This window comes from Polaromonas sp. P4_H1 (assembly GCF_056400945.1).
In genome coordinates this window covers 1-115,343 of the sequence record NZ_JBFUKG010000017.1, presented here as the reverse complement: position 1 = coordinate 115,343, position 115,343 = coordinate 1, and the positions used below count along the sequence as shown (strand labels likewise).

97 protein-coding genes and 1 pseudogene (1 of these 98 running past the window's edge) are annotated in these 115,343 nt (G+C 57.5%); 72 read left to right on the top strand and 26 right to left on the bottom strand.

Annotated elements, in window-relative coordinates; genetic code table 11:
* From AC1DS5_RS20200 to AC1DS5_RS20155, 10 genes are all read left to right on the top strand, one after another.
* Positions 1 to 202, top strand: the 3' end of a protein-coding gene (locus AC1DS5_RS20200) for an ABC transporter permease (RefSeq protein WP_477720054.1). 878 nt of this gene lie to the left of the window's left edge; the window shows 202 of its 1,080 coding nt (coding positions 879-1,080); the start codon falls outside the window, past its left edge; the stop codon is at positions 200 to 202.
* Positions 199 to 1,890, top strand: a complete 1,692-nt coding sequence (locus AC1DS5_RS20195) for an ABC transporter ATP-binding protein (protein WP_477720042.1) — start codon at positions 199 to 201, stop codon at positions 1,888 to 1,890. Before AC1DS5_RS20200 ends, AC1DS5_RS20195 begins: the two co-directional genes overlap by 4 nt.
* Before the next feature lie 398 nt (positions 1,891 to 2,288).
* Entirely contained in the window at positions 2,289 to 2,891 is a 603-nt protein-coding gene (gene rimP / locus AC1DS5_RS20190) for a ribosome maturation factor RimP (RefSeq protein ID WP_477720041.1), read from the top strand.
* A 22-nt stretch (positions 2,892 to 2,913) separates the two neighbouring features.
* Positions 2,914 to 4,434 (top strand): transcription termination factor NusA, encoded by a 1,521-nt coding sequence (gene nusA / locus AC1DS5_RS20185; protein WP_477720040.1) that lies wholly within the window; start codon positions 2,914 to 2,916, stop codon positions 4,432 to 4,434.
* Positions 4,435 to 4,462: 28 nt separating this feature from the next.
* On the top strand, positions 4,463 to 7,360 hold the full coding sequence (gene infB / locus AC1DS5_RS20180; RefSeq protein ID WP_477720039.1) for a translation initiation factor IF-2: 2,898 nt from the start codon (positions 4,463 to 4,465) through the stop codon (positions 7,358 to 7,360).
* A gap of 77 nt (positions 7,361 to 7,437) precedes the next feature.
* Entirely contained in the window at positions 7,438 to 7,806 is a 369-nt protein-coding gene (rbfA, locus tag AC1DS5_RS20175; RefSeq protein WP_477720038.1) for a 30S ribosome-binding factor RbfA, read from the top strand.
* Between the two features lie 92 nt (positions 7,807 to 7,898).
* A complete protein-coding gene (truB, locus tag AC1DS5_RS20170) occupies positions 7,899 to 8,912 on the top strand; it encodes a tRNA pseudouridine(55) synthase TruB (RefSeq protein ID WP_477720037.1) in 1,014 nt (337 codons plus the stop codon).
* A gap of 33 nt (positions 8,913 to 8,945) precedes the next feature.
* Positions 8,946 to 10,769: a translational GTPase TypA gene (typA, locus tag AC1DS5_RS20165; protein WP_477720036.1), complete on the top strand. Its 1,824-nt coding sequence runs from the start codon at positions 8,946 to 8,948 to the stop codon at positions 10,767 to 10,769.
* Between the two features lie 123 nt (positions 10,770 to 10,892).
* Entirely contained in the window at positions 10,893 to 11,768 is an 876-nt protein-coding gene (locus AC1DS5_RS20160) for a DMT family transporter (protein ID WP_477720035.1), read from the top strand.
* A gap of 41 nt (positions 11,769 to 11,809) precedes the next feature.
* Positions 11,810 to 12,958 carry an enoyl-CoA hydratase/isomerase family protein gene (locus tag AC1DS5_RS20155; protein WP_477720053.1) on the top strand — a complete coding sequence of 383 codons (1,149 nt, stop codon included), beginning with the start codon at positions 11,810 to 11,812 and terminating at the stop codon, positions 12,956 to 12,958.
* A gap of 183 nt (positions 12,959 to 13,141) precedes the next feature.
* Here AC1DS5_RS20155 and AC1DS5_RS20150 read toward each other — a convergent pair whose 3' ends face one another.
* The 3 genes from AC1DS5_RS20150 to AC1DS5_RS20140 form a co-directional block, all read right to left on the bottom strand.
* Positions 13,142 to 13,804 carry a response regulator transcription factor gene (locus AC1DS5_RS20150; protein WP_477720034.1) on the bottom strand — a complete coding sequence of 221 codons (663 nt, stop codon included), beginning with the start codon at positions 13,802 to 13,804 and terminating at the stop codon, positions 13,142 to 13,144.
* Positions 13,805 to 14,038: 234 nt separating this feature from the next.
* Positions 14,039 to 14,569 carry a hypothetical protein gene (locus tag AC1DS5_RS20145; protein ID WP_477720033.1) on the bottom strand — a complete coding sequence of 177 codons (531 nt, stop codon included), beginning with the start codon at positions 14,567 to 14,569 and terminating at the stop codon, positions 14,039 to 14,041.
* A 109-nt stretch (positions 14,570 to 14,678) separates the two neighbouring features.
* The gene (locus AC1DS5_RS20140) at positions 14,679 to 16,373 is read right to left on the bottom strand and encodes a hypothetical protein (protein WP_477720032.1); all 1,695 of its coding nucleotides are present in this window, start codon (positions 16,371 to 16,373) and stop codon (positions 14,679 to 14,681) included.
* Between the two features lie 762 nt (positions 16,374 to 17,135).
* Here AC1DS5_RS20140 and AC1DS5_RS20135 point away from each other — a divergent pair.
* Positions 17,136 to 17,621 carry a hypothetical protein gene (locus tag AC1DS5_RS20135; RefSeq protein WP_477720031.1) on the top strand — a complete coding sequence of 162 codons (486 nt, stop codon included), beginning with the start codon at positions 17,136 to 17,138 and terminating at the stop codon, positions 17,619 to 17,621.
* A gap of 241 nt (positions 17,622 to 17,862) precedes the next feature.
* On the opposite strand, the gene smpB is transcribed toward AC1DS5_RS20135, so the two are convergent.
* Positions 17,863 to 18,411 (bottom strand): SsrA-binding protein SmpB, encoded by a 549-nt coding sequence (smpB, locus tag AC1DS5_RS20130; RefSeq protein ID WP_477720030.1) that lies wholly within the window; start codon positions 18,409 to 18,411, stop codon positions 17,863 to 17,865.
* 56 nt (positions 18,412 to 18,467) lie between these two features.
* On the opposite strand from smpB, the gene AC1DS5_RS20125 reads away from it, so the two are divergent.
* Positions 18,468 to 18,914, top strand: coding sequence for a type II toxin-antitoxin system RatA family toxin (locus AC1DS5_RS20125; protein ID WP_477720029.1), 447 nt, complete (start codon positions 18,468 to 18,470; stop codon positions 18,912 to 18,914).
* Between the two features lie 53 nt (positions 18,915 to 18,967).
* Positions 18,968 to 19,297, top strand: coding sequence for an RnfH family protein (locus tag AC1DS5_RS20120; protein WP_477720028.1), 330 nt, complete (start codon positions 18,968 to 18,970; stop codon positions 19,295 to 19,297).
* 87 nt (positions 19,298 to 19,384) lie between these two features.
* Here the strand turns inward: AC1DS5_RS20120 and AC1DS5_RS20115 are convergent, their stop codons facing one another.
* Positions 19,385 to 19,924, bottom strand: coding sequence for a DUF4124 domain-containing protein (locus AC1DS5_RS20115; RefSeq protein WP_477720027.1), 540 nt, complete (start codon positions 19,922 to 19,924; stop codon positions 19,385 to 19,387).
* A gap of 145 nt (positions 19,925 to 20,069) precedes the next feature.
* Between AC1DS5_RS20115 and guaB the strand changes: the two genes are divergently transcribed.
* The 7 genes from guaB (at position 20,070) to AC1DS5_RS20080 (ending at position 27,353) form a co-directional block, all read left to right on the top strand.
* Positions 20,070 to 21,539 carry an IMP dehydrogenase gene (guaB, locus tag AC1DS5_RS20110; RefSeq protein ID WP_477720026.1) on the top strand — a complete coding sequence of 490 codons (1,470 nt, stop codon included), beginning with the start codon at positions 20,070 to 20,072 and terminating at the stop codon, positions 21,537 to 21,539.
* A 144-nt stretch (positions 21,540 to 21,683) separates the two neighbouring features.
* Positions 21,684 to 23,303 carry a glutamine-hydrolyzing GMP synthase gene (gene guaA, locus AC1DS5_RS20105; protein WP_477720025.1) on the top strand — a complete coding sequence of 540 codons (1,620 nt, stop codon included), beginning with the start codon at positions 21,684 to 21,686 and terminating at the stop codon, positions 23,301 to 23,303.
* A 12-nt stretch (positions 23,304 to 23,315) separates the two neighbouring features.
* A complete protein-coding gene (locus tag AC1DS5_RS20100; RefSeq protein WP_477720024.1) occupies positions 23,316 to 23,906 on the top strand; it encodes a 2'-5' RNA ligase family protein in 591 nt (196 codons plus the stop codon).
* Between the two features lie 100 nt (positions 23,907 to 24,006).
* A complete protein-coding gene (locus tag AC1DS5_RS20095) occupies positions 24,007 to 24,645 on the top strand; it encodes an FMN-binding negative transcriptional regulator (protein ID WP_477720023.1) in 639 nt (212 codons plus the stop codon).
* Between the two features lies 1 nt (position 24,646).
* Entirely contained in the window at positions 24,647 to 24,904 is a 258-nt protein-coding gene (locus tag AC1DS5_RS20090; RefSeq protein WP_477720022.1) for a hypothetical protein, read from the top strand.
* A gap of 65 nt (positions 24,905 to 24,969) precedes the next feature.
* Entirely contained in the window at positions 24,970 to 26,355 is a 1,386-nt protein-coding gene (tadA, locus tag AC1DS5_RS20085; RefSeq protein ID WP_477720021.1) for a tRNA adenosine(34) deaminase TadA, read from the top strand.
* A gap of 17 nt (positions 26,356 to 26,372) precedes the next feature.
* Positions 26,373 to 27,353 carry an LD-carboxypeptidase gene (locus tag AC1DS5_RS20080; RefSeq protein ID WP_477720020.1) on the top strand — a complete coding sequence of 327 codons (981 nt, stop codon included), beginning with the start codon at positions 26,373 to 26,375 and terminating at the stop codon, positions 27,351 to 27,353.
* 106 nt (positions 27,354 to 27,459) lie between these two features.
* Here the strand turns inward: AC1DS5_RS20080 and AC1DS5_RS20075 are convergent, their stop codons facing one another.
* Positions 27,460 to 27,849 carry a hypothetical protein gene (locus AC1DS5_RS20075; RefSeq protein ID WP_477720019.1) on the bottom strand — a complete coding sequence of 130 codons (390 nt, stop codon included), beginning with the start codon at positions 27,847 to 27,849 and terminating at the stop codon, positions 27,460 to 27,462.
* Between the two features lie 260 nt (positions 27,850 to 28,109).
* On the opposite strand from AC1DS5_RS20075, the gene AC1DS5_RS20070 reads away from it, so the two are divergent.
* The 3 genes from AC1DS5_RS20070 (at position 28,110) to AC1DS5_RS20060 (ending at position 33,282) form a co-directional block, all read left to right on the top strand.
* Positions 28,110 to 29,549 carry an aldehyde dehydrogenase family protein gene (locus tag AC1DS5_RS20070; protein ID WP_477720018.1) on the top strand — a complete coding sequence of 480 codons (1,440 nt, stop codon included), beginning with the start codon at positions 28,110 to 28,112 and terminating at the stop codon, positions 29,547 to 29,549.
* Between the two features lie 103 nt (positions 29,550 to 29,652).
* A complete protein-coding gene (locus AC1DS5_RS20065) occupies positions 29,653 to 30,579 on the top strand; it encodes an adenylate/guanylate cyclase domain-containing protein (RefSeq protein ID WP_477720017.1) in 927 nt (308 codons plus the stop codon).
* A gap of 135 nt (positions 30,580 to 30,714) precedes the next feature.
* Positions 30,715 to 33,282: a penicillin acylase family protein gene (locus AC1DS5_RS20060; protein WP_477720016.1), complete on the top strand. Its 2,568-nt coding sequence runs from the start codon at positions 30,715 to 30,717 to the stop codon at positions 33,280 to 33,282.
* A 67-nt stretch (positions 33,283 to 33,349) separates the two neighbouring features.
* Here AC1DS5_RS20060 and AC1DS5_RS20055 read toward each other — a convergent pair whose 3' ends face one another.
* Together AC1DS5_RS20055 and AC1DS5_RS20050 are read right to left on the bottom strand one after the other, a co-directional pair.
* Positions 33,350 to 35,524, bottom strand: a complete 2,175-nt coding sequence (locus tag AC1DS5_RS20055; protein ID WP_477720015.1) for a catalase — start codon at positions 35,522 to 35,524, stop codon at positions 33,350 to 33,352.
* Between the two features lie 116 nt (positions 35,525 to 35,640).
* The gene (locus tag AC1DS5_RS20050) at positions 35,641 to 35,910 is read right to left on the bottom strand and encodes a hypothetical protein (protein WP_477720014.1); all 270 of its coding nucleotides are present in this window, start codon (positions 35,908 to 35,910) and stop codon (positions 35,641 to 35,643) included.
* 401 nt (positions 35,911 to 36,311) lie between these two features.
* Here AC1DS5_RS20050 and AC1DS5_RS20045 point away from each other — a divergent pair, with 401 nt between their 5' ends.
* Positions 36,312 to 36,749 carry a response regulator gene (locus tag AC1DS5_RS20045; protein ID WP_477720013.1) on the top strand — a complete coding sequence of 146 codons (438 nt, stop codon included), beginning with the start codon at positions 36,312 to 36,314 and terminating at the stop codon, positions 36,747 to 36,749.
* A 550-nt stretch (positions 36,750 to 37,299) separates the two neighbouring features.
* On the opposite strand, the gene AC1DS5_RS20040 is transcribed toward AC1DS5_RS20045, so the two are convergent.
* From AC1DS5_RS20040 to galE, 3 genes are all read right to left on the bottom strand, one after another.
* Positions 37,300 to 38,250 (bottom strand): hypothetical protein, encoded by a 951-nt coding sequence (locus tag AC1DS5_RS20040; protein WP_477720012.1) that lies wholly within the window; start codon positions 38,248 to 38,250, stop codon positions 37,300 to 37,302.
* Positions 38,251 to 38,460: 210 nt separating this feature from the next.
* A complete protein-coding gene (locus tag AC1DS5_RS20035) occupies positions 38,461 to 39,369 on the bottom strand; it encodes a transglycosylase SLT domain-containing protein (RefSeq protein ID WP_477720011.1) in 909 nt (302 codons plus the stop codon).
* Between the two features lie 176 nt (positions 39,370 to 39,545).
* Positions 39,546 to 40,565: a UDP-glucose 4-epimerase GalE gene (galE, locus tag AC1DS5_RS20030; RefSeq protein WP_477720010.1), complete on the bottom strand. Its 1,020-nt coding sequence runs from the start codon at positions 40,563 to 40,565 to the stop codon at positions 39,546 to 39,548.
* Between the two features lie 431 nt (positions 40,566 to 40,996).
* On the opposite strand from galE, the gene AC1DS5_RS20025 reads away from it, so the two are divergent.
* Complete coding sequence (locus AC1DS5_RS20025) at positions 40,997 to 42,004, top strand: NAD-dependent epimerase (protein WP_477720052.1); 1,008 nt, start codon at positions 40,997 to 40,999, stop codon at positions 42,002 to 42,004.
* Here AC1DS5_RS20025 and AC1DS5_RS20020 read toward each other — a convergent pair.
* Positions 41,992 to 42,462, bottom strand: coding sequence for a low molecular weight protein-tyrosine-phosphatase (locus AC1DS5_RS20020; protein WP_477720009.1), 471 nt, complete (start codon positions 42,460 to 42,462; stop codon positions 41,992 to 41,994). The two genes, AC1DS5_RS20025 and AC1DS5_RS20020, sit on opposite strands and share 13 nt — an antisense overlap.
* Before the next feature lie 371 nt (positions 42,463 to 42,833).
* Between AC1DS5_RS20020 and AC1DS5_RS20015 the strand changes: the two genes are divergently transcribed.
* Genes AC1DS5_RS20015 through AC1DS5_RS20000 form a run of 4 tightly spaced genes read left to right on the top strand, consistent with a single transcriptional unit; the run spans position 42,834 to position 46,957 of the window.
* Positions 42,834 to 43,493, top strand: coding sequence for an ABC transporter ATP-binding protein (locus tag AC1DS5_RS20015; protein WP_477720051.1), 660 nt, complete (start codon positions 42,834 to 42,836; stop codon positions 43,491 to 43,493).
* Entirely contained in the window at positions 43,490 to 44,887 is a 1,398-nt protein-coding gene (locus AC1DS5_RS20010) for an ABC transporter permease (RefSeq protein ID WP_477720008.1), read from the top strand. Before AC1DS5_RS20015 ends, AC1DS5_RS20010 begins: the two co-directional genes overlap by 4 nt.
* 32 nt (positions 44,888 to 44,919) lie before the next feature.
* Entirely contained in the window at positions 44,920 to 45,684 is a 765-nt protein-coding gene (locus AC1DS5_RS20005) for an outer membrane lipoprotein-sorting protein (RefSeq protein ID WP_477720007.1), read from the top strand.
* A gap of 4 nt (positions 45,685 to 45,688) precedes the next feature.
* Positions 45,689 to 46,957, top strand: coding sequence for a hypothetical protein (locus AC1DS5_RS20000; protein ID WP_477720006.1), 1,269 nt, complete (start codon positions 45,689 to 45,691; stop codon positions 46,955 to 46,957).
* Between the two features lie 89 nt (positions 46,958 to 47,046).
* On the opposite strand, the gene pepA is transcribed toward AC1DS5_RS20000, so the two are convergent.
* The 3 genes from pepA to AC1DS5_RS19985 all read right to left on the bottom strand — a co-directional run bounded on the left by pepA (position 47,047) and on the right by AC1DS5_RS19985 (position 50,915).
* Positions 47,047 to 47,820: a flocculation-associated PEP-CTERM protein PepA gene (pepA, locus tag AC1DS5_RS19995; RefSeq protein WP_477720005.1), complete on the bottom strand. Its 774-nt coding sequence runs from the start codon at positions 47,818 to 47,820 to the stop codon at positions 47,047 to 47,049.
* Between the two features lie 715 nt (positions 47,821 to 48,535).
* On the bottom strand, positions 48,536 to 49,618 hold the full coding sequence (locus tag AC1DS5_RS19990; RefSeq protein WP_477720004.1) for a PEP-CTERM sorting domain-containing protein: 1,083 nt from the start codon (positions 49,616 to 49,618) through the stop codon (positions 48,536 to 48,538).
* 226 nt (positions 49,619 to 49,844) lie between these two features.
* Entirely contained in the window at positions 49,845 to 50,915 is a 1,071-nt protein-coding gene (locus tag AC1DS5_RS19985; protein ID WP_477720003.1) for a nitroreductase family protein, read from the bottom strand.
* Positions 50,916 to 51,062: 147 nt separating this feature from the next.
* On the opposite strand from AC1DS5_RS19985, the gene AC1DS5_RS19980 reads away from it, so the two are divergent.
* The 18 genes from AC1DS5_RS19980 to AC1DS5_RS19895 all read left to right on the top strand — a co-directional run bounded on the left by AC1DS5_RS19980 (position 51,063) and on the right by AC1DS5_RS19895 (position 71,894).
* Positions 51,063 to 51,941: a ThiF family adenylyltransferase gene (locus AC1DS5_RS19980; protein WP_477720002.1), complete on the top strand. Its 879-nt coding sequence runs from the start codon at positions 51,063 to 51,065 to the stop codon at positions 51,939 to 51,941.
* A 145-nt stretch (positions 51,942 to 52,086) separates the two neighbouring features.
* Positions 52,087 to 52,722: an XrtA/PEP-CTERM system exopolysaccharide export protein gene (locus tag AC1DS5_RS19975; RefSeq protein ID WP_477720001.1), complete on the top strand. Its 636-nt coding sequence runs from the start codon at positions 52,087 to 52,089 to the stop codon at positions 52,720 to 52,722.
* 79 nt (positions 52,723 to 52,801) lie between these two features.
* A complete protein-coding gene (locus AC1DS5_RS19970; RefSeq protein ID WP_477720000.1) occupies positions 52,802 to 54,376 on the top strand; it encodes an XrtA system polysaccharide chain length determinant in 1,575 nt (524 codons plus the stop codon).
* A gap of 7 nt (positions 54,377 to 54,383) precedes the next feature.
* Positions 54,384 to 55,316 carry an XrtA-associated tyrosine autokinase gene (locus AC1DS5_RS19965; protein ID WP_477719999.1) on the top strand — a complete coding sequence of 311 codons (933 nt, stop codon included), beginning with the start codon at positions 54,384 to 54,386 and terminating at the stop codon, positions 55,314 to 55,316.
* Between the two features lie 47 nt (positions 55,317 to 55,363).
* Positions 55,364 to 56,896 (top strand): TIGR03016 family PEP-CTERM system-associated outer membrane protein, encoded by a 1,533-nt coding sequence (locus tag AC1DS5_RS19960; RefSeq protein WP_477719998.1) that lies wholly within the window; start codon positions 55,364 to 55,366, stop codon positions 56,894 to 56,896.
* 25 nt (positions 56,897 to 56,921) lie between these two features.
* Positions 56,922 to 57,953, top strand: coding sequence for an XrtA/PEP-CTERM system-associated ATPase (locus AC1DS5_RS19955; RefSeq protein ID WP_477719997.1), 1,032 nt, complete (start codon positions 56,922 to 56,924; stop codon positions 57,951 to 57,953).
* Positions 57,950 to 59,116 carry a non-hydrolyzing UDP-N-acetylglucosamine 2-epimerase gene (gene wecB / locus AC1DS5_RS19950; protein ID WP_477719996.1) on the top strand — a complete coding sequence of 389 codons (1,167 nt, stop codon included), beginning with the start codon at positions 57,950 to 57,952 and terminating at the stop codon, positions 59,114 to 59,116. Before AC1DS5_RS19955 ends, wecB begins: the two co-directional genes overlap by 4 nt.
* A 23-nt stretch (positions 59,117 to 59,139) precedes the next feature.
* Positions 59,140 to 60,003, top strand: coding sequence for an XrtA system polysaccharide deacetylase (locus tag AC1DS5_RS19945; RefSeq protein WP_477719995.1), 864 nt, complete (start codon positions 59,140 to 59,142; stop codon positions 60,001 to 60,003).
* Between the two features lie 7 nt (positions 60,004 to 60,010).
* Positions 60,011 to 61,048 carry a FemAB family XrtA/PEP-CTERM system-associated protein gene (locus AC1DS5_RS19940; RefSeq protein WP_477719994.1) on the top strand — a complete coding sequence of 346 codons (1,038 nt, stop codon included), beginning with the start codon at positions 60,011 to 60,013 and terminating at the stop codon, positions 61,046 to 61,048.
* Positions 61,045 to 62,298: a TIGR03087 family PEP-CTERM/XrtA system glycosyltransferase gene (locus tag AC1DS5_RS19935; protein WP_477719993.1), complete on the top strand. Its 1,254-nt coding sequence runs from the start codon at positions 61,045 to 61,047 to the stop codon at positions 62,296 to 62,298. The genes AC1DS5_RS19940 and AC1DS5_RS19935 overlap by 4 nt, the downstream gene beginning before the upstream one ends.
* Complete coding sequence (xrtA, locus tag AC1DS5_RS19930) at positions 62,295 to 63,875, top strand: exosortase A (protein ID WP_477719992.1); 1,581 nt, start codon at positions 62,295 to 62,297, stop codon at positions 63,873 to 63,875. The genes AC1DS5_RS19935 and xrtA overlap by 4 nt, the downstream gene beginning before the upstream one ends.
* 31 nt (positions 63,876 to 63,906) lie before the next feature.
* On the top strand, positions 63,907 to 65,187 hold the full coding sequence (locus tag AC1DS5_RS19925) for a nucleotide sugar dehydrogenase (protein ID WP_477719991.1): 1,281 nt from the start codon (positions 63,907 to 63,909) through the stop codon (positions 65,185 to 65,187).
* Between the two features lie 98 nt (positions 65,188 to 65,285).
* Entirely contained in the window at positions 65,286 to 65,591 is a 306-nt protein-coding gene (locus AC1DS5_RS19920) for a glycosyltransferase (RefSeq protein WP_477719990.1), read from the top strand.
* Between the two features lie 13 nt (positions 65,592 to 65,604).
* The gene (locus AC1DS5_RS19915; RefSeq protein ID WP_477719989.1) at positions 65,605 to 66,252 is read left to right on the top strand and encodes a glycosyltransferase; all 648 of its coding nucleotides are present in this window, start codon (positions 65,605 to 65,607) and stop codon (positions 66,250 to 66,252) included.
* Between the two features lie 149 nt (positions 66,253 to 66,401).
* On the top strand, positions 66,402 to 68,300 hold the full coding sequence (locus AC1DS5_RS19910; RefSeq protein ID WP_477719988.1) for an XrtA/PEP-CTERM system amidotransferase: 1,899 nt from the start codon (positions 66,402 to 66,404) through the stop codon (positions 68,298 to 68,300).
* 25 nt (positions 68,301 to 68,325) lie between these two features.
* Positions 68,326 to 69,519: a glycosyltransferase family 4 protein gene (locus AC1DS5_RS19905; RefSeq protein ID WP_477719987.1), complete on the top strand. Its 1,194-nt coding sequence runs from the start codon at positions 68,326 to 68,328 to the stop codon at positions 69,517 to 69,519.
* A gap of 126 nt (positions 69,520 to 69,645) precedes the next feature.
* On the top strand, positions 69,646 to 70,950 hold the full coding sequence (locus AC1DS5_RS19900; RefSeq protein WP_477719986.1) for a putative O-glycosylation ligase, exosortase A system-associated: 1,305 nt from the start codon (positions 69,646 to 69,648) through the stop codon (positions 70,948 to 70,950).
* Positions 70,947 to 71,894 carry a polysaccharide deacetylase family protein gene (locus AC1DS5_RS19895; protein ID WP_477719985.1) on the top strand — a complete coding sequence of 316 codons (948 nt, stop codon included), beginning with the start codon at positions 70,947 to 70,949 and terminating at the stop codon, positions 71,892 to 71,894. Before AC1DS5_RS19900 ends, AC1DS5_RS19895 begins: the two co-directional genes overlap by 4 nt.
* Positions 71,895 to 71,958: 64 nt before the next feature.
* On the opposite strand, the gene AC1DS5_RS19890 is transcribed toward AC1DS5_RS19895, so the two are convergent.
* Both AC1DS5_RS19890 and AC1DS5_RS19885 read right to left on the bottom strand, forming a co-directional pair.
* Positions 71,959 to 73,629 (bottom strand): asparagine synthetase B family protein, encoded by a 1,671-nt coding sequence (locus AC1DS5_RS19890; protein ID WP_477719984.1) that lies wholly within the window; start codon positions 73,627 to 73,629, stop codon positions 71,959 to 71,961.
* Between the two features lie 34 nt (positions 73,630 to 73,663).
* Positions 73,664 to 74,893 carry a right-handed parallel beta-helix repeat-containing protein gene (locus tag AC1DS5_RS19885; RefSeq protein ID WP_477719983.1) on the bottom strand — a complete coding sequence of 410 codons (1,230 nt, stop codon included), beginning with the start codon at positions 74,891 to 74,893 and terminating at the stop codon, positions 73,664 to 73,666.
* Positions 74,894 to 75,143: 250 nt separating this feature from the next.
* Between AC1DS5_RS19885 and AC1DS5_RS19880 the strand changes: the two genes are divergently transcribed.
* Genes AC1DS5_RS19880 through AC1DS5_RS19865 form a run of 4 tightly spaced genes read left to right on the top strand, consistent with a single transcriptional unit; the run spans position 75,144 to position 80,288 of the window.
* Positions 75,144 to 76,289: a glycosyltransferase family 4 protein gene (locus AC1DS5_RS19880; protein ID WP_477719982.1), complete on the top strand. Its 1,146-nt coding sequence runs from the start codon at positions 75,144 to 75,146 to the stop codon at positions 76,287 to 76,289.
* 12 nt (positions 76,290 to 76,301) lie between these two features.
* Positions 76,302 to 77,561: a glycosyltransferase gene (locus tag AC1DS5_RS19875; protein WP_477719981.1), complete on the top strand. Its 1,260-nt coding sequence runs from the start codon at positions 76,302 to 76,304 to the stop codon at positions 77,559 to 77,561.
* An 11-nt stretch (positions 77,562 to 77,572) separates the two neighbouring features.
* Entirely contained in the window at positions 77,573 to 78,844 is a 1,272-nt protein-coding gene (locus AC1DS5_RS19870) for a glycosyltransferase (RefSeq protein ID WP_477719980.1), read from the top strand.
* A gap of 1 nt (position 78,845) precedes the next feature.
* Positions 78,846 to 80,288: a lipopolysaccharide biosynthesis protein gene (locus AC1DS5_RS19865; RefSeq protein WP_477719979.1), complete on the top strand. Its 1,443-nt coding sequence runs from the start codon at positions 78,846 to 78,848 to the stop codon at positions 80,286 to 80,288.
* 25 nt (positions 80,289 to 80,313) lie between these two features.
* Here AC1DS5_RS19865 and AC1DS5_RS19860 read toward each other — a convergent pair whose 3' ends face one another.
* From AC1DS5_RS19860 to AC1DS5_RS19850, 3 genes are all read right to left on the bottom strand, one after another.
* A complete protein-coding gene (locus tag AC1DS5_RS19860) occupies positions 80,314 to 81,204 on the bottom strand; it encodes a glycosyltransferase family A protein (RefSeq protein WP_477719978.1) in 891 nt (296 codons plus the stop codon).
* 30 nt (positions 81,205 to 81,234) lie between these two features.
* Positions 81,235 to 81,966, bottom strand: a complete 732-nt coding sequence (locus AC1DS5_RS19855; protein WP_477719977.1) for a class I SAM-dependent methyltransferase — start codon at positions 81,964 to 81,966, stop codon at positions 81,235 to 81,237.
* Positions 81,967 to 82,469: 503 nt separating this feature from the next.
* A complete protein-coding gene (locus AC1DS5_RS19850; RefSeq protein ID WP_477719976.1) occupies positions 82,470 to 83,708 on the bottom strand; it encodes a hypothetical protein in 1,239 nt (412 codons plus the stop codon).
* Between the two features lie 91 nt (positions 83,709 to 83,799).
* Between AC1DS5_RS19850 and AC1DS5_RS19845 the strand changes: the two are divergent.
* Together AC1DS5_RS19845 and AC1DS5_RS19840 are read left to right on the top strand one after the other, a co-directional pair.
* Positions 83,800 to 84,148, top strand: a pseudogene (locus AC1DS5_RS19845) (leucine zipper domain-containing protein); the annotation flags it as partial.
* 245 nt (positions 84,149 to 84,393) lie between these two features.
* Positions 84,394 to 85,092, top strand: coding sequence for a hypothetical protein (locus AC1DS5_RS19840; protein WP_477719975.1), 699 nt, complete (start codon positions 84,394 to 84,396; stop codon positions 85,090 to 85,092).
* A gap of 62 nt (positions 85,093 to 85,154) precedes the next feature.
* On the opposite strand, the gene AC1DS5_RS19835 is transcribed toward AC1DS5_RS19840, so the two are convergent.
* From AC1DS5_RS19835 to AC1DS5_RS19820, 4 genes are read right to left on the bottom strand one after another with little or no spacing between them, the layout of a single operon-like run.
* Positions 85,155 to 85,883, bottom strand: a complete 729-nt coding sequence (locus tag AC1DS5_RS19835; protein ID WP_477719974.1) for an ABC transporter permease — start codon at positions 85,881 to 85,883, stop codon at positions 85,155 to 85,157.
* A 37-nt stretch (positions 85,884 to 85,920) separates the two neighbouring features.
* A complete protein-coding gene (locus AC1DS5_RS19830) occupies positions 85,921 to 86,790 on the bottom strand; it encodes a hydrolase 1, exosortase A system-associated (protein WP_477719973.1) in 870 nt (289 codons plus the stop codon).
* Positions 86,787 to 87,653 carry a hydrolase 2, exosortase A system-associated gene (locus tag AC1DS5_RS19825; RefSeq protein ID WP_477719972.1) on the bottom strand — a complete coding sequence of 289 codons (867 nt, stop codon included), beginning with the start codon at positions 87,651 to 87,653 and terminating at the stop codon, positions 86,787 to 86,789. The genes AC1DS5_RS19830 and AC1DS5_RS19825 overlap by 4 nt, the downstream gene beginning before the upstream one ends.
* A 12-nt stretch (positions 87,654 to 87,665) precedes the next feature.
* Positions 87,666 to 87,917, bottom strand: coding sequence for an acyl carrier protein (locus AC1DS5_RS19820; RefSeq protein ID WP_477719971.1), 252 nt, complete (start codon positions 87,915 to 87,917; stop codon positions 87,666 to 87,668).
* A gap of 124 nt (positions 87,918 to 88,041) precedes the next feature.
* On the opposite strand from AC1DS5_RS19820, the gene AC1DS5_RS19815 reads away from it, so the two are divergent.
* The 12 genes from AC1DS5_RS19815 to AC1DS5_RS19760 all read left to right on the top strand — a co-directional run bounded on the left by AC1DS5_RS19815 (position 88,042) and on the right by AC1DS5_RS19760 (position 105,038).
* A complete protein-coding gene (locus AC1DS5_RS19815) occupies positions 88,042 to 89,688 on the top strand; it encodes an acyl-CoA ligase (AMP-forming), exosortase A system-associated (protein WP_477719970.1) in 1,647 nt (548 codons plus the stop codon).
* Positions 89,689 to 89,765: 77 nt separating this feature from the next.
* Positions 89,766 to 90,971 carry a pyridoxal-dependent decarboxylase, exosortase A system-associated gene (locus AC1DS5_RS19810; protein ID WP_477719969.1) on the top strand — a complete coding sequence of 402 codons (1,206 nt, stop codon included), beginning with the start codon at positions 89,766 to 89,768 and terminating at the stop codon, positions 90,969 to 90,971.
* Positions 90,972 to 91,044: 73 nt separating this feature from the next.
* Positions 91,045 to 92,901: an O-antigen ligase family protein gene (locus AC1DS5_RS19805; protein ID WP_477719968.1), complete on the top strand. Its 1,857-nt coding sequence runs from the start codon at positions 91,045 to 91,047 to the stop codon at positions 92,899 to 92,901.
* 284 nt (positions 92,902 to 93,185) lie between these two features.
* Entirely contained in the window at positions 93,186 to 94,559 is a 1,374-nt protein-coding gene (locus AC1DS5_RS19800; RefSeq protein WP_477719967.1) for a TIGR03013 family XrtA/PEP-CTERM system glycosyltransferase, read from the top strand.
* Positions 94,560 to 94,611: 52 nt separating this feature from the next.
* Positions 94,612 to 96,726: an XrtA/PEP-CTERM system histidine kinase PrsK gene (prsK, locus tag AC1DS5_RS19795; protein ID WP_477719966.1), complete on the top strand. Its 2,115-nt coding sequence runs from the start codon at positions 94,612 to 94,614 to the stop codon at positions 96,724 to 96,726.
* Positions 96,723 to 98,084 (top strand): PEP-CTERM-box response regulator transcription factor, encoded by a 1,362-nt coding sequence (gene prsR, locus AC1DS5_RS19790; protein WP_477719965.1) that lies wholly within the window; start codon positions 96,723 to 96,725, stop codon positions 98,082 to 98,084. The genes prsK and prsR overlap by 4 nt, the downstream gene beginning before the upstream one ends.
* A 35-nt stretch (positions 98,085 to 98,119) precedes the next feature.
* Positions 98,120 to 100,894, top strand: coding sequence for an XrtA/PEP-CTERM system TPR-repeat protein PrsT (gene prsT / locus AC1DS5_RS19785; RefSeq protein WP_477719964.1), 2,775 nt, complete (start codon positions 98,120 to 98,122; stop codon positions 100,892 to 100,894).
* Between the two features lie 295 nt (positions 100,895 to 101,189).
* Positions 101,190 to 101,804: a hypothetical protein gene (locus AC1DS5_RS19780; protein WP_477719963.1), complete on the top strand. Its 615-nt coding sequence runs from the start codon at positions 101,190 to 101,192 to the stop codon at positions 101,802 to 101,804.
* Positions 101,758 to 102,144 carry an HPr-rel-A system PqqD family peptide chaperone gene (locus tag AC1DS5_RS19775; RefSeq protein WP_477719962.1) on the top strand — a complete coding sequence of 129 codons (387 nt, stop codon included), beginning with the start codon at positions 101,758 to 101,760 and terminating at the stop codon, positions 102,142 to 102,144. Before AC1DS5_RS19780 ends, AC1DS5_RS19775 begins: the two co-directional genes overlap by 47 nt.
* A complete protein-coding gene (locus AC1DS5_RS19770) occupies positions 102,141 to 103,058 on the top strand; it encodes an HprK-related kinase A (protein ID WP_477719961.1) in 918 nt (305 codons plus the stop codon). Before AC1DS5_RS19775 ends, AC1DS5_RS19770 begins: the two co-directional genes overlap by 4 nt.
* Entirely contained in the window at positions 103,055 to 104,167 is a 1,113-nt protein-coding gene (locus AC1DS5_RS19765) for a nucleotidyltransferase domain-containing protein (RefSeq protein WP_477719960.1), read from the top strand. The genes AC1DS5_RS19770 and AC1DS5_RS19765 overlap by 4 nt, the downstream gene beginning before the upstream one ends.
* An 85-nt stretch (positions 104,168 to 104,252) precedes the next feature.
* On the top strand, positions 104,253 to 105,038 hold the full coding sequence (locus tag AC1DS5_RS19760) for a S1 family peptidase (RefSeq protein WP_477719959.1): 786 nt from the start codon (positions 104,253 to 104,255) through the stop codon (positions 105,036 to 105,038).
* A gap of 24 nt (positions 105,039 to 105,062) precedes the next feature.
* Here the strand turns inward: AC1DS5_RS19760 and AC1DS5_RS19755 are convergent, their stop codons facing one another.
* Positions 105,063 to 106,376 carry an N-acyl amino acid synthase FeeM domain-containing protein gene (locus tag AC1DS5_RS19755; protein WP_477719958.1) on the bottom strand — a complete coding sequence of 438 codons (1,314 nt, stop codon included), beginning with the start codon at positions 106,374 to 106,376 and terminating at the stop codon, positions 105,063 to 105,065.
* Positions 106,377 to 106,455: 79 nt separating this feature from the next.
* The gene (locus AC1DS5_RS19750) at positions 106,456 to 106,830 is read right to left on the bottom strand and encodes a hypothetical protein (RefSeq protein WP_477719957.1); all 375 of its coding nucleotides are present in this window, start codon (positions 106,828 to 106,830) and stop codon (positions 106,456 to 106,458) included.
* Positions 106,831 to 107,157: 327 nt separating this feature from the next.
* Between AC1DS5_RS19750 and AC1DS5_RS19745 the strand changes: the two genes are divergently transcribed.
* The 7 genes from AC1DS5_RS19745 to AC1DS5_RS19715 form a co-directional block, all read left to right on the top strand.
* Entirely contained in the window at positions 107,158 to 107,607 is a 450-nt protein-coding gene (locus AC1DS5_RS19745; RefSeq protein ID WP_477719956.1) for a chemotaxis protein CheW, read from the top strand.
* A complete protein-coding gene (locus AC1DS5_RS19740; RefSeq protein WP_477719955.1) occupies positions 107,604 to 109,115 on the top strand; it encodes a CheR family methyltransferase in 1,512 nt (503 codons plus the stop codon). The genes AC1DS5_RS19745 and AC1DS5_RS19740 overlap by 4 nt, the downstream gene beginning before the upstream one ends.
* Entirely contained in the window at positions 109,112 to 109,657 is a 546-nt protein-coding gene (locus AC1DS5_RS19735) for a chemotaxis protein CheW (protein ID WP_477719954.1), read from the top strand. Before AC1DS5_RS19740 ends, AC1DS5_RS19735 begins: the two co-directional genes overlap by 4 nt.
* A gap of 130 nt (positions 109,658 to 109,787) precedes the next feature.
* Positions 109,788 to 111,779 (top strand): TOL_0244 family TonB-dependent receptor, encoded by a 1,992-nt coding sequence (locus AC1DS5_RS19730; protein WP_477719953.1) that lies wholly within the window; start codon positions 109,788 to 109,790, stop codon positions 111,777 to 111,779.
* Positions 111,767 to 112,366, top strand: coding sequence for a TOL_0243 family YfiR-like periplasmic protein (locus AC1DS5_RS19725; protein ID WP_477719952.1), 600 nt, complete (start codon positions 111,767 to 111,769; stop codon positions 112,364 to 112,366). Before AC1DS5_RS19730 ends, AC1DS5_RS19725 begins: the two co-directional genes overlap by 13 nt.
* Positions 112,367 to 113,905 (top strand): sensor histidine kinase, YfiR-like protein-associated, encoded by a 1,539-nt coding sequence (locus AC1DS5_RS19720; RefSeq protein ID WP_477719951.1) that lies wholly within the window; start codon positions 112,367 to 112,369, stop codon positions 113,903 to 113,905. It abuts the gene before it with no gap.
* A 203-nt stretch (positions 113,906 to 114,108) separates the two neighbouring features.
* The coding region (locus AC1DS5_RS19715; protein WP_477719950.1) for a CHASE3 domain-containing protein at positions 114,109 to 115,343 on the top strand (1,235 nt) is incomplete at its 3' end.

The following is a 115,343-nucleotide window of genomic DNA, read 5'->3' as shown; positions in this document are numbered from 1 at the left end:
GACCTCGCTGGATTTTCTGGGCCTGGGCGTGCCCCCGGGAACGCCCTCGCTGGGCGAGTTGCTCAACCAGGGCAAGGCGAACATTGACGCCTGGTGGATTTCGATATCGACATTTGCCGTACTGGTCGTCACGCTGTTGCTGCTGACCTTCATGGGCGACGCCCTGCGCGATGCCCTGGACCCCCGAAAGGCCGAGCTATGACTCCCACACCCGTCGCTGCGCATCCGGCGCTGCCGCCCGATGGGGGCTTCGCGACGGGTGGCGGATCTTCCGCGCCTGCCCATCCGCTGCTGAAAGTCGACGGCCTCAGCGTTTCCTTTGCCGGCAAAAGAGTCGTGCATGGGATTGATTTTTCCATCGCACCCGGAGAAAAACTGGCGCTGGTAGGAGAGTCCGGTTCGGGCAAGACGGTGACGGCCCTGAGCCTGCTGCGGCTGGTGCAAAACGCCAGCATCAGCGGGCAGGCCCGGTTTGCGGCAACAGAGGGTCTGCAAGGGCCGGTGAATCTGCTGTCCCTTCCCGAAGCCGAGTTGCGCGGCATTCGCGGCCGGGACATCGCCATGATCTTCCAGGAGCCGATGACGGCCCTAAATCCCCTGTTCAACGTTGGGGACCAGATTGCCGAGGTTGTACAGCTAAAACGCGGCCTGACCCCTGCAGAGTCTGTGACGATGGCCATCAAATTGCTGGCAGACACCGGCATTCCGGAGCCTGACAGGCGGGCGCGCTCATTTCCCCACCAGCTCTCCGGTGGGCAACGCCAGCGGGCCATGATTGCGATGGCGCTGGCCTGCCAGCCCAAGCTGCTACTGGCTGACGAGCCAACCACAGCGCTGGACGTCACCTTGCGCAGCCAGATTCTGGATCTGCTCAGCGAGTTGCAGCAGCGAAACGGCATGGCGGTGCTCCTCATCACACACGACCTCAATCTTGTGCGCCGCTTTGCGGACCGGGTGGCGGTCATGGAAAACGGATATCTGGTGGAGGAGGGCACGGTCACCAAGGTGTTTGCCGACCCGCAGCACGCCTACACCCGCAAATTGATCGACAGCAGACCGGCGCGCGACGTGGTTGAGGGCATGGGGTCCAGTCCGGGCGGGGCTTTCATGATGCGGGCCAGCCGTGTATCGGTTACCTACCCGGTGGCCATTCCAGGCTTCAGGGGCTGGTTCAAAAGCGGTGGGTTTGTGGCCGTGAAAGATGCCACTTTCGATATTCCGCCGGGCCAGACGCTGGGCGTCATAGGCGAATCAGGTTCCGGCAAATCAACCTTGGCCCTGGCCAGCCTGGGTTTGCTGCCCTTTTCCGGGACGTTGCAGGCAGCAGGCCAGTCCTGGAGCCGCAATGCCGCCAGCAACAAGGCGATTCGCCGCGCAGTGCAGGTGGTTTTTCAGGACCCGTTTTCCTCCCTGTCCCCGCGCATGACGGTAGGCGCGATCGTGGAGGAGGGCCTGCGGGTCCATGAACCCTCGTTGAGTGAGGTTGAAGTGCAGGCGCGCGCGTCGCAATCCCTGGCGGACGTGGGCATGAGCGAGACGCAGTTTCCGGGATTGCTGCAGCGCTACCCACATGAGTTTTCGGGCGGGCAGCGACAGCGGCTGGCGATTGCACGGGCGCTGATCATCAATCCGGGCCTGCTGGTGCTGGACGAGCCGACCAGCGCGCTGGACGTGACCATCCAGAAACAGGTTTTGTCGCTGCTACAGCGGCTGCAGCGCGAACGGGGGCTGAGCTATCTCTTGATTACCCATGACGTTGATGTGATCCGCGCGATGGCCCATGAGGTGATGGTGATGAAAGACGGCGAGGTGGTGGAGTCCGGCACGGTCCGTGAGGTTCTGGATGCCCCCCGTCACCCCTACACTCGCGTGCTGGTGGCGCAAGCCTGAAATATATCTTGATAAATTACTTTAAATATACGAAATAACTAATTGATATTTATAGAAATTCATGAACAAAATGACTTGATGGAATCTTTTCCATAGGACCTCTTTATGCGCCAGCGGCGCGAGGGCTGACCGGGCAAACAGGGATTGGTAAATGGCAAGCCGGACGCGGGGACGATGTCCAAGGCAAGTGGAACTACTGCGAATAGCCCGAACAGCCCATTGCCTTGTTTTGACCGTCACCCAGCATAAGGGGTTGTCCCGATCAATCCAGGCACGAAATTTGTTTGCATGGAAGGACGGTAAGAGTTACAATATGTCCTTCACGACCAAATGGGCGGGTTTTCACCGCCCATTTTTTTTGGGCGTTTGTTTTTACAGACTGGTTTTAAGACAACTGAATGGCCTTGCAAGAAACGATTGAGCAAACTGTTACGGGACTGGGTTACGAGCTGGTGGAAGTCGAGCGTACCGGCGGTGGTTTGCTGCGTGTCACGATTGACATGCCCTACGTTTCCGGTGCCGAGCAGTTCATCAATGCGGAAGACTGTGAGAAGGTCACGCGCCAGTTGCAGTTCGTGCTGGAAGTCGAGGGCGCCGATTATTCGCGGCTGGAAGTCAGCTCGCCGGGTATTGACAGGCCTCTGCGCAACGAAAAAGATTTTGAGCGTTTTGCCGGTGAGTTGGTTGACATCACCCTCAAGGCGCCGATTGGTGTGGCAGCCAGCGCCGGTTCGGTCGTGTCGGCCAACCGCAAGAAATTCCGCGGCACGCTGGAGCGGGCCGAACCCAAGGATGGCATGACCGGGTGGCAGATTGTGTGGAGCGATGAGCCCGCCGTCAAACCCGGCCAGAAAGTCAGCAAAAAGAAGGTCCCCGCACCCCTGCAGGCGCTGGGTTTCACGCTCGACGAGATTCAGCAGGCGCGTCTGGCGCCGGTGGTTGATTTCAAGGGCCGGAAACCCAAAATTGTCCCCAGTGCGGATAAATCTACAGAGAAATAATTTAGAAAGGCAGGCTTGTGAAATGAATCGCGAACTGTTGATGTTGGTTGATGCCATCTCGCGTGAGAAAAATGTTGAACGTGACGTCGTTTTTGGGGCCGTCGAGCTTGCGCTCGCGTCGGCTACCAAAAAGGTGTACGAAGACGGCGTGGACATCCGTGTGGTGGTCGACCGTGACAGCGGCAATTACGAGACTTTCCGCCGCTGGCTGGTGGTGCCTGACGAAGCCGGCCTGCAAAATCCGGAAGCTGAAGAGCTGGTGAGCGACGCTCGCGAAGAAATTCCCGACATTGAAGAAGGCGACTACATCGAAAAACCGGTGGAAAGCCTGCCTATTGGGCGCATCGGCGCACAAGCCGCCAAGCAGGTCATCCTGCAAAAAATCCGCGATGCTGAACGCGAAATGCTGCTCAACGACTTCATGTCGCGCGGCGACAAGATTTTTGTCGGCACCGTCAAGCGCATGGACAAGGGCGACATCATTGTTGAATCTGGCCGTGTCGAGGGGCGGTTGCGCCGCAGCGACATGATCCCCAAGGAAAACCTGCGCGCCGGCGACCGGGTCCGCGCCATGATCATGGAAGTCGACACCACCCTGCGCGGTGCCCCCATCATCCTGTCGCGTACCGCCCCGGAGTACATGATCGAGCTGTTCCGCCAGGAAGTGCCTGAGATTGAGCAGGGCCTGCTCGAGATCAAGTCCTGCGCCCGTGACCCCGGTTCGCGCGCCAAGATCGCCGTGCTGTCGCACGACAAGCGGGTGGATCCCATTGGCACCTGTGTCGGGGTTCGTGGCACCCGTGTCAATGGCGTGACCAATGAGCTCGCCGGCGAACGCGTTGATATCGTGCTGTGGAGCGAAGACCCGGCCCAGTTCGTGATTGGCGCACTGGCGCCGGCCAATGTATCGTCCATCGTGGTGGACGAAGAGCGTCACGCCATGGACGTCGTGGTCGATGAAGAAAACCTGGCCATTTCGATCGGCCGCGGTGGCCAGAACGTGCGCCTGGCCGCAGAGCTGACAGGCTGGAAGATCAACATCATGACGGCCGACGAGTCGGCCCAGAAGCAGGCTACCGAAACCGACACCAGCCGCAAGCTCTTCATGGAAAAGCTCGATGTGGACGAGGAAATCGCCGACATCCTGATCTCCGAAGGCTTCACCAGCCTGGAAGAAGTCGCGTATGTGCCGCTGCAGGAAATGCTCGAGATCGAGTCGTTTGATGAAGACACGGTCAATGAGTTGCGCACCCGCGCCAAAGATGCATTGCTGACGATGGAAATCGCCAAGGAAGAAAATGCCGAAGGTGTTTCGCAAAACCTGCGTGACGTTGAAGGCATTACGCCCGAGCTGATCGCCAAACTTACTGAAGCGGGTATCCATACCCGCGACGACCTGGCCGATCTGGCTGTGGACGAACTCACCGATATCACCGGCCAGTCTGCGGACGAAGCCAAGGCCCTGATCATGACTGCACGTGCCCATTGGTTTACCAATGACGCAGGTGACACCGCTGCACCTGCAACGGCCCAAGAGCAATGATCATGGAGGCCAGCCAGGAAAACCAAATATGTCCAGTACCACTACCGTCGCTGAATTCGCAGCTGAATTGAATAAATCCACCGCCACCCTGATCGAGCAATTGACCAGCGCGGGCGTCGCCAAGGCGCAGGCCGGCGACCACCTGTCTGAAGCTGACAAGCAAAAACTGCTCGGCTACCTGCAGGCCAGCCATGGCACCGTGACGGCCGAACGCAAAAAAATCACGCTGGTGAAGAAATCCACCACGGAGATCAAGCAGGCTGACGCCACCGGCAAGGCCCGTACCATCCAGGTGGAAGTGCGCAAAAAACGCACGTTCGTCAAGCGCGAGGACGGCTCCGACCTGCCTGCCGAGGAAGTTCAGCCTGAAGTGGTTGCTGCTCCGCAGGCACCCGTGATCGATGACGCCGAACTGGTTCGCCGCGAAGAAGAAGCCAGCCGCCATGCCGAGCTGCTGCGCCGCCAGGAAGAAGAACTGGCGGAAAAGCGCCGGCTGCGTGAAGAGCAGGATGCCAAAGAGGCCGCCCGCGAACTGGAACGCCAGGTAGAGGCGCAAAACGCAAAGGCTGCCGCCGAAGCGGCAGAGGCCGCCCGAAAAGCCAAGCCCGCGACCGGAAAAGCCAAAGAAGTGGTCCAGCCGGCCAGTGCCGAAGCTTCCCGGGCCGCCGAGACGGCCGCGGCAGAAGAGGCGACCAAAGCTGCCGATACGGCAGCTGTGCAAGCTGTAGCCAAAGCCAAGGCCACGGCAGAATTTCAGGCGGATGCCGCCAAGGTCCAGGACCTGCAGGAGCGCCGCCGCAAGGCCGAGGCAGAAGCCGCGGGTATCCGGGCGATGATGTCTGCGCCCAAGCGCGTGCTGGTTCCCCATGTGGATCCCAAGGTCGCCATGAAGGGCACCTTGCACAAGCCGGCTGTTGTGCCAGGTGCCGCCAAGCCCGCTGCAACTGCAGGGGCACCCGCCGCGCCCGGTGCGGCCGGTAAAAAGGAAGTCAAGTCGGAGAATCTCTCTTCGACCTGGAAAGACGACGCAGCCAAGAAAAAGGGCATTCCGAGTCGTGGGGCACCGGTGGTTCCCGGACGCGGCAATTTCCGCAGCGGTCCGCGTGGCCGCCGCAGCAACGATCGTGATGCCCGTCCCGAGTCCACCTTCGTCGCGCCGACAGAGTTCAAGGTGATCGAGGTTCACGTGCCCGAAACCATCACCGTGGCAGAACTGGCGCACAAGATGAGCGTCAAGTCGTCCGAGGTGATCAAGCACCTGATGAAGCTCGGCCAGATGGTCACCATCAACCAGCCGCTGGACCAGGATACCGCCATGATTGTGGTGGAGGAAATGGGCCACAAGGCGATTACCGCCGCGCTGGATGATCCGGAAGCGTTCACCGATGACGACATGCAGGGCCAGCAGGCAGAAGCGCTGCCGCGCGCGCCTGTGGTGACTGTCATGGGTCACGTGGACCACGGAAAAACCTCGCTGCTCGACTACATCCGCCGTGCCAAAGTGGCTGCGGGTGAAGCCGGCGGCATTACCCAGCACATTGGTGCGTACCACGTGGAAACGCCACGCGGCATGATTTCCTTCCTGGACACGCCGGGTCACGAGGCGTTCACCGCCATGCGTGCCCGTGGCGCGCAGGCGACCGATATCGTGATTCTGGTGGTGGCCGCTGATGATGGTGTGATGCCGCAAACCAAGGAGGCTATCAAGCACGCCAAGGCAGCCGGCGTTCCCATCGTGGTGGCGATCAACAAGATCGACAAGGCTGATGCCAACATGGACCGGGTCAAGGGCGAACTGGTCACCGAAGAAGTCATTCCGGAAGAGTTTGGCGGCGAATCTCCATTCGTGGGCGTATCAGCCCGTACCGGCGAAGGTGTCGACACGCTGCTGGAGCAGGTGCTGCTGCAGGCTGAGGTGCTAGAACTCCGCGCACCGGTGGAGGCACTGGCCAAGGGCCTGGTCATTGAAGCCCAGCTCGACAAGGGCCGGGGTCCGGTCGCTACCGTGCTGATTCAGTCCGGCACATTGAAAACCGGTGACGTGGTGCTGGCCGGCTCGACCTATGGCCGCGTGCGTGCCATGCTCGACGAGAATGGCAAATCGATCAAGACCGCGGGTCCTTCCATTCCGGTGGAGATTCAGGGTCTGACCGAAGTGCCGCAGGCCGGTGATGAATTCATGGTGATGACGGACGAGCGCCGCGCCCGCGAAATTGCCACCTACCGCGCCGGCAAGTTCCGCAATACCAAGCTGGCCAAGCAGCAGGCTTCCAAACTGGAAAACATGTTCTCCGACATCTCGGCCGGCGAGGTCAAGATGCTGCCCATCATCATCAAGGCCGATGTGCAGGGTTCGCAGGAGGCGCTCGCGCAGTCGCTGCTCAAGCTCTCGACCGATGAGGTCAAGGTTCAGCTGGTTTACTCCGGCGTCGGCGGTATTTCCGAATCCGACGTGAACCTGGCCATTGCGTCGAAAGCCGTGCTGATCGGGTTCAACACCCGTGCCGATGCGCTGGCGCGTAAACAAGCCGAGAACAACGGCATTGATATTCGCTACTACAACATCATTTATGACGCTGTGGACGAACTCAAGGCCGCCATGTCCGGCATGCTGACGCCCGACAAGAAGGAAGAAGTCATCGGTACCGCCGAGATCCGTCAGGTGTTCAAGGTCAGCAAGATCGGCTCGATTGCCGGCTGTATGGTCACCGCGGGCATTGTTCGTCGCACGGCCAGATTGCGCCTGCTGCGCGATAACGTGGTCATCTTCACCGGTGAACTCGACTCGCTCAAGCGTTTCAAGGACGATGTCAAGGAAGTCAAGGAAAGCTTCGAGTGCGGCTTGAACATCAAGAACTACAACGACATCCAGGAAGGCGATATTCTGGAGTTCTTCGAGATCAAGGAAGTGGCACGTACCTTGTAAGAAAAACAGGCAGTCGGCCGGCCCTTTGGGGCTGGCGGGCGCCCTGATTGATCATTGCAAGTCCAGACCTTTGTTCCATGCGTAAAAAGTCATCCACCCCCAACCGCGGCTTCCGCGTTGCCGATCAGATCCAGCGGGATCTGACGGAGCTGATCGCGCGCGAGCTGAAAGACCCGCGGGTCGGGATGGTGACCATTCAGGCGGTTGAAGTCACGCCCGACTATGCGCACGCCAAGGTGTTTTTCAGTGTGCTGGTCGGCGATCCCAAAGCGTGCGAAGAAGCGCTCAATCAGGCCGCCGGCTTTCTGCGCAACGGCCTGTTCAAGCGCCTGATGACGCACACGGTGCCCACCCTGCATTTCCACTTTGACCGCACCACTGAACGTGCGGCAGACATGAACGCCTTGATTGCCAAGGCGGTTTCTTCCCGCGCACAAGACGACTGAGTTCGCGCCGTTCCCCTTGATGACAGGTTCAGGGACAACGGTGCCAACGGAGCGCTCGGGTGAGTCCCGTTCGCTGAGCCTGTCGAAACTTTATGACGCAAACCTCTACTCATCGCCAGAAAATTCAGCGACGTCCCGTGCACGGCGTGTTGCTGCTCGACAAGCCGCTGGGCCTGTCGAGCAACCAGGCGCTGCAAAAAGCCAAATGGCTGTTGCGCGCCGACAAGGCCGGGCATACCGGTACGCTGGATCCGCTGGCCACTGGCGTGCTGCCGCTGTGCTTTGGGGCAGCGACCAAATTCAGCCAGATCCAGCTGGACGCCGACAAGACGTATGAAGCCGTGCTCCTGTTGGGCCGGAAAACCACGACGGCCGATGCCGAGGGCGACGTCATCGAGACGCGCCCCGTTCCCGAGATCACGCCCGAACTGCTCGCAACCCTGACCCGGCGTTTTACCGGCCCGCTGGCGCAGATTCCGCCCATGTATTCCGCGCTCAAGAAAGACGGCAAGGCACTGTACGAATACGCGCGCAAAGGCGAAGACGTGGAGCGGGAAGCGCGCCACATCACGATTTACAAGCTGGATATGGCTCTGACCCATGACGAGCGGGCGCCGGCAGCTATCAAAATCACAGTGACGTGCAGCAAGGGCACCTACATTCGCACGCTTGGTGAAGACATCGGCGAGGCGATCGGCTGCGGCGCTCACCTCGGGTCCCTGAGGCGGCTGGAGACCGGCGGCTACGTCGCTTCGCAGTGCGTGGGCCTGCCGGCGCTGGAAGCCATGAGCGAGCAGCAGCGCGAAGCCTGCCTGCTGCCAGTTCAGTCGCTCGTCGCCAACTATCCGGTTGTCACACTCGATGCCGATAATGCAGGGCGCTTTTTGAGCGGCCTGCGCCGTCGCGGCAGCCCCGGCCAATGGGGTCCGGACGCGGCGTTGGTGCAGGTGTACGGTAGCGACCCGGCGGCTTTTCTCGGCTCGGCCCACGTCACGGCCGACGAGTTGATTCCGGGGCGCTTGCTCAGCCCGATTGAAATCCAGGACATGCTGGCCCCGAGTCCGCCTGTTATTTCCAACCCTGCGGCAAGCGCCGCAACGGTTTAGTGCCACCGATTAGAAGTTTTTAGAAAGCGAACCATGAGTCATAAGCAAATCCGCAACATCGCCATCATCGCCCACGTTGACCACGGCAAAACCACCATGGTTGACCAATTGCTGCGTCAGTCCGGCACCTTTGCCGAGCATGAAAAAGTGGTCGACACCGTGATGGACAACAACGCCATCGAAAAAGAGCGTGGCATCACCATTCTGGCCAAGAACTGCGCCGTGACCTGGGAAGGTACGCACATCAACATCGTGGACACCCCCGGCCACGCGGACTTCGGTGGCGAAGTGGAGCGCGCCTTGTCCATGGTTGACGGTGTGGTGCTGCTGATCGATGCGCAGGAAGGCCCCATGCCCCAGACTCGTTTTGTGACCAAGAAAGCGCTGGCCCTGGGCCTGAAGCCCATCCTGGTGGTGAACAAGGTGGACAAGCCCGGTGCGCGCCCCGATTACGTGGTCAATGCCGCATTCGACCTGTTCGACAAGCTAGGCGCCACCGATGAGCAGCTGGATTTTCCCGTGGTCTACGCTTCGGGCATCAATGGCTGGTCTTCGCTGGAAGAGGGTCCGCCAAACGAACAGTGGGGGCCCGACATGTCGGCCCTGTTCAATACCATCCTCAAGCATGTGCCTCACCAGGAAGGCGATCCAGCAGCGCCGCTGCAGTTGCAAATTTCTGCGCTCGACTTTTCGACCTTCGTGGGGCGAATTGGCGTAGGCCGCATTAGCCAGGGCACGATCAAGCCCATGATGGACGTCGTGGTGATGGAAGGCCCGGATGGCAAGGCCGTCAAGGGCCGGATCAACCAGGTGTTGACCTTCCAGGGACTGGAGCGCGTGCAGGCCACGGACGCCGGTCCAGGCGAAATTGTGTTGATCAACGGCCTCACTGACATCGGCATTGGCGTGACCATCACCGACCCGGCCAATCCGGCGCCTCTGCCCATGCTCAAGGTCGATGAACCGACCCTGACCATGAACTTCTGCGTCAACACCAGCCCGCTGGCCGGCCGTGAGGGCAAGTACGTCACCAGCCGCCAGATTTGGGACCGCCTGCAAAAAGAACTGCAGCACAACGTGGCCCTGCGCGTCAAGGAAACCGACGAAGAAGGTATCTTTGAAGTCATGGGTCGCGGCGAACTGCACCTGACCATTTTGCTGGAAAATATGCGCCGCGAAGGCTTCGAACTGGCTGTGTCCAAGCCGCGCGTGGTGTTCAAGGATGTGGATGGCGTGCGCCACGAGCCCATCGAAATGGTGACCGCCGACATCGAAGACCAGCACCAGGGTGGCGTGATGCAAGCCTTGGGTGAGCGCAAGGGTGAACTGGTCAACATGGAGCCGGACGGCCGTGGCCGTGTGCGTCTGGAATACCGCATCCCGGCGCGTGGCCTGATCGGTTTCACCAATGAATTCCTGAACCTGACGCGCGGCACTGGCCTGATCTCCAACATCTTCGACAGCTACGAGCCGCACAAGGGCGACATCGGCGGCCGTAAAAACGGCGTGCTGATCTCCATGGACGACGGCGAAATCTTCACCTACGCCCTTGGCAAGCTGGATGACCGCGGCCGCATGTTCGTCAGGGCCAACGACCCGGTGTATGAGGGCATGATCGTTGGCATTCACAGCCGCGACAACGACCTGGTGGTGAACGCCACACGCACCAAGCAGTTGACCAACTTCCGCGTGTCCGGCAAGGAAGATGCCATCAAGATCACGCCACCGATTGAGCTGACGCTGGAATACGGTGTCGAGTTCATCGAGGATGACGAACTGGTTGAAATCACGCCCAAGTCCGTCCGCCTGCGCAAGCGCCACCTGAAGGAAAGCGATCGCAAGCGCGCAGGCCGCTAAGGCCAGGCTGCCGCTGCGGCGGCCTTGACAGGGCATTGAATCGGCAACGTAAAAGAGCCGCTGCATGACAGCGGCTCTTCTATCTTTGCATCCATATCACGGGCTCACTGGCTAATGGCATTCATGAAACTCACGCATTCCCGCGCTGTTGTGCTGATGGTTGGTGTGACCCTGATGTGGTCCATCGCCGGGGTTGTTACCCGCCACCTGGAATCCGCCCGCAGCTTTGAAATCACCTTCTGGCGCAGCTTTTTCACCGTGATCTCGCTGCTGGTGATCCTGCCTGTCTTTCAGGGCAGGGCCGTGTTTTCAAAGATCCGCCAGGGCGGCTTCACGTTCTGGCTCTCGGGTATTTGCTGGAGCGTGATGTTCACGGCCTTCATGGTGGCGCTCACGCTGACCACCGTGGCCAATGTGCTGGTGACCATGGCGATTGGCCCATTCCTGACGGCGCTGCTGGCCCGCATCTTTATCGGCCATCGCATCCCCCCGCGGACATGGTTCGCCATAGCCATGGCCGGCGCCGGCATTGCCTGGATGTACGGGGGGCAAATGGACCTGGCCAGTCATCTCGGCGGAACCCTGGTGGCGCTGCTGGTGCCACTGGCCGGTGCCAGCAACTGGACCGTTGTGCAACACAGCTATGCGCATGGCCAGAAAATTGACCTGGTCCCCGCTGTGCTCTTGGGGGCGGTGATTTCCTCGGTCGTGACCCTGCCGTTGTCATTTCCTTTATCCGCCACCCCGCATGACATGGGCTTGCTGGCACTGCTGGGGCTGGTTCAGTTGGCTATTCCCTGCGTGCTGTCAGTACTGTGCGCCGGTGTACTCAAAGCCCCGGAAGTGGCCTTGCTGGCCTTGCTGGAAGTGATTTTTGGCATTCTTCTGGCCTGGATCGGCGCCAATGAAGTGCCCGGCGCCAGCGTACTGACGGGTGGGGCGCTGGTGATCGCTGCGCTGGTCATCAATGAACTGGTTGGATGGAGGCAAAGAGCATGAGTGAAAAGAACAGCGGTGAGGGGCACGTGAGTGAGGGACACATGGGCGAGAAGGGCGTGATAACAGGGCCGGCAGGCGCAGAAGTGAAAAGTGACATTCTTGTGGAGCGGCGCGGAAGCGCCGGGCTTATCACCCTGAATCGGCCCAAGGCGCTCAACGCCTTGTCGCTGCAAATGGTCAGGGATCTTTCAGGCATCCTGCGGGCCTGGCGGGACGACCCGTCTGTTCTGCTGGTGGCGATCCGCGGCACCAACAAGATTGGCCGGCCGGGCAGCCCGGAAAGCCTCTTTGGCGGTTTTTGTGCTGGCGGCGATATCCGGTTTTTTCACCAGGTTGCGCTGGCAGGGGATCCGGCCCTGGACGATTTTTTTACCGAGGAATACGCCCTCAATCACTTGATTCATACCTATCCCAAGCCCTACATCGCCTTCATGGATGGCATTGTGATGGGCGGCGGCATGGGCATCAGTCAAGGCGCGAAAGTCCGTATCGTGACCGAGAAAACCAAAATGGCCATGCCCGAGACCCAGATCGGCCTGTTTCCGGACGTCGGGGGCGGCTACTTCCTGAGTCGCTGCCCGGGCCATGCCGGCGAGTACCTGGCGCTGACCGGTGAAGTGATCGGCGCCGACGAAGCGATAGCCTTTGGCCTGGCGGACATCAAGTGCAATGCCGCCCGGCTGCCAGACCTGTGGAACGATCTGGGCAGCCGGGTCTTCACCTCGGCCACTGATGCAGAGGAGTGGATTGCTGCTGAATTAGTAGCAGAAAATGTTCATCCCATAATGGCCGATAACAAAATCGATGCCTATTTTTCCTTGCCCCGCGTGAAGCACATCATTGACGCGCTGGAGGCGGCCGACGATCCTTGGGCGGCGAAAACCGCGGCAAAGCTGCGCATGCGATCGCCCTTGATGCTGCATGTGACGCTGGAACAGATTCGCAAGGCACGCGGTATGAACCTGGCCGACGATTTACGCATGGAGCGGGACATGGTGCATCACTGCTTTCACCTGCATCCGGGCGCACAAAGCGAGACGGTGGAGGGCATACGCGCACTGGCCATCGACAAGGACTACAAGCCCCGCTGGAGTCCGCCACGCATTGAGGACGTGAAGCCGGGCATGACAGATGCCTTTTTTGCCAGCCCCTGGAGTGCAGAACTGCACCCGCTACGCGATCTTTGCTGAGTCGTCCGCTCGCCCAGGCTTTGCGCCTGGGTCCGGCGAAGGCGAAGGCGAAGGCGAAGGCGAAGGGATGCTACCGGCCGGTTGCGACTTCCGTGCGCCAGGCAGGGAAAACGGCGAGGAAACCACCGCGGGAATAAGCAGGCTCGAGGCCGACTCAGCCGCCAGCCTGCCCGCCGGCCCACATCAGTAAGTAGAGGCCAAAACCGGGTCGGCGTCGTCTATCGGCAAACGCAGGCGCCGTCCGACTTTCAGCTTGCCGAAGACATGCTGCAGGTGGGTTTTCACCGTGTTATCACTGATGGTCATCGCCCGGGCGATTTCCTTGTTGGTCATGCCCATGCCGACCCAATGAACGACTTCCCATTCCCTTTTCGTCAGAATCCCGGGCTCCAGTTCAGCCAACAAGTTGTGGTGGCCGGGTCGATGCGACAGCACCTCCAGCGCTTCTGCCATCAGTTTGCGATTGATCCAGATATCTCCACCATGGACGACCCGAATGGCCTTCAGCCACTGCTCCGGCGGTGATTTTTTGGGGACCAGACCTTTGACGCCATGTGCCGCGGCATCAACAACCTCGCGGTGGCCCATCACGTCACAAAACAGGATGGTTTTTGTTTCCGGGCTGATCATGTGTATTCGAGGCAGGAGTGGCGATCCGTCGTCGAATTGAAAGCGCCAATCCAGTAGAAAAACGTCCGGTGTCACGCTTCGCGTGACGCGCAGGAGCTGCAGGGTATTTCTGACTCCGTCCATCAGGTTAAGGTCGGCGTGGGGGGCCAACGCAGTTCGCCAGGACTCATGAAGGACGATGTCGTCGCTGATATTCAGTACGGTGATGGTGGACATGATGTGTTGATCGCTATCCAAAATCGGACCCGGCGGGTGACTTTGGAGCCGATCCCTCTCTTTTTCCTTCACTTTTGAACTCTAGTCCCGAATAGATTTCGTTACCATATCCAGGCGAAAATGGTTACATATTTTTGAAAAAATATAGACATTTTGTGATAAAGGGCACAATTTCCATGCAATGAAGCGCACGCCATTCATGCCTCTCACACGCGGTCGACCATCGATTCCGCATTAACGTGAAACCTGATTGATGGTGAACCGGCTTTCACCGCCTTCCGTATGCATCCGGAGGGCTATCGTGCCGTCGGACATTTCGCCTGCGAATCTGGTGACCAGGATTTGCCCCGTCGACTGCAGCCGGTGACGCGTGGAAAACGACAACTGGTTGCCCATGATTTTGCCGTCCTCGATGCTGCCTTCACCGACCGGAAAAGTGGCCGTTCCGGTCAGTTGGCCGTCTGTCGCCCGCAGGTTAAAGCTGACTTGCACCCTGTTTCCACCGCCAACATCCAGCCCACCGATCCAGCGACCGGTGACGCCAGCCGTTTCTGTCTTTTGCCCCTGCAGGCCAAAAGGCGACGCCAGCATGGCGGATTTTTCTCCCCCTGTGTCAGCAGGAGCCTGCCCATTCGAAACCACTGCCGGGACTTCATGGCTGGTGCTCCCGGCGTTCTGCCTGGTCACATACCATGACGACCCACCGATGATGGTCAGCGCTACCAACAGTGCTGTAAAAGGTTTCCAGCCTGACTTGTGATCCATGGCGATACCTCTTCAATCCAATGCGTTCAACAAGTTGACCAAATGGGGATGGCGACTTCTTCAGTCGCCATCCCCGGTTGGCTTGGATCAATGCCAAATCGCTATGAAATTACTTGCACAGCGGGCATGTGGCCTCGTTTGGCGCTGAGTTTTGGATGCCTCCGCCAAGAATTGCCGGCTTGGTTCCACGGGCCATGACCTGGTCTTTGAACACGGTCAGTTCCGGATCGGCCAGTGTCGACAGGCCTCCCGCTGTCAACGCCTGCGTTGGGTAGTAAGACCCACTGTAAGGGGCCGACGCACCCGCAGCCAGGTTGCCGATGGTATGCGTGGTGTGGGTAACATCGCACGGCGTTTGAGTCCCTGTATAGGTCTGCTCATGAGCCTCGCAAACCTCCACCCCGGTCAAGGCAAGGTCGCCATTGGTCACTGAACCACTGTAGTTGACTTTCAGCGCAAGTTTGCCGCTCACAAGCTCCAGGTCCACGTCGCAGATCTTCGTCACGGACAGGCCTGCGTTGGGAGGTGTTGCGGTGCAGGTGGTACTTGCCGTGCCTGACACCGTGCCAGAACCAGTCGATGCACTTGCGGTCACCGTGTCAAGTGTTGACACGGTATTGGAAGTGTGTTGACCCTTGTAGCATATCGAAGCACCGGCTGCCAGCGTGGCGGGGTTCTGGGGTGTTGCGGTCGGCAAACCATTGTTGCAGGTGAAGAATCCAAAGGTGCCTGCATCGAACGCGGGGTTGTCGCCCACCGTGATGTTCGTCAGGGGCCCGCCGCCATCATTCACGACACTGCCTCCGACGGTATTCAATATCGTATTGGTAGCCGACTGGAACTCGGCGCCCAAGCACACCTTGGTCACTGCCAAATGGCACACCGGGAAGCTCGACAGGAGAAAGTTCTTGATCGCAGAATTGGGCTGATCCGACGACCGGCTGGTTGCCATGAACGCAGAAAAGCAGGAGTCGCTGCCTGGCAACAGTTTCTGGATATTCACACCGCCTTCGAAGAACTGCCCCGCCTGTATCGTGCCGTTCCAGGGAACGGTCAGGTTTCCGCCGTTGGTGGAGCCGCAGAGCTTGTCGTTCGAGTCGCAGGACACCCCGGCGACGTTGGTTTGCGAAACCCCGATCGTTCCCATATCCAGCAGAGCACCGGAGGTCCATTTATACCAATGGACATCAGTTACTGCGCCGCCATTGGTGTACTCGAAAGCCAGCAGTACATCTCCTTCCCCATGCGTCGCTGGCCCGTTGGTGATGGGGTTGATGAAGCTGCCTGTCGCGTCATTCCTTGCCACCGGATTTTTGAAGAACCAGAAGCCCAGGCTTGCCGTGCCGCTAAACTTGGAGCGGTCGGCGCCGAAGTAAATCAGCAGGTCACCGGCCGTGGTGGTGGCGGTGGTGGTGGTGGCGGTATATGCGGCCGCGTAGGCGTGGAGCATGTCGTCTTTGGGCGGCGAAGAGCCCAGGTCATACCGCCAGGCGCTGATGTCCTGGATATCCTTGGAACCGTTGCGGAACACCGCCGGATTGGTATCGTTGATGATTCCGAGGAATGGACCCAAGCTCAGGTCTGGATTCGTAATTCGCGTTGTGTGTCCCTGGCCGGCAGGAAAGCTGTTCCAGTCGTCCGGCAGGCTGGCGCCCGACGGATCCGCGGTGTTACCGTCCAGCTCAAAGAAGCCATCATTCAGAACTGCATGCGCCGGCGTTATTCCCAGCGCCACAGCAATAAGCACGCCGGCGATAGCACCGAATAGCCGGCGACAGACATGGGTAACCGAAAGTGTATTCATGACCTTCCTCCTTGCTACAGTTAGTAAAGTTACAAATCTCAGCCTGGCATTGCGCCCGGGCAACACAGGACTCAAAAGACTCCTGCATTAATGAAATGGTAGTAACAGGGGGGGGTGATGCGCTATCATCCGTTCGGAGTACAGCTTGTTGCAGAGGACACAATCCGTCGCACCCGCGCGATAGCTTTTGTGATTGATCTGCGACGGAAATTCTCGGGAAATCGGGAGCACGCCCAGGACGGCCGCGGATGCGGCGCAGAGCTGGGCCAGGGAGCGGCCGCCTGGCCTCCAACGGTCTGGCACTGACATCTTCGCGCACGCCGTGAGCCCACTTTGCTCACCCTGAACTCCCGGCAAGTGCCAGGCCCGCGCGTTGACACCAAAAATGGCCTGCAATCCAGGCCGAGGTTGAGGCGATTGCGACTTACGCCAAACACAAAAACAAACAAATGCTTGTCCGCATCTTTGTGGCCCGAGCGATGACCTCATCCCCCGCAAAATCGGGTTCCAGCCTACCTTGGGGAGCCGCGTGAAATATGCGGGTTAGCGGAGCTTGGCGGGCAAGATCTTTCAATACTCGATTCGGAGTATTGCGAGCCAAAAGTTCGAATTCTAGGATTGGATTGTTCTTCGCTGCATGGACACAAGCTGTCAAAAACTCACAGGATGTGAGCGTGGCAGAAGTGGTCTTCGTGCGAAGGATAAAGGGAAGATAAAGGTAAGTTTTTCAATGTAGTAAATGCTTATTACGTGGAGGTTGAAATGAGAAAATTGTTACTAGCAACGGCGCTTGCTGTCGTTGCTGCTTCTGCTCTGGCAGCCGCCCATTTCATGAGTGCAGAAGCCAGTGTCAACAGCGACGGCGCCCTTGTGGTGTCTTTCGATGAGACTGGCCTCGGTAACGGAAATGTGAACTACACACTGTCTGCAAATGGTGCTGCTGTGTACGCTTGCTTTAACAAGGGCGGGAAGAACCCTTCAGCGACCAACAAGGTGGGCCCATCGGCCCTGGATGTTGCAGAGGGCACATTCAAGGCCAAAAATGGACGCGTCCAAGGCAGTCTTCTGGCTGGCCCTCCGTCATCTGGAACGTTCTCCTGCCCCTCTGGCCAGGACATGGTGTTAGCCTGCGTCAAATACACGAACGTGGTGCTGACAGACACGACCAATCAGGTCAGTCCAGATGAAATCACAGGAACTTTCGCAAGAATTTTCCGTGCCTCTTTGCAGCAATGCTCCACTCTATGACCCAGGTGCCAAACCGGGTGTCACATCGGGTGCCATAAGTGAATGCGGGATATTTTTGTATCCCGCATTTTCAGATTTCAAATTTCCAGATTTCAAATTGCTGCAGGCCACGCGTGTTGAAGATGAATCGCCACATGGCCGCGTTGCTCCTGCTTGCCGCCAAATTTTCTGCCATTTGCTACCAAATAGCTTGTCAGGAAGCAGCAGCCTGACCAAGACTTATTTACCCGGCACTGACCGCTTATCGGCTTCTGGACTTCATCGCGCGCTCCACCTCGCGCTTGCCTTCGCGGTCCTTGATGGTGTCCCGCTTGTCGTGCTCGCCCTTGCCCTTGGCCAGGCCGATCTCGCACTTCACCTTGCCCGCTTTCCAGTGCATGTTCAGCGGTACCAGGGTGAAGCCTTTCTGTTCGACCTTGCCGACCAGACGGCGAATCTCGTCCTTGTGCATCAGCAGCTTTTTGGTCCGCACTGAATCGGGGCGAACATGGGTGGATGCCGTCCCCAGCGGGTTGATCTGGCAGCCGATGATGAAGAGCTCCCCGCCGCGAATCACCACATAGCCATCGGTGAGCTGCACCTTGCCCTCGCGCACAGACTTCACCTCCCAGCCTTCGAGCACCATGCCGGCCTCAAAGCGCTCTTCGATGTGGTAGTTGAAAATAGCTTTCTTGTTGTCGGCAATACGCACTGCGGCCGCTGCTGCCTTGGCGGACGCTTTGGAGTCGGACTTTCCGGAGGATGACGCCGCGGCTGTTTTTTTGGAGGAGGGTGCTTCTTTGGTGGCCATGGCTAAAAAGGTAGGGGCGCCATCGGCTAATACAATTGCGCCCAGCCTTTGATTGTATGAAAACTGTTCACAAGTCCGTTCTGATCTGGTACAGCGCAGCCGAAATGTTTGCATTGGTCACCGACGTCGCCAGCTATCCCCGGTTTTTGCCCTGGTGCGACCAGGCCGCGGTACTTGATGAAACCGAGGACGGCATGACCGCCAAGGTGGGCATTTCCATCGCCGGCCTGTCGCAGAGCTTCACGACGCGCAATACCCACGAAAAAGACCGCAAGGTCAGCCTCAAGCTGGTAGACGGGCCTTTTTCAAAACTGGATGGCCATTGGGACTTTCACCCGCTGGGTAACGGCAGCCAGCGTGCCTGCAAAGTCGATTTCACCTTGCGCTACGACTTTGACAATGCCGCGCTGGCGGCGCTGGTGGGCCCGGTATTCGACAAGATTGCCGGCAGCTTGGTGGACGCTTTTGTCAAACGGGCTGCCGATGTCTACGGTGAGGTCTGAACCATTGCGTGGCGCGACCTGACGTGACGGGCCGAGTGGGCGTCAAGAATGGCATGAAAATCTGGCTTGTTTATTCACCTGGCCCCCGGCAGGTCCGCGAATGGGTTCTTGAGCTTGCGACGGGCACCACCGTAGCGCAGGCGCTGGCGGCCTGCGGCATTTTTGAAGAATTTCCATCGCTGCGGAATGTCCGCCTCGTGCTGGGGATCTGGGGTCGAAAAACCAGCCTGGGCCACACCTTGCGCGACTCAGACCGGCTGGAAATCTACCGCGGTCTGCAGGTAGATCCCAAAGTGGCACGGCGCGAGCGGTTTAAACGGCAGGGGGCCAGGACGGCGGGCCTGTTTGTCAAAACCCGCACTGGCGGTAAAGCAGGTTACTGACGGGGGAAAATGTGATCCCGACAGGAGGATTCTTGCGGGGATGGCATGTGTTTACCGCGCTTGGCCCGCAGGTCCATAAACTTCGCCTTATTTGCAATCGGCAGCAGTGATGTCCTGCAGCCGTTTGGTCTCAGCAGCGCGGGCCTTGTCATCCATGAATTCCCGTTCACCTTTTGCATTGGTGATGGATACCCGGACACCTGAATCGAAGGTAACAAGGCCACGCTTGGCCCGATCGCAGTTTTCAGCCTTGACCTTGGCGAGTTTCTCTTCTTCAGCCTTCTTTTTGGCGGCTTGTTCGTCTTCCGCCTGCTTTCTCCTGGCCTCCAGCTGAGCATCCTTGCCTGACAGCTGGGGTGCGCCGGCCTTGCCTGCTGCCGACGCTGCCGCAGCGGGCGACACGGCCGCCTCGGCCGCGGGGGCAGGGACTGTTGTGGCGGCCATTCGCGTGCTGCTGCCAGGCCGTTTCAAAATATCTTTTTCCTTGATGTCGGCTGGCGGCGAGCGGTCGCTAAAGACTTTGCGGCCGTCCTTGTCGATCCATTGCCATTGGGCCGCCGCCGTGAGCGCAAATGATGCGCCGGCAAGCGCCAAAATCAGGGTTTTTGAAGCAAGTTTGAAGTCCATCCGGTCAGTGTAGCGCTGCCGGGTGCGGTTTCCACATGTTTGCCAAGCATGCTGTATTTTTGCAACTTGGGCAAAAAATGGGCACAAGGGTTAGTACCGAGGGCTTTTGGGACAAGGGTACAATCGTGTTTTTGGAGCTATCCCTATGCGCCTACTCGGCAAAGCGCTCACCTTCGACGACGTATTGTTGGTGCCAGCGTTCTCCCAGGTCCTGCCCAAGGACACTTCACTTTCCACCCAGTTCTCCCGCAACATCCGCCTGAACCTGCCGCTCGTGTCGGCGGCCATGGACACGGTCACCGAAGCCCGGCTAGCCATTGCCATCGCGCAGGAGGGCGGCATCGGCATCGTCCATAAAAACCTGACGCCCCAGCAGCAGGCCGCAGAAGTGGCAAAAGTCAAGCGCTACGAGAGCGGTGTGCTACGTGACCCGGTGGTCATCACCCCAACCCACACCGTACGGCAGGTCATGGCCCTGAGCGAGCAGCTCGGCATTTCCGGCTTCCCCGTGATCGATGGCGGCAGGGTTGTCGGCATTGTGACGGGGCGCGACATGCGCTTCGAATCCCGTATGGATGTGCCGGTCAGCACCATCATGACGCCGCGCGAGCGCCTGATCACCATCTCCGAAACCGCCTCGCTGGCCGATGCCAAGGCGCTTTTGAACAAGCACCGCCTGGAGCGCGTGCTGCTGGTCAATGACAACTTCGAGCTCAAGGGCCTGATTACCGTCAAGGACATCACCAAACAAACCACTTTCCCCAATGCCGCGCGCGATGCGCATGGCCAGTTGCGCGTGGGCGCCGCCGTCGGGGTGGGTGAGGGCACCGAAGAGCGCGTTGAAGCGCTGGTCAAGGCTGGGGTGGACGCCATCGTGGTGGATACCGCCCATGGGCATAGCAAGGGCGTGATCGACCGCGTGCGCTGGGTCAAGCGGAACTACCCCCAGGTTGATGTCATTGGCGGCAATATCGCCACCGGCGCCGCCGCGCTGGCGCTGGCAGAAGCCGGTGCGGATGGCGTCAAGGTGGGTATTGGCCCCGGCAGCATCTGTACCACCCGCATCGTTGCCGGTGTCGGGGTGCCGCAGATCATGGCAATCGACAACGTGGCAATGGCCTTGCGGGGCACCGGCGTTCCCCTGATTGGGGATGGCGGCATCCGCTACAGCGGCGACATCGCCAAAGCCATTGCCGCGGGCGCCAATACCGTCATGATGGGCGGCATGTTCGCAGGTACCGAAGAGGCGCCGGGCGAAGTCATCCTGTACCAGGGGCGCAGCTACAAGAGCTACCGCGGCATGGGCAGCATTGGAGCCATGCAGCAGGGCAGTGCGGACCGCTATTTCCAGGAATCCAGCACAGGCAACCCCAATGCCGACAAGCTGGTGCCCGAGGGCATCGAAGGCCGCGTGCCTTACAAAGGCTCCATGGTCGCCATCGTTTTCCAGATGGCCGGTGGCCTGCGTGCCAGCATGGGCTACTGCGGCTGCGCCACCATTGACGACATGCGCAACAAGGCCGAATTTGTGGAAATCACCTCCGCGGGCATTCGCGAGAGCCATGTCCACGACGTGCAGATCACCAAGGAAGCGCCGAACTATCGGGCCGATTGATGTGACCCCCACGTTCGCTCACTTCGTGTAGCTCTCTGCCCCCCGAGGGGGCTGGCCTTGCTTGGGGCGGCCCGGCGCGGCGGCCGCAGTTGGCTTTCACGTTTCCCCAGGTTTGCCCTTGTCCGTAGCAACTGACTCAATCAAATGCAACACCAGAAAATCCTCATCCTCGATTTCGGCTCCCAGGTCACCCAGCTGATTGCCCGCCGTGTACGCGACGCTCATGTGTTCTGTGAAGTCCACCCTTGCGACGTCAGCGACGAATGGGTCCGTAACTACGCCAAAGACGGCGCGCTCAAAGGCGTGATCCTCTCTGGCAGCCATGCCAGCATCTACGAAGAAACCACCGACAAGGCGCCCCAGTCGGTCTTCGAGCTGGGCATCCCCGTGCTGGGCATTTGCTACGGCATGCAGGCCATGGCGCACCAGCTGGGCGGCAAGGTCGAAGGCGGGCACAAGCGCGAATTCGGCTCGGCTGACGTGCGGGCTCGCGGCCACACGGCGCTGCTCAAGGACATCGCCGACTACACCACGCCCGAAGGCCAGGGCATGCTCGACGTCTGGATGAGCCACGGCGACAAGGTCACCGAAATGCCGTCAGGCTTCAAGCTCATGGCTTCCACCGATTCATGCCCGATCGCCGGCATGGCCGATGAAGACCGCCGTTTCTACGCAGTGCAGTTCCACCCCGAAGTCACGCATACCAAGCAGGGTAATGCCATCCTCAAGCGCTTTGTGCTCGACATCTGCGGCACCCGGCAGGACTGGGTCATGGGCGACTACATCAGCGAAGCCGTCGAGAAGATCCGCCAGCAGGTCGGCGATGAGGAAGTCATCCTCGGCCTGTCGGGCGGCGTCGACTCATCCGTCGCGGCGGCCCTGATTCACCGCGCCATCGGCGACCAGCTGACCTGTGTCTTTGTCGACCACGGCCTGCTGCGGCTGAACGAGGGCGACATGGTCATGGACATGTTTGTCGGCAAGCTGCACGCCAGGGTCATCCGGGTGGATGCCAGCGACCAGTTTCTGGGGCATCTCGCCGGTGTCAGCGAGCCGGAGGCCAAGCGCAAGATCATCGGCCGCGAGTTTGTCGAAGTGTTCAAGGCCGAGGCGGCCAGGCTCAAGGCCGGCGACGGCGGGCACAAAGGTGCCAAATGGCTGGCTCAGGGCACGATTTACCCCGATGTGATCGAGTCCGGCGGCGCCAAGAGCAAAAAAGCCGTCACCATCAAAAGCCACCACAACGTCGGTGGCCTGCCCGAGCAGCTGGGCCTGAAGCTGCTCGAGCCGCTGCGTGAGCTGTTCAAGGACGAAGTGCGTGAGCTGGGCGTGGCCTTGGGCCTGCCGCACGACATGGTGTATCGCCATCCTTTCCCCGGGCCGGGCCTCGGTGTGCGCATTCTGGGCGAAGTCAAAAAAGAGTACGCTGACCTGCTGCGCCGGGCCGATGCCATCTTTATCGAAGAACTGCGCAACTTCAAGGATGCCGAGTCCGGCAAGACCTGGTACGACCTGACCAGCCAGGCCTTTACCGTCTTCTTGCCGGTGAAAAGCGTGGGCGTGATGGGCGACGGCCGCACTTACGACTATGTGGTGGCGCTGCGCGCTGTGCAGACCAGCGACTTCATGACAGCCGACTGGGCGGAACTGCCTTACGCCTTGCTCAAAAAGGTCTCCAGCCGCATCATCAATGAAGTGCGCGGCATCAATCGCGTCACTTACGACGTGAGCAGCAAGCCGCCCGCAACGATCGAGTGGGAATAAAGGGCTGACCCCATGCCCGAGCAATCGTCATTACCGGGGTTCGATGCCGTGCCGCAGCAGCCGACGGACAGGCTGTTCTTTGCCATCTTCCCCGACGCGAACGCCTCCGCGCGCATCGCACAGCTTGCGCAGCAGCTGCGCGGCGAGCATGAATTACATGGCCGGCCGCTCGCGCCGGAGCGTTTCCATGTCACCTTGCATCACCTTGGCGATTACCTGGGTGTGCCGCGTGACGTCGTCGCCATGGCGGACAAAGCGGCAACGGCCGTCACCAGCATGGCGCCGTTCGAGGTCGCGTTCGACCGCACGGCGAGCTTCTCCAGCGCCCCGCGCAACCGGCCCTTCGTGTTGCGCGGGGGCGATGGCCTCGCCGCATTGATGGAATTCCAGCAGGCGCTGGGGATGGCAATGAACAAGGCCGGGCTCGGGCGCTGGGCCAAACCGGGTTACACGCCACACGTGACCTTGCTTTACGATGACCACTGTGTCGCCGAGCAGGCCGTCGAGACGATCAACTGGACCGCGCGCGAGTTCGTCCTCGTGCACAGCCTGCTCGGTAAAACCCGGCATGTGGCCCTCGCACGCTGGCCGTTGCACGGCTGACGGATCACAGGCAAGAGCTCCCCACCGGAGGGATGAGCCAAGGTTCAGGCCTTCTCGGTGTGACAAGCCACGCTGCCATTTTTCGCCTATGCTTTGGGACATGTACTTGTCCCCCCAATTCAAGGGCGACCGCGCGCAGGCCGCGGCGCTGATCAAGGACCATCCCTTCGCCAGCCTGATCAGCGTGGATGACACGGGTCTTCCTTACGTCACCCATTTGCCGCTGCATCTGGAAGAGCGAAACGGCCAGTTGGTGTTGCTGGGCCATGTGGCCAAGCCGAATCAGCATTGGCGTTACCTGCAGGCCCGCCCGCAGGCTGTGGCAACGTTTCTCGGTCCGCACGCATACATGTCGCCCAAGGTCTACCCCGACCTGGCGCGTGTACCGACCTGGAACTACCTCGCCGTGCACTGCACCGTCCAGTCAAGCCTGATTGAAGAGCCCGAGGGCAAAGACCGCCTGCTAAAAAAGCTGATCGGTGACCATGAGCCGCCTTATGCCGAACAGTGGCGCGGCCTGGGTGACGAGTTTGCCCAGAAAATGCTGGCCGGTATTGTGGCGTTCGAGCTGCAGGTGACCGACGTGCAGTGCAAGCTGAAAATCAACCAGCACAGGCCCGAAGCGCATGCCGCGATGAAAGCGATCTATGCCTCTGGCAATGAAAATGAGCGGGCCCTGGCCCGCTGGATGGATCAGCTGGGTATGAACGCCGACACCCTCCAGCCCCTGAAAGATTGAAATGCGTATTGCCCTTGGAATTTTGAGCCTGGTGATCGTGCTGGCTACGGTCGGATTGCTGGCGAAAAAGCAGATGAGCGGCTTGTCGGCCGCCCCCACCAGAGCACAGTCGCCGATGGCTATTGACCCAATGGCGTCCGTGCCGGTGCCACCTCCGGGTGCGACACCCCAGGCGCAGAGCCAGCAGATCCAGCAGCAGGTCCTGCAAACGGTGGAGGGCACCCTGCAGCAGGCCCGCCCCATGCCCGATGACAAGTAAGCAGTTAAAAAACATGACCTGCCCACGCAGGACAGGCTCATGCAGCTATTAAAATCATAGCAATCATGGATGACGCCTTCTTTATGCAACTCGCGCTGGCGCAGGCCCGTGAAGCCGCGGCGGTGGGGGAAGTGCCGGTGGGTGCTGTGGTGGTGCGACATGGCGAGGTCATTGCCACGGGTCGCAACGCGCCGGTTGACGCGAATGACCCGACGGCACATGCCGAGATCATCGCCCTGCGCGCGGCAGCGCAGGCGTTGGGCAACTACCGGCTGGATGAGTGCGAACTGTTTGTCACGCTGGAGCCCTGCGCCATGTGCAGCGGCGCGATGCTGCACGCCCGGCTCCAGCGCGTGGTGTTCGGCGCGACCGACCCCAAAACTGGTGCGGCAGGCTCGGTCATCAACCTGTTTGCAGAATCCCGGCTGAACCATCAAACCGGGTGGCAAGGTGGCGTATTGGCGGGGGAATGCGGCGAGTTGCTGCAGGCGTTTTTTCGCCGGCGCCGGGCCGACAAGCGCGAAGAGTCCCGGTTGAATCATCCACTGCGTGACGATGCGCTGCGCACGCCCGATGCGGCTTTCGATGATTTGCCGGGCTATCCGTGGCCGCCCCGCTATGTCAGCGACCTGCCGGCGCTGGACGGGCTGCGCATGCACTACCTTGACGAAGGCGAGGGCGGCCCGGGGGGCTTGACCTATTTGTGCTTGCACGGCAATCCCGCCTGGAGCTACCTGTACCGGAAAATGATCCCGGTCTTTTTGCAGGCAGGCCATAGGGTGGTCGCGCCTGACCTGATCGGTTTTGGCAAAAGCGACAAACCCAAGAAAGACAGCTTTCACAGCTTTGGCGTCCATCGCCAGATCCTCCTGGAACTGGTGGATCGGCTAGACCTGCAAAACGTCGTGCTCGTCTTACAGGACTGGGGCGGGTTGCTTGGCCTGACATTGCCAATGGTTGCTCCGTTGCGCTACAAGGGCCTGCTGGTCATGAACACCATGCTGGCTACCGGTGATGTGCCGCTGTCACCTGGTTTCAGAGCCTGGCGCGAGATGTGTGCCAAAAACCCGGACTTCGATGTGGCTCGCCTGTTTGCCCGTGGCAACCCGCAGATGAGTCCTGAAGAATGCGCGGCCTACAACACCCCCTTCCCGGATAAAGGCCATCGTGCCGCCTTGCGCGCCTTTCCGCTGATGGTGCCGGAATCCGAAGACGCCGATGGCGCAGCCATCTCCAGGGAGGCGCGCGAGTTTTGGCAGAACCGCTGGACGGGGCAGACCTTCATGGCTGTCGGCGCCCAGGACCCAGTCCTCGGCCTGCCGGTCATGCAGGCGTTGCAAGGCATTATTCGCGGCTGCGACGCACCCATGGTGCTGGAGCAGGCTGGGCATTTCGTGCAGGAGCACGGTGAGCCAATTGCCAGGCATGCGGTCGGCTTCTTCAAACGGTGACCTGAAACCCCGCATGGATGCAGATCAGCAATGGGATACTCCTGCCTGTGAAAAAACATATCTACATTTACTCGCCTTCCAGCGCCGTGCGGGACAAAGCGAGCTTCAAACGCGGCGTGCGGCGCCTGACGGCGCTGGGCCACGAGGTTGAAATTGACGAGGCTGCGCTGGCCAGGCACCAGCGTTTTGCCGGCGATGACGAAACCCGGCTGGCGGCCATCCACCGCGCGGCTGCCAGCGGCGCCGATGTGGCCCTCATTACCCGTGGCGGCTACGGCCTTACGCGCATCCTGCCGGGCATCAACTACAAGGCTGTGGCCAAGGCCATCGACAAGGGCACGCAATTTGTGGGCCTCAGTGACTTCACGGCGTTTCAGTCGGCTGTGCTGGCCAAAACCGGCGCGGTCACCTGGGCGGGGCCGGCGCTGGGCGAAGACTTTGGTACCGAAGTCCCTCCCGACGACATCATGGAAGCCTGTTTTGACGACCTGATCACGGGTCAGGGCGAGGGCACCGGCTGGCAACTCCCGAAATCCGCCATGAATTCAATAGCCGACAACCCGGGTTTGAAGGGGGCTGAAACTCAATTCAGCATCAAGAATGCCGTGCTGTGGGGAGGCAACCTGGCGATTTTGTCGTCATTGGTGGGAACGCCCTATCTGCCCATCGTCAAGGGCGGTATTTTGTTTGTCGAAGATGTTGGCGAACATCCCTACCGGGTGGAGCGCATGTTCACGCAACTGCTGTATGCGGGTGTGCTGGCACAGCAAAAGGCGGTCATTTTTGGGCAGTTCACCAATTACAGGCTGGTGCCGCATGACAAGGGTTTCAAATTACCTTCGGTGGCAGCCTGGCTACAGAGCCAGATCAAGGCGCCGGTGCTGACCGGATTGCCGTTTGGCCACGTGGCGACCAAAGTGCTGCTGCCAGTGGGTTGTAAAACCACGCTGGCTGTTGAGGACAGGGATGCATTTTTGTTGTGGGGCCACCAGCATTAGATTGATGAGGTTGGTGGTCAACCGCCACTGAGGCCATGCTACCCGCGAGAAAACCCCAAAATACCCAAAAATAAACCAGCACAAGGCTGGTTGATGGTGTCAGGTGTCAGGCAGTGAGGGAGCTCGGCCGTGAACTCAGGCCGCGCGGCAACAGGCCTTTGAATTTGTCGTTGATACGATTGATTTTTTCGCGCGCAATGGTTTCTCCGTGGATGGCGGCCAGCACAGCCATCACGTCACCGCGCGCGTACCACAGGCCCTGCGGATCCTGGGCATACCGTATTCGGCGTGTAATTTTGGGATAGTGTTGCTCGCCGAAATCACCCAGCTCATCCAGAATGAACTGGCGAATATCCTCGGTACGGTCTTCCAGCAGAGACGGTGAAACCTCGCCAGAGCCGAGCAAGACCATCAAACTGCTTTTCAAATGGGTTTTTAACCAATCCATGGAGTTCGAAACTTTCTGCCGGGTTATCCGGGTTGTGCCTACGTTCACGTCTGATCACTTGTTCTGGTAGATTAAGAGCGCTACAGCTTTAGCGCAAGTTTTTTCGCGCGAAATGGTTATGCAAAACAACAAATGAATCAAGGAGTTAGTAACCAAATGTCAAGTCGATTCTGGTTTTAAACACTATCTAACTCTTTAGCACTACAGCCGTACCCCGCGCGTAACTAAAAGTTCCCCCGTCCGCTTAATTACATTTCCCCACATTTCCCCTGAATTTCCTCTGCATTTCCCCGCCGTTCAAGACCGACATGACCATGCCCATGATTGCCTATCCAGCCCACTACATCAACGGCCAGTGGGTCACCGCCAGGTCTTCGGAAACCCTGCCGGTGTACGACTCGAGCACCGAAGCCCTGATGGCGACGGTGCCCAGCGGCACCGCCGCCGAAGCTGAAGCTGCCGTGCTGGCGGCACGTGCCGCTTTTGACGGCTGGTCCACGCTGCCGGTGGAAGCCCGCGCGGCTTACCTCGACAAGGTCGCGGCCGGCGTCAAGGCGCGCACGGAAGACCTGGCGCTCGCCATTGCCCGCGAAGTGGGCATGCCGCTGAAAATGGCGCGGGCTGTGCAAGTCGGTGGCCCGGCCTGGCATTGGGGCAACTTTGCCAGAGTCGCGCGCAGCTTTGAGTGGGAGAAGAAAGTCGGCAACTCCCTCGTCGTGCGCGAAGCAGTGGGCGTCGTGGGCTGCATCACGCCGTGGAATTTCCCGCTCAGCCAGATCACGCTCAAGATTGCCCCGGCCATGGCGGCCGGTTGCACCGTGGTGCTCAAACCCAGCGAAATTGCACCTGTCAATGCCATGATCCTGGCCGAGATCATTCACGAAGCCGGCCTGCCGCCCGGTGTTTTTAATCTGGTCAATGGCATGGGGCCGGTCGTGGGTGAGGTGCTGGCCACACATCCTGAAGTCGACATGGTGAGCTTCACCGGCTCGACCCGCGCCGGCAAGCGGGTGAGCGAGCTGGCCAGCCAGACTGTCAAACGCGTGGCGCTGGAGCTGGGTGGCAAGTCGGCGAGCGTCATACTGGACGATGCCAATCTGGAAGCCGCCGTCAAAGGCACGGTGTCAGCCTGCATGCTCAACAGTGGCCAGACCTGCTCGGCTCATACCCGCATGCTCGTGCCGGCCCATCGTTATGATGAAGCGAAGGCACTGGCGCAAGCGGCCATCGCCAGGTTCAATATTGGTCCCAGCCTGGATGGCACCAGCAAATTGGGGCCCTTGGTCAGCGCGGCGCAACGCGACCGCGTGCTCGCGTTTATCCGCACCGGTATCGAAGAAGGTGCCGAGGTGATTGCCGGTGGCGCCGAAGCGCCTGCAATGGACAAGGGCTATTTTGTGCAGCCCACCATTTTGGGCATCAAGGCCACCGACACACTGGCGCGGGAAGAGATATTTGGCCCCGTGCTGGTTGTCATTCCTTATCAAGATGAGGAAGAGGCCGTGGCGATAGCCAACAGCACCATCTACGGCCTCGGGGGCGCCGTCTGGAGTGGTAACGACGAACATGCCATGAAAGTGGCCCGCCGTATTCGCACCGGCCAGGTGGATATCAATGGCGGCCCCTTCAATGGCAGTGCGCCTTTTGGAGGTTACAAGCAGTCGGGCAATGGGCGGGAGAATGGCGTCTATGGGTTTGAGGAGTTTCTGGAATTCAAGGCGCTGCAATTCAAATCTGGTACAAGCTGATGTAACGGCAAGACGGTTGCTTTCAGTTGTGCCTATTTGTAATTTCAAGCTGTGTGCGTATGATTGAGTAACCCAAAACAACTACAAAATACCAAAAATAACTATGGCAGAAGTCACCGTCGTTTTTGCCGATCTCGCAGGAAGCACTGGAGTTTTCGAATCACTGGGTAATGAAAAAGCTACCCGCGCCATTACGCGCCTGACTCACTGGATCGGCAAGGTCTGTAATGCCCACAGTGGGCGCGTCGTGAAATACCTCGGCGATGGCGTGCTCATTGTGTTTCCCGAGAACAATGACGCCATTGAGGCCGTCACAGAACTGCAGCGAGTGCACCGGGAACGCATTCGTAACTGGCCTGAACTGCTCAAAATGCGGCTGCAGGTTGGCATGGCACACGGCGAAATCGTGGAGCAGGACGGCGACTGCTTTGGCGATGCGGTCAATGTGGCCTCCCGGCTCAGTGATTTGTCCGGGCCGGGCCAGATTTTTGCCACCGAGACGGTGATCAGCCAGCTGGCGCCGGGCAGCACCGTGCGGTCCCGTAACCTGGGCGCCATGGAGATCCGGGGACGCAGCCAGGCTTGCACGGTGCATCGGATCGAATGGCAAAACGAATTGCTGTCCGAGTTTTTTACCGTGGCAGACAATCTGGGTCCACCTCATGTTGCCGAGCCGGTGGCGCCCGCGGGTGCCATCGAACTGTCCTGGAGGCAGGCGAATTCAACTTTTAGCTCGACACAGTTGCCAATTTTTATCGGCCGCGATCTTGAGGCGCAATTTGTCGTGCCGGATCCGCGGGTGTCCCGCATGCACGCCAAAATCGAGTGGCGGGCCGGCAAGTTTTATCTTGAGGATTTCAGCAGTTACGGAACCTGGGTACGGTTCACCGACAGCGCGGCTGCCGTGTCCCTGCGCCGGCAGGAATGTGCGTTGCTGGTCGACGGCGAAATTGCGTTGGGTGCGTCTTTCGAGGATGCCACGATTCCTTCTGTCCGTTTCAAATTCTCTGCCGATCAGCCGGGGGCTTAAAGACCATCGGATCTGCGCGCCGGGCCGGGCGTCCGGCGTATCCTCGGGATATCGAATCCAGACCTTGGCCCCCTGGCCGCCAACGAGGCTTGGGACTGCCGGCGACAACACCTTATCCTTCAGCGGGCACCAACCTTGATCTGGTTCAAACTTGTTTTTGCGGCGTTGGCCCGGTTACTGGTGGTGGCGCTTGTACTGCTCCTTGCTGCCGCAGGCTTTTATGTCTACCGGGCTTTTCCTGATCTGGATGGCGAGTTGCAGGTCCCTGGCCTGCGCAGCCGGGTGACCGTGGCGCGAGACCAAGCCGATGTAACGCACATACGGGCCCAGTCGCCGCATGACGTGTGGTTCTCGTTGGGCTATGTACATGCGCAGGAGCGAGGCTGGCAAATGGAGTTCAACCGCCGGCTGATGCATGGCGAGTTGTCAGAAGTGTTTGGCCCGTCAACTGTGGACACCGACAAGCTGATGCGCACACTGGGGATTGTGCGAGCCGCGGCGCGGCAATGGCAAAGCCTGCCGGAAGAGGGGCGGGTGGCGCTGCAGTCCTACAGCGATGGCGTCAATGCTTTTTATGCGAGTTCATCGCAGGCACTCTCACCCGAATTCCACATGCTGGGGGTCCAGCCTGGTGGTGCCTCCGGCAAGGCCTGGTCGCCGGTAGACAGCCTGGGCTGGTCGCTGATGATGGCCCTCGACCTGGGTGGCAACTGGGGAACCGAATTTGCACGTCTGGCTGCCGCCAGGGTGTTGGACACCCGCCAGCTGTGGGAGTTGTTCCCACCTTATCCCGGCGAGAAACCGGCCTCCCGGGTCGACCTCTCCAGGCTGTACGCCGGGTTGGGGGTGTACCGGACGGGCTCGGCGGATGCTCCTAAAATAATAGCTCCAGCTGTTCGTACGTCGGAAGTTGGTACTTTTTTTGATACTGGACTCGCCGCAAAAAAGATATTCGCCCTGTCGCCAGGCATCGGTGACTGGATGGAGTCGCTGGGCCAGGTCGATGGCAAGGGGTCCAACAACTGGGTGGTGGCAGGCAAGCACAGCAGCAGCGGCAAGCCGCTGCTCGCCAATGATCCCCATTTGGGATTGTCGGCGCCGGCCACCTGGTACTTCGCGCGGCTGCAGGCACCGGACAGCCAGGCCACCGCCGGTATGGACGTCGTGGGTGCGACCTTGCCAGGCTTGCCGTTCGTGGTGCTGGGCCGCACCGGCGAGGTGGCCTGGGGCTTTACCAACACCGCGCCAGACGTACAGGATTTGTACCTCGAGCAGCTCAACCCTGCCAATCCCCGGCAATACAGGGTGCCGGGGACGGGCGATACCGGCAGTGGGACGCGCTGGGAGGACTTCACCGTCCATGAGGAAACCATCCTGGTCAAAGGAGAACCGGATCTGCGCTTGAGGGTGCGAGAAAGCCGTCACGGTCCCGTGCTCAGCGATGTTCAAAAGTCGCATGCCGATCTTGTGGACACCCGAAAATACGTGATTGCACTGCGCTGGAGCGCCCTCGACGCAGACAATCAGACCGTACTCGCGGGACTGCGGGCAAATCGGGCGCAGTCGGTTGATGATCTGATTGCGGCGTATTCGGCCTATCACTCCCCCATGCAAAACGTTGTGGCGGCCGATATGGCAGGCCGTACGGCCTTCAAGGCTGTCGGCAAGATACCGCTGCGCAAGCCCGACAACGACATTCTGGGAATAGCGCCTTCACCAGGATGGGACGCCCGTTACGACTGGGCCGGCTGGGTGCCTTACGCGCAAACACCTCAAACAAACCATGCCGCCATTGCCGCCAAAGGCTGGTGGTCTACGGCCAACCAGCGCATCACCCCGCCAGGCTACCCCATCTTCATGGGGCAGGATTGGACCGTTCCCTACCGCTATGACCGCATTGAGCAGTTGCTGGCCGCCAAGCCAACACACGACGTGGATTCGATGCAGAAAATACAGGGCGACCAAATGTCGGCAGCCACGGTTCGGCTACTGCCCTTCATACAAAAAGCACTGTCGCAATCTTCCGCGCACCCATTGGCCGGTGCCGCCCGGCGCGTCATGGAAGGCTTTGACGGCATCATGCAGGCTGACAGGGCGGCGCCGCTCATTTTTGCGGCGTGGGCGGACGAACTCACGCGGGGCGTCATTGGCGCAAGACTCGGCGAGAGGACATTCGCAGCGCTCTATGGCAAACGCCATTTCAGAAGCACCCTCGAGAACATTCTGGAAAGCAATGACGCCAGCTGGTGCGGCAGCGCAGGATGCACGGCGCAATCCGCCGCCGCGCTGGACCGGGCCCTCACGCGCCTGCAGGCCGCCTATGGTGACGACGTCAGCCAGTGGGCGTGGGGCAGGGCGCACTACGCGCTGTCGGCGCACAAGCCCTTTGGCAATGTTCCATGGCTGGCGCCGTTTTTCGATGTCCGGGCTCCCACGGGTGGCGATACCTTCACGGTCAATGTGGGCCAGTACTGGCCCAACGGAGACAAAACGCCTTTTGCCAACCGGCAGGCCGCGTCGCTGCGGACCGTGTACGACCTGGCAGATCTGGAAAATTCCCGATTTATCTACCAGACCGGCCAGAGCGGGCTGGTGTTTTCAAGCCGTTATCGCGACATGCGTGACAGCTGGGCGCAGGTAGAGTACCGGCCTTTGCAAATGAACCCGGCGGGATTTGCACACCAGTTGACGTTGTCCCCCTGATCCCCGAGGCTCGAGGCTCGCTGTGCGGAGGACACCATATCGAGTCCCCATTACCGGGTGTCAAGCGTCAAGCCGGAATGGCGTCGACGTTGAGGCGATCCCAATGGCGGTGCAATGCGATGGCGGCCATGAAGTCTTGCGACACCTGTCCATCCAGCACCTTGCGCCCATCGGCAATCAGAACACCGGCCGTGGGCACTGTTATCAACTCGAGATTTTTCCCGTGGCCGAAACCCAGCGTGCCGAGCAACTGCACCCCATCGTTCACCGCGCAAATGGTTTTGCAGTGTTTGTAAGCCTCCAGCACAAAGTGAACCGCCTCGCCAAGCCCGCTCAATGCTGCGGCGCTGGACGCACCACCGGGGATCAGAACGGCATCAAACATGACGGACGGCATATTCGCAAAGGTATGGTCGACCGCTAGCTGACGGCCGCTGGCGGTGCTTACCGTGCCCAAGTGCGGTGCAACCAGTTTGCACAAGGCGCCTGCTTCCGTCAAATCGTGCTGGATGCGCCTGACGGTGGCGGCCTCGACGCCATCCGCCACCAAAATGGCCACCTTGCGGGTCTTCACCCCGCCGCCAGGCCTTCCGGCCATGCGCAAGGCGGGATCTTCATCGACCTTGTTGGTGATTCGATAATCCCGAAAGCCTAGCCGGCCCGCCGCGGCTTTGGGGTCCGGGGCGGCGATGCCCAATGGCGCGGCAATCCGGCTGGCAAGTTTCAGGTCCACATGCGCCAGGTTGTCCACGATGCGCTGCCGGATTTCAGGCACGTCCACTTTGGACAGCTCAAACCTGAACGCTGCGACGATATGGTCTTTCTCGGCAACGCTCTGGCTGTTCCAAAACAGGGTGGCCTGCGAGAAATGATCGTCAAACGAGGGGCTGCGCTGGCGGATTTTAGGTGACCCCAGCTGTTCGGGGTAGGACTGGAAACCTTGCGCAGCGCCATCCACCCGGTATTCCGCGCCACTGCCCAGTGTATTGGGCTCGTAAGCCACGCGTCCCTTGCTGATGGTCTGGCGGTGCATTCCATCCCGCTGGAAGTTATGCATCGGGCACACGCTCCGGTTGATGGGAATTTCATGGAAGTTGGCACCACCCAATCTGGACAGCTGGGTATCGGTGTACGAGAAGAGCCGTCCCTGCAAAAGGGGGTCGTTTGAAAAATCAATACCCGGTACAAGGTGGCCCGGGTGAAATGCTACTTGCTCGGTTTCCGCGAAAAAATTATCCGGATTGCGGTTGAGCACCAGCTTGCCGATGATCTGGACGGGAACCTGCTCCTCCGGAATAAGTTTGGTGGCGTCCAGGATGTCAAAGCCAAGCTCGGTCTCCTGGCCTTCGTTCACGATCTGAACACCCAACTCCCACTCGGGAAAATGACCGCTCTCAATGGCCTCCCACAAGTCGCGACGGTGAAAGTCAGGGTCCTTGCCGGCAATCTTTTGCGCCTCATCCCACACCAGGCCGTGCACCCCGAGTTTGGGTTTCCAGTGAAACTTCACAAAGTGAGAATCTCCCTGGGCATTGATAAAGCGGAAGGCGTGGATGCCAAACCCTTCCATCATCCGAAAGCTGCGCGGCAATGCGCGATCTGACATCGTCCACATCAACATGTGGGTGGACTCTGGCATCAGGGATGCGAAATCCCAGAACGTGTCGTGGGCACTCGCCGCTTGCGGCATCTCATGGTGTGGTTCGGGCTTGACGGCGTGGATAAGGTCAGGAAATTTGATCGCGTCCTGGATAAAGAAAACCGGAATGTTATTGCCCACCAGGTCGTAGTTACCTTCGGTGGTGTAGAACTTGACCGCGAATCCGCGGACATCACGCACCGTGTCTGCCGATCCTCTGGATCCTGCCACTGTCGAAAATCTCACAAACACAGGTGTTTCAATGGCAGGGTCCTGCAAGAAGGCCGCGCGGGTGTACTGCACCATCGACTTGTAAGGCTTGAAATAGCCGTGCGCACCCGCCCCCCGGGCGTGGACGACGCGCTCGGGAATACGTTCGTGGTCAAAATGCGTGATTTTTTCGCGGAGGATGAAGTCCTCCAGCAAGGTCGGGCCGCGAACACCACTCCTGAGGGAGTTGTGGTTGTCCGGAATCTGTAGCCCCTGGTTGGTCGTCAAAACACTGGCTGTGCCGGGAGTAAAAGCATCAAGCTGGGTTTGCTTGTCTCGGGCGCCCTCCGCGGGCCGGATGGGGCCAGCGGCTTTGCGCTTGGGTGGCGGCATGTAAATTCCTTATTTTTAGGGCTTGAGAATTAAAACGAGGAAAAAAAGAAGACCCGCCTCAGCGGCCTGGAAAACCGCCTTGTGCGGCCAAGGCAGAAACAACGCTGTTGGGGAATTTATGAATCGAGCAGCCCTTCTAGCATCTTCACGCTCGCCAAAAGTGCCAGCGTTGCAACCGTGCCGGCCAGACACCAGCCTATGAACTCCTGGGTGCCCTCGGCCAAATCGTCGGGCAAAAGCAGCGACATCAGGAACAGTCCTGCTGCCCAGACAAGCACCGTCAGAAAGATATGTAGAAAATCTGTCTGTTTAGGGTTGGCGTGAATTCTCCACACCGTCAGCATTCCCGCCGCCAGGCTGTTCAAAAGTCCCGCTCCAGATTTCATGGCAATTCCTGTTGAGGTCAACATAAGGGGGCAACACAAGGCCCTACAGAACACCATACAAGCCTGCAGCGCACATGTTGGTAGCCGGACATCCGTGTTGTGTGTAAGGCCTGTCTTTTTCTGGCGTAAGACGTCGCTTACTGGACAAGGCCATCGCAACCATCCCGGTTGGGTTTGGAAAAAGGAGTTCGGGCCTTGCATCGAGCAAGTCCACGCAGGGCCGCGAGGCCGGCCTTTTGCCTTTTACCTCTCGCCTGTCGCTTATCGACTTTCGAACGGCAATGGCGCTTTCTCCTACACGCACTCGCTGGCAACTCCGGCAGTTGAGTGGCCGGTCGTCACTTAGATTGGCGGGGTTACTTTGGTTAATTCCCGCCGGGCGCCCGCGCTTAGTCCTAAAAATGAAGATGAAAACCTACCTGGTCGAAGACAACCCGACCATTCGAGAAAACCTGATCAGCACGCTGGAAGAGCTCGCGCCGGTTGAAACCGTGGGTACGGCAGATACTGAAGAGGAGGGCACCGCCTGGCTCACGGGTCACGATGCCCAATGGGACCTTGCCATCGTTGACGTGTTTCTCAAAAGTGGCAGTGGACTGGGGGTGCTTGAAGCTTGCCGCACCCGGGGCACGCTGCAAAAAATGGTGGTCTTCAGCAACTACACAAGCCGTGAAATGCGCCTGCGGTGTATCCAGCTGGGCGTGGATGCTGTCTTTGACAAGTCAACAGAAATCGACGCCTTGCTGGATTACTGCGTGGCCCAAAGCGAAAACCTCGACGTGGCCGCGAGCAGGGGCAACCAGGGCTATCAGCGTTCCTCCAGATTCCAAAAGGCGTGAAACCCTTCGAATTCTATTTTTCAATGCCTTTTCCCACTTACTCCACTGACTCCACCAACTCCGCCAACCCAGGCGGCTCTGCCTTTTCGGCTACGGCAGACGCTCCCAGGCAACTCAAAGATGAGGTGCTCCAGTCGGCAGAAGAGGCTGTCCTTGTCGAAGCTGGCGCGGTGGAACCGGAAGACTTTTCCGCCTCGCGAACTGTCCCTGAAACCGTTGGTGACCGCTATCATCAAAACCTCCCGTCCCACTACGAGGATACAGTGAGGCGGTACGTGGCGGCTCAACCGTATCAGTCGGCCTTGCTGGCCGCGGTGGCCGGTGCCTTGGTTGCGCTGGCACTGCATACAGGTTGGCGCCACGGCCGCAGGGCGGTGAAGTGGGGCCCTCGCACACGCTGATACCGGGTTCTACCCATTTCCCTGGGGACTCCATGAGTGCCGCCACCGCTGCCACCGTCCCGCAGCCAGGCCCCGGAATTTATGTACCCAATGAAATTCCGCCGCTGATCGTGCCGCCGGGTGGCCCGAGACCCCCATGTCTATGTCGATCAGCTTGAAGAAGAACTCTTCTGACGCTGGTATTCGGCCTTTTTCATGGTCAGGTAACTATCCCGATCCACTTCATGCAACTGCGGGCGATACTCTTCAGTGGCATCAAACCAGTACTGCAGGCGCTTGTCGAGTTGCTGTGCCGTGGGGTGGCCCAGCGAGGCGAGAAAAGCCTCGATGGCCAGGTAGTAGCGCATGGTGTTTCGCTCAACAGTGCCTCGCATGCCCCCCACGTATCGGGATTTTTGGCCCTCATTAATTTGAGTAAAGCCGATCTTTCCGCTTCCCACCGTTGCCAGATAACCCTGCATGGCCAGCCGGCCAGCCACGCCATACCCATAGGAGTAGCGCAAATGCATGAAGGTTTTGCCCTCTCCAAGAGGGACAGCCTGAAGCTCGATACGGTAATTGCTTGTGCCTAGAGGCCCTTCGGGAGCGTTGAGGTGTGCGACGATGTAGTTGGGTGAGGCAGCCACCAACTGGTAGGTAAATTCAAGTGCAAAAGCATCATGGAGTTCCTGTGCGGTTTTTTTTCCGATCCTCATCTTCAGCGTGCTTGGGCTGGTGTCTGCACCTGCGCGGCAGTACTTGGTATTGATGTGCAGGATCAGCACTTCACACCAGTGACTGGGGCTTTTGAAGGTGGCGCTGAATGTGGCAAAAGGCGATTCCAGCACGGCGTAGGCATCGCCGCTGACCATGTTGGTGGTCTCGGAGGACTGCAGAAACAGCGGCCTGCCGTAGGGGTTACTAGCCAATTGCCCAGCCAGTGCCGCGTGCTTGTTAAGTAGCGTAGCAGCTCGCGATTCGGCAGGCATCTCTGATGTGCCTGGCGCCAAGGCGTTGTCGCTGGCACCAAGCGCCGGATCAGCCGCAGCCAAAACCGCCAACAACAAAGACCATGCAGCGGGCAGTGCGAGTTTCAAGAGAAAGGTTTTAATCTTTTCCATTTGCCTAGTTTGCACGCAAACAAATGAGATTCTGGCAAGAGACTATATCGTCCTACAGGTGTCAATGGGAACCTCCTATGCCAGCTCAGCTATGGCGTCGGCCTTCCCATGGTGAACAAAATTGTCTTCAACGGCACGCAACCCCGCCCGCTGTACCTGGCGCGCGACATGGAAGCCGCGCTGGCAGCTAGAGCCAGGCGGTGCAGGCCATCATTTCATGCGCCAAGCTAAGCGGATGAGCGGCAGTGAGGGGGAGGGCTTGGCCACAGTGCCGTCAAACGGGTGGGCCGAGGCGCCAACCGACTTGAGTATGCGTTGCACATAGGCCCGGGTTTCCAGATACGGCGGAACACCCCGGTAACGCTCGACCGTGCGTTCGCCCGAATTGTAGGCGGCGGCCACCAGCGCCACATCGCCCTCAAAATAGGCCAGCAACCAGCGCAAATAGGTCAGGCCACCCCGAATATTCTGGACTGGGTCGTGGGGATCCTTCACATTGAAGCGTACGCTGGTCTGCGGGATAAGTTGCATCAGTCCTTGGGCCTTTTTGGGTGACACCGCCAGACTGTTGAAGTTAGATTCTGCGGCAATGATTGCCAGCGCCAGCTGCGGCTCTACCTGATACTGAGGCGCCATTTTCATCACCAGATCGAAAATTTTCCGTGGGGCAATCGCCCGATAGTCCACGCTCGTCCCCACCGCCCCGGGCGAAGAGGGTGGCGGTGCAGGATCGCGCATACAGTCGGGTACTTCGGCGGAGGGAACGCCCACCACTTTCAACATGCGCTGGGCGGCTTCGAGCCCCTGCTCCGCGGCCGCATGAAAAAAGAAAGCAGCCAGCGGGTCGCTGCGTTCCACCCCGCGCCCGTTGGCGTGCATCCATCCCAGGTTGTATTGCGCCTCCGCGTCGCCCAAGCGTGCGGCCTTGCAGTAAAGGCTTGCAGCCAGAACAGGGTTGCGCGGCACGCCTTCGCCATGCTCGTAGGCGATGGCCTCCAGGCGCAGCTTGGAAACCAGGCTGCTGTCAGCGGACGTCTCGGGCGAGACGTCTTGCCCCTGCACCGCCCCCGCAACACAGAATGTCGCCATCGGCAGCAGGGGTAAAAAGCGCAAGCGCATAAATGCCAGCAATAAATGCCAGTATCTTCGCTTTTCGCATGTCTGTCACGCTACTGCTGCAGCTTTATCCGACGTGGTGGGATTGAGCCTGGCCTGTCATTGCAGCCAACGCTTATTGCCGCATGTCAGGGCGCTTGCGAAGGCCTCATCAGCAAGAAAAGGTGTCCCGAACAGAATTAGTCTTCATTTGACAAATAGCCTCTTGGGTTGCTGCGCAGCCAGCGCCAAGTGTCCGCGCACATGGCATCCAAATCCATTTCGGCGCGCCATCCCAGCAATTCAAATGCCCGGGCGGGATCCGCATAGCAAGAAGCAATGTCACCGGGCCGCCGCTCGGCGATCTGGTACGCCACACGCTTGCCGCTGGCCTTCTCGAAAGCGCGCACCATTTCCAGCACACTGTAGCCGGTCCCGGTGCCTAAATTAACCGTCAGACAACCGGGGAGGCCCYGCAGGCGTTCCAGCGCTTTGAGATGACCCAGCGCCAGATCGACCACATGGATGTAGTCACGTACGCCGGTACCATCCGGCGTAGGGTAGTCGTTACCCCATACGTTCAAAAAATCACGGCGTCCAGCCGCGACCTGGGCAATAGAGGGCATGAGGTTGTTGGGGATGCCTTGCGGGTCTTCTCCAATCAAGCCGCTGGCGTGTGCGCCTGCCGGGTTGAAGTAGCGCAGGATGCCAATCCGCCATGCAGGATCACTTCGATAGACATCCCACAACATCTCCTCAATGACAAGCTTGCTTCGTCCGTAGGGATTGGTGGCGGAAAGCGGGTGATCTTCAGTCAACGGCAGCCGCTGTGGGTCGCCGTAGACTGTGGCTGAAGAACTGAACACAAGCGTGTTGACACCGCATTCGCGCATCGCCTCAAGCAGGCGAACGGTGCCAACAACATTGTTGTCGTAATAAATCAGTGGCTTGTCCACCGACTCACCTACCGCCTTGAGTCCCGCAAAATGGATGACGGCAGAGGCCTTGCTTTCCCTGAGGGCTGCTACCAGCGCAGGGCGATCGCGTACGTCACCCTGGATCATCTCCGGCTTTTTACCGGTGATGCGTTTCATCCGCACCGCTGCCTCGGGGTGGCTGTTGCAAAAATTGTCAAAAATAGTGACATCAAAGCCCGCGTTGAGCAGTTCAACGCAGGTGTGGCTACCAATATAGCCGGCTCCACCAGTGACAAGAATCATGGTCTGTTGCCTGGGTTGTGATGTTGCTACAAGTTTAAGGCGATACGGAGAACAAGAGCTGAAGTGGATGGCCGAAAAAGGGGCTGGTTCAAAAAATGCTATTTTGTGGTCGGACACACGAAACGGATTGCTGCAACGCCATTTCACTGTCAGCGCTCCCACCCAAGACTAGACATCTGATGCAGACGGGCCATATCCCCTACATCGCCACCTCCGAGGGATGGCTGTACTTGGCAGGCGTCATTAACCCGTTCAACTGGCAGTTCGTGGGCCGGAGCATGCACGCCCACATATGAAGCAGCTTGATAACCGATGCCCTGCGTAAGGCGTGTTCCAGGCGTTGTCCGGATTTCGGTCTCATAAGTTCTTTTTTATGGATTCACGCCCAAGTTAAGATCAAGTCAAATCAACGTCGTGTCGAACCTCGGACCATGAAAATACTATTGACCGGAGCGGCGGGCTTCATTGGCATGAGCACAGCGTTGCGCCTTCTGGCGCGCGGGGACGAAGTGGTGGGGTTGGACAACCTCAACGACTACTACGACGTCACCCTGAAAGAAAGCCGTCTCAATCAGCTGACACCACACGCAGGTTTTCGCTTTGTCAAAATGGATGTGGCTGATCGGCACGGCATGGCTTTGCTTTTCGCAGCTGAAAAATTTGATCGTGTCATCCACCTTGCCGCCCAAGCGGGTGTTCGCTATTCCCTGCAAAACCCGCATGCCTATGTCGATAGCAATATCGTGGGTTTTGTGAATATCCTTGAAGGTTGCCGCCACGCCAAAGTGCAGCACCTGGTATACGCGTCAAGCTCCAGCGTGTATGGCGGCAACACCAAAATGCCGTTTTCCGAGCATGACACCGTGGACCACCCAGTCAGCCTGTACGCCGCCACCAAGAAAACCAACGAACTGATGGCCCATACCTATAGCCATCTCTATGGTCTGCCAACCACCGGCTTGCGCTTCTTCACGGTGTACGGTCCCTGGGGTCGGCCCGACATGGCGCTATTCCTGTTCACTAAAGCTATCCTGGAAGGACGTGCTATCGATGTGTTCAATCACGGCGATATGAAACGCGACTTCACCTATGTGGACGATATCGTCGAAGGCGTCATCCGGGTGCTTGACCGCGCGGCCGTCTCCAACCCGGCCTATGACTCAGTTCTGGCTGACCCGGCCACCAGCAACGTACCTTACCGCGTGTTCAACATCGGCAACAACAATCCGGTTGCCCTGCTTGACTTCATTGGCTGCATTGAAGAGGCCTTGGGCAAGAAGGCAGAAAAGCGCCTGTTGCCCTTGCAGGATGGTGATGTGCCTGTTACCTATGCCAATACTGACGCGCTGCAGGAATGGGTGGGTTTTGTACCTGGTACCACGGTCCAGCAGGGTGTTGGCCGATTCGTGGCCTGGTTCCGCGGTTACTACAAAATCTGAGCCTGCGCCTTGATGAGGCCCCGCGCGCCGGCCTCGCATAGATCCAGCACCCGCTCGAAGCCGGCCAGGTTGCCGTAATAGGGGTCGGGCACCTCGTCCACACCAGCCGAGGGAGCAAACTCCAGCAGCAGGTGCAGTTTGCCGAGATGCTGTGGCGGGCAAAGGCGCTGCAGCGCTGCCAGATTGGGCCGATCCATGGCCAAAATCAAGTCAAAGTGCTCGAAGTCCTGATCATTCACGCAGCGCGCTCGCGTATTTCCGGGCTCGTAATCCCGGCTTAAAAGGACGAATCTGGCCCGGGCGTCCGTTAGCTCGCCGGCATGTTGCGCAAGTAATCCCGCCGAGTCGAACTCAAGCTCTTGCGATCGCCCTGCGTCGTGTGTCACCTGCCTCGCCACGGCCTGCGCCATGGGAGAACGGCAGATATTGGCCATGCAGACCATCAAAATCTTCATCATGGTGAAGATTCTAGGTAGTTGCCAGCCTTGCTCGCCAGCTTTGCTCGCCAGGGTTGGCCGATTTCTTCAAATGACATGAGCCTGTTTTTTCCAATCACATTCTTGCAGCTCATTGCAGGTACTCCATGGAACTTCCTCAAGAACCGGGCCGATAGCCTGTTGCAGAATCGGATAAATGATTTGTTCTCCACAGCCTGGAATGCCGTAATATTTAACTCGGCGGCACTGGAGATTCGCGTGAACCAGGCCTGTAGACAGGCAGCAGCCGTCAGGTGCATGAATAGGGGCGAGAGGTGCTGGAAATTTCAGCGGAACAAACGGGAAATCACCGACCTGTGGCTATTCTCACGCAGGTCGAAAAAACCTATCACATGGATTCAGTACGCGTCCCGGTGATCAACGGGGTCGATATTGTGGTGCGCCGTGCATGTTTCACTGTGCTGATGGGCCCATCCGGCAGCGGCAAGACGACCCTGCTCAACATGATCGGATGTATTGACAAGCCTGACAAAGGCGAAGTCATCGTGGCCGACTGCAAGGTAGGCAATTTGACAGACGACGCGCTGTCGGACTTCCGTGCCAAAAACATCGGGTTCATTTTTCAGAACTTCAACCTGCTGCCGGTCCTGAGTGCATACGAAAATATCGAATACCCTTTGTTGCTGGCGGGCGCCTCGGCAAAAAAACGGAGTGAACGGGTCCTTAAATTGCTGGATGCAGTGGGCTTGGGCGACAAGGCAAAGAATTTTCCAGGTCAATTGTCTGGCGGGCAACGCCAGCGGGTTGCAATAGCCCGTGCCTTGGCCCGAAAGCCAAAGTTGGTTATCGCCGACGAACCGACGGCCAATCTGGACAGCCAGACCGGGGCTGCCATTTTGGCCTTGATGCGCAGGATGGTCGAGCGTTATGAAGTTTCTTTTATTTTCTCGTCTCATGACCCCCATGTGATCAATGCCGCAGACGACACGATTTTCCTGACCGACGGAACGATTCGCGGGGTTCGTCGCAAAGGCGCGGATGACGTGCCATGATGACCTTGACCCTGGCGGTGCGAAATCTTTTGCGTAACCGTCGCCGCTCGTTGGCCACCTTGCTGGCTATGGCGATTGGCGCCACCTCGATACTCTTGTTCGGCGGCTTCAGCACCAATGTCAATTACGAGTTGCACACGAGACACGTGCAAAAGGGTGGACATCTGCAGATTCAGCATCGGGATTTTTATCTTTACGGTAGCGGAAACCCGACAGCCTATGGCATTGCCGACTACACCAGCATCCTGGCGGCCATTCAAAGCGATGAAGCATTGCAAAAAATGGTGCTGGTAGCGACACCGACCTTGCAGTTCAGCGGTATTGCCGGGAATTACCCGGCAGGTGTGTCCCGGACCATCATGGGGACCGGGTTCGTCGCAGAAGACATCAACCGTATGCGGCACTGGAACGACTTTGATCTGCGCACCAAGGCTCCGCTGTCCGCGCTGGAGGGGGCGGCCGCAGATGCTGCCGTCGTCGGTACCGGCGTGGCCAGGGTACTGCAGTTATGCGACGCATTGAAAATTGAGCGGTGTCCCAAGCCCGAAAAGGAGCGGAAGGCCGACAGCCTGGCGCTTCCCGATGACATCGCTCAACTCAGCCTGCAGGAAACACCTGCTGCGACCAGCGCCACCAGGGCCAATCCACGCAGGATCGAAGTGCTGGTCGTCAACGCTCGAGGCGCACCGAATGTCACCTCCCTGGAGGTAATTCGTGCAGAAGACCAGGGCATCAAGGAGCTTGATGAAGTCTCCCTCATGATGCGTCTTGCGCAGCTACAACAGTTGATCTATGGGCAAACACCGCCCAAAGCAACTTCGATCATGCTCCAGCTGCGGCACTCCGACCAGATTCCTGCGGCAAAGGCGCGTCTGGCGCCTATCCTGGCCAGTTTTTCCACCAAGCAACCGCTGGCCATGCTGGACTTCCGGGCGCTGAATCCTTTTTATGTCCAGACCATGCTGATGTTCGACACCATATTTGGTTTTGTTTTTGTGCTGATTGGGGGTATCGTCCTGTTCACTGTCAGCAACACCATGAATACCACGGTTGTCGAACGCACCGTCGAGATTGGTACCCTGCGTGCGATGGGCTTGAGACGTTCCGGTATTCTCAGGCTGTTCGTGACCGAAGGCGCACTGCTTGGCTTATTCGGCGCAGTGATCGGCGTTGTGCTGGCGCTCGTGTTGTCTCTTGTCATCAACCAGATTGGCATGCCCTGGCTGCCTCCCGGCAACGTTGAGTTGGTGCCCTTCACTGTCAATGTCTGGGGTGAAACCGGCATGATCCTTGGCACAACCTTCGGCCTCATCTGCATTGCGATCCTCTCTGCCTGGTGGCCTGCACACCGGGCTGCGCGACTGGACGTGGTCGAGGCCTTGCGTCACGTTTGATGGAGAAAGGCTTAACGAAAGGCTTGACGAATATGAAACGAATAGCCCTGTTTTCATTCCTCTTCGGCTATGGCCTGGCGTGGTCCGCGCCTGGCGCAGAAGAGATCCTCGCTGCCAGCGATGCCATCCGCAATCCAGGGCAGCCGTTCAGTGTGACTGTGACGCTGACTGAATTTCAGGCTGGCAAGCAGGTCGACACCAGTACACTTATCAGCTACTCCCGCACGCCAAAGCAGGGGGGCCAATTCGCCAGCTTGACCCGTTTTGTCCTGCCCGCGCGGGATGCGGGAAAACTGATGCTCAAGAATGGCAACGACATGTGGTTTTACGACCCGACCAGCAAGGCGAGCGTTCGCCTGTCGCCGCAGCAGCGCTTGCTTGGGCAGGCATCCAATGGTGATGTGGCTACCGTGAATTTGGCGACGGACTACAGGGCGCAGCTGGCTGGCGATGAGGAGATCCTCGATGGCGAACGCCGCACACGCAAGGCCCACAAACTCGCGCTTAGTGCATCGTCGCCGAATGTCACCTATGCAAGCATCGAGCTGTGGGTAGATGTTGAAAACAACCGGCCCCTCAAGGCGCGTTTTTTTGCCGAATCGTCGCGCTTGCTCAAAACGGCCTACTATCGCCGGTTTCAGCCCCAGCTCGGCGCAGAGCGCCCGACCGAGACCGTGATCATTGACGGCCTCGATCCCCAGTTGGTCACGCTCATGCGCTTTTCAGACTACAAGGCACGCGCCATCCCTGATACATGGATGCAGCGAGACTTCCTGCCTCGTTTTCAGCCGGAGTAACCTCATGCGCTTTTTTACCCGTTCCGTTCCCGCTCTCTTTGTCGCGGTTGTGTTGATCCAGGCGCCGGCCCTGGCAGCGGACGCGGAGGCAGACGCCCTGAGTCTGCAAAGCGACACCAGCCCCCCGGCTGAAGCTGCTCGGGACACCAAGTTTTTCGTCGAGGGCGCGATAGGCAACGCCAGCCAGCGTTACTTGCCCGACAGTCGCAACATCGGTCGCGCCTCACTTGATTTCTCGCATTCGGCCCGGCTTGGCCCGGGACTGCGCGCCGTCATTTCGGACCGCCTTGATCACATTTATCCCAGGGACGCGGGCGCTGACTCGACGGTGAACAGCCTGCGCGAGGCCTATTTGAGCTGGCAGCCCGAAGGAGAAAACACGGTCCTGGAACTTGGACGTATCAACCTGCGTTATGGGCCGGGTTATGGCTACAATCCCACCGATTTTTTTCGTGACGGCAGCTTGCGCGTCCTGACAAGCGCCGATCCCCTTGCGCTTCGGCAGAATCGTCTTGGCAGCGTCATGCTGCGTGCGCAACGGCTTTGGAGCGACGGCTCATTGTCGTATGCGTATTCGCCGAAATTGGCCGATCGCCCGAATCCGGATGGCTGGAGCCTTGACCTCGGATCAACCAACAATCGGGACCGCTCCCTGATTGCGCTCGGCACCCAATTTTCGCAGCGCGTCAGCAGCCAGGTGCTGCTGTACAAGGAGAGCGGCCTGTCGCCCGCGCTGGGCGCCAATTTGACGGCGTTGATGTCGGACGCGGCGGTAGCTCATCTCGAGTGGTCACGAAGCCGTGAGCCCGATTTGCTGAGCCGAGCCCTGGCTTTGCCGGCAAATAAAGCCACGCGCAATCGCTTTGTCGGTGGCGTCACGTATACCACCCCTGGCAAGTTGTCCGTCACGGCCGAATACCAATACAACGGCTTCGCGATGGGGCAGCCGGCTTGGGCCGCCCTTGGCACTGCGCCCGCTACCCAGGTGGCGTACCTGCGGGAAGCCCTGCGGCTTCTGGAACTGGCGCCCCGCCGGGCCTACCTGATCTACGCCACACAAAAAAGCCTCTGGCTCAAGGATCTGGATCTGACCGCTTATCTTCGGTTTAATCCCGGCGACCACAGCCGGCTCGCCTGGCTTGAGTTGCGCCACCACTGGCCAAGCTTCGACCTGAGCTTTCAGCTTCAGCAGAACATGGGTCGTGCCAGCAGCGAGTTTGGGATATTGCCCGATCGCCGCATTATGCAAGTCCTGGGAACCTACTACTTCTAGGCTCTAAGAGGCGTCCAAGCGCAGGATCCCATAACAAAAAAGCGCGCCGCAATGGCGCGCTTTTTTGGGGGGAATCTTAACTTGGCGCTTTACTTGTTGCGCCTGCGACGCATCAGCGCCAAGCCTGACAGCGCCAGGCCAAGCAGCGCCAATGTGCCGGGCTCAGGCACTTGGTTAACAAAGAGGTTGCCTGAGCCGTCGGCCGTTGCCGTAAAACTTCCAAACGAAACCCCGTTGAGTGTCGTTGTGACGCCAGTGGTCTCCATATTCACGAGGAAAGGTGACGGACTAGAAAAATAGGTACTACCGAAGGCCGTCGGTGTGAAGAGCAGATTCACGTCGAAGTCGCCATTGGCCAGCCCGGCGAAGATAACGGCTTCGCTGAGAGCATTTATCACCCCTGTACCCAGCGCAATGTCACCGGTGCCGTTTTGATCGGTGTCAATGAAAAGGTTCAATGTAAATGTGTCGAATATGGCCTTGATACCCGCTCCGAAAGTGCCAGCAAAGCCAGAGGCGGTGAAGTCCCCGACTATGCCATAGCCCAGAGGGGCCAAGAGTAAAGACGCGTTCAGAAATGCCGGCTGAGTGACAATGCCGTCCTTGAAGCTGGAGACTGCGATTGAACCGGTCTCCGTGAACGGGTCATCAAAATCCAGTGTTGCACCGACCAGACTCTGATTGATTGTTGCGTTGTAGGAGTAATCAATCGAATCGGCGGTGATGGTGGGAGCCGCGGCCGGCACGCCAACCACAACTGTCTCAGTAACCTGGAAGTCAATACCGGTTCCCACAGCAGCCGCCGGACCGCTGGCGATCAATGCCGCAAGGGCGAACGCAATTGACAGTTTGCTTTTCAACATAAGTCCTCCGTAGCAGATGATTTGAAAATGCAGACTGACGAAATTCGACGGCCCCGCATTTGCGTTGGATGCATGCAAAGCCCGTGCCAGAGAAAATTACCTAGTATTGACAAGTACTTAGCGATTTCTTCTCGGCCGATGCTGTCATCATGTAAAAATATCCGACATTAACTGGCGTCGCAATGACTACCAGAATGAGCATGCAGGCGCCTGCATGGCGTCGGCGCCGGGTGCCAAAGCAGGCATAGCCAGCGCAAGCTGCGAGGAACTTTTCATTGAGATATGTCTTGCCGCGGCGCCGCAGACCGACGCAAGCAACCTGAGTCGTCGAGCAGTTTCCTCCACGTGGCAGGTGCAGGTGCCGACGCCGACGGCCTGTTCCGGGAAGCGGTCCTTGCTGTAACGGTCGCGCCTAAGCGCATACCTGCGGTGCAACAGAGCCACCTCGGCACTTGGCCGCCCTTGACCCGCCTGACGGCTTGCAACTTGAATTCCAGTGTGCACTTGGCCGGTCGTTTCGTTTCGCTCATTTCATTGTCCTGACGCTGATTTTTAACTATCAGAACTATCAGCTAAGAACTTTTTAAGGGACAAGGTCAAATATCTGGCAAGGCTCAGCGGCGGGTCGCCGCTTTGGAAAAGCGTGCAATGGCGCCCCATGAAAAAAGGCCCCGTCAGGGGCCTTCTTGCTTGAGCGTTGTCGTACCAACTGGGGTCAGCCTTGGCGCCGCCGCGTCGTAGCGGCCAGTCCCAGCAGGCCGAGCGCCAGCAGGCCGAGAATTCCTGGTTCCGGGACTTGCGTGACGGTGGTCGACGTGCCAATGAACAGTTGTTCATAGCCATTATTTAGATCTCGGCCAACGCAATCACCTGTACCCGCTGTCCCACCGCTGGTACCGATGGTATCCGGGTCACAACCCATTTGAAGTTCGATATGAATATCAGTGTAGCCAGCAAACCCTCCCAGGAGCCAGGCTGCAAGGAAGTCGTTCAGTGTAGGTACGTCGATTGCATAGGCTGCCTGGTTGGCACCCAGGTTGTTGTTGATGGGCCCGGTGACAGCACCCGGATTGCTGCAGGAAATAGGCACGCTGGCAGCGTCCAGGCAGATCGCACCGCCGGACAGGACATAATCCGTGCCAACAGGATCAACATTTGATCCCGCCAAAGGATCCGGAAGGCTCGCCGCAGTTGCGTCTATGCCGCCGGAGTTGAAGGTGGGCGCAGGGGTACCGCCGAATACACCGCCCCCGCCTTCCGTAAACAAGGCGTAATCATTACTCAAATTGCTGAAGGTGAGATACAAAGTGTCCATACCCGCGCCCGTCAAACTGATTTGCGCCCAGACCGCGAGGTTTTGGTCAGTCGAAGTACCACTGTTGGTTTGGTTGTTGTTGAAGAAAAACAGCGGACTTTCGCCATTGAGGAAAGTGGTAAAGGCAGTAAGTGTGCTGTTCCAAATATCCGAAAAGTAGTTGCTGCCGCTTACCCCGGAAGGCGTCGATAAGGCATTGTCCATCCCGGCGAAATTGGTAGTTACCGGCCCACCACTGGAGCCAGTAGCGACGACGATCAGGTCCTGGATCGCGCCTGGGGTGGAGTTGACATAATAGAGGCTCCCCGGCCCGGTGCTGCCAGCAATCACGCCATCAACCTGCAAGGCGTAGGAATTGGCATCTTCGTAGGTTACCCAGCCAGCGCCTGAGAGGTCAAGCGCGGCTTGGGCCGTCCCTGCCATGCCTGCCGCCAGCACTGCCGCAACGGCCAGTCGCTGAAATTTTGTGCTTATACCTTTCATGACATCCTCACTTGGGTCAGCCACCGTGTCAGGGAATCTGATCGGCCGTGGTATGCCGAACCCAAGCACTCTTCATGCCAGTCAGCTATTCACTATAAAAATCAAAAGCTTGTTCAATTCCATAGGAACGCATTAGCGGCAGATGTAAAAAAATCCGACAAAATAATGGGGAAGTTCCATCTCGCTTGCAGGCTGCTGGCAGTGACCTTGGTCGCCGTGCCTGCTCTCAAGCCTGCATCAAAGTTGCCAGGTCGCGCCTGAGCGAGCGACTGTGCGGCACTGGCGAAACGCCAACCCGTGCGAAGAAGCCAAAATCGTCTTCGGGCGTCGAATTGGCAATCCGCTCAAAATCACTGGACAACTTCAACGCTTGTTCAAACAGTCTCGGTTCGGTCGAAAAGTGGCGTCCGGCGCGGGCATACCAACGAAAAATCACCGGGGTCATCTGCGGTTGCAAATGCAAACCCAGGTGCGTCGCCGTGAGCCAGATGCGCTGCACGGCGCGACCCAGGTTTACCCAGTCCGCCAGGCCTGCCGGGGGCTGTTGGGGGCGCAGCAAGAGATGCGCGGCGCAGCATAGCGCGGGCAGCAGGTCGAGCTGGATGCGCGGTGCCACGGTGCCCAACAGGTAGCGATTGAAGAACCCCACCCGCGCCCAGCTTTGCATGACCCATTCCATCAGGCGCGCAGTCGCCGGGTCCACGCCGACAGCCTGCTCCGGGATGCGGTCCTTGCTGTAGCGCGCCCGCCACTCGATAACTTCTTTGTGCACTGGATAGGCCTCTGGGCAAGTCAAACGAATTTTCGCGCTGTCCCACAGCAGACCGGCCACCTTCAGGCGTTCACCCCAGGACTCGAACAGTTGCACGCTAAAGCCTTCGCCCGCCGCGTCGATCAGCGCTTGGCGCTGTGTGCCGGTAAGCGGTGTGGTTTTCATCGGTCGGCGCTGAACAGTGCGGGTTTCGATGCAGTCAAACAGTGGGTCCCGAACCAGGGCAGGGTCCTGCGCCAGACTCACGTCATAGACAGGATTGCGATGTTCTCCGTGAGAAGAAACAGTCCAACTGGTTGTCAGGCCAAAGCCGGATGCCGCAATCCGCATTGTTTCAAGCAGTGCTCCATGGGCGATGTGGCTCGGATGCCCTTCATAGTCATAAAGAATATGGTCGCGTGTATCAAAGCCATGTACCCGAACCCGGTATTCGTCCACAATCTCAAAACGCCACGGTTGTGTGTTGTCACCACTGGGGGCCCAGCGTGCGAGGTCGAGAATATGGGTCAGCTTGTCAAGGCTCACAGGTATTTCCTTGCATTGAATTAGGGAGCTCATGCGGCCCGCAATCGAAGGCAATCCCTATTTTTACTGTGACGGGGCCAAAGGGATGGTCCCCGGTTATGCGCCAGAGCACAATAACAATACAGGATTTTGCACATCGAGAGCGTCATGGCAGCCCCAATCATCTTTGATTACGACAGCGCGTTCTCGCGCAATATTGGCTGGACTACACAGGCCGAACAGGCCAAGTTAAGAACGTCTCGTATCGCGATTGCGGGGCTGGGCGGAGTGGGCGGCTCGCACTTGCTGACGCTTACCCGGCTAGGGATCAGTCATTTCAACATCTCCGATTTTGACGACTTCGATGTGCAAAACCTGAACCGGCAGGCTGGCGCTTTCATGCCTTTTATGGGGCAGCCAAAAATCGACACTGTCGCCCGCTTGGCGCGCGACATTAATCCAGAAATCGATTTGCGCTTGTTTCCCCAAGGCATCACCCCCCAAAACATCGACGAATTTCTGCGGGATGCCGATGTCTATGTGGATGGCCTGGATTTCTTTGTGCTGCCAGCTCGCCGCATGGTGTTTGCGAAGTGCCGGGAAAAGGGTATTCCTGCAATGACCGCAGCACCGCTGGGCATGGGGACTGCATTTCTCTACTTTCGTCCTGATGGCATGAGTTTTGAGGACTATTTCAAAGTGGAAGGGTACGAGTCGCAGGAGCAATACGCCCGTTTCATTGCCGGCCTGTCACCAGCGATGCTTCAACGCGACTACCTGGTTGCGCCCGAATCGGTAAATTTTCAGGAGAAGAGGGGGCCGTCAACCATCATGGCATGCGACCTTTGCGCTGGCGTGATGGGCGCTAATGTCTTGAAGGTGTTGCTGGGGCGGGGCTCCATCAAGGCCGCTCCGTGGGGAATTCACTTCGACGCCTACCATCAAAAGCTTAAATTGACCTGGCGCCCATTTGGAAATTCCAACCCAATACAGCAGGCGCTGCTGAAGTTTATACGCCCCGTGCTACGCGGAAGATCTGGTGCTTGAGGTGCTTGAGCCCGTCCGCAAAATTCCGCAAAATTTAAATTGCAGTGGATTCAAACTTGTCTTATTGCTGACAGCTGGGGAAGGAGCTATAGTCAAAGCTCCAAATCCGGTGCAAACATTTGGGCGCATTTTTAGGGGATATGTTATGAAAAATTTTTTTATGACTATTGAAACTGCGTCCCGTTGGGCCGCTCTGGGTGCGTTAGTCGGTCTGCTATCCGCATGTTCCGGTTTTTCGACCGCGTACCCTCCCGCGCCGACCGTCGCCGCCTCCGTTGATTACAACTATATTGTGGGCGCCGGAGACTCGCTGAACATCATCGTTTGGCGTAACCCGGAGCTTTCCCTGACGGTTCCTGTGCGTCCGGACGGCAAAGTGTCGACGCCATTGGTGGACGAGATCGTCGCGCAAGGAAAGACCCCTGTCGAGTTGGCCCGAGAGGTCGAGAAGGCGTTGAGCAAACTGGTGCGTGACCCTGTTGTGACGATTATCGTTACCAGTTTTGTCGGGCCGTACAGTGAACAAATTCGAGTTGTCGGCGAGGCGACCAAACCGCAGTTCTTGCCTTACAAACAAAAAATGACCGTGCTGGACGTCATGATTGCAGTGGGCGGCTTGACGGACTTCGCCGATGGCAACGGGGCATCCATCACGCGTGCTTCGGAGGGTAACAAGCGCTATTCCGTGCGACTCAAAGATCTGATCAAGCGAGGCGACATATCCGCGAATGTTGAAATGAAGCCTGGCGACATCCTGATCATTCCGCAAGGCTGGTTTTAAGGCCGGCGTCCTTTCTGTTTGCTGCTTCGTTTGACGAAGGTATGGCAGCGTTCGCATTCTGCCGCAAGGACCTGATCTGATGGATGAGCTGATTAAGCAATTATTCACCGCTGCCAGAAGCATGTGGAGGCATCGTTGGCTTGGCCTGCTGGTTGCCTGGGGGGGCGCCGCGATTGGTACGTTTGTGGTGCTTTCAGTGCCTGACAAATACGAAGCATCAACCCGTATTTTTGTCGACACGCAGTCTATATTAAAGCCTTTGATGTCGGGCTTGGCGGTGCAGCCTAACGTCGAGCAACAGGTGATCATGCTGAGTCGTACGCTCATCAGCCGTCCCAATGTTGAAAAACTCGTGCGCATGGCTGATCTGGATTTGAAGGCCCAGTCCAAGGACGAGCAGGATGCGCTGATTAATAGGATGATGAAAACGCTTCAAATCAAGAACGAGGGCCGCGACAACCTTTACGTGCTTTCGTATCGCGATGCCAGCCCTGACAAAGCGAAGCTGGTAATCCAGTCGCTGGTGTCAATTTTTGTTGAATCCAGCCTCGGTAACACACGCAAGGATTCCAATACGGCCAAGCAGTTTATTGATGAGCAGATTAAAACTTACCTGGCCAAGCTTGAAGAAGCCGAATCGCGTTTGAAGGAATTCAGGGTCAAAAACATTGAGCTTCAAACTGCCGATGGCACCGACATGGCCGGACAACTCGGTGCCTTGGGCAGTAAGTTGAGCCAGGCCCGCCTTGAATTGCGTGAGGCAGAAAACGCGCGCGATGCGGCCAAGCGTCAGTTGGAGGCCGAAAAATCCCAAAACTTTGACATCACGTCCCGCAGTCTTCTTCAAGAATCAGCCCTGTCGATTTCGACACCTGAGATCGACGCGCGCATTGACGTTCAAAAACGAAATCTTGATGCGCTGCTGCAGCGCTTTACAGAGGAACACCCTGACGTTGCCGGCGCCAGGCGCCTGATCAAAGAGCTTGAGACACTCAAACTCAAAGAGGTAGAGGAATTGCGCAAAATCGCGATGGCCAACCCAACTTCGTCGTCGACCAACACCTTGGTTTATCAGGAACTCAATCGTATCCTGGCCACTGCGGAGGTGCAGGTGGCCGCTTTGCGCGCCAGGGTAGGTGAGTACGATGCGCGTGTCAATCGGGCACGTGAATTGATAAAAACAGCTCCCCAAATAGAAGCTGAATTTACCCAGTTAAACCGTGATTACGCTATCCATAAAAAAAATTACAACGATCTTGTCGCACGTAGAGAGTCGGCTGCGCTGTCAGGCGATTTGACCAGTGCCGCGGGTGTTGCAGACTTCCGTTTGATAGACCCGCCACGCGTGTCACCCAACCCGGTGGCACCCAACCGTTTGCTGCTGCTGCCCCTCGCGTTTCTGGCCGCATTGGGCGCCGGGCTTGCGGCCGCCTTTATCGCAAGCCAATTGCGTGCCGTCTTTTATGATGGACGCTCCCTGAGGGAGACGGTGGGTTTGCCGCTGCTGGGCATTGTGACACTGGTGATGGACGACGCGGCTGTACAACAGGAAAAATCCGATCTGAAAAAATTTCTGGGCGCTTCAGGCGGGTTGGTTGCAATTTTCATTGCCGGGATGATCGTGTTTTCCATGATGTCCGGGCGGGCGGGATGAATCAAATATGAGTAGCTTGATCGAGCAGGCGGCACAACGCCTGGAGCAGCTTCGCCAGGCGGGTGTTGAGATGCCTGCGACGCCGCCGCCAGTAGCGCAAATGGATGGGGCTGCCCAAAATCCTGTGAGCGAGGCTCAGTCGGCTCCTCTGTCTCGATCGGTTGAAATTGATCTGGCGGCAATGTCGCAAGCGGGCATTGTCAGCCCCAATGCGCCACGATCCCAAATTGCAGATCAATACCGTGTCATTAAGCGGCCGCTCATTAGCAACGCGATGGGTAAAGGCGCATCCGCTATCGCCTATGGCAACCTGATCATGGTGACTAGCGCGTTGCCCGGTGAAGGCAAGAGTTTTACCGCCATCAATTTAGCCATGAGCATTGCCACTGAACTGGATAACACGGTGATGCTGGTGGACGCCGACGTCACGAGTCCCTCGGTGATGAAAGTGCTTGGGCTGCCCGAAAGCCTCGGTTTGCTCGATCTGGTGCAGGGTGAGTCCAAGGACATGGCGAGGATGCTGCTGAAAACAAACATCGACAAGCTGACCATTCTGCCCTCAGGAACGCCCCATGCCCGCGCTACCGAACTGCTGGCCAGTGATGCGATGATCCGGCTGCTGGATGAAATGGCCAAGCGCTATTCTGACCGCATCATTATTTTTGATTCGCCGCCGCTTCTGCTTGCCACCGAGGCGCGGGTGCTGGCTTCCCATATGGGCCAGGTGGTGATGGTCGTGCAGGCTGGAAAGACTCTGCAGGCGGAGGTTCGGCAAGCGCTGGCCACCATTGAGGCATGTCCAGTCAAATTAATGCTGTTGAATAAAGCAAGATATGATTCCGAAGGAGGGTATGGGTATGGGTATGGGTATAGTTATGGACAAGGTCCGGGCACGAGCAGCAGCAAGCCCGAATACCCTCGGCATCGATCCCAGTCATGATGTGTAGTTTGCTTTCTCTACGGGCGCTGCGAGTCACGGCCAAGTCTATGCCGGTAGCCGCTGGTTTGGTTATGGTGTCGGCTGGCGCTTTTGCTCAGGAGCCTGACTCAGACTCGGGTCCGAAACAGGCTCTGTCGATTGTGCCGCGTGTCTCCGTTACCGAGACACTGACAGATAACGTGCGCCTGAGCAGTGTCGGTCAGCAGTCAGACCTGATTACCGAAATCAGCCCGGGCATCCGCATTATTGTTGATGGTGCCCGAGTCAAGGGCTACTTTGACTATGCCTTGAATGCAATTTCCTCTGCTAAAAATTCTTCACGCAGCCACACCCAAAACGCACTGAATACGTTTGGTACGCTGGAGGCTGTTGATAATTGGGCCTTTATTGATTTCAGCGGCTCCATTTCGCAGCAGGCTGTGTCTGCCTTTGGTACGCAGTCAATTGACAACACATCGGTCAACGCCAATCGAGCCGAGGTATCAAGCTACCGGCTATCACCCTATCTGCGCGGACGTTTGGGCAGTATCGCCAACTATGAGGCACGTTACAGTCGAGCAGTGACGGACAGTGATGCAGCGATAGCTTCTCGTATCACAACGGTCGACAGTGCTTTAAGACTCACGGGTGACAGTCCCTTCACGACTCTTGGTTGGTCGGCTGACGCCAGTCAACAACGTGTTGATTTCAGTGCCGGTCGTTCATCCGAAGCGGACCGTTTTGGCCTTGGCTTGTCCTACAGGATTACTCCTCAATTAAGCGTGTCGGCCAATGCCGGGCGTGAAGCCAATAACTACATAAGCTTCGACAAGCGGAGCTACAGCACAAGCGGCTTCGGGGTGAACTGGTCGCCGTCAGAGCGGACCCGCCTGTCCGCTTCACGCGATCGCCGGTTTTTCGGAAACGCTCACAGCCTGAGTTTTGAGCATCGAACGCCACTCACCGCATGGAAATTTACTGATTCGAAGGATGTTTTAACAACGCCCACCCAGCTTGGCATTGCCAGTCGGGGAACCATCTTCGACCTCTTGCAAAGCCAGTTTGCATCTATCGAACCTGATCCTGTGCTGCGTGCGCAGTTGGTGAGTGTATTTTTACAGGCCACTGGTATAAGTCCCGGTACACCAGTCGTCAGCAGCTTCTTGACGTCGGCTGTGTCCTTGCAACGCCGGCAAGATTTGCTGTTTGCGCTCTTGGGCGTGCGAGACACCATCACGTTTATTGCCACGCGAAGCGAAAGCAGCAGGCTTGACACCATTTCGAGGGCTGTTGATGATTTCACCAGGTCTTCATTCATTCGACAGCGCGGCTTCAGCGTCAACTACGCGCACCGTTTAACCCCTGATTATTCACTGGGTGTTCTGGCATCGCAGCAAAAAACCTCTGGGGCGGATAGTCTGCAAAACATCTCTGGGGTGAATAGTCTGCAAAACACCACGTTGCGAGCCCTCAACGTCAACGTCACGGGTAAACTGGGTAAGCAGACCGCTGTTTCCGTGGGGCTGCGCCGCGTGGTTGCCAGAGGTGCTTCGCCATACGATGAAACCGCGGTCCTCGGCAGTTTGACTGTTCAGTTTTGACTCATGTATTCCGATTGTTACAGTCATGTATTCCGATTATTACGGATTAAGCAGCAAGCCTTTTCAGCTCAACCCTGATCCGAATTTTTATTTCGGCAGCAAACAACACCGGCGAGCCAAGGCCTACCTCGACTACGGTGTTCAACGAAACGAAGGTTTCATTGTCATCACGGGTGAGGTTGGGGCGGGCAAGACCATGATGGTACGTGGCCTGCTTGCCAGTCTGGACTCCAAAAAAGTCGTAGCCGCCAACCTTGTGACCACCCAGCTGGATGCCGACGACACCCTGCGAATGGTGGCCGCTACTTTTGGTGTGCGGGTTAAAGACGTTTCAAAGGCCGACATGTTGATGGCGCTGGAGGCTTATCTGGTCCACCAGACAAGCCAGGGAAAACGCTGTCTTCTGATCGTCGACGAGGCCCAGAACCTCACAGCCCGGGCGGTAGAAGAATTGCGTATGCTGTCGAACTTCCAGTTGGGCCAACAAGCGCTGCTACAGACGTTTCTGGTGGGGCAGCCCGAATTTCGAACCATTTTGCAAAGCCCCACCATGCAGCAACTCAGGCAGCGCGTTACGGCGACATGCCACATTGGTCCGCTGTCTTCAGATGAAACACAGGGTTACATTGAGCACCGGTTGAAATGTGCTGGTGCGACGGGGCGTCCCACCTTCGATTCAGCCGCTTTTGAAGCAATTTTCAAAGCCTCCGGCGGCATTCCCCGCCGTGTCAATCTGATTTGTGATCGCTTGTTGCTATTTGGTTTTTTGGACAACAAAGACGCTTTTGGTCTTGAAGATGTCAATAAGGTGGTGTCCGACATTGACAATGAATCGGCGGTTCCTTCCAATAAGGCGCTGGAGGAGAGTTCGGCTCCAGCGTTGGCGGGCACGATTTCCAGTCAAATTCACGCCTTGGGTGTTGAGCTACACGACGAGCGCTTGCGCCATCTGGAGGGAAGCGTGTTCCGCCTGGAACGTATCAACCTCGAAATTCTCGGCATACTGCAAAAGCTTCTCGTGGCGGTCAAAAAGATCAGCCAGGAAAGTTCCCAATGAGCATTTCGGGTCCGGTCATCTGTGTTGTGGGTGCGCGGCCGAATTTTATGAAAATGGCGCCCATTCTGCGTGCCATGGCCGCCCATGTTCCGCCCCTGCCCGTGCTCTTGGTACACACCGGTCAGCACTACGACAAAGACATGAGTGATCGCCTGTTTGAAGATCTGAGGCTGCCGCGACCGGACATCAATCTTGAAGTCGGATCTGGCACGCACGCGATCCAGACTGCCGAAGTCATGCGCCGGTTCGAGCCTGTAGTTGATGCGCATAAACCCTCCTGCGTGGCGGTGGTCGGTGATGTGAACTCCACGCTGGCCTGCTCTCTGGTTGCGGTCAAAAAGGGTGTGCCGGTAGTGCACATTGAAGCCGGCTTGCGCAGCTACGACCGAGCCATGCCGGAGGAAATCAACCGAATCCTCACGGACCAAATTTCTGACAGGCTTTACACCACAGAGCGCACCGCTGAAGAAAATCTGGCACGGGAGGGTATACCACCAGATCGGGTTTGCTTTGCGGGAAACGTCATGATTGACTCGGTGATTTTTGGCCGGGCAAACGCCCGCAGCGCCAAGGACACCCTGCAAGCCTGCCACATAGACCCCCTGGTTTTGAGTCATCCCATCGGCTATGGCGTGGTCACACTGCATCGACCCTCCAACGTAGACCATCCCGAAACCCTGCGTGCCTTGCTTGGTGTACTCGGTGAGGTTGCTGCCAGCTTGCCGTTGGTGTTTGCCTTGCATCCCCGCACCCGTAGCAACATCGACCGTTTTGGTCTGGCGGCCATGATTGATCCAGCGCGCATGGCGTTGTTATCGCCACTGGGCTACCTTGAGATGCTGGGGCTGATGGCAGGTGCCACTGTGGTACTCACCGACTCGGGCGGCCTGCAGGAAGAAACTACGGCGCTTGGCGTGCCCTGTCTGACGCTGCGAGAAAACACCGAGCGTCCGATCACTGTTGAGCAAGGTACAAATATCCTCGTGGGGCGTAACCGCGATACGATTTTGAGTGCGATACGAGAAATTCTGGACGGACGGGGCAAGCGTGGCCGGGTGCCTGAATTGTGGGACGGTCATGCCGCCGAACGTATCGCGGCTGATCTGTACAAATGGTTGGAGCCGAAACAGACTGCAATGGCCCTGGAATCAGGCAACACATAGATCAATCTCATAGATCAATCTGTATGCCGACCTCAACCATCACCAACGCGCTGACGATTGATGTCGAAGACTATTTTCAGGTATCGGCATTTGCATCGCACATCGCACGTTCCGAATGGAATACGCGTGAATGCCGCGTCGAGCGGAATGTCAACGCCATTCTTGACATGCTGGCGCGTCGCAATACCAAGGCAACCTTTTTTACTCTGGGCTGGATTGCCGAGCGTTACCCCCAGTTGGTGCGTGAGATAGTCGAGGAGGGCCACGAACTGGCCAGCCACGGTTATGGTCACGAGCGCGCCAGCGACCAGTCCGAAGAAGCTTTTTTTGCCGACATTAATTTGGCCAAGATTGTTCTGGAAGACTTGACGGGCGTTCAAGTCAATGGCTATCGCGCTCCTAGTTTTTCGATAGGCACTGGCAACCTCTGGGCTTTTGACTGCCTGGTTCGGGCCGGTTACCGCTACAGCTCAAGCATTTACCCTATTCGGCACGACCACTATGGCATGCCGGACTCGCCGCGTTTTGCCTACGAGGTGCGCCCCGGCTTGATGGAAATTCCGATCACAACGCTGCGGGTGTTAAACCGCAACCTGCCGTCCAGCGGAGGAGGGTACTTCAGATTGCTGCCTTACGCCCTGTCACGCTGGATGCTCGGCCGGGTGAACAGGCATGACCGACAGTCGGGCGTCTTCTATTTCCATCCTTGGGAGATCGACACCGGGCAGCCGCGCATTGCGGGCATCAGCAGGAAGACGCGCTTTCGGCATTACGTCAACATTAGCCGCATGGAAAGCCGATTGAACTGCTTGCTGGGTGACTTCAAGTGGGGTCGCATGGACGAAATTTTCCTGCACAGGTTTAGCAAACAAAGCCCTTTCGTCTGAAAACGCCATGCTGACCGTCAAACGCCTGGGACCTCAAGACGTCACCGTGGCGGGGTTATGGGATGCGTTCGTTCTGGCATGTCCCGAGGCTACTTTTTTTCATCGTGCCGGTTGGCAGAATATTGTGCGCGGTGTTTTTGGACATGACACCTATTTTTTGTATGCCGAGTCCGATGGCCATATCCAGGGTGTTCTGCCGCTCGGTCATGTCAATAGCTGGCTGTTTGGCAACTCGTTGAGCAGTCTTCCTTTTGCCGTGTACGGCGGCGTCGCAGCGCTCAACGCACAAGCGGCAGAGGCCCTTGAGCTGGAGGCTCAGAAAATTGCCCAACGCCTCGGTGTGGCTCACCTTGAATTGCGCAACGTTAATCCACGTCACAGCGATTGGCCCACGCAGCACCTGTACGTCACTTTCCGCAAAGAAATTCTAGCCTCCGAGGAGGCCAACCTGCTGGCCATCCCGCGCAAGCAGCGCGCCATGGTGCGAAAAGGTATCCGAAACGGGCTGGTCAGTGAAATTGACGATAACGTTGATCGCTTCTTTACTCTTTTTGCCGATAACGCCCACCGTCACGGCACCCCGGCAATGCCCAAAAATTACTTTTTGGCATTGCAAACCGAATTCGGTCCTGACTGCGAAGTGCTCACCGTCCTTGCGCCCGATGGTCGCCCCTTGAGCGGCGTCTTGAGTTTTTACTTTCGCAATGAAGTCCTGCCTTATTACGCCGGCGACTTTGAGCTCGCCCGCGAGTTCGCTGCCAATGACTTCAAATATTGGGAGCTCATGCGTCGCGCCTGCGCCCGCGGCCTCAAGGTATTTGATTACGGCCGCAGCAAGCAAGGCACAGGCACTTACGCATTCAAGAAAAACTGGGGTTTTGAACCAACGCCGCTGCACTACGAGTACCGGCTTTACAAGCGTCACGCCATTCCGCAAAACAACCCGAGCAATGCCCAGTACAGACTTATGATTAAGGCTTGGCGTCGCCTGCCTCTTGGTTTGGCCAACTGGTTGGGGCCGGTTGTTGTACGTAATCTCGGATGACCACCACCATGGGTAATCTGCTTTATTTGGTGCACCGGCTTCCCTATCCTCCCAACAAGGGCGACAAGGTGCGCTCGTACCATTTGCTCAAACACCTGCGGCAACAGCACCGTGTTTTTCTGGGTACCTTTGTGGACGACCCGGAAGACGAGGCCTATGTGGACATCGTGCGTGCGATTTGCCCCGACCTGCATGTGGCGCGACTTACCCCCCGCACAGCGAGGCTGCGAAGCTTAAGTGGCTTGTTAACGCACCAGGCGCTAAGCCTGCGTTACTACCAAAATACAGGTTTGCAGGCGTGGGTCAACCAGACGCTGGGAGCTAACAAAATGGACGCCACGATCATTTTTTCCTCCGTCATGGCGCAGTATGTTCCGGGCACGTCCGGCGGCGCTCTCCCGCCCATGCTGGTGGATTTTGTCGATGTGGATTCTGCCAAGTGGACGCAATACGCCACCAGCCACAAATGGCCGCTGTCTTGGCTGTACCGGCGTGAGGGCGAGCGCTTGCTGGCCTACGAGCGCGCGGTAGCGGCCCGCGCGCAACGATCGTTTTTCGTCACGGAAAACGAAACTGCCCTGTTTCGCCACAAGGCCCCTGAGAGCGCCAACCGGGTTGGAGTCATCTGCAACGGTGTTGATGCTGAGTATTTTTCGCCCAACCCCAGCTATAGCTCCCCTTTTTCCGGCAGCGGGGTCCACCCGGAGCAAATACCGCTGGTATTCACCGGCGCCATGGACTACTGGCCCAATATCGACGCCGTGACCTGGTTTGTGCAGGATATCCTTCCCGTTCTGCGTCAGACCTGGCCACAGTTGCGCTTCTACATTGTGGGGCGCAGCCCATCGCCCGCCGTTTTGGCACTTGCATCCAATGCCGTCGTAGTCACCGGTACCGTGCCAGACGTTCGGCCTTACCTGCAACACGCTGCAGTCGTTGTTGCGCCCTTACGCGTGGCCCGTGGCATACAAAACAAAATTCTCGAGGCGATGGCCATGGCCCGCCCCGTGGTGGCGTCGCAGGCTTGTGTCGAAGTAATTGATTCCCGACCCGGCGAAGAGTTGGTCTCTGCCGCAGAGGCCGCTGACTTTGTTCGTGAAATCGATGCGTTGCTGAGATCTCCTGCCCGAGCAGCTGCAGTGGGTCAGTCTGGCCGGCAGCGTGTAGTACAAAGTTACAGCTGGGACGCCCATATGGCGAGTCTGGACCGCTATCTGGGCGACCCACCACTTGCACACGGCAACGCATGAACTCAATCGTCAGTCAGAACCTGCTCAAGGGCGAGGTCCGCCTGGCGCAACCGTGGCGTCAGGCCGTCCCGGCTCTGCTCCTGTTACTGGCCTGGACCTTGTTTCTATACCGCGATACCGGCATCGCCATGGTGACCATCTGGGCCCGGTCTGAAACCTTTACCCATGCTTTTTTGGTGCCACCTATTGTGCTGTGGCTCGTCTGGCGCCGTCGCCAGCTCATGGCAGCGCAAACACCACAGCCGGCGCTTGGCGTTTTTCTGTTGGCGGCCTGCGCAGCCTTTGCCTGGTTTTTGGGCGATTTGGTGGCAGTCAATGCCGTCACCCAATTGGCATTTGTGGCGCTGCTGGTTTTGGCGGTGCCTGCTGCGCTGGGCTGGTCCGTTACGCGGCTGATAGTTTTTCCGCTGGGTTTCCTGTTTTTTGCCGTGCCTATTGGTGAGTTCGTCATGCCCCAGCTCATGGATTGGACAGCCGATTTCACTATTTTTGCTTTGCGCCTGAGCGGCATTCCCGTCTACCGGGAAGGCTTGCAGTTTGTCATTCCCTCTGGCAACTGGTCTGTGGTGGAGGCTTGCAGTGGTGTGCGCTATTTGATCGCATCTCTCACCGTCGGCACCATCTTTGCCTATCTGAACTACCAATCGGCCAAGCGCCGTATCCTGTTCGTGATCATTTCCATACTGGTGCCCATTGCTGCCAACTGGGTGCGCGCCTACATGATCGTCATGGTGGGCCATGTCTCGGGCAACAAATTCGCAGTAGGCGTTGATCACCTGATTTACGGCTGGCTCTTTTTTGGCATCGTCATCATGCTGATGTTCGCCATTGGCGCCCGCTGGGCCGAGCCCGAGAAAGCAATCGATGTGCGCAGCGCAGAGCAACCCGCCGAGCAGACTTTGTCCGCTGCCAGGCTGTGGGCCACCATGGCCTGCTTTGCGGCGCTGGTGGCTATGCCGCACATCGCATTGTGGTTCATTGACCGGGCTGAGGGCGACGCCTCGGTGTCACTCATCGCGCCGACGACTCTGGCTGCAGATTGGCAAGCCGCCGCACCCGTTGCGGCAAGCTTCAAACCGGCTTTCCAGAATCCATCTGCCGTCATCAACAAAAGCTACGCCAGCCAGGGTCACATCGTCGGGCTGTATCTGGGCTACTACCGGCATCAGGACTACGATCGCAAGCTGGTCAGTTCGAGCAATGTGCTGGTCAACAGCAATGATTCCCAATGGGCCAAGGTGGCCGGCAGTAGTCGCACTGTCAAGGTGGGCAACAAAGTGGTGAGCGTGCGCACCGCCGAGCTGCGCGGAGCGGCTCTGTCGGCGCAGGGCAATCCAGGTCGTCTGGCGGTTTGGCAAATATATTGGATCAACGGCACTTTGACCGCCAGTGACCACGTTGCCAAAGCATACAGCGCGTTTTATCGTTTGACGGGACAAGGCGATGACTCTGCAGTCATTGTTGTTTACACCCCCCAAGCTCCGGCTGGAGCTGAACAAGCTGTGCTGGAATCCTTTTTGTCGACTAACTACGAAGCCGTCGAGGCACTGTTGTTGAAGGCGCGGCAAAGCAAGTGATAACAATTTTGAATGCGATGGAGATTTCAAAATGACTGTAGTTGCTGTGATCGGTTTGGGTTATGTGGGTCTGCCGTTGGTGGTGGAGTTTGGCAAGCACCTGCGCACCATCGGGTTTGATATTGCAGTATCCAAAGTAAAGTCATGCCTTGAAGGCATTGACCCGTCTCGTGAGCTGTCAGACGAGGAAATGCGGGCGTCTCTCCACGCCGTGTACACCGCAGACCCCAGCATGCTGGCCGAGGCTGACATCATCATCGTGGCTGTGCCAACACCTGTAGACAACGCCCATATTCCCGATTTTCGTCCGCTCATCGGCTCCAGCACCAGCGTCGGACGTCACATGAAGAAAGGTGTGATCGTGGTCTATGAATCCACCGTTTATCCAGGCGCCACCGAGGAGGTTTGCATCCCCGTGCTGGAGCGTGAATCCGGCCTCAAGTGGAAGCAGGACTTTTTCGTGGGCTATTCGCCGGAACGAATCAACCCTGGCGACAAGGAGCACACTCTCACCAAAATCCTCAAAATTGTCTCGGGCGATTCCCCTGAGACGCTGGACAAAGTGGCCAGGCTCTACGAGACCATCATCGTGCCCGGTGTGCACCGCGCCTCCAGCATCAAGACCGCAGAAGCCGCCAAAGTGATCGAAAACACCCAGCGCGATCTGAATATTTCCCTGATGAACGAGTTGTCCATCCTTTTCGACAAGCTCGGCATTGACACGACGGAGGTACTCGAAGCCGCTGGTACCAAATGGAATTTTCTTAAATTCAAGCCGGGACTGGTGGGCGGCCACTGCATTGGCGTTGACCCCTACTACCTGACCCACAAGGCCGAAATGCTGGGCTATAACCCCCAGGTTATTTTGGCCGGCCGCCGCATCAACGACGGCATGGGGAAATTCATTGCAGAGCAGACCATCAAGCAGATGATTGCAGCGGGCAGCCACATCAAGGGTGCGAAGGTGAACGTGCTCGGGCTCACGTTCAAGGAGAACTGTGGCGATCTGCGCAACTCCAAAGTCATTGACATCATCAATGAGCTCAAGTCATATGGTGTAGAAGTGTATGTGACAGACCCGCTGGCTGAATCTGATGCGGCCGTGCATGAGTACGGTGTGCCGCTGTTGGCCTGGGCTGATTTGCCCAGGGCTGATGCGATCGTAGCTGCGGTTGCTCATAAGGAATTTGCCGAATTAAGCATGGACGATTTTGCAAAAAAACTGGTAAAAGGTGGCGCGTTCATTGACGTTAAAGCGGCTTTCGACCGTAGCGCCATTGAAGGCGCTGGTTACCGGCTCTGGCGCCTGTAAAGACGCCTGTAAAAGGGCCTGTAAAAGGTTATGGCAGCACGACGCGTCAGCAAAGGCTGTATATGCAGGGTGATCCTCGTCCACTTGTGCTCCACGTGATGTACCGCTTCGACACTGGCGGGCTAAAAAATGGCATTGTCAACCTCATCAACCACATGCCCTACCAGGCGTATCGGCATTCTGTGCTGGCTCCGACCGAGGTTACAGACTTCTCCCGGCGCATTCAGCGCACCGATGTTGAATTCATCTCGCTGCGCAAGCCACCAGGCCACGGCTTCTGGCAATACCCCAAGCTATTCAAACTGTTCCGTCGACTCTGCCTCGCCATCGTCCACAGCCGAAACCTTGCCGCGCTCGAAGTGCAGGCCCCAGCTTGGGCAGCGGGCGTGCCGGTTCCACGGTGAACATGGCCGTGATGTGGGCGACCTGGACGGCAGCAACGTCGCCTACCAGCGCATACGCCGTTTCTACAAGCCGTTCGTTCACCACTACTTGGCCCTGTCGCGTGACCTGGACGACTACTTGGTGGACAAGGTGAAGGTGCGGCACGACAAAATAACTCAGGCCTACAACGGGGTTGACACCGAGCACTTTTACCCGGCGTGTGATGGGCCGCAGCGCATAGCCGGTTGCCCGTTCGAGCCCGCACGACACTGGCTTATCGGAACAGTGGGGCGCATGCAGACCGTCAAAAATCAGGTCATGCTGGCGAACGCGTTTGTTCGGACTCTTGCTCTGGCACCTGAACTTGAAACCCGGATTCGATTGGTCATGGTGGGGGAGGGGCCCTTGCGCCTGGAGGCCGCAGGAGTGGCCCACTTGGCATGGCTGTCCGGTGAGCGAATCGATGTGGCCGACATCATGCGTGGCTTGCACGCCTTTGCCTTACCGTCACTGGCCGAAGGCATTTCCAACGCCATTCTGGAGGCTATGGCCAGCGGCCTGACGGTGATTGCCACAGCGGTGGGTGGCAATGCTGATCTGGTGGTGCATGGGCGGACCGGGTACATGGTTCCGCCTGCCAATCCGCAGGCAATGGCTCACCAATTGGTGGCGCTTGCGTGAAATCCGGAACAGGCCCGCAGCATGGGTGAAGCAGGTCGCCAGCGCATGCAGGCGAATTTCAGCATACGGGCTATGGTATCCACTTACCAGTCTGTGTACGATTAGCAGATGCGGCTCAATTGCTTCATTCAACAAGATTAGCAGGCAACATGTGCGGAATCACCGGAATTTTTGACACCCGCGGCGCCAGTGACATCGACCGCGGCGTACTCCAGTGCATGAACAACTCGCAGTTGCACCGCGGCCCGGACGAAGGCAGTCTGCACATCGAGCCCGGAGTGGGCCTGGGCCACCGGCGCCTGTCCATCATCGACATTGCCACCGGCCAGCAGCCGCTATTTAACGAAGACGGTTCAGTGGTGGTTATCTTCAACGGAGAGATCTACAACTACCAGCAACTTATCCCCGAACTGCTGGCGCTAGGCCATGTGTTCCATACCAAGAGCGACACCGAAGTCATCGTCCACGCATGGGAGTCCTGGGGTGCCGACTGCGTCAAGCGCTTTCGCGGCATGTTTGCCTTTGCCCTGTGGGACCGCAACCAGCAAACCCTCTTCATGGCGCGGGACCGGTTGGGCGTCAAGCCCATGTACTACGCGCTGCTGGACGATGGCACGCTGTTGTTCGGCTCCGAACTCAAGTCCCTACTTGCACACGGTGGCCTGCGTCGCGACATCGATCCCCTGGCGGTGGAAGAGTATTTTGCACTGGGCTATGTAGCCGAACCCCGCACCATCTTCAAGCAAGCCAACAAGCTGCCGCCGGCCCACACCCTCACCATCCGGCGTGGCCAGCCGATGCGTGAGCCGGTGGCGTACTGGGATGTCAAGTTCAGCCTGGACAATCCCATCTCGGAGGCCGATGCCCGGGCCGAGCTGGTGGAGCGACTGAAGGAGTCTGTTCGCCTGCGCATGATCGCCGAAGTGCCATTGGGTGCTTTCCTGTCGGGTGGTGTTGATTCCAGCGCGGTGGTGGCCACCATGGCCGGCTTGAGCGCTGACCCCGTCAACACCTGCTCGATCGCCTTTGACGACCCGGCCTTCAACGAGTCCGCGTTTGCGCAAAAAGTCGCCGACCGGTACCACACCAACCACCGCGTTGAAACCGTCGAGAGCGACGATTTCGACCTCATCGACACGCTGGCTCGCCTGTACGATGAACCCTATGCCGACAGTTCAGCCATCCCCACTTACCGGGTTTGCCAGCTGGCGCGCAAGCACGTGACTGTAGCGTTATCAGGGGATGGTGGCGACGAGACTTTTGGAGGTTACCGCCGTTATCGCACGCATCTGCTAGAACAAAAATTGCGTGCGACGTTGCCGCTCGGATTGCGCCGTGCGGTATTTGGTGCGCTGGGGCGATGGTATCCAAAAGCTGATTGGGCGCCCCGCATCTTCCGTGCAAAGACCACTTTTGAAGCGCAGGCACGCGATTCGGTCGAGGCGTATTTCCATACGATGTCACTAATTCGTGAGCCCCTGCGCAGTCAGCTTTACAGTGACTCATTCAGAAGGGAGCTTGGTGGGTACAGTGCTAGGGAGGTGTTTCGCTGGCACGCCAACCTCGCTGGTACGGCTGATCCGCTTGCGCTAGTCCAGTACCTTGATCTCAAAACTTATCTGGTCGGGGATATCAATACCAAGGTCGATCGTGCCAGCATGGCCCATTCCCTGGAGGTGCGCGATCCGCTGATGGACCATGAACTGGTGGAATGGGTGGCAACGCTGCCATCAGCATTCAAGATGCGGGGATCAGAAGGAAAGTACATCTTCAAGCGGTCCCTGGAACCCCACTTGCCACACGACGTGCTGTACCGGCCCAAGATGGGATTTGCAGTTCCCTTGGCGCAATGGTTTCGCGGTCCATTGCGCATGAGAGTGCGCGAGGCACTCTTGGGTAGTTATGTGGCTGATTCAGGATGGTTCAATCCCACCACGATCCGTCATTTGCTCGAGCAGCATGAGTCAGGCGCTCGTGATCACAGTACGCCGCTCTGGGCGCTGCTGATGTACGACGCCTTCTTGCGCAACGTCACGTACAAGGTTTAATGGAAGCCACGCCCGTGTTGCATATATGAAAATTCTTTATCATCATCGAACCGCATCTCGTGACGGCCAGTCCACGCATATTGAAGAGATGATTCGTGGGCTCAGGTCCAATGGCCATATCGTCAGGGAATGCGCGCCCAGTGTGGATGGGCACAACCCCTCTGGGGGCAGTGCCGGATGGGTGGGGCGACTCAAGGTATTTCTGCCCAGATCGGTTTACGAGCTGGCGGAACTGGCCTACTCGCTGGTGGCCTACAGGCGCTTGGTTCGAAATATCCGGGAATTTCAGCCAGATGGCATCTACGAGCGCTACAACCTTTACCTGTTGTCTGGCGTATGGGTGAAGAAGCGGTTCGGTTTGCCACTGATACTCGAAGTGAATGCGCCCATGGCAGTTGAGCGGCGTCAGTATGGTGGTCTCGCATGGCCAAGACTTGCAGATAAGCTGGAGCTGTACGTCTGGAAAAATGCTGATGTGATCCTGCCAGTCACTCAGGTCCTTGCAGACTACATGGTTTCAAAGGGAGTGGATCCCGGTCGGATTCGGGTCATTCCCAACGCCATCAATGAGAACCACTACGCTGTTCTTCCCTCATGTGCAGAAGCGAAGGCATTGCTCGGGTTGACCGGGCGTGTCGTCGTGGGTTTTACCGGTTTTGTTCGCGAGTGGGACAGGCTCGACAGAATCGTGAAATGGATCGCACTGCGGGCTGCCGATCAAAATGTTCACCTACTCGTAATTGGAGATGGACCCGCTCGCCTCGAAGTGGAGCAGTGTGCGGCAAGCCACGGCGTGTCAGATCGACTCACATTCACGGGTGCCGTGGAACGTGAGAAGGTTCCCGCCCTGTCCATGGCTTTTGATATTGCCTTGCAGACTGCTTTAGTACCTTACGCCTCTCCCCTTTGTTTGTTCGAGTACCTGGCGCTCTCAAAAGCCGTCATCGCGCCCGATCAGCCCAACCATCACGAAATCCTTACCCATGGTGTAGATGCGCTTTTGTACGACCCCCAAGGTCCGGACGGTATCGAGAAAGCGCTCGATACACTTTCCGGTAATGTGGAGTTGCGTGAGCGGGTCGCTGCTGCTGCCGGCGAGGTCATCACACGGAAACAACTTACATGGAGACAGCATGCTGAAAAGGTGGTCAGCTTGTTTTCAGAAATCAGAAAAGGAAATGCCCCCCGTGCAAGCCAACTGGGCTCTGCTGGGTCGTGAACGAGGGAGATGATGTGAAGATCGAAATTATCCGTTTGCTGCCCTTTTCGACGCTCTATCAAAGCATGTCCGAAGCGCGGGTCGGTCTGATTAGTGGCTTCGCAGCCCAGGTACTGGGGTCAGTCCATGCGTGACTTGGTACTCGGCCCAGTCATCGTTGGTATTGCGGCATATGGTCTATTGCACCCCTGGATCGGCATTCTGGGTTGGACCTGGATCAGTATCATGAACCCGCATTCGTACACTTGGCACCTGAGCAGCATGCCGGTCGCTGCTACCGTCGCCGGGGCGACCCTGCTGGGCGTGTTGCTCACCCGTGACCGACGCCAGTTCTTTGTGACACGTGAAACAGTCGTGCTGATGCTGTTCATGCTTTGGATGTGCATTACTTTGCCATTCTCGTTTCATTTTGATCTAAGTTTCCCCTTGTGGAATCGGGTCATGAAGATCGACCTGATGGTACTCGTCGCCATGGTGGTGCTTTATTCAAAAAAGCACATCATGCTGTTGGCATGGGTGTTGGTAGGTTCCCTTGGTTTTTACGGTGTTAAAGGGGGGCTGTTCACTTTGACAACCGGAGGGAGTTACAGGGTCTGGGGGCCAGCTGGAAGTTTCATTGAAGGCAATAACGAGATCGCCTTGGCCTTGATAATGATCATTCCGTTTATGCGCTTTTTGCAGCTGACGACTGAGTCGGTATGGATCAAACGCGGGCTATTTGTAGCCATGCTGCTGTGTGCCACTGCAGCATTGGGTAGCTACTCCCGCGGTGCCCTGCTTGCCATCGCGGCCATGGGGGTCGTGTTGTGGTGGCGCAGTGACAAGAAATTTGTAGGGGCCGGCCTGCTCGTGGTTGTGAGCGTCATCTTATTGTCGTTCATGCCAGAGCCATGGTGGGCAAGGATGGAAACGATCGGCACCTACAGCGAAGATACATCCTTTACCGGGCGCATCAACGCCTGGTGGATGGCCTGGAACTTGGCGAAAGCCAATTTTTTGGGCGGTGGATTCATGATCTACGAGCCTGCTCTGTTTGCCTTGTATGCGCCCAATCCTCTGGACATTCATGCCGCGCACAGCATCTACTTCATGGTGCTGGGTGAGCATGGCTTTGTGGGCCTCTTCCTGTTCTTGCTGCTTTGGATTTTGGTCTGGCGTTCGGCTGGGCGTTTGCGACTACAAGGGCAAGAACTACCTCAAACCCATTGGCTCTCTCACTTGGGGGCTATGTGTCAGGTTAGCCTGGCTGGCTATGCAGTGGGGGGCGCTTTCCTCAGCCTGTCGTATTACGACCTGCCCTACAACATTATTATTCTCGTCGTGCTGGGCCGCCGCTGGATGGATGGCAAAGAGTGGATCAAAGAGGTTGAGCAAGAAGCTTCCGCGCAAGTTGGAGTACTGAGCGAGAATGCCAAGCCGACCCAGCCATGACGCTGCTCACGCCACTGTTCCATTTGATGTCGCCCGCTGGCCCCCGTGCCCGACTGCCGGTGCTCATCTTTCACCGGGTATTGCCAGAGCCCGACCCGCTGTTTCCTGATGAGTTGCATGCCCGCCGGTTTGATGAGGTCTGTGGCTGGCTCAAGTCGTGGTTCAACGTATTGCCACTTGACCAAGCTGTGGCCCGCCTAAAATCCGGGACGCTCCCTGCACGCGCCGCCTGCATCACCTTTGACGACGGCTATGCCGACAATCACCACATCGCCTTGCCCATCCTGCAGCGCCACGGCTTGAGTGCCACTTTCTTCATTGCCACCGGTTTTCTGGATGGCGGCCGCATGTGGAACGACACCATCATCGAGACCATTCGTGCCAGCAAAACACCGTTGCTGGATTTTTCTTCACTGGGTTTTGGGCAATACCCCGTTAGGACTCTTGATGAAAAGAAGGACGCTATTGCTGCCCTCATTAATCAAATCAAGTACCGGCCCGTTGCGGAACGAATCAGCATCACCGAACAACTGGCTCATCTGGCCCAGGTGCAGCCACCTGACGACCTGATGATGACTTCACACGAGGTGAAAGCCATGCGCCATGCTGGCATGCAGATCGGTGCTCACACGGTTTCTCATCCCATCCTGGCCCGGCTCACCGAGGAGCAGGCCCGAAAGGAAATAGGGGACAGCAAGATTTTTTTAGAGCAACTGCTGGGTGAGCGCGTTGGCCTGTTCGCATATCCCAACGGCAAACCGGGTGAAGACTACATACCGCAAAGTGTGGAGGTGGTGCGCAGCCTGGGCTTTGATGCTGCCGTTAGCACAGAGTGGGGCGCCTCCCGCACGGGCGACGATCTGCTTCAAATCCGCCGCTTCACGCCATGGGACCAAACCCGACTGAAGTTTGGGAGCCGTCTTTTAGCGAATTTGCGCACTTAATCGTGCTCAAATTGGCCACTTGTCGGCGTTATATCAGAGCAGCTTGCTACGAAAAAAAGTAATTCTATTTTGCCAGACTGAACTGCGGTGCCTTGGCCGCAAGCCACTGCTCCAGCATCATCAATATCCACACCATCTCGCCATAGTAGCCTGGGTGCTCCGGCAGGCGCTGCGTTAGCAGGGCCTGAACAAAATCAGCCCGCACCACGCCACGCTTGGCCAAGCTATTGAGGGAGTCGGTGGCCAGGGCCTTGAGGGCAGGGTGGGTGTTGGCCCATACCCCAAAAGGCAGGCCAAAGCCCTGCTTCTTCTTGCTGATGATCTCGTCCGGTAAAAAGCCGCGCAGGGCCTCTTTAAAAAACCAGCGCAGTTTCAAGCCCTTGAGCTTGTAATGGGTGGGCAGCCGTTGCGAGAACGCCACCACCCGGTCGTCCAGCATCGGGAAGCCCACGTTCACCCCCGCCAGCGCGGTAGTGCCAATCACCTTCGGCAAATCACAATCCGCCAATGTGTAGCGCCAATCAAAGGCCAGCATGCGGTTCACCAGGCCGTCAGTGCGAGTCTCCGCCCAAACGCAGCGCTGCTGCCGGTCAGGATTTTGCTGATCCACCTGAGCAAGCAGCACTGGTGTCAGCATCTCCTGCACACCCAAGCGGTACAGCAGGTTGTAGGTCATCATACGGTCAGGCATCGGTACCGTTGCCTGGGTAACATAGCTGGCGGCTTTTCGTATCAGTGGAATCTGATTCATGACCCCCAGCTTGGAGATGGGTTCCAGTAGACCATTGCGCAGACCAGCTGGAATGCTGTCGTACCAGCCAAACACTCGTTGTTTAGCGTAGCGTGTGTTGCCGCCAAACAGTTCGTCGCCGCCATCACCCGCCAGTAGCTTGCTCACGCCGTCTTCACGAGCCATCTTGGCGCAATAGTAGGCAGGCAGAGCGGATGAGTTCCCAAAAGGTTGGTCATACGATGCCGCTACAAGGGCTATGCTGCGTACCAGGTCATCAGGCGTGACGTAATACTCGTGGTGTTCGGTCTTGAAGTGTTTGGACGCCAGACGCGCATATTCCATCTCGTCATAGCCTTGCGCGTCAAAGCCGATCGAGTAAGTGGCCGCTGTTTTTCCACTGGCGAGGGCCACCATGCCCGCCACCGTAGAGCTGTCGGTGCCGCCACTGAGAAAACAGGCCGGTTTGCCTCCAGCAAGCTGCGAAGCTACTGCGTCGTGCAGCAGTTGCCTGAATTCATCCTTTAGCGCGTCAAACGAGGCGTTTTGCTGTTCGTCGAAAGTTGGCGCCCAGTACGGCGCCACAGTCAGTTGGCCATTTTCAAACAAGGCGTAGTGCGCTGGCGGCAGCCGGTAAATGCCCTTGTAGATGGTGCGCGGCGATGGGATCACGTGAAAGTACAGGTAGTCAAAAATCGCTTGTGGGTCAATCTCGGTGCTGGCGTCAGTCAGCTCATCGGCGCGGGCAGCAAAGCGTATTTGCCCGTTGTCCACGCGATAGCACAGGGTGCGGATGGCAAAGCGGTCCACCGCCAGGAAGGTGCGCCCTGGCCCGCACAGGCCCACTGCAAAGTCGCCGGTCACGCCGCTTGCTGCCTGCGCCCCCAAAGCTACCAAGGCCTCGCGCCAAGCTGCCAGCACGCCCTCTGCTAAAGCCAGGCTGGCCAGGCGCGAATCAGAAAACCGTGGCGAGCCCAGTATGAGCGATAAATCCTGATCAGACATGAAGCGGGCCATTCAAAAGAAAAAATGAAAGGCACTACTTGAGGCTTTGCAGCGCACCCGGGTGACGCGCTGCGCCCTTGAGCCGTATCGTTTTTCTCGGATGCGCATACTCGCTGTCAGGCATCAGGGCTTGGTCGTTAGCCACGCCGGCGTCGACAGCGCGGCCTAGCAGTTTGGAATTGTGCTTGAGCCGGTAGTCTTCACGCGCGGCCAATTCGAACTCGTCCCAGTCCACTGTGAAATTGTTTCGGTAGTCACCGGGTCCGGCCGAGTCAAGTTTGCTCAGTCCCACCAGCAGGTTGTTGACGGCCTTCACAATCACATTGCCGGGTTTTACGCGCAGGAACACGCCGCCCTGGGGTCGGTTGTCTACCAATGTATTGTTGACCAAGTAGAGCTTATTCCTTGGCCACTTGTAGTCCTCGGTGCCATATGAGATAAGGTTCGGGTTTTCCGTCTGCGTGCCCTGCTGGATGATGTTGCCAACGACGTAGGCTATGCCGCCATTTGGGAATTCCAGCTCATAACTGGCGCGGCCCCCTGACTCGTCGGTCAGCCGGTTATAAAAAATACGATTCACTGCCGCCCGACTCTTGAGCAGATGGCCAACGCGGGCATGGTGAAAATAACTACCAGTTACGGATAGGTGCGCGATAGCGCCAACGTAAAGATTGTGCGTAAGACCATCTCCATAGCCGTTAAGAGCAAACTCACTGTTCTCTATCTTGAGCACGAGTTCAGGAAAGTTGCTGGTCAGGATACCGTTTTCATTGTTCAGAAAGGTGCAATCGCGCACGGTCAGCGAACCTTTTTCAAACCTGATGCCTGCTGCGTTGTGGTCTGGAACTGTTGCACCAGAAAATTCAAAGCCTTCGACGGTCATCCCCTCTGCGCGTACCACCCATATACCTTTTCCTTCCATCGCCGCACCGTTCGCGATAAGACGTGCCCTGCCACCAATGGCGCGCAGACTCAAATTGTTCTGGGTCCACAAGGCCACATCAGCGACATAGTCCCCAGCATCCACCTCCACGGTATCACCATCCTTTGCCCGCCTGGCCGCTTCGGAAATGGTTTTGATAACGCGGTTAGCCCCTACGCGAATGACCAGCCTGGTATCCGATACGGGTTCCGCTGGCGCAATGGATTGAGCTGCATTAACCAGTGGTACCGGTGCCACACCTGCCAAGGAGAACAGAAGCATCAGGAAAAACTTGTTTGCTTGTTGAACTAACACCTTATTTCCTTTGCCTTGGACGGACATGTATTATTTTGATGAGTAGACCGTTCACAGCTTATCGTGTAATGTCATTCATTAATCTGCCTGTCCGTTTGATGTTTCGCAAAAAACAGCGCTTACCCCCGTTTCGAAAAAAGATATAAATACCTGCGACACGCCCAGTGTGCTGCAGGGTAGTTTGTGCTTAACACTGCCTATTTGATATAAATCAAGTGGCGCTCTTATCCTAGCGGCTTAGTGTGGTTGCGTAGTTATTTTTTATCGATGAATATTTATGGATGTGCAGAAGCCCTTCAGGGAAGGTGCCATGACACAGCGAAAGATTCGCGTGTTACACCTGTTGTATGCCTTGGGGGTGGGTGGAACCGAGCGCCGTGTATTGCGACTCGGGCTTGGGCTTGACCCCAATTGCTATGACGTCCATGTCCTGACCATGCGACCCGTTTTAGGCGGCATGCTGCCTTGGCCCCAAGAGCGCCACACCTACTTCCCCGTCAAACCCGGTTTTCAATGGGCACGGCTGTTTGCCTTGGCCAGGTTCATGCGGGACGGTCACTTTGATGTGGTGCACAGCCACAACTGGGCCACCATGTTCTATGGTGTGCTGGGGGGGCGTTTAGCGAGAGTACCCGTCGTATTGCACGGGGAACATGGCCGCAACGATGCGGATCGCGCAGGAGTCCCATGGAAGCGCGAACTTCTCTCGGCCTTGCTGGCCCGCTTGGCGACACGGGTGGTTGCAGTCAATGACGCAATTTCGGCTGATATACGAGTGCGCTGGAAGCTGGGCGCGCCAAAAATTGTCTGCATCCCCAATGGGGTTGACCTGAACCGGTTCATACCGCGTGCAGCTGATGCCCGAGCGAACGACGAATTCGTCATCGGCACCATTGCCCGCTTTGATAGCATCAAGAACCTGCCCTGTCTGGTGCGTGCCTTTGAACGCGTGCACTGTACCCACCCGCAACTCAAGGCGCGGCTGATTATGGTCGGTGCTGGTCCGGATTTCGATGCGGTTCGCAATCAAGTGCGCCTCGGAAATTCAGCAGCAAGGATTGATTTCGTTGGCGAGACTGACAGGCCGGAGCAGTGGTATCCCCGTTTCGATCTGTTTGTTAACACCTCGTTTTCCGAAGGCATGAGCAATTCGATTCTGGAGGCCATGGCCTGTGGTGTTCCGGTGGCGGCCTCCGCCATTTCAGGTAATTTATGCTGGCTACGGGAGGACATTAACGCCTTATTTTTCCCCTCGGATGACGATGCGGCGTTGGCCGATAGATTGATCCGTTTTGCATCAGACCGTGCCTTGGGAAAACGTATCGGCGCAGAAAACCTACGCCGTGTGCACGCAGAATATGACAACCGTGGCTTTCTCAGTCGGTATGACGCCCTTTATCTGCAATTACTGGCAAAAGGCTAGCGAGCACCTTTTATGAAAGTATTATTTCTGACGATGTGGTATCCCAACTCGCAGGACCAGGTATCGGGAACTTTTGTGCATGAGCAGGCAGAAGCATTGCGCAAACAGGGGGTCGACGTGCGAGTCATGCACCCGCTCCCCATGGCGCCCTTTCCGGTGACTTTGGTAAAGAAATCATATCGGGATCTGGCCGCCGTGCCAGATGAAGAACTCGATGCCGGGCATCCGAAGTATCACCCCCGCTATCTGACCTTGCCCGGACACCGCCTTTATGAGCGGGTTGGTGACTGGATGTATCACGGGATCCGCAGCCGGATCAAGTCCCTGTACCGGGACTGGCCTTTCGATATCATCCATGCCCATGCCACCTATCCTTGCGGTTACGCTGCTAACCGCTGCCGGGATGAACTGTTTCCCCAAGTCAAGGTAATACATACCATACACCGCACTTGCATCATTGATGCCCCCAACTACAACCGGGCATGCTTTGAAAAGGTCCGTATCAGCCTAGAAGGAGCCGACTTCAATGTTTTCGTTAGCGGTGAGGGGATGCGGCTCGGGCTTGCCTATACCGAGGGCCAAATTGCCGAACGAAGCCAATACATCACCAACGGCGTCAACACTGAAAAGTTTTCGCTGAGCGATGCGGAACTGCAAGAAGTGCAAACCCTCAAGGCCGCTCACGCAGATACCTGGAACCTGGTATTTGTGGGTTACCTAAAGGAGGTAAAGGGTATCAAGGAACTGCTAGACGCGACCAGGAACCTGGTGGCGCATGGTCAGCGAAATCTGCGCCTGTTTCTGGTGGGCGACAACCAGTTGGGCTCGTACGTCGATGATTATCTTGCGGCGAACGGCTTGCGGGATGTCGTGGTGCGGATCGGCGCTGTGCCGCACCAGCAAGTCAAGATATGGATGCGCTTTGCCAGCGCCTTTATCTTGCCATCTCATTCGGAAGGAACGCCGACAGTGCTGTTTGAAGCCTTGTTCATTGGGGCGCCGAGTATTTTTACCCAAGTGGGAGGCGTCGGAGATATTGTGACCGACGGACAAGAGGCGCTGTTGATACCCCCCCGTTCGGTACCCGCTATCGAGAAGGCCATCGCAACATTTATGACCGATCCGCAGCTCTGCCAGAAACTCGCTACGCGCGGTCACGAACTTATTAGAGGCCAGTTTACCTGGACGCTTAATGCGCAGGCTCATATGGGCGTATACCAGCGTCTGCTTCGCCTTGGTGCCATCAAACTCAAAAACATGGAGCCTGCGTGAAACGAGTCTTGATGATTGCCTACCACTTCCCGCCTCTGGCAGGCAGTAGTGGCATCCAACGAACATTGCGGTTCGTGCAGCATTTGCCATCGTTGGGATGGCAACCCCTGGTGTTGAGTGCAGACCCTCGCGCCTATGAAAAAACCAGTGACGATTTACTGACCGATGTGCCACCTGGCACAGTGGTGCGGCGCGCCTTTGCGCTGGATACCGCCCGCCACCTGCAACTCAGGGGGCGCTACCTGGGCTGGATGGCCCGCCCAGATCGCTGGATCAGCTGGAAGTTTGCCGCTATCCGTCAGGGGCTCAAGCTGATTGATGAGTTCAAGCCCGATGTCATCTGGTCCACTTACCCCATCGCTACCGCGCACGTCATTGCCTCCGAACTACACCGCAAGAGGGGCATTCCATGGGTGGCTGATTTTCGTGACCCGATGGCGCAAGAAGGTTACCCGGCGGACCCGCTTACATGGCAGTGTTACAAAGACATTGAAGCAAGCGCTGCAGAGCACGCAAGCTACTGCGTTTTTACAACGCCCGGCGCGGCACGCATGTATCAGCAGCGCTTTCCTTCTACAGCTGACCGTATGGTGGTGCTGGAGAACGGCTATGACGAAGAGAGCTTTGCGTCTGCTGCAGTGCAGCCAGGGTTATCGCCCCAGAGTCACAGCGCCGCTGCCCCTTGCGAGCGCCCGTTGGTCATGCTGCACAGTGGTATCGTTTACCCATCAGAGCGTGACCCAACTCAACTGTTTGCGGCACTTGGCCACCTGCAAAAGGAGGGCACGCTGAGCCCGGCTGACCTGCGCATCCGTTTTCGCGCGTCGGTGCATGAGGACCTGTTGCGAAGTTTGGCCCAAACCCACGGTGCGCAAGATTTTATTGAGCTGTGTCCCGCTATTTCTTACCGCGAGGCACTGGCCGAAATGCTGGCGGTTGATGCCCTGCTGGTTATGCAGGCCAGCAACTGCAATGCCCAGATTCCGGCGAAGATTTACGAATACCTGCGGGCTGGAAAACCCATGCTGGGTCTGACAGACCCGGAGGGCGATACCGCTGGCGTTCTGAGGGGGGCGGGGTTAAATGACATAGCGCGTCTTGATTCGGCGGATGAAATTGCGCTTTTGTTGCCTGCGCTGGTGCGTAAATTGCGCGAGGGCAGGGCGGTGCTGCCGCAAATACTGGCTGTGCAACAGGCCTCGCGGCGCGGGCGTTCACAGGCCTTGGTAGCTTTGCTGAATCAAATGACTGCTGCGCAAAGCGTTTCAGCAAGCACGCGCTGAAATGTCCACCCGCAAATCGCTTTTTTTCTCCTTTCTGGATCGCTATGCGAGTCTATTGATCGCCGTCGCGTCTTCCATGGTGATTGCACGCCTGCTGACGCCTACTGAGATCGGGGTGTTTTCGGTCACCATGGTGCTCCTGATGTTTGTGGCGACCGTGCGGGACATGGGTGCAGGCCAGTACCTGATACAGGAAAAAAACCTCACAACCGAACACATCCGGGCCGTGTGGGCCGTGCAATTGGGCTTGGGCCTGGGGCTGGCTTGCGTGGTGCTGCTGGCCAGTAATCCCGTAGCGGTGTTCTACAACGAGCCCCGCATGCGCGACATCATGCTGGTGGTGGCTTTGAACTACGCGATCAATCCCTTTGGCTCGCTCACCTATGCGTGGCTGATGCGGGAAATGCGGTTTGAGAGCGTTGCGCTAATGCGATTTAGCGCCGGCCTTGGCGGGGCGCTGGTGTCAATCTGGCTGGCCTGGAAGGACTATGGCCCCATCAGCCTGGCTTTTGGGTCGCTGGCTTCTACCGTGGTCAACGCACTGATGGCGATTTACTTTCGGCCAAAGTCTTTTCCATGGGTACCCGGCATGGGAGAGATTAAACGCGTCTTGGTGTTTGGCTCACAGCTCACGGCCAGTTCCATCGTAAACGTCATATCAGGTAGTGCACCAGAGCTTTTGCTTGGCAAGTTGCAAGACTTGACTGCTGCGGGGCTATATTCTCGCTCCAGTGGTCTGGTGAATATGTTTCACAGGCTCTTTGTGGATGCGGTGGGTGCCGTGTGCCTGCCCTGGTTTGCCAGGCAATCACGCGAACGAGGCAGTTTTGTTGACCCCTTCCTCAAAGCCACAGCGTACGTTACGGCATTTGGCTGGTCGTTTTGTCTCGCGGTCGTTTGTCTGGCGCACCCCATAGTGCGTGCCTTGTATGGCAATCAGTGGGACCAGTCGGTTGACCTGGCGCGTCTGCTGGCAGTGGCCATGCTTTTCAGCGTGCCAGCTGCTTTGTGCAGCACGGCGCTGTTGTCATCCGGCGCAGTTACCACTATTGCTCGTGTGACTGTTTTCAGTGCGATTCAGAGCATGGCGTTTGTGGCGCTCGGTGCTTCGCTAGGTCTTATGGCGCTGGGTTTCGCCATGATCGCGTCCGCAGCGGTGAGTGCCACTCTCTGGCTGCGAGCAACGAACAGGCACATTGACCTGACATTACGCGGGCTGCTCCCCACCTTGCGCAAGAGTGCGGTGGTTGCCTTGCTGGCGGCGATTGGACCGGCCCTAGTACTATGGATTTACGGGCCCTACCCTGAAGGCCTTGTGATGCCCCTGGTGTTGGGCGGCGCAGGCGGTCTGGCAGGTTTTGTGGGGGGGATTTTTCTTGTTGAGCATCCGCTGCGGGGGGAGGTCACGGCGGTCTGGGCAAAGATCAGGCGGCAAGCAGTTTGAGCAGGAGTCATCATGCCGCGCGTCGTCAAGAGGTAGGCCAGCGCGGAACCAGACGTCTGGTGTATGTCAGGTATCTGAGTCCGCCGGGCAGCATCAAACTGCGCAAATGGTAGTCAATCGCTTCTAGCCTTCGGCCGCGTGACAACGCCCGGACAGATTGATCGTGCCAGTCTGAACTCATCCGTATCTGGATAGATCGGGCCACATCGAGTGGCGGATCCAAATCCAGCATGCGTTGATACAGGGTCTGGTATGCATCGTGGTAACACTCTGATTTTGAGAGCGAGCCCGGGGTGTCGTGAATGCGAAAGGTCGGCTGATTGATGGCCACAAGCTGTTTTCCGGCCAAGGCAAGCTTGAAAGCCAGCCATGTCCATTCCGCATAGGAATGTGAGTCAGCGAAGAACGTCGGTGGGAAAGACGAGCTTCGATAAAGTGCATTACAGCTACTCAGCCAGTTGGACTCGAAAAGGCTGGGCAAGGGCGCAAGGGGAACTTGTTCGATCGAGGCCATCGCCGGCTCGTCGATTTCGCCATTGTTCCGAAAGCCGCTGGTGATAACTGCATCGGCGTCAGTGTGGGAAGAAAAGGCAGAAAGCTTCAAATCGGTCCCACCGATCAAATACTCGTCATCGTCGTCGAGAAAAGAAAAAAACGGTGTTTGCACCAGTTCCCGACCACGAAGAATAGCCAACGGCAATGACGGTGTTGCGACACGTTCATAGTGGATATCCGGCTGGGCCTTCAGCCATTGACAAATACCATGGTCAGCACTATCGCCATTTACGACAGTTATTATCCTGACCTGTTTTGTTGAAGAGCGTCGGATGGACTCAACCGCACGTCGAAAGAGTGGCTCCTTTTCCTTGATCGCAATCGTGGGAATAATTACAGAGACACTCGTCGAGGAATCCATTTGGTTGCGTTTTTCGTAAATGGGCTGGAACTATTTGGGGGGTGGGTACTTCCCAACCATGATTTGATAAAGTCCCATATTGAATATGTTTCGTGCTGCATCGTACAAAGGAATGACACCAAGTTTTTTTAACACATTCAGAATCTTTGGGGCGCTGGTTACTCGAAAAATCCCCTGATAGGAGAAGTCAAAAATGAAGGTGTGTTGATCGAGCACGGTGAGCCCTGGAAAAAGATCTCGTAATCCTTTTAAAGACAGCCATTGCTCCACCAGCTGTGCACCGTGGGCTCCCGCATCCCACACCTTTTTTACTTTCGCATTCGGCGTAGTGAGGATGATGTGCCCGCCGTCTCGGAGTAAGTGTCGAACGGTTTGCGAGAAGGCCTGTTGATCAGGGACGTGTTCAATTACCTCCGATGACACCACTAGATCGAATTTTTCATCGGGGCGCCACTTCGTGATGTCTGCGACGCGATACTCGACATTTGGCCATCGCGTTTGAGCACCGCTTACTCCCGTTTCAGACAAATCAACGCCAATAACGGACCCGAACTTTGACAGCTCGTTTGATATCCAGCCGCGACCACATCCTAAGTCGCAAATTTTCATTGGAGTCTTTCCCGTGTTTTCCGTAATCAGTGCAATGCCACGCAGAATTTCTGCTAGCCTAGTTATCTCATGAGCGTTCAGGCGCTGGTCGTGATTTGCCCAATAGGCGTCGTAATAGCGTTGATGCTCTTCAACGCCATTTTCTTGTTTCATGTGCCTCCCTAAAAAACGTTGTTTGATAGTAACGGGTGATTGGCAAGATAATGTGATTTTCTGGCACTGGGCTTACTGACAGTTTCCGGAAAGTTGTTAGAGCGCCGTTACTTTGAATTAAGTCTGCTTCCTATCCTCACTCACCTCAAAGATACTGTAGATTGCTGCTTAGCTCTTTCCAATTTACTGGCGCTCTTCATCTGGTTTAGCAATCCAGAAACGCGATGTCCGGGTGCCGGGTGGCGCGTTGTCCAGCCCGGTGTTGCGGGCAGCACCGGGCCCACCGTTGGGCGGCACAATAACCTGCACATGGGGGCCGCAGCGGCAAGCTCGGGGCCTGCCGGGGCTGGGGATGCGTCGTCCACCACTATCACATGCACCGGCAATGAACAACCCTGCTGGGTTGCAATACTGGACAGCGCTTTGGCAAAAATACCTGGCGATCTTTGGCAGTAAGGAATGACAACGGTAATCATGCGTTTTAGCCGGGTGTATGGAGCGGATCAGGCTGCGGTGCGGACAAAGAACACGTTGCCATTGTGCTTGTTTGCAACCACCAAGCCCCTGAGTTCAGGAACATACTGCATTGCGTTCTGAAGGCCGTTCGTTCGTGCCGCTGGTGCGATGCCTGCCATTGCGGGTTCGTCGACAAACCAGGTTTCGGGATGCACACGCAAGATTTTGATGGAGGCCCCCGAATTGAACGCGACTAAATAGCGGTCAAGGGTTTCGTCGTAGATTACCGCCGGGTAGCCGCTCAGCGCCAAGGCCTCGGCCCCCAGCCCGGCAAATGCCATCATGACTGGTGCGCCATCGAGATGGCGTACTTCCGGAGGCGACGCGCTGGATCCCCCGACGAGGAGTATGCGGTTGCGACGCGGGTCGATGGCCGCACCGGCATACCAGCCCGCCCTGGTTACATCAGACAGCCGCGTCCAGGTGTTGGTGGCGCTCGCCCAGCGATACCAGCCGGAACCATAGCTTTTGGAGTAGTACACATCATCGGTCCAAGGGTGCTTGACACAGAGTGCCGCGATGTAGCTACCCGTACCCGGAAACTGCGCCACGTAGTCTGGTGCGTCCCAATCGCCCGTCGCCACGTTGAAGCTGAATGAGCGCTTGTCGCCCACATATGGAAAATTGCTCGGGGCAGGTGGAAACGGCCCCGACACTCCGGGGCTGCTAAACACCATCATGCGATCCAGGGGCTCAATGAACTGTGTTGCGTAGTAGGTGTGGGTGGCTGACGGCCGCCGGTCGAGGTAAAACTGTGTGCCGTTGATGATGTCGGCGTTCGGCGTCGGGCCACGCAACTGAGTCCACCGGGGGCGGGGTACATTCAGTTTCAGGGCATTGACTTCATTACCCGCGTAGTCGCCGTGCCCCCCAGCCGCGCCGAGCAGATAAACGCTGCCGCGTCGCTTCAGGCAAGCACCACACCACGCGTCAATCTTCGAGCTGGGACCTGAGATGCCCAGGGGCCGTTCGGAAGGATCGACGCTGGAGAGCGCAGTGTTGGGAATCTGGTGCCACTGCCAGATCGGCAGGGTGGCGACCCAGTCAGGCAAGGGGCCGTTTGAAGGCGGTAGAGGAGGGCGTGGCACTGGTAGCAATTTGGTTTCTGCGGCAGCAGCCCCACGACCGCAAGCCGCCAGCAACAGCGAGCCGAGCGGTGCCGACGCGAAGTGCAGGAACTTTCGTCGTGTATTGAATGCAACTTGCGTGCAAATGGGGTGATTCATCGTCTAGGTGTGATGTTTCAATAGGTTGATCACCCGAGGCGAAGGAAGATGGAGGTTCTGACATCTCCCAACTTTCTTCAGGACTCCCCGGATGAACATCCATAAGAATGCCTCAATTACGCCCAAAGGTCGAGCCAATTTGATTCGTGAAATTGATCGGATTGGCCTCAAGCCAGCGGCCGCAGCCGCTGGCTTGAGCACGCGCACGGCCCGCAAGTGGCAGCGTCGCTTTCCAGGAAGGCCGCCCTGGCTTCTCTGGCAGCAGCTCCCGGCCCCTGGGTCCGCAGCGCAGCTGCGCCAGCAAAATCGAGCGGACCGTAGCGTTGCGCAGGCTCAGCGCCTGACCTATGAGCGCATTGCCGAGCGGGTGGGGCTGTCGCGAAGCGCTGTCGCACGGACCTGCAAGGCCGCTGGCGCAGCCGAGCTGCCCACCTTGCAGGATCCGTCAGGGAGTACAGGGATGGTTGTGCCTGTAGTGAACGAACGCGCGCCGCATAGAGGCCTGCAATTGCCGCTAACCACGGCAAGATTGCCCAGGAATTCGGGAAAGTTCCGCGCAGATTTATTATCTGAATCTCATAACGCTCAACTCACGCGTTGGTGGGTGTTGTGCAGACCTTCCCAACAGCGTTGAGGGGCGAAATTGTGGCGAAAATTCAAGATAGAATGAAATGTTTAATATGCAATGAGACTCGTCGTCTGGCACCGTTTTAAACTTTTGGTTCGCGAATTGGGCCCGTCAACCACGTTCCTGTATTTGCTGAATCGCCTTTTTCGCCGTGTTAATAGTAAATTCGGTTTTTATTATTACTTCTTTGTAGCCCAACCTGTGGCTGATCAACCTCGCCTGCCGTCCACCCGAGGAAGGAAATTCTCATTTCATCTGCTAACGGAATTCGCCCCCATTTTGAACAGCCTGGATCGCCCGTCGACTGTGATACGTCAACGCTTTTCTCAAGGGGCCCAATGCCTGTTGGCAACTAAGAACGATGCCGTGGTTGGGTGCATATGGTTTATTCCGAACGCTTATGCTGAAGATGAAGTTCGTGTCGATTATTTGCTACCTCGGGATAACCGCTGCGTGTGGGACTTTGACGTTTTCGTAACAGAGTCGGAAAGATTAGGTTTTCTTTTTGCCAAGCAATGGGACGCTTTTGATGCATTACTCAAGCCCCAAGGCATATCTCATACTGTAAGTAGAATAAATGCGTTTAACCAACGCTCTAACGCATCGCATCGCAGCTTGGGGGCGCAAGAATGTGGGTGGGCACTATTTCTGTGTATGGGACCGTTCCAGTGGATGCTGTCCAGCCAACGGCCATTCGTTGCGTTTGGCGGCCGGCCAGCGCTACACGTAGGGCCCAAAGTGCCATCAAAGTCTTGAGGTTTCCAAAGTCATCGGACTTTCAAGCCTCAATGCCGGTGAGGTAGACCCGAGCCAATAAATTACTCGGTTTGTTCCGCAGGTGCGTTGTTGATGATCGTGGTGATCGGCAACTCTGCCGGCTCGGCCCATTTCCCAACACTCTGTAATTTGTCGCGCAAAATTGTCTGGGGGAAGCCGAGTTCAATTGCTTTGTGCGCCTGGACAAGTGCCTTGTCGTAGTTTTTCTGGTCAAAGTAATGCAGCCCGATGTTGTAGTGGGTAAATGCACTGTCTTTGGCGTAGTTTGTCGCGATTTCCAGTTGCTTGGTGGCCTCTGGAATGCGCCCCTTGCTGTTAAGGTATCTCGAATAAATCATGCGAACAATGGTGTCGTCCGGACTGAAACGCACAGCCCGTTCAAACCAGCACTCAATGGTGTAGCGAGAGCCGCTGGGTTGGGGGGTTTTTTCCTTTTCACCCAGTCGCATCATCGCCAAGAGCGCCCGATGATTGTTCGGGATGGCCCTGAGCGTGTAATCTATATCGCCGCCTGGAGTGGTGCCCGTTTTTCCACGTACTAAAGCTTCAACCTCTGCGGTGAAATGATTATCCAGTACGATGGGGAGCTTGTCCCGATCCGTGCGGTAGTCATAGGGACCGTACTGGCCCTGGGCCCGCAATGGCCCGCAGGTTGATTGTGCAAACGCTGCGGAATTGCCTAAAAGAACTACTAATGCAACGATTAGCGTCCCCATAAGTTTCAGTGGAACGGTTTTGTTGACTATATCCACAGAGACTTCGAGTTTCATGGAAATTCCCTGATTCAGTCTAATTTGATGAGTCGTTTCATTGCTTGCTCGGCACAACCAGCTTGTCAAGCCACCGGACGGTCAGCTCTGCAACACGGGTACGCGATATCGAGCTTGAAAACGTGTGGTCTGAGGCAGGGAGATCATGACGGCTTACCCATACATGTCCCAGCATGCCCGACCAGGCAGCGTCAGCGCTTACATGCTCCAGGAATTCTTTTGCAGTGTAATCTTCGCCGCTTAAGACGAGAAGAATATTCCCATTTAATTTACGCCAGGCCATAGCCATTCGCTGCTGAAATGATGGGTTATTTTTGCCACTCACCGGAGGTATTTGCCCTGAGAATGCGGCCTTGAGATTGCTTATCAACCCGCTGGCTGCGCTTGCCGCTACCTTGCCGCTTAACAGCTTGAACCAAAACTCTTTTTGCGTCAAACGCCGGGTGTAATAGTGCTTGACCTGGGTGCGTGCCAAACTGGCCTCGGACCGAACCCACGGGTTTAGCAAACACAAGCCACTCACCCGCTGGTCATGGGTTTCATGGCAGTAAAGCAGGGCGGCTGATGCGCCGTCACACAGGCCCCACAGGGCCACTTGTTTGACAGAGGGTATGCGTGCCTGCAGCGCGTCAATTGCGGAGGCAATGTCGGCGCTCACGGTTTCGAAATCTCGTTGCCGGCCTTCGCTGTCGCCCATGCCCCGGTGGTCAAACCGCAGCACTGCGTAGCCGGCGGCTGCCAGCGCGCGAGACAAAAGCACAAACTGCCGGTGGCTACCGACCCGGTACTGCGGGCCACCCACAATCACGATGACGCCGGTCTCGGCAGGTGTTTCTGGTCTGGCCAGAATGCCCAACAGCGTGTCGCCCGCGCAGGCAAAGAGGGTTGTCTCTTCGGTGTAGTTCATGCGGGTACGGCGGACATGTGGGCAAGCGCGGCCGTGGTCACTGCAATCAATCCGGGGGCTTCTTCAATTTCAGTGGTTTGCCAGAAGGGGGGGCCATGCACTACGTGGCTGCGTACTTCAAAGCCTGCCTGCCGCCACTGTTCGAGTGTTTTGGTTGACGCAGGGCTCAAGCTGGCGTCTTCGCGGCTGGATAGTTCAAACCATTCCAGGCGAGGTACATCGGCCTTATTGGCTGGCGGCACAAGGGCGGCATGCTCAAGCCCGGCGGCCAGCCCGGCCGAGAGCTCATATCCGGCAATTTCAACGGGTGAGCCTTCTGCCAACTGCCGGCGCAGGGCTTCCATGGCGCCTTTTGCTTGTCCGCCCAACATGTCGCCAGCGACTTTAAGGCGCAAAAACTGTTGCAGCAGCGGTTTGCCGGCAGAGGGCGGCTGCCAAAAAAGAAAGTTACAAGGCTCATTCAGATGTCTGGCTGCTTCCACTGCCACCAGGCACCCGGCGCGCAGACCCCACAACCAGAGCGGTGTTTTGCTCAGGCCAGCGCTTTGCGCATTAGCGCGGCTGCGCAGCCAAAGGCTAGCTTGCACCACGTCGTTCAGCCAGCTCTGCCAGGTGGCATCGCCGAAATCCCCGGAGCTGTCGCCACAACCTGACAGGTCGATCTGCAGCACCGAAAATCCTGCTTGAGCCAGTGCCCGTGCCTGCAATGCGCCCATGCGGCGGGATTTGTTCATTTCCTCGGCAAAGGGGTGGATGTAAAGAACCAGGCCGAGTGTCGTAGCGCCTTCACCGGGGTGATACAGGCAAAACCGTTGACCGCTGCCAGCCGGTTCAACCGGCAGGAAAAAAGCCTCAGGGCGCACGGGCACGGCTCGTCAATCGGCCAGTTTGCTGCTGACAAAGTCAGACAGCGAGCCAACTGTGGCAAAGGTCGAACCATCAATGTCGTCATCGTCAACTACCAAGCCAAACTGCTCCTCAAGAGAAGTGATGAGCGTAACGACGGCCATCGAATCCAACTCGGGAATAGCGCCCAGCAACGGTGTCTCGCGGGTGAATGTAGCCGAGCGTCCATTCAAACCTAGAACTTCGTCAACTACACGAAGCACTTCTTGTAATATGTTCAATTAAAGCTCCCTGAAAGCCAACTCGGCCCGCTCGGATTATTTTAGGTTCCAAAAGCTTGTGTGGGTTGTGATGTGTCTTTTGTTCACCTGCGTTTTCTCAATTGACGTGGCTTTTTGAATTTCCATGACCGAATCCACACTTTTGTCCGAACTGATAGCCCTGACTGCGCAGCGTTCGCCGCACGCGATCGCACTGACCAGTGGCGCCTCACAGTTGAGTTATGGTGATCTGTATGCTGGTGTCGGCCGGTTCGCCGCCGGCTTGGTGGGTTTGGGGCTGCTGCGCGGTGAGCGGGTGGCCATTTATCTTGAAAAGCGTTTTGAAACCGTCATTGCCAGCTTTGGCGCACCAGAGGCCGGGGCGGTATTTGTGCCAGTCAATCCCCTGCTCAAACCGGAGCAGGTGGCTTTTATTTTGCGCGACTGCAATGTCCGCGTGCTGGTGACTTCGCCTGAGCGTCTCACCTTGATGCGAGACCTTCTGCCCGGATGCCATGACTTGCGGCATGTGGTGGTAACCGATTCGGTGGCGAACCCGGACCAGGCGGGCGAGAGCATGAACAAAAGCGTGACAGAGAGCGTCGCAAGGCCTTGGGAGCTCACTCACTGGAGTGACTTGCTCCGCAGCGCGCCCAGGCCCGGACACCGGGTCATTGATACCGACATGGCCGCCATTCTTTACACCTCGGGCAGTACCGGAAAACCCAAAGGGGTGGTGCTATCGCATCGCAATATGGTGGCGGGCGCCAAAAGTGTGGCGTCATACCTTGAGAACAACGCGCAAGACACACTGCTGGCGGCACTGCCTTTGTCTTTTGATGCGGGGTTCAGTCAGCTGACCACAGCATTTCATTCGGGTGCGCGGGTGGTGTTGCTGAACTACCTGATGCCGCGCGATGTGCTCAAGGCGATGGACCGGGAAAAAGTGACCGGCCTGACCGCCGTGCCGCCTTTGTACATCCAGCTGGCGCAGCTGGAATGGCCTGCGGCCATCAACCAGAACTTGCGCTATTTCGCCAACACCGGTGGACGCATGCCGCGCGAAACGCTGAACCTGCTGCGCCAGCGGGCGCCCCAAGCCAGCCCCTTCCTGATGTACGGATTGACTGAGGCTTTTCGCTCCACCTACCTGCCGCCAAGCGAGGTGGACCGGCGACCTGACTCGATCGGCAAAGCCATTCCAAATGCCGAAATCCTGGTGCTGCGGGAAGATGGTTCACCCTGCAGCCCCGAGGAGCCTGGCGAACTGGTGCACCGCGGTGCCCTGGTGGGTATGGGTTACTGGAACGATGCCGAAAAGACGGCTGAGCGCTACAAGTTGTTGGCTTGCGACGCGCCCGGACGAGAGCCGGGCCTGCAGTTGCCCGAATACGCAGTTTTTTCGGGTGACACGGTCCGTATGGACGCCGAAGGGTTTTTGTATTTTATTGGCCGACGCGATGAGATGATAAAAACATCGGGTTACCGGGTGAGCCCCACCGAGGTGGAGGAAATTTTGTACGCGACCCAACTGGTGGGCGAGTGCGTGGCCTTTGGCGTGGATCATCCAAGCCTGGGTCAGGCTATACATGTGATAGCTACTCCCGCAGGTTCGGCGGGGGCTACAGATATGAATGCCTTGATATCTGAATGCCGCGCACGGCTGCCCGCGTACATGGTGCCTGCGGGCATTGAAATGGTCGCCGGGCCGCTGCCGCGTAATCCCAATGGCAAGATCGACCGAAAATTGTTGTCAGCCGAGTGGGTTCAGCGGCATTCCGATTCCGCTTGAGCGCACCCCGACCTGCAATTAAAAACGGAAGAAAATTTATGTCAGTCACTGAACATCAGTTGCCCGTACATGCCCCCATGAATCAATTTCACGTTAGCGACGGGGAACTGGTAATCGGTGGCGAGCGCTTGTCAGTGCTCGCTGCGCGGGTGGGGCAAACGCCTTTTTACGCCTACGACCGCTCGTTGGTGCGCGCACGGGTGGCAGCGCTGCGCCACGTGCTACCTCAGGAGGTCAAGCTGCACTACGCGATGAAGGCCAACCCGATGCCAGCGGTGGTCGGGTTGATGGCCGGGTTGGTGGACGGCATTGATGTGGCGTCTGCGGGCGAGTTGCGGGTGGCAATGGATGCCGGGGCCAACCCGCAGGACATCAGCTTTGCCGGTCCCGGCAAGCGTGACGCCGAGTTGCGCCAGGCAGTGGCGTCGCGCGTGCTGATTAACCTTGAATCATTTCGCGAAGTGGTGGCACTGGCGGCGATTTCCAGCGAGCTGGGCCTGCCGGCCCGTGTGGCGGTGCGGGTTAACCCGGATTTTGAACTCAAAAGTTCGGGCATGAAAATGGGAGGCGGCCCCAAGCAGTTTGGCGTGGATGTGGAGCAGATACCTGTTCTGCTGGCCGATATCGGCCGGGCAGGGCTAGCCTTTGAAGGCTTTCATTTATTTGCCGGTTCGCAGAATTTGCACTCAGAGTCCATTTGTGAAGCGCAGCAAAACTCTTACGAGTTGGCGCTGCGGCTGGCACAGCATGCGCCCGCGCCGGTGCGCTTTTTGAATTTGGGGGGTGGCTTTGGGATTCCCTACTTTCCGGGTGAGCAAAGGCTGGATCTGGCACCTATTGGCGACAACCTGGCCCGACTCGCCCAGCGGGCCCAGACCGAGCTGCCCGCTGCCTCGTTTGTCATCGAGCTGGGCCGATACCTGGTGGGTGAGGCCGGTGTTTATGTGGCCCGTGTTGTCGACCGCAAGACATCACGCGGGCAGGTGTTCCTGGTGACTGACGGCGGGCTGCATCACCACTTGTCCGCGTCAGGCAATTTTGGGCAAGTGGTTCGCAAGAACTATCCCGTCACGATTGGCAACAAGGCTGATGCGCTGGAAAAAGAGACCGCTTCTGTTGTCGGGCCCCTGTGTACCCCCCTAGACCTGCTGGCCGATCGCATGAGTTTAGCCCCGGCACAAGTGGGCGATCTGGTGGTGGTGTTCCAGTCGGGCGCTTATGGCGCAAGCGCCAGTCCGCAGGGGTTTTTGGGGCATCCGGCTTGTGTTGAGGTTCTTGTTTAGGGGCGGACCACTAAAGAACCCCGCCTGGCTGCTCGCGGCTTTGGGTGGCTTGTTTGCAGGGTCGGTACTGGCCTTGCGCCATCCCCTGTGGCCAATGGCGGCGCTGGTGTTCTTCTGGCTATGGTGCGCAACGACGGCCTGGCGGCCGGGCGTATGGCTCTTTGTGCTGCCCGCCTGCCTGCCGTTTCTGAATTTCTCTCCGTGGACGGGGTGGCTCGTCTTTGATGAGTTCGACATCTTGTTGCTGGGGGCCCTGGCAGGCGGCTATAGCCGTTTGGCCTGCTCTTCCCGATCAGGCACCGACGCAAGAATGCCTGTCGTTTTTTGGGGGCTGATGGCTTCGCTGGCTGGTACGGGCCTGTTGGCTTTTTACCGCGGATTGGCGGACGCCGGTGGCTTTTCCTTTGACTGGTTCGCCGGCTATACCGACTCGTTGAACAGCTTGCGCGTGTTCAAGAGTCTGGGCTTCGCGCTGCTTTTTACTCCCTTGCTGCAACATGAACTTGCCCACTCCAGGGGGCTTGCGGGTCAGCGGCTGGCCACCGGCATCGTGGCGGGGTTGACAGTGGTCACGCTGGCAGTGGTGTGGGAGCGTGCAGCATTTCCCGGGTTAACGAATTTTTCGACGCACTACCGCACGGCCTCCCTGTTTTGGGAGATGCATGTGGGGGGCGCGGCGATTGACGCTTACCTGGTTTTGACCACGCCTTTTGTTGTGTGGGCCGTCGTCTCTGCCCGTCGCCCCCTGGCTTGGGCAGCCGCTGCTGCACTGGCTTTGCTGACGGGCTATGCCTGCCTGACCACGTTTTCCCGTGGCGTCTACCTTGCCGTTGCGGGATCTTTGGTACTGCTGGGCATGTTGTTGCGGTCGCAAAAGACTGATTTCAAAGCACGGGAATTTTTGGGCCGCGTCTGGCGACGCCACGGGCCCGAGGGCTGGCGCGCGAAGGCAGGACTGATGCTGTCGCTGGCACTGGTTGCCGAGGTGGTGGCTGTAGTGGGCGGAGGTTCGTTCATGACCGAGCGCCTGGCCAGTACAAGCCGTGACTTGGCTAGCCGCCTTGAGCACTGGCAGCGCGGCCTTGACCTGCTGGATGGCCCCATCGACTGGGTGCTGGGTAAGGGCCTTGGGCGCTTTCCCGCAAACTATGCAGCTCAGGGTCCGCAAGGCGAATTTTCGGGTGATGCGAAGATGCGCTATGAACAGGAACCAGGCGCGGTAGCCAACGGTTTTGTGACCGTGCGCGGCCCCGGCACGGTGGAAGAACTGGGCGGACTGTATGCTTTGACGCAGCGGGTGAGTCAGGTTTCAAAGGGTCCGCACTTCGTCAATCTGGAAGTTCGGGTTCAAAAGGAAACCGATGTTCACCTCGAACTGTGCGAAAGACATTTGCTGCATGACGGGGGTTGCCAGTCGGCATTCGTTCGCGTTTTGCCGGGCAAGACCGCATGGCAAGCGCTTACGCTGCCGCTGGTAGGTCCGGTTTTGGCGGGCGGGGCGTGGCATACGCCACGCCTGGGCATTTTCTCGCTGTCGGTCGGTAACGCCGGAGGGGTCGCGGATTTCGACAATTTGCGGTTGATCGGGCCGCATCGGGAGGAGTTGCTAGAGAATGGCGAATTCTCCAAGGGGTTGACGCACTGGTTCCCCGCCGCACTGTCCTATTTTGTACCCTGGCATATGGACAACCTGTTTCTTGAAGTGCTGGTCGAGCGGGGGCTGGCCGGTTTGCTGCTTCTGGCTGCGCTGGTGACCTATGCGCTTTGGCATCTGGTGATTGGCCGTGCCCGGTCGCTGCCATTGTCCCCTTACCTTACGGCTTCTGTGTTTGCGGCCTTGTTGGTGGGGCTGGTTAGCAGCTTCATGGATGTGCCCAGAGTGGCTTTCCTGTATTACTTCTTGATACTTTATTCTATTCAAACGACGTAAGAACTTGATTGTTACTGAAACGTTTGTAATGATTTGTTGTCTTTATCCTACGTCATTATTCGTCTTTCACCCCTCCATCTATGCAATAAATGGCGTATAGCATGAAAGTCTTATCTAGGCGTTAACCATCTAGGCGTTACCCGTAACTCTGCAGTTAACTCTAACTGTAAATCAGCATTTACCTTTTGACTTTCGCTGAGCTTATCGGCAGCATGATGGGCATAGGTGACGGGTGCTTGTGCGCAGTATTTACTTGGTTTTTATCGTGAGACCTAAGGTTTAACGTGATAAAAATATTCAGTCATTACTTTTACAGGCTGACGCTTTTACAGATTTTCTTTGATCTTGGCCTGGTGGTGTTTGCCACGACGGCAGCCATCCTTCTCCAGATGGAGAATCCGGCTTCAGCTTCAGTCGCATCTATCGTTTTGATCCCGGCACTCTTGTTCGCTGTCGGCATGCTGATTATCAATTCCGGTCTTGGGCTTTATGGCCGAGTGCATAGCCGTACAGTGGGGCAAACCAGTGCCCGCGCGGTTCTCTCCTTGTGTATTTCGTTTCCCTTAGCCTACGTAATTGTTCATCTTTCACCTCGCCATCTGGACGATGAGAGGTCTTTTGTGCTGGCGCTGGTGGCTGCAGGGGCTCTGATGCTGGTTAACCGGGTGCATGTAACCCACACAAAGCGTCCGCGTGTATTGGTATTTGGCGCGGGTAAACGTGCCAAGCTGGTTGGCGTAGCACTGAAAAAGGCAGGTCCCGGCGCGGATCTGGTGGGGTATTACGCCGGCCCCAATGAGGACGTTAAGGAGGTCTCCGCATGGGCGCTGTTGTCAACCGAAAAGTCCCTCACTGAAATTGTGCGGGAGCATCAGGTCGATCAGATCGTGGTCGCCTTGTCGGAGCGTCGTGGTGGCAGTATGCCTCTGCGTGAATTGCTCGATTGCAAAGTGCAGGGTGTTCAAGTGGTCGACATCGCCACCTACTTTGAAATAGCCTTGGGTCAGATCAGGCTTGACGCAGTGTATGCAGGGTGGCTCATTTTTGGCGAGGGATTTAACCAAGGCTTGGTGCGCACCATGAGCAAGCGGCTCTTCGACATTGTGTGGGGGACGCTGTTGATTCTGCTGACATTGCCCATCATGCTGGTAACTGGCATTTTGATTTTGATGGAGAGCAGTGGCCCAATTTTTTACGTGCAGCAACGTGTTGGTCTTAACGGGCGACTTTTCTACCTGATCAAATTTCGCAGCATGCGCACCGATGCCGAGAAAGACGGCCAACCCCGTTGGGCTTCGGCGACTGACGACCGGGTCACGCGGGTCGGCCGCGTGATACGAAGGCTGCGCATTGATGAGTTGCCGCAGCTGTTCAGTGTGCTCATCGGCCATATGAGTCTGGTGGGACCGCGTCCGGAACGACCTTATTTTGTGGCCAGACTGATCAAAGAGATGCCGTATTACGCGGTACGCCACAGTGTCAAACCAGGCGTAACCGGGTGGGCACAGGTACGGTACCACTATGGAGCCTCTATCGAAGACTCAGCTGAAAAACTCCAGTACGACCTTTACTATGTAAAAAATAACAGTTTGCTTCTTGATTTTGTCGTTCTCTTTGAAACCGTGGGTGTTGTCCTGATGTGCAAGGGCTCGCAATGAGCTGCTCACCACTATGGTTTTGACGGTGCTGCGGTGCCTCAATTTTTGAGCCATGCAAAACGATAGCGGCACCCTTGTATTGGCGGCGTGGGGCTATGGCTTGGTGGGCTTGTCCTATTCTGCTTTTGTGCTTCGGCTGATTCATCTCGGCTATTTGCGCTCAGTGCGCGAGCGGTCCAAAACAACGGTCATTGCGGCAGTGACATTGAGCGCCCTTTGGGGATGGACTGGGCTGGCGTTTTTGTTGACGGGAATACCGCTGTTCTTGTTGTTCAGCACCGTGTCCGACCTGCTCAGGTACGGTTGTTGGTATGCATTTTTGTTGATCCTGCTTCGCTCAAATGGTGCTCCAGACAGACCGGTCGGCATGACGTGGATAACGCCGCTTGCAGTCGCTGTGGTCTTCTTCGGACTCCTGGCGCAGACCTTAGGCGCATTGCGCATCAGCGTTTTCGGACAGGCCTCAAGATCGATTCTTTTCAGCGCAATGGCCTCGGCGGTCTTTGGCCTGGTCTTGCTTGAGCAGGTGTTCCGTAATGTGACCGAAGATTCGCGCTGGAACATCAAGCCCTTGTGTCTTGGTCTGTTCAGCGCGTTTGTGTTCGACTTGTATGTGTTCTCGGAGGCCGTTTTATTCAATCGCCTGGACGCAGACGCCCTTAGCATACGAGGTACTGTACATACTTTAGTCGTGCCGTTGTTGTTGTTGTCAATGTCGCGGCGCAGCGACTGGATTTCAAAAATTCATATATCTCCCAAAGCAGCGTTTCAAACCGCCACGCTGCTGATGGCCGGCCTGTATCTGATATTCATATCGAGTGTGGGCTACTACGTTCGCTACTATGGAGGCGAGTGGGGGCGTGCACTCCAATTGGGACTGGTATTTTTTGCCCTTGTGATCCTGCTGGTCCTGGGACTGTCGGGAACCGTGCGTGCCAAGTTGCGGGTATTTTTAGGCAAGCATTTTTTTCGCTACCGCTTTGACTACCGCGAGGAATGGTTGAAGTTTACGCACACCCTGTCGGCGAACAATACTCCGCAGGAAATGGGGCAGCAGGTGATTCGCGGTCTGGCAGGCATGCTGGAGAGTCCAGCGGGGGGGCTGTGGATGAAGGCGATGGGCGAGGCGGCGTTCAGTCAAACGGCACGCTGGAATCTGCCGCAAACGCTGGAAAAGGAAGAAGGCAACTCGCCATTTTGCCAATTCATGATAACCAGCGGCTGGGTGATCAACTTGGAGGAGTACCGATCTCATTCCCAGCGCTACGGCGAATTGAAGCTACCGACCTGGCTGCAGGAGCTGGCCCAAGCATGGCTGGTCGTGCCGCTCATGGTGGGGAAAGAGCTGATTGGTTTTTGTATTTTGGCCAGCCCGCGTACGCGCATCGACGTGAACTGGGAGGTCAATGATCTGCTGAAAACAGCAGGTCAGCAGGCGGCCAGCTTTTTGGCCCAGATGCAGGCCACAGAAGCGCTGCTGGAGGTGCGCAAGTTTGACGCATTCAATCGCATGTCGGCCTTTGTGGTGCACGATCTGAAAAACATTGTGACGCAACTCTCGTTGATGATGAAAAACGCCAAACGATTGAGTCACAACCCTGAGTTTCAGCAAGATATGCTGATAACGGTTGAGAATTCACTAGACCGAATGCGGCAGTTGATGCTCCAGTTGCACAAGGGGGCCACACCCGGGACGGCCTTCGGGGTGAACCTGGGCACAATCATTCAGCGTATTGAGGCGGTGGCGGCCGGGCGCGGCAGAAAGCTTGAGGTTCAGTCGTCGGAGCCGGTCGTGACCCGTGGTCATGAAGAACGATTGGAGCGCGTCATAGGACATGTTGTGCAAAATGCTTTTGATGCCACCGAATCGGGCGGGCGCGTTTGGGTCTGTCTTGATCGCTTGAACGGTCAGGCGAGGATTGTGGTGGGGGATACTGGAAAAGGCATGTCCCAGGATTTCATTCGGGATCACTTGTTCAAGCCGTTTCAGACCACCAAACAGGCCGGTATGGGCATTGGTGCTTATGAAAGCTTCCAGTATGTGCAGGAATTAGGTGGGCGCATTGACGTGTCTAGCGAATTGGGGCAAGGTACCACGGTCACAATGCTCCTGCCTCTCTTTGAAAAGCAGAAAGAATCAGACCTTCACTCGCTGGAGCTCTCATGAAATCTGAAAAAACACGTTCGTTGCTGATTGTGGAAGACGACCTGGCTCTGCAAAAGCAAATCAAGTGGTCGCTCGACCGCTTTGACTCGGTGACCGCGCATGACCGGGAAAGTGCGTTGTCGCAATTGCGTAAAAGTACGCCCGCCGTTATTACCATGGACCTGGGACTGCCGCCGGATGCGGACTCGGTGTCTGAAGGGTTCAGGCTGCTCGAGCAAATTTTAGCTTTTGATCCGGACATCAAGGTGATTGTTCTGACCGGGCAAAACGACCAGGCCAATGCCTTACGTGCCGTTGCCATGGGTGCCTATGATTTTTTCGCAAAACCGTTCGAACCCGAGTTGCTCAACCTGACTGTTGAACGAGCCTTCAGGCTGTTTGAGTTGCAAAGCGAAAATCGGCGTTTGCAGTCAATGCATCAACCCGATGCCCTGTCGGGGCTAATGACGCGCGACCCCGAAATGCTACGCATCTGCCGCACGATTGAAAAAGTGGCGAGCAGCAATGCCACGGTCATGTTGCTGGGCGAAAGCGGCACGGGAAAAGAACTGCTGGCACGCGGTCTGCACCAGTCGTCACCCCGAAGAGCAGAAAAATTTGTTGCCATCAACTGTGCCGCTATCCCGGAAAATCTCCTGGAAAGCGAATTGTTCGGGTTCGAAAAAGGTGCGTTTACCGGCGCGTCGAAACTGACGCTGGGTAAGATCGAAATGGCCGATGGCGGTACGCTGATGCTTGACGAGATTGGCGACTTGCCTTTTCAGTTGCAGGCCAAACTGCTGCGATTTTTGCAAGAAAGAAAGATCGAGCGCGTGGGGGGGCGGCAGGAAATTCCGGTGGATGTGCGAATCGTCTGTGCCACCCATCAGGATTTGAGCGCGCTGAGCAAGAATGCCCCGTTCCGCGAAGATTTGTATTACCGACTGGCGGAAATCGTCGTCAATATTCCGCCACTACGTGCCCGTGTCGGAGATGCGGCGCTGCTGGCGCACGCGTTCGTGCGACGCTTTGCACAGGAACAGAATCGATCCTTGATGACGCTCTGCGAAGATGCCGTCCGGGCGATTGAGCAGCACCCGTGGCCGGGCAACATCCGGGAACTGGAAAACTGCATCAAACGTGCGACCATCATGGCAGAAGGCAGCCAGATTTCCAGTAAAGATGTGGGTTTGAAAAGCACGGTGCCGGATGAAGCTGATGATTCACTGGACTTGCGCGTCATTCGTGACAACGCGGACAAACGGGCAATTACTGCGGCCTTGGGCCGCGTCAATGGGAATATGGTCAAGGCGGCTGAATTGCTAGGGGTGAGTCGGCCCACGCTTTACGATTTGATGCACCGGCTCGGATTGAAGTAGTTTGCTTCGGGTTTAACTTTCATTTCAGGCTAACCATGAACTCCAAAAAAACGGATGCTCGCACGGTTCTTTCGGCCATTCTGGTGTCGCTGCTGTTGGCCGCTTGTGGAGACACACCGCAAGCCATGCTCCTCTCTGCCAAAAACTACCTGGCGAAAAACGACACCAAATCGGCGGTCATTCAGATAAAAAACGCGTTGCAGAGCGATCCAAATTTACCCGAGGCACGCTTTTTACTGGGCACCGCGCTGCTGGAAAGTGGGGACCCCGTAGGCGCCGAAACTGAGTTGCGCAAGGCCCTGGAACTGAAACACCCGCAAGACCTGGTGATTCCTCCGCTGGCCAGATCCCTGCTGGCGCGGGGGCAGGCGAAGAAGGTGACGGATGAATTTGCCAACATCGAGTTAAGCCAGCCGGCCGCCAAAGCAAGCCTCATGATGACGCTTTCGTCTGCCTATGCCATGCAGGACAAGGCGGAACTTTCACAGGCGGCCTTAAACGCGGCCCTGCTGGCGGAACCAGGCTACGCGCCGGCCCTGATTGAGCAGGCTCGACAAAAGGCGGGGCAGGGTGATATTGATGGCGCGCTGGTGATGGCGGATGAGGCGATTGCCAAATCTCCGAAAAGCCATGAAGCCTGGAAATTTAAAGGCGATCTTTTACTGTTTGCAAAAAATCAGGTCAAAGAGGCATTGGAGGCTTACCGCAAAGCAACTGAAATCAAGCCGGATTTTATTGCCGGCCATGCCGCCGTCACTATGATTCTGCTGCAAAAAGGCGATCTAGCCGCAGCGGCAGCGCAAATTGCGCAACTGAAAAAAATTGCGCCGAATCACCCGCGCACCACTTACCTTGAAGCGCTGCTGGCTTTTCAGAAAAAAGATTTCAAGCTTGCCCGAAATCTGGTGCAGCAGGTTGTAAGAGTGGCTCCGGGTAGCGTAGAAAGCCTGCAATTGGCGGGTGCCGTGGAGCTTCGATTCAATTCACTGCTGTCAGCGGAAAGCTATTTAAGCAAGGCCGTGCAGGCCGCGCCAACGCTTGCATTGCCCCGTCGCCTGCTTGTTGTAACCTACCTGCGCGCGGGGCAACCGGCCAGGGCGATGGAGACTTTGCTACCGGGCTTGAAGCAGGAAAAAATTGATCCCGAACTGCTTTCACTGGCGGGCCAGGTCTATCTTCAGAACGGTGATCTCAAAAAGGCGGAGGAGTACTTCGAGAAGGCGATCAGTCAAGTGCCCAAGGACGGCGGAAAGCGGACCGCCCTGGCGTTGACTCATTTGATGAGCGGCTCGGTCGACACTGCATTTGAAGAGTTGCAGAATATTGCCGGTTCGGACGCGGGCACCACTGCGGACCTGGCGCTGATCAACGCACATCTGAGGCGTCTGGAGTTTGATAAGGCGTTAAAGGCCATCGACGGGCTTGAGAAAAAGCAGCCTGACAAACCATTGGCAGCCTTTTTGCGTGCCCGAACCCTGTTGCTCAAGGGAGATACTGACGGTGCGAAAAAGAGCTTTGAGCGTGCCTTGACGATTGATCCGTCGTACTTTGCGGCCGTGGCCAGTCTGGCGGAGATGGATCTGGCGGCCAAAAAACCTGAGGACGCAAAGAAGCGAATCGAGGCGGTGCTGGCCAAAGACCCTAAAAATGGCCAGGCCTGGTTGATGCTTGTTCGACTCGCGGGACGGTCGGGGACTGCAAAAGAGGACATGTCCCGGCTCATCGGCAACGCGGTGGCGGCCAACCCGACAGACCCGGCACCACGATTGTTGCTCATCGACTTCCATCTGCGCAACAAAGATTTCAAGCAAGCCTTGTCGGCAGCGCAGAATGCAGTATCGGCGTTACCAGACCGCCCCGAGCTTCTGGACGCATTGGGCCTGGCGCAACAAGCATCCGGGGAATTTAATCAGGCGATTGGCAGTTACAACAAGCTTGCGGCCATGCAACCGCTGTCGCCGCGGCCTCAAATGCGCCTGGCTAACGCGCATCTGGCTGAAAAAAACAAGGAAGCGGCGTACAGCAGCCTTCTCAAGGCCCTTGAAATCAAGCCCGATCTGCTCGAAGCGCAGCGTACTTTGATCGCGCTAGATCTGGATGGGAAAAAGTTTCCCGCTGCTTTGACGACGGCACGCACGGTGCAGCAACAACGCCCCAAGGAAGCGGCGGGCTATGTGCTCGAAGGTGATATCAACCTCTCCCAAAAAAACTGGGACAGTGCAGCAACGGCTTATCGCGCCGGGCTGAAGCAAGTGAACTCTTCAGAGCTGGCCATCAAGCTGCACTTTGTGTTGCTGGTTTCTGGCAAAGTCGCTGAAGCCGATAAATTTTTGGCCAGTTGGCAGAAAAACAACCCCAAAGATGTCGCCTTTCTGCTTTATCTGGGCGGCAGAGCCATTGAACGCAAAGACTACAGCGGTGCAGAAAAAAGTTATTTAGAGGTGCTCAAGTTGCAGCCCAATAACGCGGGTGCGTATAACAATTTGGCATGGGTGAGCGCTAAACTCAACAAGGATGGTGCGATCGGCTACGCTGAAAAGGCAAATGCCCTGGCACCCAATCAACCGAGATTTATGGACACCCTCGCGATGATACTCTCAGAAAAGGGCGACTACGCGAAGGCAGTGGAACTTCAAAACAAAGTACTGGTGTTGCAGCCGTTGAATCCTGTATACAAACTCAACCTGGCAAAAATTCATATTAAAGGCGGAAATAAAGGTCTAGCGCGAAAAAAACTGGAGGAACTCAATAAACTGGGCGATAAGTTTTCAGCTCAGCCGGAGGTTGCGGCGCTCCTGAAAAATCTGTAAGTCTGTCGGTTTTTCTTACAACTCTCAGGCGAAGTGAACACCAGAAAGCATAAATACCAATAAAAATCAACGGGCAAAACGAACGGCATAAAAATTGCGTTGCTTATCAATTGACGGGAGCCGGGATTTAATGTGTTCGCTAAGTTCTCAAGCAAAACCATTGCATAGGGTAGTGAGCTAGTTAGTGAGCTAGTTTTTTCGCACAATTGCGGTGCATTTGCTAAGATTAAAGCGGTTTAAGTCGGATACCCGGCGCAAACCGTTAAAAGAATTGCGGCTACGCGTGGGAATCGATATGAGCACTGAAAATATTGAAGCGCCAGGCCAGGGCAAGGCAGGGGGACTTTCATCTGCGGCTCTCGCTCGCCGTCGTATCCTTCTCAAGGGTGTAGGTAAGGGAGCGGCCGTTCTTGCAGCGACTGTACCTCTCCAGACTTTGGCGGGTCAGAGGCTCATCACATTTGATGGCCAACACCAGTGCAGCATCTCGGGCATGCACTCTGGCGTGCATTCGGCTACTACGACTGCGGCGGTATGTGGTGGCTACGGTCCCGATTGGTGGGGTCAATCAGAGACAATCAACGGGAAGCGGGTGCCCAGCCATGCCTGGCCCGTTCCCTTCAAGACGCAGTGTAAACAGGTTTTTAAGGCCAGCGGTTATTGGCGAAATACTGATGGCGGTTTTCCGACGCTGTTTGAGGTCCTATCGCCGGCAGATAATAGCCGCAATTTCGCGGATACAGATGAATTTCACTGGATTTGCGCTTGGTTGAACGCTTTGAGCTTCAGCTTCAACTTCCCCTACTCGGGAGACGAAGTGCTTGCCTTTTATAACCAGGGCAGCGCTTCACCGGCGTACAGAGATGCCCTGGAGTTTTTCAAGACGTACATGGAAACGCACACTTCATAAGTATTGGCAACCGGGACGCTCTTGTCATTTGCTGGTGAATCAATCTCAATCGCCTTGCCTTGTGGTTTGGCATCTGAACACGCTGGCATCCCTGCACTGGAGATGCTGGAATGATGAGTGGGTGGTATTTGACGTTGGGTCGGGACAAACCCACCAGATGGACACGCTGACGGCAGTCACTCTCATGATGGTTGAGAGTACCGCGAGCACGCTCCCCGAACTAGTGTCACGGATTGCTGATGAGTTGCTCATCCCCAGCGATAACCAATTATCGGACGCCGTGGGGGGCATCCTGGAGCAGTTGGCAGCCACTGGCCTGATTGAGTCGACGCTGCAATGATTTTGTCTGAGTTAAGCACAGCCGAAGTCAGTCATCGACTTGGCAGTGAAGGCCTGACCATTCGGACCGGCCCCTTCAATTTCAGAATCATCTCAGAGCTTGAGTCCGTTGGGGAGGGTCTGAGGCTGCTTTATGCTGACTTCCCACTGGTTGACCCTCAGGAGTTTGTCGACTTTACCGTGACTCTGGCCCAAAGCAGAGGATTACGAAGATGGTGGCGGCCACAGGTTAAATTCGTCTATGACGGGGAGCATCCATTTGCCGCCTTGCCTGTAGATCATGCATTTCCCCTGCTTGAATGGGCAATGAACTGGTGTATCTCGACCCAAGCCCATCATTACCTTTCGCTGCACGCTGCCGTGGTTGCGCGAAACGGTTGTGCCGTTATCATGCCAGCCCCGCCAGGCTCGGGAAAAAGCACTTTGTGCGCAGGTCTCGTCAGCCGGGGCTGGCGGCTGCTCTCGGATGAGCTGACTTTGATTTCGCTGACGGACGGCTTGATTGCACCGCTAGGTCGACCTATCAGCCTGAAGAACCAGTCGCTGCAAGTAATCAGCAGGTTTGTGCCGGGCGCGGTGCTGAACCGGGTGACCCATGACACCTCCAAAGGATCAGTCAGCCATATGAAGGTTCCCACTCTCCATGTGGACCTCCATGAAGATCAGGCGCGGCCACGGTGGGTGGTATTTCCGCAATATGTTCCGGCTGCCAGAGCCGAACTTACTGCGCGTTCGAAGGCCAACAGCATGCTGGAGCTGGGCCGCAACGCATTCAACTACACCGTGCTCGGATTAACCGGCTTTGAATTGCTCGCAGACGTCATCACGACCAGCGATTGCTATGACTTCCGATACAGCGAACTGGAAGATGCAGTGTCGGTGTTTGACGATCTTGCAGAGCGGGGAAGGGCATGAAGCCGAGCCTGCTTTCGCAAGTCTGGGCGCAACCGGATCAGCGGCCCCAACTGACTCTGTCGGAATGGGAGAACATTTTGGGCCAGGCCAGACAAGCAAGATTGCTGGGCCGTCTCGCGCAGCACCATGCTGAGCGCAATTGGTTGGCCGCAGTTTCAGAGAGGCCGCGACAATACCTGGAAGGAGCACTGAGGTTGGTTGATCGCCAGCATCATGAGGTGCAATGGGAAGTGGACTGCATCAGGCGCGCGCTGAAACATGTCCCTACTCCCGTTGTTATGCTAAAAGGGGCAGCTTACTTTGTGGCCAACCTGCCTCCACGACATGGGCGTCTGTTTTCTGACATAGACATCATGGTTGCGCGAGATCGTCTCCCGGAAGTCGAAGGCGCGTTGTTCCGGGCTGGTTGGATCAGTGAAAAAAGAGATGCCTACAACGAGCGTTACTACCGTCAGTGGATGCACGAGATTCCGCCGATGAAGCATGTGCAGCGCGGCACGGTGATTGATGTTCATCACACCATCACACCTCCGACCTCGCGATTCAAGGTCAATGGTGCCCAACTGCTGGAGCGCGTGGTGGCCATTGACGACAGGGCTGACTTGTTCGTTCTGGCACCAGTGGATATGGTGCTTCACAGCGCTGTGCATCTGTTTCAGGAGGGCGAATTCAGTCACGGCCTGCGCGACTTGCTGGATATCAACGATTTGCTGAAGCACTTCAGCAAAGATCCTGGGTTTTGGAGTGCACTGTTCGCCAGAGCCAAGGAGCTGGGTTTGGGCGAACCGCTCTTTCATGCGTTGCACCACACCCAACGCCTCTTTGGTAGCGGCACACCTCTGGATTTACGCCATGAACTGCAGGATATCCAGCCGAACTGGATGACTCGCCGGGTGCTGTCTGTATTGCTCAACCGTGCATTGCAACCGCTCCATCCGAGCTGCGATGACTCCTTTGGCAATTTTGCCCGCTGGTCTTTGTACATTCGATCCCATTATCTGCGGATGCCCTGGTATTTGATTGTTCCGCATTTGACTCGGAAAGCCTTCATGCATTACTTTCCAAAGGGGAATACTGCAATAGCTGACGCTGATCACACGGCACATTGATAGCGTGGGTTTGACCTGTGGCTCAATATGCATCAGTGTGTTGGGGCAAATCGCGGTTTTACGTTAACCCAATGGAGAGTGAAAAATGAAGTCCAGACTCATTTTCCTTGTTCTTGCTGGCCTCATGATTGCGGAGCCTTTGCGGGCCGATATGGCCAACACTATCGCCAAGGTAAAACCGTCAGTGGTCATGGTGGGTACCTACAAGAACACAAACAGTCCGCGCTTCGCCTTGAGAGGTACGGGTTTCGTTGTGACCAATGGAAATTCGGGGCGTGGCAATCTGGTCATCACCAACGCCCATGTTCTTGAGCAGCCTGCGAAAGAGGATGTCGATGCTGCTTGGGTCATCCAGGTCAGGGGAGAACAAAATGAACTGCAGATGCGGCCCGTCACAGTGCTCGAAGTGGACAAGCTTCATGACCTGGTTTTGCTGCGCTTTGAAGGGCCCTCGGCACCGGCACTCAGCATGCGGGATTCCGGCTTGGCTCAAGAGGGGCAAGCCGTCGCCTTCATGGGGTTCCCCATTGGGGGAGCGCTTGGTTTCTCGCCCGTGACTCACCGCGGCATGATTTCTTCTATCGCCGCAGTTGCCTTACCTACCCCATCCGCCCAGCAGCTCAACGAAAAAACGATACGCAGTCTGCGCTCGGGAGGTGGTTTCGATATTTTTCAGCTGGATGGCACGGCTTATCCCGGCAACAGTGGGGGGCCCCTGTTTGATCCGGATACAGGAGAGGTGCTGGGCGTTGTGAACATGGTGTTCATCAAAGGCACCCGGGAATCGGCCTTGACCAACCCGTCAGGAATCAGCTATGCCATTCCATCCAGATTTGTGCAGCAATTGTTGCAACGGAGCAAGTCCAACTGACCTCCAGGTGAGTGATTGGATAGCTCAGTCTGGCAAAAATTGGGAGGCAATGTCCAAGTCTTCATGGGTCATGCCTGACTTCAATACGCCAACAAGTTTACGCCAGGGGAGATCAGGTTCAATCAATTTGAAGCCGTAAAAGCCGTGGGGCCCCTTGTGTTTGCCACGTACGACCATGGCTTTGATAACCGACTCTTCCTCATGCCCCAGTTGAACGATGGCTTGACCCCAAACGTTCGCGGGTAAGGGTACTTTAGAGCGCGCCAGAAAACCATCCTCGGAAAGCTCTACCACCCGCAGGTCATAGACGTCCGTATTTTCAGGGCCAGTGACAGAGAACCTGCCAGGACATTTGATTGAATAACGTTGATGCTTACGCTCACGGGTCTGGAAGTTTGAATCAGAAAAAACAGGCGGCAGTACCTGTTGGTACTCCGCGTGGTTGTAGATGGAGTGCAGCAGTCTTTTCTCCCTTTCACTTAGGTTTTGAAAGGTGGGAGTACATTGGTTGAAAAAATAGTCGAGTAAATCTGGTGTCATCACCGGATCATTGGTCGTGAAATAGCGTCGACTTGGCATCCTGATATTACGCAGCTTGGTGCGTAAAAAATATGCATAAAGATTCTTGCGTCTCGCTTTCTTCCCATAAACCCGTTTAAAAATTGAAGGGGCTACATACAGGTCAAGAGAGGCACCTATCGCGGGTGCTCCATTGGCAAAATCGTATTTTTCAACTGAACTCTCCGTCAATCTTTCAAAGAACAAAAGAGACTCGTACATTTCAATCCGGTTCGGATTGACAGCAATCACAAGATGCCGGGTATCAAAGAAGGTGGTGGAGTATTCATACATGAATTTCATCAAGGGAAACAGGATGGTTCCTCCTGTGTTTCTGAATTTCAGATGCACTGCAAGCGCAGATACTTCAGCTATCCGGCCCTTTTTCTCGCGAATGTCGTACAGCTCAAAAATCGACTGCAAGGGGAAGCCGAAAACACTTTCGCGAATCAGCGAAATGGTCCCGACAACCTCACCGTCGAACTTGGCGCAAAGTGTGGTTGTGGTTGGCAGCGCGTGGTAAATGCTGACGCGCATGCCTGACGGGTCGGGCCGCATGAAGCCGCTGCCAACATACGCATCATGAAGGAGCTGGAAACACGCTTGCAGTTCTTCTTTCGTCTGCGCTATCTTCAGGACTATACGTTGGTCAGGTGTGGGATCGCAATTGACAAAAGACCGGTACACGGCGAACCGTAAGGATCTTGGAAAGAAGGAAAACGCTTTTCGTAATATATGGTGCAAGAATCTTTTTGCAGCTGACGCATATGGATTTTTCATATAGTGTCCCCGCCGATTCAATATTGATAACCTGTACCGATTGAATTTTGACCAAGGGCTAAAGCTGGCTTCCCCAGCGTCAGCTGTGGGTACCTCTGCACCTTTGCAATCTGTACGGAGTCTTATAGTTATGCAGGATCAACACTTCACACCAGTGATCAGGGCTTTTAAAGGTAGCGCTGAAGGTGCTGAACGGCGAATCCAGCACAGCGTAGGCGTTGCCATGGACCGCATTGTGGGTTTCGGAAGAATCGAGGACCAAGGGGCGTCGGTACGGGTTGTGATGCGCCAGCTGCTCAGTGAGCGTTTCGTGTTTTTTGAGCAACGCTGCTGCATGCTTTTCGCTGCTCAGCTCTTGCGACTGCACCGCGGCCACACCCGCCGCTATGAGCAGTGCCAGGGCCAGCAATCCGTACAACCACTTTTTTAGCGCTGAGCGTCGAATCCGGTTCATCCGGGCAGTTTGCCACCGCGCTGAACCGGTTATTGCAAGATGGTCTTTAGTCCTACATGCATTCGCGCCCGGCTCTGAAGCAGGAGTCGTCCCAGGTGGTGCCAGAGCGTCTCCCGCCCAGTGCAGCGGCGTTAGTTTTTTAGGGGCTGGCTGCGTCCAGGCGTTGTGGCAGGGCGTCATGCGACGACTCACCATCACTTTCACATTTGGCATAAATAGCCGAAATGATTTATCCTGAGGCACAAAATTGTGAATTGACCAGGTTTTTGCATCGAACCACCAGCGCAAGCGAAGGTGGGCCGCTCAGCAAGAAAAACAAGGGAACTCATGGAGTTGGTCATTTTTCGCCTCAACGGGCAGCGCTATGCGTTGCCGCTCCCGGTGGTGGAGCGCGTCATCCAAGCCGTGGAAGTGACCTCCTTGCCTGGTGCGCCGGCTGTGGTGCTCGGAGTGATCAACGTAGCGGGCTGTGTTCTCCCGGTGTTCAATATCCGGCGACGGTTCTTCCTGCCAGAGCGGGAGGTCGTTCCCACCGACCAGTTTCTGATTGCACGGACGGCCCGGCATACGGTGGCGTTGGTGATCGACGAGGTCCACGGCGTGATCGAACACGAGCCATCTGCCGTTGTGGGTGCGGACCGGATGGTACCCGGCCTTGAGCAATTCCAGGGCGTGGTCAAGCTTGACGATGGCCTGGTGCTGATTCACGACATGGAAAAATTCCTCTCGCTGGACGAAGCACACGCGCTGGATGCGGCGATGGAGGAGGTCGAATGATGCACGGCCAGGTCATGCCGGCGCAGTGGTCGCAGTTGAGCGAGCTTGTCGCCGGCACGACGGGGCTGCATTTTCCGCGCGAGCGCTGGGATGATCTGAAGCGTGGCCTGGTTGACGCAGCGCAGGAGTTTGGCTTTGAGGACGCGGCAGCCTGTGTCGACTGGCTGCTGTCGGCGCAGCCGACCCGGGCCCAGGTACAGGTGCTGGCAGGTCATCTCACGATCGGTGAAACCTATTTCTTCCGGGACGGGCAAACACTGGAGGCGCTCACCGAGAGCATCCTGCCCGAGCTGATCCGCGCCCGGCGCGGCGGCGAGCAGCGGCTGCGCATCTGGAGTGCGGCTTGCTGCAGCGGTGAAGAGCCTTATTCGCTGGCAATTTTGCTGCATGAAGCATTGCCCGATTTTCGGGACTGGCAGGTGACGATCACCGCGACCGATATCAACGCAAGCTTTCTGCGCAAGGCTGCCGCAGGCATCTACGGCGAATGGTCGTTCCGCAACGCGCCGGCAAGACTCAAGCAACGTTACTTCCATCGCACCGCAGATGGCCGTTACGCCATCGTGCCGCAAATCAAGAAATTGGTGAACTTTGCGCACCTGAACCTCGCGGAGGACGTTTACCCCTCGCTTGAGACAGACACCAATGCGATGGATGTAATCTTCTGCCGCAATGTGCTGATGTACTTCACGCCGCAGCAGACCCGCAAGGTGATCGGGAACCTCCACCATTCGCTGGTCGAAGGCGGCTGGCTGGTGGTGAGTCCCAGCGAAGCCTCACAGGCGTTGTTTCCACAGTTTGTCACAGTGGATTTCGCCGGTGCAAGCCTTTACAAAAAGAGCAATGTCGCGCCTCAGGCCGAACCAGGGACGGTGGCCGCCACCGGCGCGCCGGAATCTGGTTTTCCTGCAGTCGAGGCGTCTTTGTCATGGGCACCATTGGCTGCCCCGCTGGTGGTTTTAGAGTCCGACCGTCCGACGGACGACTTCGCCGTTCCGGAGGCACCGGGCAGCACCCTGATGTTTGCAGAATCGCTTTACGGGCAGGGCCGTTATGCCGAAGTGGTTGACACGTTGCTGGCGCCCTTGGCCGAACATACACCAGGGCCTGTGGCATGTTCGCTGCTGGCCCGGGCACTGGCAAACCAGGGCCGACTTGCCGATGCGCTGACATGGTGTGATCGCTGGATCGTCGCCGACAAGCAGGACCCCGCCGGCCATTACCTGCGCGCGGTCGTTTTGCTGGAGCAGGGCGAACCAGAACAAGCGCGGTTTTCCCTTCAGCGGGCGACCTATCTCGAACCCGAGTTTGTGCTGGCTCATTTTGCACTCGGAAATCTTGCGCGCCGGTGCGGAAAGGCCGGCGAAGCGGACAAACATTTCGCCAATACGCTGCATCTGCTGCAACGCTACCACCCGGACGATCCTCTGCGCGAATCGGACGGGCTCACCGCCGGGCGTCTTGCGCAGACCCTTGCTTCGCTCACCAGTCCGGAAAATACGCGATGAGTGACCCCACTCATACCGCCATCCCCGACGCCGGAACCATCCTTCGTGCCCGTGCACGCGCCCTGGCGCGGCCCCGGGATAACACCGCGGTGGCGAACGCATCGCTCGAGGTGCTGGAGTTTCGTCTTGCCCATGAATGCTATGCGCTGGAGACCCGCCACGTGCGCGAGGTGTATCCCCTGAAGAGTCTGACACCGGTTCCCTGCACGCCGTCATTTGTGCGCGGAATTGTGAATGTGCGGGGCCGCATCACGCCGGTCATCGACATCAAAAAATTCTTCGATCTGCCCGACCAGGGGTTGACCGACCTGCACTGCGTCATTCTCCTGCGCAGTAACGATCTCGAACTCGGCTTGATGGCGGACATCATCGTGGGCGTCCGAATCATCCCGCTAGGGAGCCTGCAGCCGACGTTGCCGACGCTCACGGGCATCCGGGCCGACTACCTGAAAGGCGTGACGGCGCAACGTCTCGTGGTGCTTGATCTGGATCGTCTCCTGACGGACCCGAAAATCATTGTGCAGGAGGAAGTGGAGGACTGAATCCAGACCCTGCAGGCCAACGCAGGGAGTGGATGTCGTACTGAGTCGCCCTGACCGGAGGTTAGACCGCTAGCCAAGGTCTGGCGTGAACGGGGTAACGGGTGTTCGAAGCAAAAAAAGGAGGGAAATAATGAAAAGAGCCGCAGATGCCGCAGGCAAGGGGGGCAAGGAAGGCAAGGGACGATGGCGCCGGGCAGCGACGCTCGTCAGTCGTCTGACTGCCGTAGCATGCGTGACGCTCAAGGTGGGCGCAGTCATCGCGGCAGATGCCACAACAGCATCCTTGTCCTCCGTGGATTTTTCACGCATGACGCTTGAAGATCTGGCGAACATCGAGATCTCCTCGGTACTGAAGAGACCCGAACGGTTGAGCGATGCGGCTGCAGCGGTCTACGTGATCACGAGCGAAGACATTCGCCGGTCCGGCTATACCAGCATCCCGGAAATACTGCGCCTTGCGCCCAATCTCCAGGTCGCGCGCGATGACTCAAGCAATTATGCGATTACGGCGCGCGGCTTCAACAGCAGGAGCGCCAACAAGCTGGAGGTGCTGATAGACGGCCGCAGCGTGTATACGCCGCTGAACTCCGGCGTGTTCTGGGACGTGCAGGATACCTTGATCGAAGACATAGAACGCATCGAGGTCATCAGTGGACCAGGCGGAACCCTGTGGGGATCAAATGCCGTCAATGGCGTCATCAATATCATCACCCGCTCTTCACGAGATACCCAGGGTACCTTGCTGAGCGGCGGTGCCGGTACCAAGGAGCGTGGCGCCGGTGCTCGTCATGGCGGCAAACTGGGCGAGGACACCACGTACCGTCTGTATGCAAAGGGCTTTAGCCGCGACAGCACGCAGAACAGCAGTGGCACCGACCTGCAAAATTCGTGGAACACGCAGCAGGCGGGCTTCCGGATTGACTCGGCCAGCGCCGCCGATACCTTTACGCTGCAGGGAGATGCTTACGATGGGTTGATACATCAGCGCGCCCTGGCCGACAAGACCATTTCGGGAGCGAACCTGCTTGGACGCTGGAATCGCGCATTGGCGGATGACGCAAACATACAGGTCCAGGCCTATTACGATCGGACTCAACGCAACTATCCAGGCTCCGCCGGGTTCGGCGAAGTGCTCGATACCTACGACATCGACGTGCAGCATCGTTTCCGGTGGCGCAAGGACCACGACATTGTCTGGGGTGGCGGCTACCGGCGGCAGAACGACCATGTCGATAACAGCCAGTTCCTGCAGTTTCTGCCGGCACAAAAGACGCTGAGCCGAGCCAATATCTTTGTCCAGGACAGCATCGCGCTCAGCGAACCCCTCAAGCTCACGCTGGGCCTGAAACTGGAGCACAACAACTACACCGGGCTGGAATGGCAACCCAACGCGCGGCTGGCCTGGAAGCTGGACGATCGCACGCTGCTGTGGTCGGCTATCTCGCGGGCGGTGCGCACGCCATCGCGCGTCGACCGCGAATTCTTTGTGCCGGCTATCCCGCTCCTGGGGTTCCCGGGGTTCGTCGTCGGGGACTTTACGTCGGAGACGCTGACCGCCTACGAGGTCGGTTACCGCACGCAGCCGACCGCCGACACCTCGTTCTCCGTGTCTACCTTCTACAACGTCTACGATGACCTGCGCAGTCTCGAACGCTCTGCGGGCCCCGGATCAGCGCTTGTGATCGGGAACAAGATGAAGGGCAATACCTACGGTGTGGAAATGTGGGGGAACTACCGTGTAAACAACTGGTGGCGGTTGAGTGCAGGCTATAACTATCTCAAGAAAGATCTAAGCTTAAAGTCAGGCAGTACCGATACAACCAGCCTGGCCGCCGCCGAAACTGATCCGCGACACCAGTTCTCTCTGCGTTCGGCGATGAATCTGGCGCACGACGTTGAGCTTGATGTCTCCCTGCGCTCGATCGGCACATTGTCCTCCACCCAGGTTCCTCGCTATACCGCGTTCGATGCGCGTCTGGGCTGGTGGGTCGCCAAGGATGTCGAGGTTTCGTTGACCGCGCTCAACCTGCTCGACAAGGGTCATCCGGAGTTCAGTGGTTCCACGCCGGCGCGTAGCGAAATTGGGCGCAGCTTCTACGCAAAAATGCTATGGAAATTCTGATCAACATACTGCGCGCGGTAGCGCGCATGCACTCGGGCAGCACCTTGGCCGTTGTGGCATTGGGCATCGCGCTCTTCCCCGGCAAGGCCAGCGCAGCCGACGAATCAGTGGAATACGCCGTCAAGGCGGCTTTTCTGTACAAGTTCGGCTCCTTTGTCGAATGGCCTGCAACAGCCTTTGCTTCGCCGACCAGCCCATTTCAGCTGTGCATCGCGGGCGAGGATCCATTTGGGCCCACTCTCGACAGGGCCGTCAACGGCCAGCGGATCGCCCAACGACCAGTCGAGGTGCGGCGACTGAAGATAGTCAAGCCGGACTCAGGCTGCCACATCGTGTACCTTGCCACCTCAGAGGCGCAGCGCCTCCCCCAAATCGTCGAAGCGCTACGCGGCAGCAGCGTGCTCACCGTGAGTGATGGCCGGTCGCCGGGGGTGGCCACGGGAATCATCAACTTCGTCATCAAGGACGATCGCGTGCGCTTTGATATCGACGATGAAGCCGCCGCGCAAAACAGGCTGGCCATCAGTTCCAAACTGTTGAGCGTGGCGCTCAACGTCAAGCCCAGACGGGTTGGGGAGGGCCGTTAAATGGGCTGGCTTGCAAATGTTCCGATTCGCGCCAAATTGCTGCTGATCAGCGTGCTGGCCAGTGCGATTGCGCTGCTGCTGGCCGGTGTGGCCATCGTTGCCTACGACACCATCACCTACACCGACCAGAAGAAACGTGAAATATCGGTTCAGGCCGAAACGCTTGCCGCCAGCGTCACGGCGGCACTCGCTTTCAACGACGCGAAAGTGGCCGAGGAATACCTCAAAGCGTTCGAAGCGAATCCGGAAATCGCGGCTGCCGGGATCTACAACGCAGATGCCAGGCTCTTTGCCCGATACCAGCGTTCCGGCTCGTCCACCCGAGCGCTGCCCACGACAACGGAGCCTGCGGGGGAGCGATTCAGGGACGATGAGCTGGAGGTGTTCCGACCCATCAGGGACGGCGCACGCACGGCGGGAACCGTGTACTTGCGTGCGAGCACCGAGTCGCTGACCTGGCGTGTCGCACGCTTCGGCGGAATCATCCTGCTGGTGCTGGTCAGTTCGCTGCTGATCACGCTGCCGATATCCATACGCATGCAACGCGTGATCTCGCACCCCATCCAGGATATTTCAAGGGTAGCCTCACTCATCGCGGCCGGCGACCTCACGGCAACACTGCCCGCGGATCAGCGCTCCGATGAGATCGGTGTGCTGGTGGAAATGTTCACCCGCATGGCGGAGGGTCTTCGCGAGCAGATTCGCGGGCTGATCGAAGGTGCGACGGTGCTGGGTTCGGCCGCCAGCGACATCGTCGCATCCACCACCCAGCTCGCCGCCAGCGCCAGCGAGTCGGCCACGGTCGTGAGCGAAACGACCGTCACCGTGGAAGAAGTGCGGCAGTCGGCGCAGGTGGCCAGCCAGAAAGCCAGAAACGTGGCCGACAGCGCGCAGAAGGCGGCGCAGATTTCCCAGAGCGGACGCAAGTCCACCGAGGACGTTGCGGCCGGGATGAACCGCATCCGGCTGCAGATGGAAGCAATTGCCGCCAGCATGACGCGGCTGTCCGAGCAGAGCCAGGCCATCGGCCGGATCATGGCCACCGTCGAAGACCTGGCCGCCCAGTCCAACCTGTTGGCCGTCAACGCGGCCATCGAAGCCGCCAAGGCTGGCGAGCACGGCAAGGGCTTTGGCGTGGTGGCGCAGGAAGTCAAGAGCCTGGCGGAGCAGTCGCGCCAGGCGACCAACCAGGTGCGCACCATCCTGGGCGACATCCAGAAGGCGACGACGACGGCCATGATGGCGACGGAGCAGGGTAGCAAGGCGGTGGAGGCGGGGAGCCGGCAAACCGAAGTGGCGGGCGAATCGATCCAGGCGCTGGCGGGCAGCGTGACGGAGGCGGCGCAGGCGGCCACGCAGATTGCGGCATCGAGCCAGCAGCAGCTGGTGGGCGTTGACCAGGTGGCGGGCGCGATGGAGAGCATCAAGCAGGCAAGCACACAGAACGTAGCCGGCGCCAAGCAGCTGGAAGCCGCAGCCCGCAACCTCAACGAACTCGGCCAGCGGCTCAAGCAGATGGTTGAACGTTACAAGGTGTAGTCAACCACAATCGCCATGAGCACCCAAGAAGACAACTTTCTCCCACAACTCCGCGCGACCTTCAAGGTCAAAGCCACAGAGCATGTGCAGGCGATCGCAGCAGGTTTTCAGTCACGTGGAAAACCGAAGTCCAAAAAAAAACGGAGGTCGGTGCCATGAAATGGAATGTCGGAACCAAAATGGGTACAGGGTTTGGCCTGGCGATGGTGATTTTTGTGATGGTCGGAGCGGTTTCCTATCGCAGCACAACGCAATTGATCGAGGCATCGGACTTGCGCCAGCACACCTACGAAGTGCTGAGTCGAGTCGCGGAAATGGAATTGCTGTCGGCAGACATGCAAAATGGCTTGCGGGGCTATGTCATCACCGGGGAAGAAAAATACCTGGAACCGCATCAAGCCGGGTTGGAAAAAATTGACAAAATCCTCCAGGAAACCCGGAAACTGACCGAGGACAACCCGCGTGAGCAGCGACGCCTGGATGCGCTCGAACCACTCGTCAAAAGTCGGATCGACTTCGCCAAGGAAACGATCGATGCCATACGGACCAGGGGAGAGGCGGCGGGCGTTCAACTCATCAGGACAGGTAAGGGTCGCACGCTCACGAGTGAAATCCGCAAGGTTATCGACGAGATGGAGCGCGAAGAAAATGACTTGCTCAAGCAACGCGCGGAGAGCGCGAAGAACGATGCCGGAAATGCGGAATTGACCATCGTGGTCGGCACCCTCGCCGCCTTGGTGCTCGCTGCGCTGGCCGGATTCGTCATCACACGCAACATCGCCCGGCCTCTCCAGGACCTCACGGCTGTCGCGGAACGGATCGCTTTGGGTGACTTGGGTGTCAATGTATCGGTTGATACGCGCAGCGACGAGGTAGGAGCGCTGGCACGGACGTTTGACCGCATGGCGCAGTCGCTGCGTGGGATGGCGAGCGCGGCCGAGCAGATCGCCGCCGGCGATCTGCGTTCGACCATCAAGCCTCAATCCCCCAACGACGTTTTGGGCACCGCCTTTGCGCGGATGTCGGAGAGTCTTCGCGAGCAGGTTCGCGACCTGGTCGAAGGGGCCAACGTGCTGGGCTCGGCCGCGACCGAAATCGTTGCTTCGACCACCCAGCTCGCCGCCAGCGCCAGCCAGTCGGCCGCGGCGGTGAGCGAGACCACCACCACGGTGGAGGAGGTTCGGCAAACGGCGCAGGTGGCCAGCCAGAAGGCCAAGCTGGTGTCCGACAGTGCGCAGAAGGCGGCACAGAGCTCCCAGAACGGGCGCAAGTCCACCGAGGATGTGGGGGCCGGCATGACCCGGATCCGCCAGCAGATGGAAGCAATTGCCGCCAGCATGACGCGGCTGTCCGAGCAGAGTCAGGCCATCGGCCGGATCATGGCGAGCGTGGAAGACCTGGCCGCCCAGTCCAACCTGCTGGCCGTCAACGCAGCCAT

Coding starts and splice junctions, on each gene's coding strand:
- AC1DS5_RS19955 (WP_477719997.1), top strand. CDS start 56,922: ATGTATTCCGATTATTACGGATTAAGCAGCAAGCCTTTTCAGCTCAAC.
- AC1DS5_RS19815 (WP_477719970.1), top strand. CDS start 88,042: ATGACCGAATCCACACTTTTGTCCGAACTGATAGCCCTGACTGCGCAG.
- rbfA (WP_477720038.1), top strand. CDS start 7,438: ATGCGTAAAAAGTCATCCACCCCCAACCGCGGCTTCCGCGTTGCCGAT.
- AC1DS5_RS20125 (WP_477720029.1), top strand. CDS start 18,468: ATGAAAACTGTTCACAAGTCCGTTCTGATCTGGTACAGCGCAGCCGAA.
- tadA (WP_477720021.1), top strand. CDS start 24,970: ATGGATGACGCCTTCTTTATGCAACTCGCGCTGGCGCAGGCCCGTGAA.
- AC1DS5_RS19870 (WP_477719980.1), top strand. CDS start 77,573: ATGATTGCCTACCACTTCCCGCCTCTGGCAGGCAGTAGTGGCATCCAA.
- smpB (WP_477720030.1), bottom strand. CDS start 18,411: ATGGCCACCAAAGAAGCACCCTCCTCCAAAAAAACAGCCGCGGCGTCA.
- AC1DS5_RS19970 (WP_477720000.1), top strand. CDS start 52,802: ATGGATGAGCTGATTAAGCAATTATTCACCGCTGCCAGAAGCATGTGG.
- guaA (WP_477720025.1), top strand. CDS start 21,684: ATGCAACACCAGAAAATCCTCATCCTCGATTTCGGCTCCCAGGTCACC.
- AC1DS5_RS20045 (WP_477720013.1), top strand. CDS start 36,312: ATGAAGATGAAAACCTACCTGGTCGAAGACAACCCGACCATTCGAGAA.
- AC1DS5_RS19960 (WP_477719998.1), top strand. CDS start 55,364: ATGCCGGTAGCCGCTGGTTTGGTTATGGTGTCGGCTGGCGCTTTTGCT.
- AC1DS5_RS20015 (WP_477720051.1), top strand. CDS start 42,834: ATGGATTCAGTACGCGTCCCGGTGATCAACGGGGTCGATATTGTGGTG.
- AC1DS5_RS20005 (WP_477720007.1), top strand. CDS start 44,920: ATGAAACGAATAGCCCTGTTTTCATTCCTCTTCGGCTATGGCCTGGCG.
- AC1DS5_RS20195 (WP_477720042.1), top strand. CDS start 199: ATGACTCCCACACCCGTCGCTGCGCATCCGGCGCTGCCGCCCGATGGG.
- AC1DS5_RS19945 (WP_477719995.1), top strand. CDS start 59,140: ATGCCGACCTCAACCATCACCAACGCGCTGACGATTGATGTCGAAGAC.
- nusA (WP_477720040.1), top strand. CDS start 2,914: ATGAATCGCGAACTGTTGATGTTGGTTGATGCCATCTCGCGTGAGAAA.
- AC1DS5_RS19830 (WP_477719973.1), bottom strand. CDS start 86,790: ATGAACTACACCGAAGAGACAACCCTCTTTGCCTGCGCGGGCGACACG.
- AC1DS5_RS19900 (WP_477719986.1), top strand. CDS start 69,646: ATGCGTGACTTGGTACTCGGCCCAGTCATCGTTGGTATTGCGGCATAT.
- AC1DS5_RS20140 (WP_477720032.1), bottom strand. CDS start 16,373: ATGAATACACTTTCGGTTACCCATGTCTGTCGCCGGCTATTCGGTGCT.
- AC1DS5_RS20155 (WP_477720053.1), top strand. CDS start 11,810: ATGGGCGAGAAGGGCGTGATAACAGGGCCGGCAGGCGCAGAAGTGAAA.
- AC1DS5_RS20050 (WP_477720014.1), bottom strand. CDS start 35,910: ATGAAATCTGGAGCGGGACTTTTGAACAGCCTGGCGGCGGGAATGCTG.
- AC1DS5_RS19760 (WP_477719959.1), top strand. CDS start 104,253: ATGAAGTCCAGACTCATTTTCCTTGTTCTTGCTGGCCTCATGATTGCG.
- AC1DS5_RS19775 (WP_477719962.1), top strand. CDS start 101,758: ATGCCCTGGAGTTTTTCAAGACGTACATGGAAACGCACACTTCATAAG.
- AC1DS5_RS20010 (WP_477720008.1), top strand. CDS start 43,490: ATGATGACCTTGACCCTGGCGGTGCGAAATCTTTTGCGTAACCGTCGC.
- AC1DS5_RS19905 (WP_477719987.1), top strand. CDS start 68,326: ATGAAAATTCTTTATCATCATCGAACCGCATCTCGTGACGGCCAGTCC.
- AC1DS5_RS20070 (WP_477720018.1), top strand. CDS start 28,110: ATGACCATGCCCATGATTGCCTATCCAGCCCACTACATCAACGGCCAG.
- infB (WP_477720039.1), top strand. CDS start 4,463: ATGTCCAGTACCACTACCGTCGCTGAATTCGCAGCTGAATTGAATAAA.
- AC1DS5_RS20025 (WP_477720052.1), top strand. CDS start 40,997: ATGAAAATACTATTGACCGGAGCGGCGGGCTTCATTGGCATGAGCACA.
- xrtA (WP_477719992.1), top strand. CDS start 62,295: ATGAACTCAATCGTCAGTCAGAACCTGCTCAAGGGCGAGGTCCGCCTG.
- guaB (WP_477720026.1), top strand. CDS start 20,070: ATGCGCCTACTCGGCAAAGCGCTCACCTTCGACGACGTATTGTTGGTG.
- AC1DS5_RS19740 (WP_477719955.1), top strand. CDS start 107,604: ATGATGCACGGCCAGGTCATGCCGGCGCAGTGGTCGCAGTTGAGCGAG.
- AC1DS5_RS20000 (WP_477720006.1), top strand. CDS start 45,689: ATGCGCTTTTTTACCCGTTCCGTTCCCGCTCTCTTTGTCGCGGTTGTG.
- AC1DS5_RS20115 (WP_477720027.1), bottom strand. CDS start 19,924: ATGGACTTCAAACTTGCTTCAAAAACCCTGATTTTGGCGCTTGCCGGC.
- typA (WP_477720036.1), top strand. CDS start 8,946: ATGAGTCATAAGCAAATCCGCAACATCGCCATCATCGCCCACGTTGAC.
- AC1DS5_RS19835 (WP_477719974.1), bottom strand. CDS start 85,883: ATGAAACTCGAAGTCTCTGTGGATATAGTCAACAAAACCGTTCCACTG.
- AC1DS5_RS20020 (WP_477720009.1), bottom strand. CDS start 42,462: ATGATGAAGATTTTGATGGTCTGCATGGCCAATATCTGCCGTTCTCCC.
- AC1DS5_RS19770 (WP_477719961.1), top strand. CDS start 102,141: ATGATTTTGTCTGAGTTAAGCACAGCCGAAGTCAGTCATCGACTTGGC.
- AC1DS5_RS19750 (WP_477719957.1), bottom strand. CDS start 106,830: ATGAACCGGATTCGACGCTCAGCGCTAAAAAAGTGGTTGTACGGATTG.
- AC1DS5_RS20095 (WP_477720023.1), top strand. CDS start 24,007: ATGTACTTGTCCCCCCAATTCAAGGGCGACCGCGCGCAGGCCGCGGCG.
- prsK (WP_477719966.1), top strand. CDS start 94,612: ATGCAAAACGATAGCGGCACCCTTGTATTGGCGGCGTGGGGCTATGGC.
- AC1DS5_RS19890 (WP_477719984.1), bottom strand. CDS start 73,629: ATGTCTGATCAGGATTTATCGCTCATACTGGGCTCGCCACGGTTTTCT.
- AC1DS5_RS19855 (WP_477719977.1), bottom strand. CDS start 81,966: ATGAAACAAGAAAATGGCGTTGAAGAGCATCAACGCTATTACGACGCC.
- AC1DS5_RS20145 (WP_477720033.1), bottom strand. CDS start 14,569: ATGGATCACAAGTCAGGCTGGAAACCTTTTACAGCACTGTTGGTAGCG.
- AC1DS5_RS19965 (WP_477719999.1), top strand. CDS start 54,384: ATGAGTAGCTTGATCGAGCAGGCGGCACAACGCCTGGAGCAGCTTCGC.
- AC1DS5_RS19975 (WP_477720001.1), top strand. CDS start 52,087: ATGAAAAATTTTTTTATGACTATTGAAACTGCGTCCCGTTGGGCCGCT.
- AC1DS5_RS19865 (WP_477719979.1), top strand. CDS start 78,846: ATGTCCACCCGCAAATCGCTTTTTTTCTCCTTTCTGGATCGCTATGCG.
- AC1DS5_RS19745 (WP_477719956.1), top strand. CDS start 107,158: ATGGAGTTGGTCATTTTTCGCCTCAACGGGCAGCGCTATGCGTTGCCG.
- AC1DS5_RS20120 (WP_477720028.1), top strand. CDS start 18,968: ATGAAAATCTGGCTTGTTTATTCACCTGGCCCCCGGCAGGTCCGCGAA.
- truB (WP_477720037.1), top strand. CDS start 7,899: ATGACGCAAACCTCTACTCATCGCCAGAAAATTCAGCGACGTCCCGTG.
- AC1DS5_RS19935 (WP_477719993.1), top strand. CDS start 61,045: ATGACCACCACCATGGGTAATCTGCTTTATTTGGTGCACCGGCTTCCC.
- AC1DS5_RS20055 (WP_477720015.1), bottom strand. CDS start 35,524: ATGCCGCCACCCAAGCGCAAAGCCGCTGGCCCCATCCGGCCCGCGGAG.
- AC1DS5_RS20065 (WP_477720017.1), top strand. CDS start 29,653: ATGGCAGAAGTCACCGTCGTTTTTGCCGATCTCGCAGGAAGCACTGGA.
- AC1DS5_RS20090 (WP_477720022.1), top strand. CDS start 24,647: ATGCGTATTGCCCTTGGAATTTTGAGCCTGGTGATCGTGCTGGCTACG.
- rimP (WP_477720041.1), top strand. CDS start 2,289: ATGGCCTTGCAAGAAACGATTGAGCAAACTGTTACGGGACTGGGTTAC.
- prsT (WP_477719964.1), top strand. CDS start 98,120: ATGAACTCCAAAAAAACGGATGCTCGCACGGTTCTTTCGGCCATTCTG.
- AC1DS5_RS19725 (WP_477719952.1), top strand. CDS start 111,767: ATGGAAATTCTGATCAACATACTGCGCGCGGTAGCGCGCATGCACTCG.
- AC1DS5_RS19875 (WP_477719981.1), top strand. CDS start 76,302: ATGAAAGTATTATTTCTGACGATGTGGTATCCCAACTCGCAGGACCAG.
- AC1DS5_RS19925 (WP_477719991.1), top strand. CDS start 63,907: ATGACTGTAGTTGCTGTGATCGGTTTGGGTTATGTGGGTCTGCCGTTG.
- AC1DS5_RS20135 (WP_477720031.1), top strand. CDS start 17,136: ATGAGAAAATTGTTACTAGCAACGGCGCTTGCTGTCGTTGCTGCTTCT.
- AC1DS5_RS20160 (WP_477720035.1), top strand. CDS start 10,893: ATGAAACTCACGCATTCCCGCGCTGTTGTGCTGATGGTTGGTGTGACC.
- AC1DS5_RS19735 (WP_477719954.1), top strand. CDS start 109,112: ATGAGTGACCCCACTCATACCGCCATCCCCGACGCCGGAACCATCCTT.
- AC1DS5_RS19850 (WP_477719976.1), bottom strand. CDS start 83,708: ATGAATCACCCCATTTGCACGCAAGTTGCATTCAATACACGACGAAAG.
- AC1DS5_RS19895 (WP_477719985.1), top strand. CDS start 70,947: ATGACGCTGCTCACGCCACTGTTCCATTTGATGTCGCCCGCTGGCCCC.
- AC1DS5_RS20040 (WP_477720012.1), bottom strand. CDS start 38,250: ATGGAAAAGATTAAAACCTTTCTCTTGAAACTCGCACTGCCCGCTGCA.
- AC1DS5_RS19730 (WP_477719953.1), top strand. CDS start 109,788: ATGAAAAGAGCCGCAGATGCCGCAGGCAAGGGGGGCAAGGAAGGCAAG.
- AC1DS5_RS19840 (WP_477719975.1), top strand. CDS start 84,394: ATGAGACTCGTCGTCTGGCACCGTTTTAAACTTTTGGTTCGCGAATTG.
- AC1DS5_RS19885 (WP_477719983.1), bottom strand. CDS start 74,893: ATGTCCGTCCAAGGCAAAGGAAATAAGGTGTTAGTTCAACAAGCAAAC.
- AC1DS5_RS20150 (WP_477720034.1), bottom strand. CDS start 13,804: ATGTCCACCATCACCGTACTGAATATCAGCGACGACATCGTCCTTCAT.
- wecB (WP_477719996.1), top strand. CDS start 57,950: ATGAGCATTTCGGGTCCGGTCATCTGTGTTGTGGGTGCGCGGCCGAAT.
- prsR (WP_477719965.1), top strand. CDS start 96,723: ATGAAATCTGAAAAAACACGTTCGTTGCTGATTGTGGAAGACGACCTG.
- AC1DS5_RS19755 (WP_477719958.1), bottom strand. CDS start 106,376: ATGAAAAATCCATATGCGTCAGCTGCAAAAAGATTCTTGCACCATATA.
- AC1DS5_RS19780 (WP_477719963.1), top strand. CDS start 101,190: ATGAGCACTGAAAATATTGAAGCGCCAGGCCAGGGCAAGGCAGGGGGA.
- AC1DS5_RS20035 (WP_477720011.1), bottom strand. CDS start 39,369: ATGCGCTTGCGCTTTTTACCCCTGCTGCCGATGGCGACATTCTGTGTT.
- AC1DS5_RS19990 (WP_477720004.1), bottom strand. CDS start 49,618: ATGAAAGGTATAAGCACAAAATTTCAGCGACTGGCCGTTGCGGCAGTG.
- AC1DS5_RS19920 (WP_477719990.1), top strand. CDS start 65,286: ATGTACCGCTTCGACACTGGCGGGCTAAAAAATGGCATTGTCAACCTC.
- AC1DS5_RS19910 (WP_477719988.1), top strand. CDS start 66,402: ATGTGCGGAATCACCGGAATTTTTGACACCCGCGGCGCCAGTGACATC.
- AC1DS5_RS19980 (WP_477720002.1), top strand. CDS start 51,063: ATGGCAGCCCCAATCATCTTTGATTACGACAGCGCGTTCTCGCGCAAT.
- AC1DS5_RS19940 (WP_477719994.1), top strand. CDS start 60,011: ATGCTGACCGTCAAACGCCTGGGACCTCAAGACGTCACCGTGGCGGGG.
- AC1DS5_RS19765 (WP_477719960.1), top strand. CDS start 103,055: ATGAAGCCGAGCCTGCTTTCGCAAGTCTGGGCGCAACCGGATCAGCGG.
- AC1DS5_RS19880 (WP_477719982.1), top strand. CDS start 75,144: ATGGATGTGCAGAAGCCCTTCAGGGAAGGTGCCATGACACAGCGAAAG.
- AC1DS5_RS19810 (WP_477719969.1), top strand. CDS start 89,766: ATGAATCAATTTCACGTTAGCGACGGGGAACTGGTAATCGGTGGCGAG.
- AC1DS5_RS19720 (WP_477719951.1), top strand. CDS start 112,367: ATGGGCTGGCTTGCAAATGTTCCGATTCGCGCCAAATTGCTGCTGATC.
- AC1DS5_RS20080 (WP_477720020.1), top strand. CDS start 26,373: ATGCAGATCAGCAATGGGATACTCCTGCCTGTGAAAAAACATATCTAC.
- pepA (WP_477720005.1), bottom strand. CDS start 47,820: ATGTTGAAAAGCAAACTGTCAATTGCGTTCGCCCTTGCGGCATTGATC.
- AC1DS5_RS19860 (WP_477719978.1), bottom strand. CDS start 81,204: ATGGATTCCTCGACGAGTGTCTCTGTAATTATTCCCACGATTGCGATC.
- AC1DS5_RS20100 (WP_477720024.1), top strand. CDS start 23,316: ATGCCCGAGCAATCGTCATTACCGGGGTTCGATGCCGTGCCGCAGCAG.